This is a genomic window from Allobrachymonas denitrificans DSM 15123, assembly GCF_900110225.1.
GTDB lineage: Bacteria > Pseudomonadota > Gammaproteobacteria > Burkholderiales > Burkholderiaceae_C > Brachymonas > Brachymonas denitrificans.
This window is the reverse complement of the sequence record NZ_FOCW01000002.1, coordinates 1-115,343: the sequence shown is the minus strand read 5'-3', so window position 1 is coordinate 115,343 and position 115,343 is coordinate 1. Positions and strand designations below refer to the sequence as shown.

The window sequence follows — 115,343 nt, the reverse complement described above, 5'->3', positions numbered from 1 at the left end:
CTACGACCTGGAAGTGACCGGCTTCACCCCTGCCCCGCCCCAAGCCTGATTTACCGCATTTACACAGACATCCATCATGAAAAACGCTGACAAGGGCGATCTGGACGCTATCACCAGTCAACTCAACGGCAAAAAGCTGCGCATCGGCATCGTGCAGGCGCGCTGGAACGCCGACATTACCGACTCCTTGGCCGAAGCCTGCCTGGGCGAGCTGATGCAGCTCGGCGTCAAGGCCAAGAACGTGACGCTGGTGCAGGTGCCCGGTGCGCTGGAAGTACCACTGGCGCTGCAGGCCCTGGCCGACCGCTCCGACTACGACGCGCTGATTGCCCTGGGCTGCATCATCCGCGGCGAAACCTACCACTTCGAACTGGTGGCCAATGAATCCGGCGCGGGCGTGACCCGCATTTCGCTGGACCACGGCCTGCCGATCGCCAACGCCATCCTCACCGTCGAAAACCTGGAGCAGGCGCAGGCCCGCCAGGTCGAAAAAGGCGTGGACGCTGCCCGCGTGGCGGTGGAAATGGCGCTGCTGCTCGAAACCATGGCCGAGGCCTGAGCATGACTGCATCCACTCCCAAGTCCGGCGCAGAGGATGCTGCGCTGACGCCCGAACAGGCGCTGCAGCAGGCCGTGCGGCAGGAACACGCCGCCGCCGAAAAGGCTGCGGCCCAGCAGAAACCCGCTGCACCGCGCGCCCGCAAGCCCTCCAGCAAGATCGGCCGCTCGCGCGCCCGTGAGTTCATCGTGCAGGCGCTGTACCAGCATCTGGTCGGCCAGAACGACGCGGCGGCCATCGACCAGTTCACGCGCGAGCTGACCGGCTTCCACAAGGGTGATTCCGCCCACTTCGATGCCGTTTTTCACGGCTGCGTGGAGCAGGGCAAGGAGCTCGACCAGTTGATCGAGCCGCTGCTGGACCGTGGCTGGAAAGAGATTTCCCCGATCGAGCATGCCTGCATGTGGATCGGCGTGTACGAGTTCAAGTTCTGCCCCGACGTGCCCTGGCGCGTGGTGCTGAACGAGTGCATCGAACTGGCCAAGTCCTTTGGCGGCACCGACGGCCATAAGTACGTGAACGGCGTGCTGCACGCGCTGGCACCGCGCCTGCGCGCCACCGAGGTCGAGCACGACCGCAGCAGGAAGGCATGACGGGGCCGCGCCTGGCGCGCCGCGCCGATCAGATCGAGCCCTTCTATGTGATGGAGATCGTCAAGGCCGCGCAGCAGTTGCAGGCGCGGCTGCCAGCGGGCAGTGATCCGCTGATCTACCTGAACATTGGCGAACCCGACTTCACCGCCCCGCCGCTGGTGGCCGAGGCGGCTGCCCGCTGCATCCGCGACGGCAACACGCAATACACCCAGTCCAACGGCCTGCCGGCGCTGCGCGAACGCATCAGCCAGTGGTATGCAGACCGCTTCGGGCTGGACGTGTCGCCCGACCGCATCGTCGTCACTGCCGGCGCCTCGGCGGCGCTGCAGCTGGTGTGCATGGCGCTGATCGACCAGGGTGACGAGATCCTGATGCCGGATCCCAGCTATCCGTGCAACCGCCACTTCGTGAGCCTGGCCGAGGGCACGCCCAGGCTGATTCCCTCCGGCGCGGCCGAGCGCTTCCAGCTCAGCGCCGCCAAGGTGGCCGAGCACTGGGGCGAACACACACGCGGCGTGATGCTGGCCAGCCCGTCCAACCCCACCGGCACCTCGATTGCGCCGCAAGAGCTGCGCGCCATCCACGAATTCGTGCGCAGCAAGGGCGGCGTCACCATCGTGGACGAGATCTACCTCGGCCTGAGCTATGACGAAGCCTACAGCCACAGTGCACTGGCGCTGGGCGATGACGTCATCAGCATCAACAGCTTCAGCAAGTACTTCAGCATGACCGGCTGGCGTCTGGGCTGGGTGGTGCTGCCGCCTGCACTGGCCAAGACGGTGGAGCTGCTCTCGCAGCACCTGTTCATCTGCCCGAGCACGGTGGCGCAGCATGCCGGCGTGGCCTGCTTCGAGCCGGAGAGCATTGCCATCTACGAACAGCGCCGTGCCGAATTCCAGGCGCGCCGCGACTGGTTCGTGCCGCAACTCGATGCACTCGGCCTGACCGTGCCGGTGCGCCCCGATGGCGCCTTCTACGCCTGGGCCGACTGTAGCAGCTGGTTCGAGCGTCTCGGCGTGGACAACAGCTGGGACGCCACCTTCGCGCTGATGGAGCGCGCCCAGATCGTTGCCACACCCGGCCGCGATTTTGGCGTGGCCGACACCAGCCGCTTCCTGCGCTTTTCCACGGCCAGCGCCCTACCCCAGTTGCAGGAGGCAGTGGAACGGCTCAAGCGCCTCGCCTGAGGCGTCTGCTGCACCGCAACATCATGTTTCACTTTGACATCCGCGTTTACTGGGAAGACACCGATGCCGGCGGCATTGTCTTCTATGCTAACTATCTGAAGTTCTTCGAGCGTGCCCGCACCGAATGGCTGCGCGCGCTCGGGGTGCAACAGCATGAGCTGCGCGAGCGCAGTGGCGGCATGTTCGTGGTGAGCGCAACAGAAATGAAGTACCACCGCCCGGCCCGGCTGGATGATGTGCTCTGCGTCACGGCCGACCCGGTGCAGATCGGCAAGGCCTCCTGCGTGATCGCGCAGACGGCACGCCTGGGTGGCCTGGACGGCCCGCTGCTGGCCGAAGGCAGTATCCGCATCGGCTGGGTCGATGCCGCCAGCATGCAGCCGGCGCGCATGCCGGCCGAACTTCACGCCATCATGGTGGCCGGCCACTGAGCCAGCCCCGCCAACCAACAACAGGAATTGCATGAACGCACAGGACATGGACATCGTGCGGCTGGTACTCAATGCCAGCTGGGTGGTACAGGCAGTGATGGCGCTGCTGCTGGTGGTGTCGGTGGCCAGCTGGGCCGCGATCTTCAGCAAGATCGGCGCCCTCAAGCGCACGCGCAAGCTCAATGACGCCTTCGAGCGCAATTTCTGGTCGGGCAGCAACCTGACCGAGCTGTACGCCGGCGCCAGCCAGAACGCCAAGCTGGCCGGCCCGACCGAACGCATCTTTGCCAGCGGCATGCGCGAATTCCTCAAGCTGCGCGAGCGCCATGTGTCCGACGCCACACTGCTGGACGGCGCCCGCCGCGCCATGCGCGCCAGCTACCAGCGCGAGGTGGACAGCATCGAAAGCGGCATGTCCTTCCTGGCTTCGGTCGGCTCCATCTCCCCCTACGTCGGCCTGTTCGGCACGGTGTGGGGCATCATGCACGCCTTCACCGGCCTCTCCGCCATGGAACAGGTCACGCTGGCCACGGTAGCGCCCGGCATTGCCGAAGCGCTGGTGGCCACGGCCCTCGGCCTGTTCGCCGCCATTCCGGCGGTGGTGGCCTACAACTACTTCGCGCGCGACATCGACCGCGTGGCGGTATCGCAGGAAACCTTCATCGAGGAGTTTTCCAACATCCTGCAGCGCAACACCGGTGTGCAATCTGCCGCCAGCACGGCCTCGGGCCACTGAAACGAGGAGCCTGCCATGCCCGCCCTGGTTTCCCGCGGCCGCGGACGCCGCACCATCAACGAAATCAATATGGTGCCCTTCATCGACGTGATGCTGGTGCTGCTGATCATCTTCATGGTCACGGCGCCGCTGATCCGTCCCGGCACCATCAACCTGCCCTCGGTGGCCAAGAGCAGCCAGCAGGCGGCCGACGTGGTGCAGGTGGAAATCAAGCGCGACGGCACGCTGGCGCTGCACGGCAAGGCCGAAAGCAGCACGCTGCAGCTCGACAGTATTGCCACTGCGGTGCAGGAAGCCCAGGCTGGCGATCCGGCGCGCCCGGTGGTGATCAGTGCCGACCGTGAGGTGCAGTACGACCAGGTGATCCAGGTGATGGACCGCCTGCGGCAGGCCGGCGTACAGCGCATCGGTCTGGCTGCGGCTTCGCGCTCCTGAGGCGGGTGATTTGCGCTGATGCTGGATACCACTGCCCTCCGCGATGAATTTGCTCCGCCGCGCCCGCGTGGCGTGGGCAAGTCAGTGGCACTTGCGCTGCTGGTGCATGTGGGTCTGGTCGGGCTGCTGGCGCTGGGGGTGAACTGGAAGTCGGATCCGCAGACGGCCGTGTATGACGCCGAGATCTGGGACATGACGCCTTCGCAGGAAGGCGGACCCAAAGGCCCTGCGGCGCCAGCCAGGGAGGCAGAGACGCGCAACGAGGCAAACACGGCCAACGCCGACGAGGCGATTCGCGTGGCGCGCGAGCAGCAAGCGCGTGAAGCGGCCCAACAAGCCGCTGCACAACGGCAGCAGCGGGAGGCCAAGCGTCGCCAGTTGGCCGAGGACAAGCAGCAACAGGCCCAGGAACGCGAGCGCGCAGCGCAGCAACGTGCCGAACAGACCCGTCAGGCGCGCGAACAGGAAGCCGAAATCGCCCTGCGCAAGCGCGAAGCGGAGAAGCAGAAACAGCTGCAGGCAGAACGCCAGGCGCGGGAGCAGGCTGCAAAGGATAAGGCACGCGAACAGCAAGAAGCGCGCGCGAAGGCGCAACAGGATGCCAAAGCCGCTGCAGAGGCGAAAGCTGATGCGGCTGCGCGCAGCAAGGCCGAGGCTGCCGCCAAGGCTCAGGCCGCCAAGGAGGCTGCAGCCAAACGCGATGCCGATGCTGCACGCAAGGCGCAGCTCGATCGCATGCGCGCTCTCGCGGGCAGCGCTGGAGGTGGAGATGGCGCTGGCGCGTCCGGCGGCAAAGGCACGACCGGAAGTGGTAAGGATGCGAAGTCGCGCGGTGGCCCCTCCTCTGGCTACGCGGCCAAGGTCCGCGCCAAGGTGCGCCCCAATATCACCTACAACGATGACGAAGGCGACAGTCCGCGCACCGACGTGGAAGTGCGTGCCGCGCCCGACGGCACCATCACCGCGCGTCGCATCATCCGTTCCAGCGGCAACCGCAGCTGGGACCAGGCCGTGCTGCGTGCCATCGACAAGACCGACACGCTGCCCAAGGACATTGACGGCAGCGTGCCATCGCCGATTGTGATCGAGTTCCGCTTACGGTGACTCTGGCTGCTCTGCCGTTGCGGGTAGCAACAAGGAGCGCGGCCTTACTGCAGCGGCGCTCCTACGGTAGCGCATCCGGAAAATGCCCCTGCAGGATCAATCGCAGCGAGTGCAGGATCGCCTGGCGATCCACCTCTTCCCCGGCCAGTTGCGCAATCATCGGCACCGCCCCGAGGGTCGTGCTCAGCGCTCCCAACAGCAGGAAGTGAAACACAGCCGGATGCGGGCTAAGCAGCACGCGCTGCTCGATGGCCTGCTGCCATAGAGGCGCACAAATTGCATAGCAAGGCTGCACGAGCCGTTCGGTCAGATAGTGCAGACGCGGTCCCGAGTGCCCCAGCTCCCGCTGGATGAAGCGGAACAGCGCGCGCTGCTGATCGGCCAGATCGATGAAGAAGTCGACCGCATCATGCACCCGCTGCAGCAGCGGGGATGGCGCATCCACGATCCCCTGCAACACCGGAAGCAGAGGTTTCTGGCGTTCTGCCACCGCATCCACAGCCGCATGCCACAGTCGCTGCTTGGAACCGAAATGGTGCGAAACCAGTGCCGGATCCAGCCCCGCGAGATCCGCAATAGCACGCAGACTGGCCGGCTCGAAGCCCTGGGAGGCAAAAACGTCCTCTGCCGCCTGCAACAGGCGCTGGCGTCCGTCCTCGCCGGCAGAACTGCCCGGACGACCAGGCCGACGGTGGACGGCAGAGGTATCACGTGCAGGGGTGGCAGACATGGGAACTCCCGAAGCCATATTCAATGCTTGTTGAATTAAAACACGTATCTGAGTTATGATTGGTATCAACAGTTGCCATTTTGGTAGCAAGGTGTCTGGGGTGCACAGCTTTTTTCTGTCGCGTTTCAGGCTCCCGTTCCCGCCGTGCTGTTGCACAGTGCCGGCAACCGGGTTTCCCCAAGATCAAGAGATGTCATGAACTTGCCCTTGCGTTCCTGCCCCCCGCCGAATCGTCTGCTGCTGGCCGTTCTCGCATCGCTGGCGCTGGTCGGCGGTATCGCCGGCTGTGCCGCCCCCGCCCAACCCGAACAAGCCCTGACGCCGCTGCCGGACCGGTATCCGGAGCTGCCGGGAGCGGGGCTGTCCGCTGCGGCCGCGTTGCCCACCCTGGACTGGACCGAGCTGATCGCCGATCCCGACTTGCAGCGCCTGCAACAGGCCGCCCTGGCGTACAACAGCGACTTGCGCGTGGCCGCCATGCGCGTGGAGGAAGCGCGTGCGGCCGCCGGCCTGCAGCGCGCCACCACCCTGCCGATGATCGGCCTGTCCGCCCAGGGCGTGCGCGCGCGCACCGAATTGCCGCTGGACCAGATCGACCTCTCCAATGCCGGTCTGCCGCCCCCGCTGGCCGTGCCGCTGGAAAACGCCCTGCACCAGGCCGAGCGCGAGCGCATCCTCTCGACCTATTCGGCCGGCGTCATCATGCCCAGTTACGAGATCGACTTCTGGGGCAAGGTGCGCGCCATGGATCAGGCCGCGCGCGACCGCTATCTGGCCAGTGCCGAGGCGCAGCAATCCTTCCGCACCGCCCTGCTGGCGCTGGTGACCGACAGCTGGCTGCAGGGGCTGGAACTGCAGGAACGCCTGCAGCTGGCGCGCCAGACCCTGGCCAACAGCGAGGAAAGCCACCGCATCATGCGGCGACGCAAGGAGGTGGGCCTGATCTCCGACATGGAACTGCGCCAGACGGAAACGCTGGTCGCCTCCACGCGCAGCGACCTGGCGACGCTGGAGCGCCAGGTTGCCGCCAACCGGGCTCTGCTGACCCAGCTCACCCATGTCAGCGAGGTGCCGCGTGCCCGCACGACACGCCCGCTGAGCCGGATCGAGGACCGCAATCTGCCGGCCGGCCTGCCGTCCGAACTGCTCACGCGCCGGCCCGACATACGGGCAGCAGAACTGCAGCTGCAGGCCGCACGCGGCAATGTCACGGCTGCACGCAAGGCCTTCCTGCCCAGCATCACCCTCACCGCCGGCGGCGGCATCGCCAGCAACGCGCTGGAGAGCCTGTTCAGCCACAACTACGGCACCTGGCTGTTCATGCCGCGCATCAGCCTGCCGATTTTCGATGGCGGCCGCCGGCAGGCCAATCTGGATCTGGCCGAGGCACGCAAACACCAGGCGGTGGCGCAGTACGAAAGCGTGATCCGCAATGCCTTCCGCGAAGTGTCCGAACTGCTTGCCGCCCGCCACTGGCTGGCCGTGCAGGAGCGCGACGTGCGCCAGCTGCTGGCCGCGCAGGCCGACCGCGCCTTTCTGGCCCGGCGGCGCTACGAACGTGGCTACAGCAGCTACTTTGAAGTGCTCGATGCCGAACGCTCGCGCTTTGCCACCGAGCAGAGTCTGGTGCAGCTGCGCCGCGCCCGCCTGAGCAGCCTGGTGGGCCTGTACAAGGCGCTTGGCGGCGCCGAGACGCAGCCGCTGGCCCGGCCATCCAGCCCCTCTTCTCCCGCCACCCAGGAAGGAACCCCGTCATGAGCCCGAGAATCAAGCAATGGACGATCGCCGCCGCCGTCGTGGCGCTGCTGGCCGGAGGCGGCTGGTGGTACTGGCAGCAACAGCAGGCCGGCAAGGAAACCGAGGGCTTTGCCTCCGGCAACGGGCGCATCGAGGCCACCGAGGTGGACATCTCGGCGAAGATGCCGGGGCGCGTCAAGGACATCCTGGTGAACGAGGGCGATCTGGTCAAGAGCGAGCAGGTGGTGGCCCATATCGATGCCAGCGCCATGCAGGCGCAACTGGATCAGGCCCAGGCCCAGCTGCACAAGGCGCGCGCCGATCTGGTCACGGCCCAGGCCGTGGTGCGACAGCGTGAAAGCGAACGCACGATGGCGCGCAAGACGCTGGAGCGCACGCAGTCGCTGCTGGCCGATCGCGCCATCTCGCAGCAGCAAGTCGACGAGGACCGCACCCGCGTGAACAGCATGGACGCGGCTTTGACCGTCGCACGCTCGCAGGTGAAGCAGGCGCAGGCCGGCATCGCCGCCTCCGAAGCCGGCGTCGTGCGGCTGCAGAGCGAACTCAATGACACCGAACTGCGCGCGCCGCGCGATGGCCGCATCCAGTACCGGGTGGTGCAGCCGGGCGAAGTGGTGGGCGCCGGCGGCAAGGTGCTCAGCATGCTCGACCTCAACGATGTCTACATGGGCTTTTTCCTGCCCGAGCAGCTCGCGGGGCAGGTCGGCCTGGGCAGCGAAGTGCGCATCGTGCTCGATGCCGCTCCGCAGTTCGTGATTCCGGCCCGGATCAGCTATGTGGCCAGCGTGGCGCAGTTCACTCCCAAATCGGTGGAAACGCACAACGAGCGCCAGAAGCTGATGTTCCGCGTCAAGGCGCGCATCGATCCGGCCTTGCTGCAGAACTACCAGCAGAGCGTCAAGTCCGGCTTGCCCGGCGTGGCCCATGTGCGTCTGGGTGCGCAGCATGAGTGGCCGCAGCAGCTGCAGGTGAAGCTGCCGCCCGTCACGGCCGCCCAGACGGCTGCCAGCCACTAAGGCGGAACCGAGGGCATGACAGCACTCCAGGCACATCCCCCTGCAGTGGTCGCGCGCCTGCGCCAGCTGACCCACCGCTACGGCAGTACGCTGGCCAACAACGGCATCGACCTGGACATTCCCGCTGGCTGCATGGTCGGCCTCATCGGTCCCGATGGCGTGGGCAAGTCCACCCTGCTCGGGCTGGTCGCCGGGGCGCGCAAGATCCAGCAGGGCCAGGTCATGGTGCTGGACGGAGACATGGCCGAGGCCGAACACCGGCGCGTCAGCTGCAGCCGCATTGCCTACATGCCGCAGGGCCTGGGGCGCAACCTGTACCCGACGCTGTCGGTGTTCGAGAACATCGACTTTTTCGGCCGCCTGTTCGGCCTGAGTGCCGGCGAGCGCAAGCAGCGCATCGCGGCCCTGCTTGCCAGCACCGGCATGTCCGCTTTTGCCGGCCGGCCGGCGCAGAAGCTGTCGGGCGGCATGAAGCAGAAGCTGGGCCTGTGTTGCGCGCTGATCCACGACCCCGACCTGCTGATCCTGGACGAGCCGACCACCGGCGTCGACCCGCTCTCGCGCCGCCAGTTCTGGGAGCTGATCGCGCGTATCCGCCGCGAGCGTCCGCAGATGAGCGTCATCGTCGCCACGGCCTACATGGAAGAGGCCGAGCAATACGACTGGCTGGTGGCCATGGATGCCGGCCGGATTCTCGCCACAGGCACACCGCAGGAGCTGCTGCAGCGCACCGGCAGCCAGGATCTGGAGCAGGCGTTCCTGCGGCTGTTGCCGCCCGAACGGCTGCAGGGCCACCAGGCGCTGGTGATTCCGCCGCTGCCGCAAGGCGAACAGGAGGTGGTGATCGACGCCCGCGGGCTGCGCATGCAGTTCGGCGATTTCGTGGCAGTGGACGATGTGACCTTGCAGGTGGGGCGCGGCGAAATCTTCGGCTTCCTGGGCAGCAACGGCTGCGGCAAGTCCACCACCATGAAAATGCTGACCGGCCTGCTCGAACCCAGCGCCGGCGAGGCCCTGCTGCTGGGCCAGCGCATGGATGCCAGCAATATGGCCACGCGCCGCCGCGTCGGCTACATGTCGCAGGCGTTTTCTCTCTACACCGAACTGTCGGTGCGGCAGAACCTGCAATTGCATGCACGCCTGTTCCACCTCCCTGCCGACACGGTGCCGGCACGGATCAACGAACTGGCCCGCCGTTTCGAGCTGACCGAAGTGCTGGACCAGCAGCCGGACCGGCTGCCGCTGGGCATCCGCCAGCGGCTGCAGCTGGCAGTGGCGGTGCTGCACCGCCCGGACGTGCTGATTCTGGACGAACCGACCTCGGGCGTGGACCCGGTGGCGCGCGATGCGTTCTGGGCCCTGATGGTCGACCTGTCGCGCCGCGATGGCGTCACCATTTTCATCTCTACCCACTTCATGAACGAGGCCCAGCGCTGCGACCGCATGTCGCTGATGCATGCGGGCCGCATCCTCGCCAGCGACACCCCGGAAGCGCTCACCCGGGCCCGCGGTGCCGCCACGCTGGAAGAAGCCTTCATCGGCTATCTGGAAGATGCGATTGCGGAGCAGGAACAGGCCGGGGCACCCGCATCCGCACCGGCAGCGCCTGCTCCCGCTGCGCCGCCCACGCAGCCGGCTGCTGCAGCACCTGCCCCTCCGGCCAGACCGCCACGCTTCAGCCTGCAGCGCCTGCTGAGCTACAGCTTCCGCGAAACGCTGGAACTGCGGCGCGACCCGATCCGGCTCGCCATGGCCCTGCTGGGCAGCGTGCTGCTGATGCTGGTGATGGGCTACGGCATCACCATGGACGTGGAAGATCTCAACTACGCGGTCTATGACCAGGACCAGAGCCGCCTGAGCCAGGATTACACGCTGCAGCTGGCGGGCTCGCGTTATTTCAACGAGCGCCCGGCCATCAGCAGCCCGCAGGAGCTCGATGCGCGCATGCAGTCGGGCGAACTGGCGCTGGCGATCGAGATTCCGCCCGGCTTCGGGCGGGACCTGATGCGCGGCGCCCGGCCCGAAATCGGCGCCTGGGTCGACGGCGCCATGCCGCTGCGCGGCGAAACCATCCGCGGCTACGCCACCGGCATGCACCTGCATACGCTGTCGCAGTGGATGCAGCAGTTCAGCGGCCACACGCTGACCCTCCCGGCCAACGTGGCGGTGCGCTACCGCTACAACCCCGACCTCAAGAGCATGGTCGCGATGGTTCCGGCCGTCATTCCGATGCTGCTGATCTTCATCCCGGCCATGCTGATGGCCCTCGGTGTGGTGCGCGAAAAGGAACTGGGCTCCATCATCAATATGTACACCACGCCGGTCACCAAGCTGGAATTTCTGCTCGGCAAACAGCTGCCCTACATCGGTCTGGCCCTGATGAGCTTCGTGCTGCTGTTCCTGCAGGCGCTGGTGCAGTTCCGCATCCCGTTCAAGGGCGGCCTGCTGGCCTATCTGGCCGGCACCGTGATCTACGTCATGGCCACCACCAGCCTCGGCCTGCTGGCCTCCACGCTGACACGCAGCCAGGTCGCGGCCATTGCCGGCACTGCCATTGCCACCATGATTCCGGCGATCCAGTACTCCGGCGTGATCGACCCGGTTTCGTCACTGCACGGCCTGGGCAAGCTGCTCGGCAGCGTATACCCCACGACGCACTATCTCACCATCAGCCGCGGCACCTTTGCCAAGGCGCTGGACTTCGGTGACCTGCTCGGCGCCTTCTGGCCCCTGCTTCTGGCCGTGCCGGTGCTCACGCTGCTGTCGTGGCTGCTGCTAAAGAAACAGGAGGCCTGACCATGCCCCGCCCGAATTCCGCCCCTGCCCCCACGCCACCCGCTGCGCCTTCAGGCCAGCCCCAGACCGCCGGCCGCCACGGCGTGGGCGAGGGCCTCAGGAACGTGTACTTTCTCGGCATCAAGGAGTTCTACAGCCTGCTGCGCGACTACGCCCTGCTGTTCGTGATCGTGTTCATGTTCACGGGAGCGGTGCTGGCTGATGCCCGCGCCAAGCCGGACAGCCTGAGCAACGCGGCCATCGCGGTGGTGGACGAAGACCAGTCCGCGCTCTCGCAGCGCCTGATCGACGCCCTGCAGCCGCCCTATTTCTCGCCGCCGCGCCTGATCAGCCGTGCCGACATCGACCGCGGCATGGACATGGGGCTGGACACCTTCGTGCTGAACATTCCCCCGAACTTCCAGCGCGACGTGGTCAATGGCCGCAGTCCGTCCATCCAGCTCAACGTGGATGCCACGCGCCAGAGCCAGGCGCTGGTCGGGTCGACCTACATCGAGAACATCCTGGCCTCGGAGGTGCTGGCCTGGATGAGCGGCCACCGCAGCAATGACCTGCCACTGCCGGCGCGCCTCGTCACCCACGTCAAGTTCAACCCGAACCTGTATGCCTCGTGGTTTGGCGGCATTACCAGCATCATCAACAACCTGACGGTGCTGTCCATCGTGCTGGCCGGTGCCGCCCTGATTCGCGAGCGCGAACACGGCACCATCGAGCACCTGCTGGTGATGCCGGTGACGCCGCTGGAAATCATGCTCAGCAAGGTGTGGAGCATGAGCGTAGTGGTGCTCTGCGGCGGTCTGTTTGCGCTGCTGGTGATGGTGCGCGGCGTGCTGGGGGTGCATGTGAGCGGCTCGATTCTGCTGTTTGCGGCGGGCACCCTGCTGTACCTGTTTTCCACCACCTCGCTCGGCATTTTCCTGGGCACCATCGCGCGCAGCATGCCGCAGTTCGGCCTGCTGGTGATTCTGGTGCTGCTGCCGCTGATCGTGCTTTCCGGCGCCATCACTCCGACCGAAAGCATGCCGGAACTGGTGCGCTACGTGATGTCTCTGGCGCCCACCATCCACTTCGTGGCGTTTGCGCAAGGGGTGCTGTTCCGCGGCGCCGGGCTATCCACGATGTGGCCCACGCTGCTGGCGATTGCGGTGACCGGCTCGGTGTTCTTCTGGGTGGCGAGCGCCCGTTTGCGCCGGACTATCGGGCAGATGGGCTGAAGCCGGCTGTCGGCTGTCGGCTGTCGGCTATCGGCTATCGGCACTCGACCAGCTTGCCTGCGGCGTCCTGTCCCGGGGCGTTTTACGCTTCGTAGACCACCTGCACCTTCCCTTCCGGGAACAATGCCGTCCAGGCGGATAGCGCAGCATCGTTCGGATAGAAGCGGGAGGCCTCGCCCAGCTTCAGCTGCCCTAACAGGCGCTCCTCCGGCTGCATGCCCTCCGCGCCGCTGACCGTCAACTGCAGCCGCACCGGCAATCCCCGGCTGATTTCATCCCCGTCATCCAGCACCTGCCGCTTGGGCGGATGCTGCTGCAGCACGGCCTGCAGTTGCGGCCCATCGCCACTGTCATTGAGCGCCACCTGCGCCAGCAGATACTTGCCAAAGCGGCAGCGCGCCGCAGGCAGATCCCAGACCTGCTGCACATTCAGCCGCATGCCGCCGCTGAAACGGTCAAAGCGCGGCACCGCCTGCAGAATCACCAGCGCATCGTCCTTAAGCAGCCCCGGCTGCCCCGCCCAGATGCCTTCGTCCGCACTGGCCTCGATCACGCCCGATTTGTCATCCAGCTTGAACAGCGCCAGCTTGCCGCTGCGCCCGTTGATGACGCGGAAGTCGCTCACGATGCCGGCCAGCAGCTGCGGATCGCGGCTGTCGATCAGGTCGTCGATCTTCAGGCGCGCAAAACGGCGCACCTCGCTTTCGTTCTCGTCGAACAGGTGGCCGGACAGGTAGAAGCCGATGGCGGTCTTTTCCTGCACCAGCCGGTCCTTGATGCCCCAGGGGGTGGCCTGCACCAGCGGCGGCTCGTCGGTGCTGCTGCCGGGGCCATCCAGCATGTCGAACAGGCCGCCCTGATTGGCGTTGGCGGCCTGGGTGGCGGCAAATTCGAAGGCCAGGTCGATGCTGGCGATCAGCGCGGCACGGTTCAGGTGCAGGTTGTCAAAAGCGCCGCCCTTGATCAGCGCCTCCACCGTGCGCTTGTTCAGGCGCGTGCGGTCCACCCGGTTGCAGAAGTCGAACAGGCTGGTAAACGCCCCGCCCTCCTCGCGCGCCGTGACGATGGCGTTAATGGCGTTCTCGCCGGTACCCTTGATGGCGCCCAGGCCGTAGCGGATCACCTTGTCGGTGACCGGCTCGAAGCCGTAGTTGCTGCGGTTGACGTCGGGCAGCTCGAAGCTCAGGCCCATCTTCTGCGCATCCTCGAACAGCACCTTGAGCTTGTCGGTGTTGTCCATTTCCACCGTCATGTTGGCGCAGAAGAATTCGGCCGTGTAGTGCACCTTGAGCCAGCCGGTCTGGTAGGCCAGCAGCGAGTAGGCGGCAGCGTGCGACTTGTTGAAGCCATAGCCCGCGAATTTCTCCATCAGGTCGAAGATCTCGTCGGCCTTCTGCTCGCTGATGCCGTTTTCGGCCGCGCCCTTGCGGAAGATCAGGCGGTGCTCGGCCATCTCCTCGGCCTTCTTCTTGCCCATGGCGCGGCGCAGCAGGTCGGCGCCGCCCAGCGTATAGCCGCCCAGGATCTGCGCCGTCAGCATCACCTGTTCCTGATACACCATGATGCCGTAGGTCTCGCTCAGCATGTCGGCCACCAGCGGGTGCGGATATTCGACCTCCTCGCGCCCGTGCTTGCGCGCCACGAAGCTGGGAATCAGGTCCATCGGGCCGGGGCGGTACAGTGCGTTCAGCGCGATCAGGTCTTCCAGCCGCGTCGGACGCGCGTCGCGCAACATGCCCTGCATGCCGCGGCTTTCAAACTGGAACACGGCTTCGGTCTTGCCATCCTGGAACAACTGGTAGGTCGGCTTGTCGTCCAGCGGGATATCGTCGAAGCTGAAATTTTCGCGGCCCTTGTGGCGCTTCTGGATGAACTCGCGCGCCAATTCCATGATGGTGAGCGTGGCCAGCCCCAGAAAGTCGAACTTGACCAGGCCGACGGCTTCCACGTCGTCCTTGTCGTACTGGCTCACGGCCGAATCGCTGCCGGGCTGCTGGTACAGCGGGCAAAAATCGGTCAGCTTGCCCGGCGCGATCAGCACGCCGCCCGCGTGCATGCCGATGTTGCGCGTCATGCCCTCGAGCTTCTGCGCCAGCTCGATCAGGGTCTTGACCTCGTCGTCGTTCTGGATGCGCTCGGCCAGCATCGGCTCGGCGGCGATGGCGTATTTTTCCTTGTCGTCGTCCGACAGGTCTGGCGGCGGGTACTGGATGGTGACCGGCTTGCCAGGTTTGTTCGGAATCAGCTTGCTGATGCCGTCGCAGAAGGTGTAGCTCAGGTCCAGTACGCGGCCCACGTCACGGATGGCGGCACGTGCCGCCATGGTGCCAAAGGTGGCAATCTGGCTCACCGCGTCGCGGCCGTACTTGTCCTTCACGTAGTCGATCACGCGATCGCGGTTGGTCTGGCAGAAGTCGATGTCGAAGTCGGGCATGGACACCCGCTCCGGGTTCAGGAAACGTTCGAACAGCAGGTTGTATTCGAGCGGGTCCAGATCGGTAATCTTGAGCGCGTAGGCCACCAGCGAACCGGCACCGGATCCGCGGCCCGGCCCCACCGGGCAGCCGTTTTCCTTGGCCCAGACAATGAAGTCCTGCACGATCAGGAAGTAGCCGGGGAAGCCCATCTTCAGGATGGTGCCGATCTCGAACTCCAGTCGCTCCACATAGCGCGGGCGGGCCGCATCGCGCTTGGCCGGATCGGGATAGAGATGTTTCAGCCGCTCTTCCAGCCCCTCGAATGACAGGTGACGGAAGTATTCTTCCGTTGTCATCCCGTCCGGGATCGGATACAGCGGCAACTGGGGCTTGCCAAGCACCAGCGTCAGGTGGCTGCGTTTGGCGATCTCCAGCGTATTCTCGATCGCCGAGGGGATGTCGGCGAACAGCGCCTGCATCTGTTCGGCACTCAGGAAATATTGCTGGTGCGTGAAATGGCGCTTGCGGCGCTGGTTGCCGAGGATTTCGCCCTCGGCGATGCAGACGCGCGCTTCGTGCGCCTCGAATTCTTCCGGCGTCAGATACTGCACCGGGTGCGTGGCCACCACCGGCAGCTGCATGCGCTGCGCCAGTTGCACGGCGGCCACCACGTGCGGCTCGTCGGTGCTGCGGCCGGCGCGCTGCAGCTCCAGATAGAAACGGTTGGGAAAGGCTGCCACGCACTGCATGGCAATCGCATGTGCCTGCGCCACATCGCCCGCCAGCAGTGGCGCGCCCAGCGGACCGGCCTGCGCGCCCGAGAGCAGGATCAGCCCTTCTGCCAGTTCCTGCACCCACTCCCAGCGCACACTGGCCTGGGCCTTGTTGCCCACACTGCGCCAGCCGCGCGACAGCAGCTCACACAGGTTGAGATAGCCCTGCGTGTTCTGCACCAGCAGCAGCATGCGCGGCAGCGGCTTGTCCTTGGAGGGTGGCACCAGGTCGTCGATCATGACCTCGGCGCCGAGGATGGGCTGCACGCCCTTCTTCTGCGCCGCCTTGTAGAACTTGACGGCCCCGAACAGGTTGTTCAGGTCGGTCAGCGCCAGCGCGGGCTGCCCGTCCCTGGCGGCAGCCGCCACGGCATCGTCCACACGGACGGTGCCATCTACGACAGAGAATTCGGAATGGAGGCGCAGGTGGACAAACATCGGGGCATTTTAGCCGCCGGGGTCGGTCACGGGCAGCCCGTACCGAATGTCACTTGCGCCAGTAATTGTTGGCCGCAGCCACGGTCTGGAAATTGAGCGCCACCACGTGCGAAGCCGCAGTCAGGCCCTCGGCCGAGTTGGCGTAATGCGCGCGCAATTCCTTGAGCACTTCGGGGTCGGGCTGGGTGTATTTCACGCCGCGACGGCTCAGCGTGATGGCGAGTTCGAAACCCTGTTGCGGAGTTTCGGTGATCAGGGAGTCAAGCCAGGTATCCATGGGAATCTCCTCACACGCAGTAGTCTGCCAATGGGTTAAGGCCATGGTACCCCGCATGCGCCTGGCCGTCGCCCAAAACACCTAGTGCGGGCGGTGGCATCGCGCTGCGCGGAGCAGGCATGAAGGGGGCTGCAGGCGACACTGCCACCCCGCTGCTCCAACAGAGGGCGTTACGCCTGTTTCCAGCGTACCGCAGCGGCCAGCACACGCTCGCCGTACTGGCGCGCCGTGTCCAGATCACCCTGCGCCATCTCGCCCACGCCCGCATCCGAGGGCGTGGTGGCCAGCGCGCCGGCATAGCCGCCGACGTAGTTGGGATCGTTGCGGCCAGCGGCCTTGCTGTTGGAGGGCATGATGCCCAGGCTCACCCACAGGCCGCCGTGCTGCGCGGCCAGCGTCATGAAGTAGCCGATGGTTTCGCCCTTGTCGCCGTTCATGGTGGCGCTGTTGGTGAAGCCGCCGAACAGCTTGTCTTTCCACACGCCGGCAAACCACTGCTTGGAGGTGGCATCGGCAAACTTCTTGAACTGCCAGCTCGGGCCGCCCATGTAGGTGGGCGCGCCGAAGATGATGGCATCGGCCTGGTTCAGCTCTTCCCACGCGGGCGGCGGCAGGTTGCCGTCGGCATCGATGGTGATGACGCGCGCCTGGGCGCCATCGGCCACGGCATGGGCCATGCGCTGGGTATGGCCGTAGCCGGAATGGTAGACAACAACAACGTTCGGGTGATTCATGTTTTTTGCTCCTGATCAACCGGAAGCATAGCAAGAATGCGTGAAGGCCTGACGGCCCTCTTTCAAAGGGGAGCCATCAGGCCTTTGTAGCGGGAAGCAGAGCTTATGCGCGGCGGGCATCCAGGCTCAGGCAACCGGCGCCCAGGGCAGCCAGCACGAACAGGCCACCGGTCACGGCGATGTTCTTGTTGAACAGCAGTTGCTGCATCATCTGCGCGTCCGCCGGAGCGGCCCAGTAGGCGTGGAAGAAGAAGCTGGCAGCCAGCGTGAACACGCCCAGCACCAGTGCGGCGATGCGGGTGCGGTAACCCACGATCAGCGCCAGCGCGCCCAGGATTTCGACGATGGCCGCCACAGCCGCAGCCAGCTCCGGGAAAGGCAGGCCAACCGACTGGATATAGCCCACGGTGCCGGCAAAGCCGGTCAGCTTGCTGATGCCTGCGGGCAGAAACAGCGAGGCCAGCAGCAGGCGGCCTGCCAGTGCGAGCGAGCTCTGGATGCCGGTGGGGGTGGCGGTAACGACGGGTGCGTTCAGGGTGGTGGTAGTCATGGTGAAAGTCCTTGAGAAAGTAAAAAGTAAAGAAAAAATCAGGCAGCCAGATCGAAAACCAGCACTTCGGCAGCGCTTGCGCCATCGAGTTGCAGTTGGGCTTCGTCGGCCAGGAAAGCGGTGTCGCCGGCATGCAGCTGCTGGCCATTGACCTGCAGCGAGCCACGTGCCACGAAAACGGCGGCCTTGCGGCCCTCGGCCAGCGTGAGTTCTGCGGTGTCGGCGCCGTCCAGCAGGCCGGCGTAGATGGCTGCGTCGGCGTGCAGCGGCATCACCTCCGGCAAATCTTGGGAGGCCGGCGCCGCCAGCAGCTTCAACTGGCCACGCGCTGCTTCCAGGCCGGTGTCACGCTGGGCGTAACCGGGTGGCAGTTGCTGCGCGGCAGGCTCGATCCAGATCTGCAGGAAGTGCGTCTGGCCTTCGCGGTTGGCGTTCTGTTCGCTGTGCAGCACGCCGGTGCCGGCCGTCATGCGCTGGATCTGGCCCGGCAGGATGGTCGTGGTGTTGCCCATGCTGTCGGCGTGCGTCAGCGCACCTTCCAGCACATAGCTCACGATTTCCATGTCGCGGTGGCCGTGGCGACCGAAGCCGGTGCCGGGATCAATGCGGTCTTCGTTGATCACGCGCAGATTACCCCAACCCATCCAGCGCGGGTCGTAGTATTCGGCAAAGGAAAACAGGTGCCAGCTGTCGAGCCAGCCGTGTTGGGCATGGCCCCGTTCATGGGCACGTCGGATGGTGAGCATGGTCTTCTCCTGAATCAGGGCGGCAGGCCACCGTGGCCTGCCAATGCCTCTACTGTAGGTTGCGCAAGGTCAAAAAACAGCGCATCATATTCACGTCATTAATCAAATTTTTTGAACCATGCCGCAGTCAGCCATTCAGGACAGCCTCAGCCCAGCCAACCTGCGCATGCTGCAGGCCGTGGCCGCGCACGGCAGTTTTGCCGCGGCCGCCCGTGCGCTGAATCTGGTGCCCAGCGCGCTCAGCTACCGCATCCGCCAAATGGAAGAGGCACTCGACGTGCTGCTGTTCGACCGCCAGGGCCGCCAGGCCCGCCCCACCGCTGCCGCCTGCGAATTGCTGCACCAAAGCCGGCTGCTGCTGTCGGAAGTGGACCGTATCGCGCACCGCGTGCAGCGCGTCGCCACCGGCTGGGAGCCGCAGTTCACGATCGTGATCGAAGACCTGCTGAACATGGGCACCGTGTTCGAGCTGTGCGAAGCCTTTTACGCGCTAGGCGCTCCCACCCGCCTGAAAGTGCGCTCCGAGGTCATGACCGGCACGCTCGAAACACTCACCAGCGGCCAGGCCGACCTGGCGCTGGGCGTGCTGATCGACAGCGGCTGGACCGACCGGCTGATCGAACACCGGCCGCTGGGCCACATCGACTTCATCTACGCAGTGGCGCCGCACCACCCGCTTGCCGCCGTCGAGACACCGCTGACACCGCAGGACATGCAACCCTACCGCGCCGTGGCCGTCGCCGATACCGTGCACCGCAGCAACAGCCGCACCGTCGGTCTGATCACCGGCCAGGACGTGCTGACCGTGCCCGACATGGGCGCCAAGATCGAGGCGCAGGTGCGTGGCCTGGGTGTGGGCTACGTGCCCGTGACACGCGTGCAGGCGCACTTGCAGAGCGGCCGACTGCTGCAGAAGACGCTGGCCCAGCCCGGGCTCGACACGCATTTCGACAGCCACTACGCCTGGCATCGCGGCAAGCAGCAGCAAGGGCGGGCACTGCAATGGTGGCTGGAGCAGCTGCAAAGTCCGGTCACACGTCAGGCGCTGCTGCAAGGACGCGCACTGGAAGCGGGACTGCCTGCGCGTCAGGTTGCCGAGTAGGTGCCCCTTCCGTTTCGCTACACTGCTGCCCCATGTACGTCGGCCGTTTCGCCCCCTCCCCCACCGGCCCGCTGCACGCGGGCTCGCTGGTCGCCGCACTGGCCAGCTGGCTGGACGCACGCGCCCATGAGGGGCGCTGGCTGGTACGCATCGAGGATGTCGACAAGCCCCGTTGCAGCCCGGAGGCGACCCACACCATCCTCGCGCAACTGCACGCGCACGGCCTGGTGCCCGATGTACCGCCCGTCCTGCAATCGGAACGAGATGCCCTGTACCAGCAGGCGCTGGACCAGCTGCTGGCTGCCGGACTGGCCTACCCCTGTGCCTGCTCGCGCAAGGAAATCGCGCAGGTACTGGCAACGCAGGGGCAAGGCCAGCAGCGTCACGGCGAACTGGTCTACCCCGGCACCTGCCGCCCGGAAAACGGTGGCCTGCATGGTCGCGAGGCGCGCGCCTGGCGTCTGCATGTCGCCGCCTGCCTGCAGCGGGACGGTCTGCCCGCCGGTGCCCTCACGCACTGGCAGGATCGCCGCCTGGGCCCGCAAAGCCAGCGCGTGGCCGAAGCCGTGGGCGACTTCGTGTTGCGCCGCGCGGACGGCCTGTGGGCCTACCAGTTGGCCGTCGTGGTGGACGATGCAGCGCAAGGCATCACCGACGTGGTGCGCGGCGAGGACCTGACCGACAACACCGCACGCCAGATCGTGCTGCAGCGTGCCCTCGGCCTGCCCACGCCGCGCTATCTGCATACCACGCTGGTGCTGGGAGCCAATGGCGAAAAGCTGTCCAAGCAGAATGCCGCCGAGCCCTTGCCGGAAGGGGGCGCAGCACAATGCGTCGCCAACTTGCAGGCCGCTGCAGTCGCCCTGGGATTACCCGCTGTGTCGGCCGCCTCCCCCGAAGCGGCGCTCCGCCAGTGGATACTGCCCTGGAAAATGCAATTCGGCTGACCCGCCTTGAAACGGGCCCCTGGACTCGCACCCCAGCGGCCCTGCGCAAGTGCCCTGCTGCGACGCCTGGTTCCGCAACCCTGGAGGCACCATGTTCGTGTCGTTTGCAAGGTTCTCCCCTGCTGCCTGCTCCAGTGCAGCGCTTTCACGGCACAGTCATGCAGCCTTGCTACGGTATCTCCTGCACGCCACCCGGCCTGCGATTTCCGACGACCGTCACTGCAAGGAGCGCACCATGGACCATTCTTCCACCACCCTGGCTGCGGCCGAACTGGCCGATCACTACATCGAACTCATCCTGTCCACCCAGCCCGAGCTGCTGGTGGCCGACCTGTCTGACGCCGACGCCGAGGAAATCGTGCACCAGGCCGAACGCCTGGCCCTGTACCGCCAGACCCTGATCGAGCAGCTGCAGGAGCAGCCCCTGCCGAATGACTTCGCCGCCGACATGGACGACGACGAAGATGAGGAAGACGAAGAAGACGAGAACTGAGCACGCGCTCTTCCTGCCAACCGCGCCGCAGGCATCCGCTGGCGCGGTTTTTTTGCGCCTGATGCTTTCCCGCACCTGCACAACCCCTCTCACAGGCAAGGTCAGAGATTTTTTTGCAGGATGGCCCCTATCCGCTCCCGCCAGCACGCAGCAGCGCAGGCCGCTTGCGGTACCATCCCGCCTATGAGCCTGCCTGACCCGTCCTCCCTGCCTGAATCCTCCGAACCCGCTGCTGCGGCCGCAGACGCACAACCCGCATCCGGAGCCCCTGCCGACGTTGCCCATCCGCGCGCCATCCGCAGCTTCGTGCGCCGCGCCGGCCGCGTCACCACCGGGCAGGCCAAGGCCTACGAGCAATGGGGTGACCAGTTCCTGGTGCCTTACGTCCCCGAAGCGCTGAACCTGCCCGCCACCTTCGGCCGCGAAGCACCCACGGTGCTGGAAATCGGCTTCGGCATGGGGGAGGCCACCGCCCACATCGCCGGCGTCATGCCTGAGACCAACTTCCTCTGCTGCGAAGTGCACGAGCCCGGTGTGGGCGCGCTGCTCAAGCGCATCGGCGAACAGGGTCTGACCAATATCCGCATCTGCGCCCACGATGCCGTGGAAGTGCTGGACAACATGCTGCCGCACGGCAGCCTGAACGGCATCCACATCTTCTTCCCCGATCCCTGGCACAAGAAACGCCACCACAAGCGCCGCCTGATCCAGCCGCCGCTGGTACGCAAGCTGGCCGAGCATCTGGTGCCCGGCGGCTACATCCACTGCGCCACCGACTGGCAACCCTATGCCGAGCAGATGCTGGAAGTGCTGCAGGGCGAAATCCTGCTGGGCAATAGCAGCCCGCACGCACATGGCTACGCCGACAAACCGCACTACCGCCCCCTCACCAAGTTCGAGAACCGCGGCCTGCGCCTGGGCCATGGCGTCTGGGATCTGGTGTTCGTGCGCAAGCCGCTGGACTGATTCCTTCCCGCCGCGCAGCCCGCGCAATGCCGCTCCCGCCGAACCGTATCTGGCGGGCCGCAGGCGTGGGCGCCGGAGCGTCTCACACACCTATTTACCGTTTTTTTGCTGCATCGCAACGTCTTTTCACGGCAAATGACGCGAAAATCCGCTACGCTTGACTTTCATCGATCAGGAAAGTGAGGAAAGCCGTGTCCCAAACCGCGTCCCTGATGGGGGGAACCTTCAGCAAACAGCTGGCCCGCCTGCTGCCGCCAGCCCTGGCCTCGATCGGCATGACCGGCTTGGTCAACGCACCGCGCCAGACCGGACAGAAGGATCCGCGCATCCCCACGCGCAACACGCATGCACGGCTGGATACCTATCTGCGCCAGGAACCCGAAACGCTCACGCCGCGCAGCCTGAAGAAGCTGCTGACCGAACTGCAGGCCGTGGTCGACACCAAGGTGAGCGAAGTCGAAGGCGTACGGCGCGCCCAGCCTTTCGTCGACTGGTACCAGGCCGCCGATCATGACGCACGTGCCGACGCCTGGCGCCTGATGACCGAGCAGTTCTCCCCCGATCCCAAGAAGGTCAAGCTGGCCAAGGACCAGTACGAGGCGGCCCTGGGCACCGAGGACGAGGCGCAGGCCGAGATCAAGCTGCGCAAGGCCTTCCATTCCCCGCGCACCCGCCTGCTGCAGCGCCTGGGCGCCACGCCCGGCGGCATGCGCTTCCTGCTCGACCTGCGCACCGAACTGCTGCAGCAGCTCAAGACGGAGCCCGCCCTGCTGCCGCTGGACGCCGAGCTGGAGAACCTGTTCACCGGCTGGTTCGACATCGGTTTTCTGGAGCTGCGCACCATCAGCTGGGACTCTCCCGCCTCGCTGATCGAGAAGCTGATCAAGTACGAGGCCGTGCACGACATCGTCAGCTGGGATGACGCCAAGAACCGGCTCGACCACGACCGCCGCTGCTTTGCCTTCTTTCATCCGCGCCTGCCGAACGAGCCGCTGATCTTCGTCGAAGTGGCGCTCACGCGCGCCATTGCCGACAGCATGGTGCCACTGCTGGACGTGACCGCCAGCGACGCCGACCTGAAAAAGGCCAACACCGCCATCTTCTACTCCATCAGCAATACGCAGACGGGCTTGCGCGGCGTCGGCTTTGGCGACTCGCTGATCAAGCGCGTGGTGGAAGCCCTGCAGCAGGAGCTGCCCCAGATCAAAAACTTCGCGACCCTGTCGCCCATCCCCGGCTTCCGCAAGTGGCTGGCCAAACATGCCGCCGACGTGGCTGCCGCGCTGCCGGCCAAGACACGCGCGCAATACCGCGTGGACGACACCCTGGACGAGGACGCCTGGAACACCGGCTGGCCCGACACGCTGGACCCGGCCCAGCCGCGCGACAACGATGCGCTGCCGCAGCAGATGCTGCGCGGTGCCGCCGCCATGTATCTGGGCAGCCTGGACGACAGCGGCCGCCCGCTCGATGCCGTGGCGCGCTTTCACCTGGGCAACGGTGCACGGCTGGAGCACATCCACTGGGGCGCCGACCCCTCTGCCAAGGGCAGCCGTCAGTCCTACGGGCTGATGGTCAACTATCTGTACGACCTGGACAAGCTGGACAAGCACCGCGCCATGCTGGCTGAAGGCAAGGTGGCCATGTCGCGCGAGGTGAGCAAGCTGAAGCAGTTCGGCTGATCCCCTGCGGCGCTGGCTGCAGCCCCTTTGGCACAACGCACGCCCCGGTCCCCTCACGGTCGACCGGCGCTCGGCAACGCCTCAAAGCTGCCACGATCTGCCGTCAAAGCACCGTGAAAGCAATGCTTTCCGGTGCCATCACTCGGTATTAACCCTGATGGTGCCACGCAAGCGCCACGTCAGGTAATCGAGGGTAAGCCGTGTTATTCTTTATTGGTTACCCGTGCACAAAGTCCCACCCGTGGTGACTGCGGCACGGAGCGAGAATCCCGGCATGCCTGGCCCCACACCAGATCGCGAGACAACGCCTGCCGGACCCATAACGACATCAACGAGGACCACCATGAAACTGATTCTTCTTGGCGCACCCGGCGCCGGCAAGGGCACCCAGGCCACCTTCATCTGCCAGAAGTACGGCATTCCGCAGATTTCCACGGGCGACATGCTGCGCGCCGCCGTCAAGGCCGGCACCCCGCTGGGCATCGAAGCCAAGAAGGTCATGGACGCGGGCGGTCTGGTCAGCGACGACCTGATCATCAACCTGGTGAAGGAACGCATTGCCCAGGCCGACTGCGCCAACGGCTTCCTGTTCGACGGTTTCCCGCGCACCATTCCGCAGGCCGAGGCCATGAAGGAAGCTGGCGTCAACCTCGACTACGTGCTGGAAATCGATGTGCCCTTCGAGGCCATCATCGAACGCATGAGCGGCCGCCGCAGCCACCCCGCCTCCGGCCGCACCTACCACGTCAAGTTCAACCCGCCCAAGGAAGAAGGCAAGGACGACGTGACCGGCGAGCCGCTGGTGCAGCGCGATGACGACAAGGAAGAAACCGTCAAGAAGCGCCTGGAAGTCTACAGCCAGCAGACCCGCCCGCTGGTGGACTACTACAGCAACTGGGCCAAGGAAGACGCGGCCGCTGCTCCCAAGTACCGCGCCATCAGCGGCATGGGCGACGTGACCGAGATCACCGACCGCGCATTCAAGGCGCTGGAGAGCTGATCCAGTCTCCCCCTCCTGCCCCCTGCGGGGCAGACATGCAGGGCGCCCGTGTGGCGCCCTGTGTTTTTTCAGCGTCTGACGACCACTCTGGTCGCTGGCTCTCAGGGCCGGACGCCCGCCAGCACCTGCAGCACCATTTCCGTCCTGGCCTGCATCGGGCGCAGTACCTGCCCGCCACACATCGCCAGAGGCACGACAGATTCCGCGCCCGCTACCGCGCTGCCCTCCAGGCAACGGCTGGTGCGCCAGACAGGTACGCCCTGTTGCATCAATGTGGAAGCCGCGGCTTCGATTCCGGTATGCAGCGTGGCATTGCCGCTGCCGGCCAGCACCACCCCCTGCACCCCCGCCTGCAGACAGGCACGCAGGCTGCGGCCATCTGCGCCGGCATGGCTGACAAGCACTTCCACCCACGGCCAGGCGGCTTCCGGGTTCCCCATGCAATCCCACAAGGTCTTCGCGCTTTGCGCTGTGGCCAGCACGTCCTGCTCGCTGGCCATGGCCGGATCACGCAGCCAGCGCACACGCCCTTCTTCCACATGGGCCAGCAGGCCGGCATCCCCGCTCGAGAAAGCATCCACCCGGTATGGCTGCACCTTGTGCACCGCACGTGCGGCATGCACATGGCCTGCAGCCACCGCCAGCACGCCGCTGGCTCGCGCGTCCTGCAGCACCGAAACGGCATCCGCGAGGTTCTGCGGCCCGTCGGACAGGCGCGCCGTCGACGGCCGCATGGCACTCGACAGCACCACCGGCTTGCGCGCCTGGGCCGTGGTCAGCACCTGTGCGAGCGGAGCCACGTCAAGCATCCGTTGCAGGAACCAGGCTGTCTCTTCCAGGGTGTCCGTGCCGTGGGTGATGACAAGGCCGGATACGTCATCCTGCGCCATCCAGTGCACACAGCGCAATGCCAGCGCCTGCCACAGGCCGTAATCCATGTCCTTGCTGTTGACCTGGGCCACCTGCTCTGCCACCAGAGTGCAGCTACCCAGCAGTTGTTCCAGCCCGGGCACCTGCGCCAGCAGGCTGGACACCGGCACCTCGCCTGCCCGGTAGGCCACGCCATCTCCCACGCTGGCAGAGGCGCCCGCAATGGTGCCCCCTGTCGCCAAAACCACGATTTTTTTCATAGCCGCTGCGCCCTTGCTTGCAAATCCGAAAAAACTGGTTAAAAATACAGTCACTGGATACGCAAACAGTATGGATGCACAACCAGCTCCCTTTTTCTTCGATTCCGGCAGTGTAGATCATGAACCCGACCGTCAAACTCACCGCACGCCAACAACAGATCCTGGAACTCATCCAGCAGGCCATCGCCCAGACGGGCGCTCCGCCCACACGTGCCGAAATCGCCGCAGAACTGGGCTTCCGCTCCGCCAATGCGGCGGAAGAACACCTGCAGGCGCTGGCCCGCAAGGGCGTGATCGAACTGGTCAGCGGCACCTCGCGCGGCATCCGCCTGCGCCAGCCGGTGCAACAGCCCCGCCAGAGCACGCTCGAGGCGTTTTCCCAGCTGGCCCTGCCGCTGATTGGCCGTGTGGCGGCAGGCTCGCCGGTACTGGCGCAGGAGCATGTCGACACGGTCTACCATGTCGCCCCCTCGCTGTTCGCCAGCAAGCCTGACTATCTGCTCAAGGTGCGGGGCATGTCCATGCGCGATATCGGCATCCTCGACGGCGACCTGCTCGCCGTTCAAAGCACGCAGAACGTGCGCAATGGCCAGATCGTGGTGGCACGCGTGGGCGACGAGGTCACGGTCAAGCGCTACCAGCGCCTGTCCGACCATATCGAACTGCATGCCGAAAACCCCGACTACCCCACCATCGTGGTGCAACCGGGCGAACCCTTCGCCATCGAAGGGCTGGCCGTCGGCCTGATCCGCAACAGCGTGCTGATGTAGCACACGCTGCCAACCCGTTTTTCCGATCAGCCCCCAGGGTGGCGGGCGTTGCCGGACTGGTGCATCCAGCGGCAACCCCTGGGGTGTGCTGTCCCTGTTGAATCCTGCCTGTGCAACACCTCGTGTACATAGGAGTTTTTCATGAGCACCACCTCTCTTCTGCGCAAGCTGGTCGGTACCGCCACGCCACCGCTGCTCCCGCTGTCCGGCCGCGCCCGCGGCGCTGCCATCGGTTTTCGTCCCATGGCCGTGCTGCGCGATCAGGAACAGGCCTTCAAACCCGAGGGTGCAACGTCTTCCGGCGCCCTGCCCGCCGCTGCGCATCCGGTCACCGTGCCACACGCTGCCCCCACTCAAGTCCAGCGCCACTTTCGCCTCTTTCGCACCCCTTCGCAAAACCTGCTGACGCATTCCACAGCCAGAAGCACCCCTGCCCGCCCGTCGCGTCCCGCGCGCCCTTCGGGCCGGCTGGCACTGTCCGGTACTTTCTCCAGTGTCTGCGCTGAACTGGAACGTCTGGTGGCCCAGGAAGAGCGCTATCTGCGTGCTGGCTGAAGGTTTCAGGCTGCCGCGTCCGTCGCGGCGTCCGGGGACTCCATGAATTTGCATCCAGATGTAAGGAGTTGCTGCCCTTTGCAATATGCATGATGGGGCTGCAAATTGACAGCGCGCCGGTGCACAATTGCGCGCATGAACATAGTGATTCTGGACGACTATCAGGACGCTGTGCGCAAGCTCGCCTGCGCCAGCAAACTCGATGCCCTGCACGCCAAGGTGTACACCAATACCGTCAAGGGCATCGGGCAGTTGTCCGTCCGGCTGAAGGATGCCGACATCATTGTGTTGATCCGTGAGCGCACCAGCCTGTCTCGCGCACTGCTGGAAAAGCTTCCCCGCCTCAAGCTGATCGTGCAGACCGGCCGGCTGGGGGACCATCTGGACGTGCAGGCCTGTACCGATCTCGGCATTGCCGTGGCTGCCGGTACCGGCTCGCCCTATGCTGCTGCGGAACTGACCTGGGCACTGCTTCTGGCGGCCGCGCGACGCCTTCCCCAGTACATGGCCAATCTGCGGCATGGGGTGTGGCAGCAGTCGGGCATGAAGGCGGCCTCCATGCCACCCAATTTCGGCATTGGCACGGTCCTGCGCGGCAAGACACTGGGCATCTGGGGCTTCGGCAAGATCGGGCAGCTCGTCGCCGGCTATGGCAAGGCTTTCGGGATGCAGGTGCTGGTCTGGGGCAGCGATGCGTCGCGCAACGCCGCAGCCAGTGCCGGCTACACCCCCGCCCTGAGCAAGGAACAGCTGTTCAGCGACAGCGACTTCCTCAGCCTGCATTTGCGTCTGGTTCCGGAAACACGTGGCATCGTGCGACTGGAAGACCTTCTGCGCATGAAGTCCACGGCAACGCTGATCAACACCGCACGCGCCGAACTGCTGCAGCCTGACAGCCTGATCACCGCGCTGAATCGTGGCCGCCCCGGCATGGCGGCCATCGACGTGTTCGACAACGAGCCCGTGATGCAGGGCCAGGCCTTGTTGCGCCTGGAGAACTGCCTGTGCACGCCGCATATCGGCTACGTCGAACAGGAAAGCTACGAGCTGTATTTCAGCCAGGCCTTCGACAGCATCCTGAGCTTCATCCAGGGCAATCCTGCCAATCTGGTCAACCCCGAAGCCCTGCAGATCCGCCGCGCCTCCCACTGATTCGTACATGCGGATACCCTTTGCCCGGGGAATCAGGCTGCATCGGCTACAATGGCGGTCGACGGGCCTTCCCGCATGGTGAAGCGGCCAACCGGGTCAGGTGGGGAACCAAGCAGCCCTAACTGTGTAGCCAGTGCCGGGGTCAAGGCTCGTCACCCTCATTCACTCAGCCCTTGATTCACAAGAATACCCATCAAGATCAAGGGCTCGAAAGCCCCACTCCCACGCGTCACGATCACAGCACCACCAGCCGCCCTTCCGCGGTCAGGAATGCTGCCTGCACCGGCTCTCCGGCATGCAGTTGCCCCACCGCCTGTCGGTAGTCTTCCAGTTGCCCACGCAAGCCCTGCTGTTGCTCCGGCGCCAGTGAGGATTTGAAATCCAGCACCCACCAGCAGGCGGGCCGTTCACCCTCCGCCTTGCGGCGAACCAGCCGGTCCAGACGCAGCACCTTGCCATCAGAGGCAATATCGACCTCGTTCGCCTCCCAGTCGAGCTGGTCGGCATCCCAGGCCCAGCCGGCCTCTCCCTGCACGATGGCACGCGCCTGCTGCAGCACCGTATCCCCTTGTGTCTGGTCGAGCCCGTACAGCTGCTGCAGTGCCTGCTGCTGACGCACCAGTTCGGCAGCACCAGCGTGCGGGCGATACCATTCCAGCGCCTTGTGCATGGCTTCCCCCATCCGTCCCTGCAACTGCAACTGGGGATCTCGCGCCAGCAGCTGGGTAGTTGCCGCGCCCCGGCTGGCATGGGCCGCCAGCGGAGCCAGTTCGAGCAAGTCTGCGCCACGCGCCGGAACCGGCCAGGGATTCGTCTCGCCTTTCTGCCCGCAAGGTGCTTCCTTGGCCACCTCCTTCTTGCCGATCCCGGGCCAGCCGGCAGACGGCAATCCCACGTTGCCCTGCGCATCGGCCTCCAGCATGTCGGGCTGCGCCTGTCCCGTCCATTGCTGCCACCAGCTCGCCGGTTGGCCGGATCGCGGTTCGGCACTGGAGAACGCCAGTACCTGCGCCGCGCGCGTCATGGCCACGTACAGCGCATTGGCCTCTTCACGCTCCTCGGCCTGCTGCTCTTCTGCCAGCAACAGGCGCGCCGAAGGCGGCGGAGCGCTGGCCTTCTCGATGAACACCAGGCTGTCCGGATGCGGCGCCTCGCCCGGCCAGCGCACCAGCACGTCCATGGTGCGGGCGCGCCCCTTGGCGGCATCGGTGTCCAGCAACAGCACCAGTCCGGCCTCCAGGCCCTTGGCACCATGGATGGTCAGCAGCCGGATGCCCTTGCCGCCGGCCTGGGGGGCCGGGGTCGGGTCGGAACCGCGCAGGGCACGCACCCAGTGGTAGGCATTGGCGTAGCGCCCGCCATCGAGCGCCAGCGTGTGCCCCGGCAGGGCCTGCAAACGCTCGATCACGCTGGCGCGCTGGCTCGCCGGCGTACAGGCGCGGTAGCGCGCCAGCAGGTCGCCATCTCGGTAGATCGCATCCAGTGCATCGTGCGGGAGGCGCTGCTGCAACCAGCCCTGCCAGCGGCGCAGCGTGCCCGCCAGTGCCTGCCAGGGCGAATCCCCGGACTGCTCCAGCAGCCAGTCCAGCCAGCTGACGCGCACACCGTCGCCGCCCGCCACCGCCGTGGCCATGGCACGCACACCCAGCGCAATCTGCACCAGCCCCGCATCGTCCAGCCCGAAGATCGGCGATTTCAGCGCACGCGCCAGCGACACATCGTGGCGCGGCGAAATCAGGGCGTCCACCAGCGCAACCACATCCTGCACTTCCGGCGCCTCGGCCAGACGCATCTTATCGGCCTTGTGTGCGGGCAGCCCCACCTGCGCCAGCGCCCATTGCATGGTGGCGATGCGGTCATTGGTGCGTGCGATCACCAGAATGTCTTCCGGTGCCGTGCCCGCCTGCACGCAACGCTGCAGCCAGCTGGCGGCCTGGCGGCACTCCCGCTGCTTGAGCTCTTCCTCTTCCTCCACCTTGGGCGTGGTCAGGCTGTTGCGTCGCGTGCGCGGTCCGTCCTCCTGCGGCTTTTCCGGGCGCGCAATCTGCGGCAGCGCCAGCACGCAACCCGGAACGTCGGAAGCCGTCGTATGGGCACGGAAGTCCTGATAGCGCCCTTCCTGTTGTGCCGCCAGCATCACCGCATTGACCGCATCGATCACTGGCTGGCTGTTGCGCCGCGTATGGTCGCAGCTCAGCTCTGCACCGCCCAGACCGGTCCGCACAAACTCCTTGGCGGCGCGGAACACCTGCGGATCGGCGCGCCGGAATCGGTAGATGCTCTGCTTGGGATCGCCCACGATGAACACGCTGGGTGCCGTGGCCGCACCGGTATAGCCCGACAGCCAGGCATGCAGCGCCTGCCACTGCATCGGGTTGGTGTCCTGGAATTCGTCCACCAGCAGATGGCGCAGTTGCGCATCCAGCCGCTCCTGAATCCAGCCGCTCAGCAGCTCATCCTGCAGCAGCAACCGGGCGGTCTGTTCGATGTCGTTCATGTCGACCCAGCCATGGCTGCGCTTGACCTCGGCATAGCAGCGCAACAGCACGCGCGTCAGCCGCGCCATGCGCTGCTGGTAGAGCCAGGATTCGTGCTGGGCCTGCGCCAGGCACAGGCGCTCCAGCTCCGCTGCCGCATCCTGCGCTGCGTCGAACTTGGTCAGATGCTGCGTCAGGCGGTCGGCGTCCTTCACGAAGAAGGCGGCACGCAGTTGCTGCAGGCGCTGCTCCAGATCCGGCTGCAGGAAGGCCTCCACCACCTTCTCTGCGGCAGCGCGCGGGGTCTTGTTCTTTTCCTGGCTGAGCAGGCTGGAGCGCGCATGCCAGCGCTGGCTGGCCGCCTCGCCATCGAGTGCGGCTGCGGGGGTGGCGCATTCGCCCAGCTCGGGAACCAGACTGCGAAAGTCCGGCACGGAAGCCTCCACCACGCCCTGCTGATCCGCCAGCACGAACTCCACCCGCTTGGACAGCGCCGACACCAGCGCCTTGAGCGTATTGCTGCGGCCGTTGCGCATCACCAGCGCCTGGTAGTCGGCCATGGCGGACGGATCCTCCAGCAAGGCCTGGTGGAACGGGCGCCACACTTCGGCCACGGCACGCTGGTCATCTTCCAGCAGTTCGTACTGGCTCGGCAGGCCGAGTTGCTGCAGCAACTGCAGCGGCGCGGCGCGCAGCAAGGCGGCAAACCAGCTGTGGAAGGTGCGGATCTGCACGCTGCGGCCGTGCTGCAGCAGACGCAGATACAGCGCCTGCAGGGCGGGGGCTTCGGCCTTGGCCTGCTCCGGCGTCATGCCGCGCTGCGTGAGCTCCGGCACCAGCTTGTCGAGCGGCATGTCGGCAAACTCGGCCAGCCACTGGTTCAGGCGCTGCCGCATTTCGGCGGCGGCCTTCTTGGTGAAGGTGATCGCCAGAATCTGCTGCGGCTCTGCTCCCGCCAACAGGGCTCGCAGCACGCGGCTGACCAGCATCCAGGTCTTGCCCGCACCGGCGCAGGCTTCCACCACCACATGGCGGGCCGGATCGCAGGCAATGGCATAGAAAGCCTCCGAAGGCACGGTGCGGCCATCGGCGGTGTAGGCGTCGTGCAAGGGGCGCGTCATGCCTTCTTCTCCTCTTCCCAGAAATCCCGGCGGCACAGGCCGCGCATGGCGCAATAGCCGCAACGCGCGCCCCGGCCCAGGGCTTCCAGCGGCGTGCCCGCCGCGATGTCCCGCAGATCCAGCGCCATGCCGTGCACCAGTTGCGTGGTCAGGGCATGCACCTCCTTGTGCGCATACAGCTTCGTCTCTCCGTCTTCGCCCACGTTCACGTAGGCCACCTCGACCGGCTCCGGTGCCAGCAGCGTGGCGTAGAACGCCAGCTGGGTGTCTTCATCGGGTTGCCTGATGCGTTCGGCGGTCTTGGCGGGAGACTCCGATTTGTAATCCAGCAGCCGCCATTGCGGTGCAGCACCATCGTCATCCGGCGGCAGCACCAGGCGGTCCATGCGATCGAGACAGCCGCGCAGCATCACTTCGGGGATCTGCTCCCCGCTCAGCGGGGCGCGCTCCGGATCGGCTGGCAGGTCTGCCTCCAGCGCCACAAACACCTCGCGCAGGGAACGCTCGCGCCATTGCTCTGCCACTTCGAAGCGGGCCTGCGAAGCCGCATGCTCCTGCTGCAGCCAGCGCAGGTAGCCATCCCGCAGACGCGGCCAGACCGACTGGTAGGGCACGAAATCCACCTCGTCCAGCCCTTCCGACGCCAGCGCTTCCTGGGCAGCCTGGTCCATCCACTGCACCAGCTGGTCCAGCCCCGGATCTTCCACGTCCAGCTGTTTCCAGCGGGTGTGGAACAGCGCCAGCACGGCATGCAGCCAGTTGCCGAAATCGCGCTTTTCCAGCGCCCGGTCCAGCTCCGCCACTTCGCGCAGCCTCAGCTGCTGCTGGCCGAAGAACTGGTAGGGACATGCACGCAAGGTGTCATACGCGCTGGCAGAGATTTCCGACAGGGTCAGCGCGCTGCCAACCACCTTCGGCGGACGCACCGGACGCTCCTCCACGGCGCGCGGCACGCGCAACTCCTCGCCCCCGCGCATGGGCCGATGCGTCCCCTCGCCGGCCAGATGCCAGACCTCCAGCAACAGGGGGCTGGGCAGCAGGGTTTCGCCGCTGCCATCGCCAAGACAGCTGAGCAGGGTGACCGACGGCAGCTGCAAGGCGTGCTCCCACGCGGCCCGCTGTGCCTGCTGCAGTTCCGTGCGCAGCGGCAGGTGCAGCAGCTCGCGTTGCGCCACCGTCCAGTCGCCAGCCGGTTCGGGCGAGGCCGGCAGCCGCGTCTCGTCGCAGCCCGGAATCACCACCGCCGCGAAGGAACGCGCCAGCAACTGGCTCAGCGGCAGAATCACCACCTGCTCCTGCAGCGGATACGGCGGCTTGAAGCTGCCCGCTTCCAGCACATCCTGCACCCAGCGCGTGAGTTCTTCCAGACTCCAGCGCTCCTCCCCGGCGGCCAGCTCGGCAGCCCCCGGCTGCGCATGCAGCGCCTGCAACAGGGCCTGGCCGGCAGGATCTGCCTGCAGCCAGCCCAGCTGTCCGGCATGTTCCAGCGTCAGGACCAGATCGGCCAGCCACTGCCGCAAGGGACGCGGCGCCTGCAACGCCTGGCGCCACTGCTCCACCGTCTGCACCCAGCCTGCTGCGCCGTCATCCCAGCGTTTCCAGGCCGTCAGAGCCGGCCAGCCCGCGGTTCCCTGCTTGCGCAGCCAGGCTTCCGCCGCCTGCACACGGAAAGAGGGAACAGGATGGCCCTCCGCATCCGGCGCTGCCGGCACCGTCTCGGCCAGCTTCAGCCACTCCAGCACCGTATCGCTGTCCGCCTGAGGTGCACAGGCGCGCAGCAGCCCCATCACATGGCTGGCCGCCCGGGTGGTCGACAGCTTCCAGCCGGTCTCGTCCCGCACCGTCAGGCCCTGTGCTTCCAGCAACGCGCGAATGCGGCGTGTCAGTGCGCGGTCACTGTCCACCAGTGCCACCAGCCCCTGCCCGTGCTCCACTTCCTGCTGCACGCTGGCGGCGGCCACAGCAGCCTGATCTTCCAGATCACGTGCCACATGCAGGTGGATCGGTGTCCCTGCGGCACCGTCTGCCCCCACGGCCTCTTGCCACTGCGCGGGCAAATCCAGACTCCAGGCAGCATCCGGGCGCAGGGCCTGCCAGCGCGCAAACAGCGCTTCCGCCAGGGCGTCGCGCTGAAAGCCGCGCACCAGCACCAGCGCCTCGATCTCGCCATCATCCAGTGCCGCATACAGCCCATCCGTGGCGTAGTCGGAGCTGCCCGCCCAGGCCAGCGCCACTTGCGCCACCAGGGTTTCGTAGCGCAGGGCCTCGGCTCCCAGGGTGCCCATCAGCTGCGGGAGCAATTGCTGCCACCACGCAGGACGCTGATCGGGCGCCTGCGCCACCGCCAGCGGCATCAGCTGCAAGGCGGCTTCACGCACCCGTCCGGCCAGCCAGCCAGCCTCGCGCCGCTGTCCTGCACCTTTCAGCAGGCGCTCGGCCGTGAGCAGGCCCTGTGCCGCATCCGCAGTCAGGTCATCCGGCCCCGGCAGGAAGGGGCCACGCCGCGCCGCCCAGTTCGATGTGGTCTCGAAACGGGGCAGCAATCCAGCCCCCGGCAGCAAGGCCCATTGCTGCCGCGCCACGGGCAGAAGCTGCGCATACGGCAGCAACACCACACTGCGGCTGGGGTCTGCGCCGCAGGAGGCCAGCTGCTGCGCCACTTGCTGCAGCAGGCGCTGCCACACAGGAGAAACGGTCACCGGATTCATGCCCCAGATGATCGCATAGCCACCATGCCCTCCGGGGCTGCGGCAAATGCGTTCGCTTTATGTCAGAATAAACACACAGGCCGCGTGACTGCGCGGCTGCGGGTGCGTCTGCTTCCGCAATCCACCGACAATCAAACAAACCTCAAGGAAGATCCATGGCCAGCGACCTGATCAAACACATCACCGATGCCTCTTTCGACGCCGACGTGCTGAAATCCGCCACCCCCGTGCTGGTGGACTTCTGGGCCGAGTGGTGCGGTCCCTGCAAGATGATCGCCCCCATCCTGGACGAACTGGCCCCGGCCTACCAGGGCAAGGTGCAGATCGCCAAGATGAACGTCGACGAGAACCGTGCCGTGCCGGCCCAGTTCGGCATCCGCGGCATCCCCACGCTGATGCTGTTCAAGGGCGGCGAACTGGTCGCCACCAAGGTCGGCGCCCTGGGCAAGGCCCAGCTGGCTGCGTTCATCGACCAGCAACTGGCCTGATCCCCGTCGCCGCGGCACCTGCCGCGGCCTTGCCTGCACAGGCAAGGCGCCGTCCCGGCTGCAGACCTTTTCTGCAGCCCTGAAAACCACTGGTTGCAAGACGGCGCCGCAATTCTGTCTATAATCGCTTCAAACATTTTCCGTTGTGCGCCGGCAATCGGCGTCGCCCAGCATCGGCTGTCAAGACAAACAGCCCTCTCCTGCTGAAACGGCTTTTTTCCTTCCAGAAAAGACTCTCCCGCCTACAGGCTGACTGCCTTGCTGCACGGATCGCCGCACCGCTTGGCCGCCGCCCGTCCCTGACCCCCATTCCATCCGGAATCCCATCATGCATCTGAACGAACTCAAGGCGCTGCACGTCTCCGAAGTGCTGAAACAGGCCGAAGAACTCGAGATCGAGAACACCGGCCGCATGCGCAAGCAGGAGCTGATGTCCGCCATCATCAAGAAGCGCGCCCGCGCCGGCGAACAGGTGTTTGCCGACGGCGTGCTGGAAATCCTGCCCGACGGCTTCGGTTTCCTGCGCAACCCGGACAGCAGCTACACCGCCAGCACCGACGACATCTACATCAGCCCCAGCCAGGTGCGCCGCTTCAACCTGCACACCGGCGACATGGTCGAGGGCGAAGTGCGCACGCCCAAGGACGGTGAGCGCTACTTTGCCCTGAACAAGCTGGACAAGATCAACGGCCTGCCGCCCGAGGCGAACAAGCACAAGGTGATGTTCGAGAACCTCACGCCGCTGTTCCCCACGCAGCAGATGAAGCTCGAGCGCGACATCAAGAGCGAGGAGAACATCACCGGCCGCGTGATCGACATCATCGCCCCCATCGGCCGCGGCCAGCGCGCCCTGATCGTGGCCCCGCCCAAGAGCGGCAAGACCATGATGATGCAGAGCATCGCCCACTCCATCACCGCCAACCACCCGGACGTGCACCTGATGGTGCTGCTGGTGGACGAGCGCCCCGAGGAAGTGACCGAGATGCAGCGCTCCGTCAAGGGCGAGATTATTGCCTCCACCTTCGACGAGCCCGCCACCCGCCACGTGCACGTAGCCGAGATGGTGATCGAACGCGCCAAGCGTCTGGTCGAGCTCAAGAAAGACGTGGTGATCCTGCTGGATTCCATCACGCGCCTGGCCCGCGCCTACAACAACGTCGTGCCCTCCTCCGGCAAGGTGCTGTCCGGCGGTGTCGATGCCAATGCGCTGCAACGCCCCAAGCGCTTCTTTGGTGCCGCACGCAAGATCGAGGAAGGCGGCTCGCTGACCATCATCGCCACCGCGCTGATCGATACCGGCAGCCGCATGGATGAGGTGATCTTCGAGGAGTTCAAGGGTACCGGCAACAGCGAAATCCACCTGGACCGCCGCCTGTACGAAAAGCGCATCTTCCCGGCCATCCAGCTCAACCGCAGCGGCACCCGCCGCGAGGAACTGCTGCTGCCGCCCGAGATCCTGCAAAAGACCCGCATCCTGCGCCAGTTCATGTACAACATGGACGAAATCGAGGCGATGGAACTGGTGCTCAAGAGCATGAAGCAGACCAAGAACAACCACGAGTTCTTCGACATGATGCGCAAGGGCGGCTAAGCCTCCCACGCCATCGGCACACGACACAAGACCCGCCTCGGCGGGTCTTTGTGTTTGTGGGGGAGCGATCAGAAACTCGAACCCGGCTGCCGCAGAAAGTCGATCTCCTCCGCCGTCGACATCCGCCCCAGCATCGCATTGCGATGCGGATAGCGCCCAAAGCGGTCCACGATCTCCTTGTGCCGCAGCGCAATGGCGTAGGTTTCCTCCAGCCCCAGCTCCCGGAACAGTTTTTCTGCCTCCACCTGGATCAGCGCCGATTCGCTGTGCATGTACGGCATGTAGAGAAAATGCCGCTGCATCACCGGCAATTGCTGATCCACCCCCTGGGCCACGGCCTCCTGCGCGAGCACCAGCGCCATGGCGTCCTGCGCAAACGCGCCGGCATCGTCCCGGTGCAGATTGCGCGAGAACTGGTCCAGCACGATGATCTCGGCCAGCCGGCCCTCCGCCGTCGTGCGCCAGGCAAACAGCTCGCCCTGCGCCGCTGCAGCATGCAGCGCAGCAAAGCGCTCGCGCACGGTGGCATCGAACCCTTCGTCCTTGGTCCACCACTGGCGTGGCGCGGTCTCGCGGAACCAGAAATCAATCACATCGGCGGGACAGATCATGCTCATCTCCAAAAAAAACAGGGGCCCATGGGGCCCCTCTGTGCTGGTCAAGGGGCACTGGCGTGCCCCCGCAAGCTTACAGCTGTTCGGCGCGCAGCTGCTCTGCGCTCTTGGGCGACAGCAGGCCCGGCGCCACATCGAACACCGTCTTGGCACCCACGTCGCCCTGCTGGTGCATGCGATGCACGGCACGCGCATAGGCCACCAGCACGCTGGAGGTGAACTCGGGGTTGCTGCCCAGCTTCAGGCCGTACTCGATCACCTGGGCATTCTCGACCGAGGTGTTGCCGCTGCGGATCACGAAGCCGCCATGCGGCATGGCCGCGTGATCGCGGCGCAGCTCCTCGGCGCTGATGAAGTTGACCGTGGTGTCGTATTCGTCAAAGTAGTGCGGCATGGTCACGATGGCCTCGCGCACGGCTTCGGCATCGGCACCTTCCTTCAGCACCACGTAGCAGTCACGACGGTGCTTCTCGCGCGTGGTCAGCTCGGGGCGCTCGCCGCTGCGCACGCGCTCCACCGCCTCTTCCACCGGCAGCGTGTATTGCACACCACCCGCCACACCCGGCACACGACGGATCGCATCCGAATGTCCCTGGCTCAGGCCCTTGCCCCAGAAGGTGTAGGTGGCGCCCTCGGGCAGCAGCGCTTCGCCGATCACGCGGTTGATCGAGAACATGCCCGGATCCCAGCCGGCGGAAATCAGCGCCGTCTTGCCGTTGGCGCGCGCCGGCGCGTCCACGGCAGCGAAGTACTCGGGAATGCGCGCATGCGTGTCGAAGCTGTCCACCGTGTTGAACAGCGCAGCCAGTTCCGGACCCTGCTGCGGCAGGTCTTCCTTGGAGCCGCCGCACAGGATCAGCACGTCGATGCGGTCGGCGTGCTGCGCCAGTGCGTCCATGCCGAACACCGCAGCGCCGGCCGTAACCGGCTGCACCTGCTCGGGCGGGCGGCGCGTGTAGATGCCGACCAGTTCCATGTCGGGGTTGCGGGCGATGGCGGCTTCGACGCCGCGGCCCAGGTTGCCGTGGCCGGCGATGCCGATGCGGATGGCTTGACCCATGCTGAGTTCCTTTGTTGGTGATGCAGTAATGAAACAGGATGCCACCCCCGCAGCGTCGCAGGGCAGTGACAGATCAACCGTATTTTCCCAGAATCAGCCGGTTCGCATCACGGGGCTTTACATAAAGTGTTGCCTCATGGGATAATGCCAGATTAGTTCGCGGAAAGTATGTCAGACGGGCTGGCACGGCTACCGCAACGACACAAGGAATTCCCATGAAAGAAGGCATCCACCCCAACTACCGTGAAGTCTGCTTCGTTGACCTGTCCAACGGCTACCAGATCATCACCCGTTCCTGCGTGAACACGCGCGAAACCATCAAGCTGGACGACGGCCGCGAGCTGCCGCTGTTCAAGCTGGACACTTCCAGCGAATCGCACCCCTTCTATACCGGTACCCAGAAGTCCGTGGACAACATGGGCGGCCGCGTGGAGCGCTTCCGCAACCGCTACGGCAAGAAGTAATCCACTTCGCGCCAGTCGAGAAAGCAGCCTGCGGGCTGCTTTTTTCGTTGTCGGGTTCCGGTTTTGCAATCATTTGCCATTGCAGCGTCAAGCTGTCGTCCGGTCCCCGTTACACTCTCAGCAAAAGCCCCACGGCTCACCACCACGCAGCACCATCACGTGAACGCTCCCACCCCCGCCATCGTCTCCCAGGACGGCGTGCGCAGACTGCCACGCTGGGGCTTGCTGCTGTTCTGCGCCATCTACGTGCTGGCCGGTTTTCTTTGGCGCGATCCCTGGAAACGGGTGGATCTGACCAGTTTCGGCTACATGCTCGAACTGGCCCGCGGGCAGACCAGCTGGTGGGCGCCCGGCCTGCTGGGCGAATCGGCCCACTTCGATGCCCTGCTGCCCTACTGGCTGGGCGCCTGGGCAATCCAGCTCACGCCTTCGGGCGGCTCCCCCTTCTTCTCGGTGCGCGTGGTCTTCGCCGGTCTGCTGGTGCTCACCCTGCTTGCGATCTGGTACGGCATCTATTACCTGGCGCGCAGTCCGCAGGCCCAGCCGGTCAGCTTCGCCTTTGGCGGCGAGGCCCGCCCCACGGACTACGCCCGTGCCATTGCCGACGGGGGTCTGTTGGCCTTTCTCGCCTGTCTGGGCCTGGCTCAGCCCAGCCACGAAGTCAGCCCGGCACTGGCCCAGCTCTGCTTCTCCGCGCTGACGCTGTACGCCATGGCCGCCCTGGCCTATCGTTACTGGATGCCTGCCCTGCTGGGCACGCTGGGGCTGGTGGGCCTCACCCTGTCCGGCGCGCCCTCCCTGGCCATCCTGTTCGGCCTGCTCGGCATTCTGGTACTGGCCACCGGCCAGCGCGACTGGAGCGCGCTGCACGAAAGCGACGGCTACGAGACCGATCCCGATGCCAGTGCCGCCCTGCAACGGCGTCGCCGGCGCTGGCTGCTGGGACTGGTGCTGCTGACGGTCGTCTGTGCGCTGCTTGCCACCGGGCTGGATCTCTGGCGCTGGCGCATCGAGCGCATGCCCGCGCGCTGGATCGAATGGCGCAACCTGATCCGCATGCACCTGTGGTTCACTTGGCCGGTGTGGCCCATGATTCTCTGGACGCTCTGGCGCTGGCGCACCCACTGGCGCCAGGGCAGGCCTGACCGCCATATCGCCCTGCCGCTTGGCCTCGGCCTGATCTGCAGCGCCGGCGGCTGGGTTGGCGAGCGTCCGGAAACCACGCTGCTGCTCGGCTTCCCCGCCTTTGCCGCCCTGGCCGCCTTTGCCCTGCCCACCTTCCGCCGCAGCGCCAGCGCCTTCATCGACTGGTTCACGCTGATCTTCTTCACGCTGGCAGCGGGCTATCTGTGGTTCATGTGGATCGCCATGCATGTCGGCGCACCGGCTACCGCCCTGCGCCAGATCGACAAGCAGCTGCACGGCTACCTGCCCCCGTTCGACTGGCCGCAATTCCTGCTCGGCCTGTTCGCCACGCTGGGCTGGATTTTCCTGGTGCGCTGGCGCACCAAGCGCCTGCGCCCCGCCATCTGGAAAAGCATGATCCTGCCGGCCGGTGGCGTGACCCTGAGCTGGGTGCTGCTCACCTCGCTGTGGATGCCCGCCATCAACCACGCACGCAGCTACGCCTTCGTGGGCACGGAAATCGCCACCCTGCTCAGCTCCAAGCCCACCCACACCGGCTGCACCGCCATCTACGGACTGGATGATGCCCAGATCAGCGCCCTGCGCTACTACAGCACGGCCACGCTCACGCGCGACCGCGATGCTGCTGCGCAATGCGACTGGCTGGTGGCCGATGTGGCCTCGGTGCCCATCCTGCCGCACGTGTACGACATGACACAGTGGTCGCTGCAGGACGTGGTCGGACGCCCCACCGATCCGCGCGAATCTCTCCACGTTTTCGCCCGCGTCCAGCGCTGACGGGGCAGGCAGCCGTACCGCATGTTCCTCCGCCTGTTCGACCTGCGTGCCATCGGAAGCCATGCGGCCACCATCTGGGTGGGGCAGCTGGCGGTGATGGCCTTCGCCATCACCGACACCCTCGTCGCCGGCCGTTTCGCCCCCGAAGCACTGGCGGCCCTGTCGGTCGGCACTGCCATCTACATCAGCATCTACGTGGGCCTGCAAGGCTTCGTGCAGGCCCTGCTGCCGATCTGGGCGCAGCTGCACGGCGCCGGCAAGCCACTGCGTCTGGGTTACAGCGTGCGCCAGTCACTCCATGTCACGGCAGTCTGCGCGGTGCTGGGCATGGCCGTGCTGCTGCAGGGCGGTCCCATCATGCGGCTGGTAGGAGTACCTGCCGCCCTCCAGCCGGTCGTGAGCGATTACCTCGCCATCCAGGCACTGACGCTGCCACTGGCGCTGCTGGCCCGCGTCTTCAACACCTTCAGCCAGAGCATTGGCCGGCCCCAGTGGGTCACCGGCCTGCAGGCCGGCGGCCTGCTGCTGAAAATCCCCCTCTCGATCTGGTTCACCTTTGGCGGACTGGGCGTGCCCGCCATGGGCCTGCCCGGTTGCGCCCTCGCCACCTTCATCACCCATGTCGTCCTGCTGGCGCTCATGGGCCTGCTGCTGCGGCGCGATCGTTCCTACCGCCCGTATCAGGTCTGGCAACGCATCGAGCGCCCGGATTGGGCCGAATTGCGCAGCTTCGTGCATCTCGGCCTGCCCAGCAGCATTGCCATCTGGGTCGAGGTCACGGCCTTCACCATGATGTCGCTGCTGGTCGCGCCCATGGGCACCACGGCAGCGGCCGCCCAGCAGATTGCCAGCAACCTCGCCGCTGTCCTGTTCATGTGGCCGCTTTCGCTGGCCATCGCCACCAGCGCACGCGTGAGCTACTGGCGCGGCGCACGCCAGCCCGACAACGCCGTACAGGCCCTGCGCAGCGGCCTGCTGGTTGCCGCCACCAGTGCCGCGCTGGCTGCCCTGCTGCTGGCGCTGCTGCGTGAACCGCTGGCGCGCCTGTACGTGCAACAGGCGTCAGTGGCCGGCCTGGCTGCCAGCCTGCTGCTGCTGGTTGCGCTCTACCATCTGGCCGATGCGATGCAGGTCATGGCCCTGTTCCTGCTGCGCTGCTACCACGTGGTCACCGCACCCACGGCAATCTACACCGTGCTGCTGTGGGGCATCGGCATCGGCGTCGGCTATCTGCTGGCCTACGGCCATCTGCCGCTGGCACGTGGCTGGGCCGGCCCGCAGGCTTTCTGGGGCATGAGTGCCCTGGCCATGGGACTGGTGGCTGCCGTGTTCCTGTTGCTGCTGCGGCGCGTGGCCAAGGCCGAACAAGCGGATTGACGCGCTGCCCCCGGCAGCCTTCCCTCAGAGAGGAACGTCAGGCGCCGCCACCGGGGCAGATTCGCTCTCCTGGGGGCGCTGAACGGCGTTGGGCGCATCCGGATCGTAGGTCCGCTGCTCGGGGAAATCCAGTGCAAATGTCGAGCCGCAACCGATCTCGCTGTCGATGATCAGCTGGGCACCATGGCGCTGCGCAATGTGCTTGACAATAGCCAGCCCCAGACCCGTTCCCCCTGTTTCGCGGGAGCGGCTGCGATCAACGCGATAGAAGCGCTCGGTCACACGCGGCAGATGCTCGCGCGCAATGCCTGGCCCGCTGTCGCGCACGGCCACCTGCATGCCACCGTCCGGCAGCAGGCGCAGGCTGGCCACCACCTCGCCACCAAACGGCGTGTAGCGCACGGCATTGCTGAGCAGGTTGCTGATGGCGCTCTGCACCTCGGCCCGGCTGCCTGCCAGCTGGGCATCCGGCGCCAGGATTTCCGCACGGATCCGGTGCGCCGGTTCGCCAGCATCCACCGCCAGCACTTCCGACAGCGCGGAGGCATCGTCCACGCACTGCCGTATCAGCGATGCCATGTCCACGCGCTCGGACAGATCCGGATGGGGACTGCCCTCCAGGCTGGAGAGCATCAGCAGATCCTGCACCAGACCCTGCATGCGGTGCGCCTGCTGCGCCATCAGTTCGAGATAGCGCCCGTTTTCCTCGGCGCTGAGCGGCAGGCTCTGCATGGTTTCGACAAAGCCGGAAAGCACCGTCAGCGGCGTGCGGATCTCGTGCGACACGTTGGCCACGAAATCGCGGCGCATGCGCTCGGACTGCTCCACAGCCGTCACATCGCGCGACAGCAGCAGGCGCTTGCCCTGGCCATACGGGAAGAACTGCACGGTCAGCCGCACCGGGCGCTGTGCCGTATGCGTGCGGCCGGGAATCACCACACCATTGCCGGTCTGCTGCTGCACCCAGTACTTGACGAACTGCGGGTCGCGCACCAAGTTGATGATGTGCTGGCCGAAATCGGAAGGCCCGTTGAAGCCGAAATGCTCGGACGCCACCAGGTTGAACCACTCCATGCGGCCCACCTCGTCCAGCAGCACCACGCCGATGGGCGAGGCCTGCAGCGCCTCCAGAAACACCTGCAGCTTCTCTTCCGCTTCCTGCGTCTTGCGCGTCATGCGGCGCTGGTTGCGGCGCGAGACCTCCACCACTTCCCCCCACAGGTTGGGGGCCCAGGGCAGCGGGTCAGGCATGCCGCGGCGCATCCAGCGCATCACGCGGTAGCCCAGGAAGTTATCCCACACCAGCCAGCTGACAGCCACCGCCGCCATCACGAACAGGGCAATCAGCCCGCCCATCAGATCGCCACGGCGAAAGGCCAGCCACCAGCCCAATCCGACCCCGATGACGTGGGAAACGACCAACCAAGTGATGCGCCAGTTCATGTCAACAACCGCTCAGGACGCCGGATTCTCCGGCAACAAAAGAAATGAAGGCCGTGCGGGCCCGGGCATGGAGCCCGCGACACGCAGCGACCTTCTGCAAACAGTCCTTGCACTCATCGGCAAGGGCTTTCGATGGTACCAGTCCCTGCACATGCGAAGGCAGTGGCTGGCAGACGGTGCTCAGCGCACCGGTGAGTCCGTCAGGGCAGTGATGCGGTAGCCTGCGCCACGCACTGTCTCGACCATGGACGATGCTGCACCCATGGATTCACGCAGACGCTTGACGTGGACGTCCACGGTGCGCTCCTCGATGAACACATGGTCGCCCCAGACACGATCCAGCAACTGCGCCCGGCTGTGCACGCGCTCGGCGTTTTTCATGAGGTAATGCAGCAGCTTGAACTCGGTCGGGCCCAGCTTGATGGGCTGGTCATCATAATGCACGCGGTAGGTGCCGGTGTCGAGCGACAGCTTGCCCAGCTCCAGCACCGTGCTCTCCGGTTCGGGAGCGCGGCGGCGCAGCACCGCACGGATGCGCGCCAGCAGCTCCTTGGTGGAGAACGGCTTGGTAATGTAGTCATCCGCACCCACATCCAGACCCGCCACGCGGTCGTTTTCGTCGCCACGCGCGGTCAGGATGATGATGGGCACCCCCTTGGTACGCGGATCTGCACGCCAGCGCTTGGCCAGCAGCAGACCGCTCTCGCCAGGCAGCATCCAGTCGAGCAGGATCAGGTCAGGCAGGTGTTCGTCGAGTTCGCGCTGGGCGCCCTTGCCATCAGTGGCCCAGGTGATCTGGTAACCGTTGTGGCGCAGGTTGACGGCGATCAGCTCGGCAATGGAGGCCTCATCTTCGACGACCAGGATTCTTGGCTGCAATCTCATGGCTTTCTCAATGCTCCCCAAACGATCAGCCCAGCTGGGACTCGATCGCCTGCAGCGGCGTGTGGCGCACGTCGAGTCCCTTGACAATGTAGATCACGCACTCGGCAATGTTCTTGGCATGGTCGCCAATGCGCTCGATCGACTTGGCCAGGAACATCAGGTCCAGACTTTGCGAAATCGTGCGCGGATCTTCCATCATGTAGGTGACCAGCTTGCGCATGAAACCGTCGTACTCGATGTCGATCAGATTGTCGGCACGCAGGATTTCCAGCGCGATGCGCGAATCCAGGCGGGCGAACGAATCCAGCGAGCGACGCAGCAGGTCGGAAGCCAGGTTGGCCGCCACACGCAGCTCGGAAGACGGCAGCGAACGCGCCGTACCGTTCTGGATGATGCCCTGCACCATGCGGGCGATCTTGGCGGCCTCGTCACCGGCGCGCTCGAGGTTGCCGGTAGCACGCGAGATGGCGATCAGCAGGCGCAGATCGCGCGCGGTGGGCTGGCGACGGCCGATGATGGAAGTGAGTTCGTGGTCGATCTCCATTTCCATGGTGTTGACCTGCGGCTCGGCCTTGAGCACGCTCATGGCCACCTCGGCGTTGTAATCGACCATGGCCTCGACGGCCTGGCGCATCTGCTGTTCGACCAGCCCGCCCATTTCCATGACCATGCCGGACACATTGTTGAGTTCGGCGTCGAACTGGCTGGATAGATGTTTTTCGGTCATCGCTGCGTCTCCTTCTCGTTTTGGCTCAACCGAAGCGGCCGGTAATGTAGTCCTCGGTTTCCTGGCGCTTCGGCTTGAAGAACATTTCCTTCGTGTTGCCGAATTCGATCAGGTCGCCCAGGTACATGTACGCCGTATTGTCACTGCAGCGTGCTGCCTGCTGCATGTTGTGCGTCACGATCACCACCGTGTATTCGCTCTTCAGTTCCGCGATCAGCTCCTCGATCTTGGAGGTGGAGATCGGGTCCAGCGCGGAGCACGGCTCGTCCAGCAGCAGCACTTCGGGCTTGATGGCGATACCGCGGGCGATGCACAGACGCTGCTGCTGGCCACCGGAGAGGCTGGAGCCGCTCTGGTTCAGCTTGTCCTTCACTTCCGTCCACAGGGCGGACTTCTTGAGGGCCCACTCCACGCGGTCGTCCATTTCGGACTTGTTCAGGTTCTCGAACAGCTTCACGCCGAAGGCGATGTTGTCGTAGATGGACATCGGGAACGGCGTCGGCTTCTGGAACACCATGCCGATCTTGGCGCGGATCAGTGCCACATCCTTCTTCTTGTCCAGCAGGTCTTCGCCGTCGAGCGTGATGGTGCCTTCCGCACGCTGCTCGGGGTACAGCTCATACATGCGGTTGAAGATGCGCAGCAGCGTGGACTTGCCGCAGCCGGACGGGCCGATGAAGGCCGTGACCTGCTTCTCGGGGATGTCCAGGTTGATGTTCTTCAGCGCATGGAACTTGCCGTAGTAGAAGTTCAGGTTGCGGACGGAAATCTTGGGGTTGGGGGTGATGACTGCACTCATGATGCATCTCCAAATCAGTGTTTCTTGCGGGTCAGCAGACGGGCCAGGATGTTCAGGCCCAGCACAGCCATGGTGATGACGAATACGCCCACCCATGCCAGTTGCTGCCAGTTTTCATAGGGGCTCATGGCGAACTTGAAGATCATGGTCGGCAGGCTGGCCATCGGCTCGCCCATGTTGCTCGTCCAGAACTGGTTGTTCAGCGCCGTGAACAGCAGCGGTGCCGTTTCGCCGGCGATACGCGCCACCGCCAGCAGCACACCGGTGACCACACCAGCCATGGCAGCCTTCAGCGTGATGCTGTAGATCACCTTCCACTTGGGCGTACCCAGGGCATAGGCCGCTTCACGCAGACCACCCGGAATCAGGTTCAGCATGTTCTCGGTGGTACGGATCACCACCGGAATCACGATCAGCGCCAGTGCCACCGCACCGGCCCAACCGGAGAAGCCGCCGAACGGCACCACCAGCACCACCGACACGAACATGCCGATCACGATGGACGGAGCGGACAGCAGCACGTCGTTCACGAAACGCGTGACGTTGGCCAGCCAGCTGCTGCGGTCGTATTCGGCCAGGTAGATGCCGGCCATCACGCCGATCGGCGTGCCGATCAGGGTAGCGACAGCCACCATTAGCACGGAACCCCAGATCGCGTTGGCGATACCGCCCGGATCATTCGGGGCCGGCGTCATTTCGGTAAACACGGCCAGGCTCAAACCGCCCACGCCGAGGCGCACGGTTTCGAACAGGATCCAGAACAGCCAGAAGATGCCGAACAGCATGGCTCCAAAGGACAGGCTCAGCGCAACGATGTTGACGATCTTGCGCTTGCCGAATTTGGCTTGGCGGTAATCCGCGCGAGGCAGGACGGCGCTCATGTCTTGCTCCCTTCGTTTTTCTGCAGACGGTTGAGCAGCAGCTTGGAGAAACTCAGCACCACGAAGGTGATGAAGAACAGCACCAGGCCCAGATAGATCAGGGACGCGCGGTGCAGGCCGTCGCCGGCTTCGGCAAATTCGTTGGCCAGCGTGGCGGTAATGCTGCTGGCGGGCTCGAACAGGCTGAGCGAGGCCAGCTGGTTCATGTTGCCGATCACGAAGGTCACGGCCATGGTTTCACCCAGGGCACGACCCAGACCGAGCATGATGCCGCCGATCACGCCTGCCTTGGTATACGGCAGCACGACCTTGTAGACCACTTCCCAGGTGGTGGAACCCAGTCCATAGGCGGATTCCTTCAGCATCACCGGCGTCACTTCGAACACGTCGCGCATCACGGAGGCGATGAACGGGATGATCATGATGGCCAGGATGATGCCGGCGGGCAGGATACCGATACCGACGGGCGGGCCGCTGAACAGGAAGTCCAGGCCGGGCACGGCGCCCAGAGACGCCTGCAGCGGTGCCTGCACGTACTCGGCCAGGATCGGGCCGAACACCATCAGGCCCCACATGCCGTACACGATGGACGGAATGGCAGCCAGCAGTTCGATGGCAGTCCCCAGCGGGCGCTTGAGCCAGGTGGGCGACATTTCAGTCAGGAACAGCGCAATGCCGAAGCTGACGGGAACCGCGATCAGCAAGGCAATGAACGAGGTGGCCAGGGTGCCGTAGATCATCACCCAACCACCGAAATCTTCCATCACCGGGTCCCACGCGCTGCGCGTCAGGAAGCCGGGACCGAACTTCTCGATCGCCGGCCAGGCACCGACGATGAGGGAAACCAGGATGCCGAGCAACAGGCTCAGCGTGACAATCACGGCCAGCTTGGCGCCGCCGGCGAAGAACAGGTCGGCCAGTGCACCCTTGTGGCGCTGTACCTTGGGGCTGGGCGGTCGCGTGGTGCGCTCCGCCTTTTCGCGCTCTTGCATGATGGCCTCTGCAGAGGAAACAACGGAAGACATGGTTATCTATCCCAAAAATCCGGCTGATAGCGGCAAATCCGGCCCTGCAGCGGGTCTGAAAACCAGACCCTGCGTGCCGGCCGGACTGCCTGCGATCAACTCAGGGGCTTACTTGTAGGCAATGGCCTTGCCGGAGTTGTCCTGGATGTTGGCCCAGGACTCGGTGATGACGGCCTTGACGTCAGCCGGCATCGGCACGTAGTCCAGCTCGGAAGCCATCTGGTCGCCGTTGGCGTACATCCAGTCGAAGAACTTCAGGGCAGCAGCTGCCGCCTCGGGCTTGTCCTGCTTGGCCTGCATCATGATGAAGGTGGCAGCAGTGATCGGCCATGCGTCAGCATCGTCCTGGTTGGTCAGGATCTGGTAGAAGGAGGCCTTCCAGTCGGCAGCAGCGGTAGCGGCCTTGAAGGTCTTCTCTTCGGGGCTGACCACGTTGCCGGCTGCGTTCTTCAGCTTGACGTAGTTCATCTTGTTCTGCTTCACATAGGCGTACTCGACGTAGCCGATGGAGTTGGGCAGGCGGCCAACGAACTGGGCCACGCCTTCGTTACCCTTGCCACCGGTACCGACCGGCCAGTTCACGGCCTTGCCCTCGCCCACTTTCTCTTTCCACTCGGGAGAGACCTTGCTCAGGTAGTTGGTGAAGTTGAAGCTGGTGCCGGAACCGTCAGCGCGACGCACCGGAGCGATCACGGCGTCAGGCAGTTTCAGGTCGGGGTTCAGGGCCTTGATGGCGGGGTCATTCCACTTGGTCACGGTACCCAGGTAGATCTTGGCCAGCGTGGTGCCGTCCAGCACCATGGAACCGGTCTCGATGCCTTCCACGTTGATCACGGGCACCACGCCACCCACCACGGTGGGGAACTGCACCAGGCCCTTGGCCTTCAGGTCCTCGTCCTTCAGCGGCTCGTCGGAAGCACCGAAATCGACCGTCTTGGCTTCGATCTGCTTCATGCCGGCACCGGAGCCCACGGACTGGTAGTTGACCTTGACGTTGGAAGCCTTGGCATATTCAGCCGCCCACTTGGAGTACAGCGGAGCCGGGAAGGAAGCGCCCGCGCCGGTGATGCCGCTGCTGCTGGCTTGTGCCTGGGGTTGTGCATCGGCACCGGAAGCGGCCGGCTTGGCCTCGTCCTTCTTGCCGCAAGCTGCCAGGCCAAAAGCCATGGCAGCGGCCATGCCAACGATTGCAATCCTGCGAGTGTTCTGCATTTCTAGATCCTTTTGAGTGCTTGTAATCAGGGAAATCACCAACCCCGATCGGTTCATGACAAACTGTAAAAATCATTTGTGACACCAATGTGACAGTTCTGTGTTCCACCTGTCACAGTCTTGTCATCGTGGTGCAAATGTCATTCCGGCACCACAGCCCCATTCGCGACAAAGCCCTGCCGCCGTGGCGACAGGGCTCTGGGTCAGGCGGGTATCAGGCCGATTACTTGGCGGCGATGACCTTGCCGGAGCCGTCCTTGATGTTGGACCAGGACTTGCGGATCACCGTCTTCACTTCTGCTGGCATCGGCACGTAGTCCAGGGAACCGGCAGCGGCGTCGCCGTTGCTGTAGGCCCAGTCAAAGAACTTCAGGGCAGCAGCAGCCTTCTCGGGCTTGTCCTGCTTGGTGTGCATCATGATGTAGGTGGCAGCCGTGATGGGCCAGGCGTTCTTGCCGTTCTGGTTGGTCAGGATCTGGAAGAAGGAAGACTTCCAGTTGGCAGCAGCAGTAGCGGCCTTGAAGGTGGTGTCGCTGGGAGCCACGATGGCGCCGGCGGCGTTCTTCATGCGCGCATAGGTCATCTTGTTCTGCTTCACATAGGCGTACTCGACGTAGCCGATGGAGTTGGGCAGACGGCTCACGAAAGCGGCAACGCCTTCGTTACCCTTGCCACCGGTACCCACGGGCCAGTTCACGGCCTTGCCTTCGCCAACCTTGGCCTTCCACTCGGGGTTGACCTTGCTCAGGTAGTTGGTGAAGTTGAAGCTGGTGCCGGAACCATCAGCGCGGCGCACCACGGCGATGGCTGCGTCGGGCAGGGCCAGGGAGGGGTTCAGGGCCTTCAGGGCGGGATCGTTCCACTTGGTGATCTTGCCCAGGTAGATGTCACCCAGGGTCTTGCCGTCCAGCACCAGCGCGCCAGGAGCCACGCCCTTGACGTTCAGGACCGGCACCACGCCGCCCACCACGGTGGGGAACTGCACCAGGCCCTTGGCCTTCAGGTCAGCGTCGGTCAGGGGTTCGTCGGAAGCGCCGAAGTCCACGGTCTTGGCTTCGATCTGCTTCATGCCGGCGCCGGAGCCCACGGACTGGTAGTTCACCTTGGAGCCGGTAGCCTTGGCATAGTCGGCCGCCCACTTGGAGTACAGCGGAGCCGGGAAGGAAGCGCCAGCGCCGGTGATGTCCTGCGCCTGGGCAAAACCGAAAGACAGGGCGGCGGCCAGACCGACGGCGGAAACCTTGATCACGGATTTCATGAAATATCCTTAAAAACGGGTGAATAGAGTTCTTCAGGTCAGACTCCTTGCAGAAGACTGACCCTGGGCAGAGGGAACTTTAGAAACTCGTCGTGACATTTCCGTGACAGTTTTGCGTTTGGCAGACACTGTGTGCAATATGACCGTTTTTTGGCCGTGACGCTCCGTAAAAGCCCTATGATGAAAAAAAGAACTGTCTCTTTCCCCTGACTCTCCATCATGCGCAACGGCACCCGTCTTGCAGCGCTTGACCTCGGCTCCAACAGCTTTCGCCTGGAAATCGGCAAGTATGAGCACGGCCAGATCCAGCGCGTCGAATATCTCAAAGAAACCGTACGCCAGGGCAACGGCCTCGACGACAACAACAACCTCTCCCTGGAAGCTATGCAGCGCGGCTGGGATTGCTTGGCGCGCTTCAGCGAACGTCTGGCGGGCTTTCGGCGCGAGCAGATCCGCGCGGTGGCCACGCAGACCCTGCGCGAAGCCAACAACCGCGATGTGTTCCTGAGCAAGGCGCACCAGATTCTGGGCTTTCCCATCGACGTGATTGCCGGCCGCGAGGAAGCGCGCCTGATCTACCAGGGGGTGGCCAACCTGCTGCCGCGCTCGGCCGACCGGCGGCTGGTGGTGGACATCGGCGGACGCTCCACCGAACTGATTCTCGGCAAGAACCTGGAGCCGCAGCAACTGGAATCCTTCCAGTTCGGCAGCGTGACCTGGTCCATGCGCTTCTTTCCCGATGGCAAGTACACGCCCTCGGCCTTCAAGCAGGCCAATATCGCGGCCAAGGCGGTGCTGGATGAAGGCCTGGAAATCTACCGCCCGGGGCGCTGGGACGTAGCCTACGGCTCGTCGGGCACAATCGGCGCCATCGGCGAGATCCTGGCTGCCAACGGCGGCGAACCGGGTATCGTCACGCTGGAGGGGCTGGACTGGCTCAAGCAGAAGCTGCTCAAGGTGCGCAACGTCAACTCCCTCGAGCTGGAGACGCTGAAGGAAGAGCGCAAGCCGGTTCTGGCTGGCGGCCTGACCGTGCTGCTGGCGATTTTCGAGGTGCTGCAGCTCAAGCAGATGCAGGTGGCACTCGGCGCCCTGCGTCAGGGCGTGCTGTACGACCTGCTGAACCGCGAGCAGCCCACCACCGACCTGCGTCAGGTGACCGTGGGCCGCATGATGGACCGCTTTGCCGTGGACCAAAAGCAGGCGCTGCGCGTGGAGCGCACCGCCCTCACGCTGTACCGCCAGCTGACCCCGATCGAGGGCATGACGGTGCAGCGCGAACGCATCGAGCGCAAGCTGCGCTGGGCCGCGCGCCTGCACGAGATCGGCCAGCACATCTCGCACAGCAGCTACCACCGCCACGGCGCCTACATCCTGGACAACGCAGAAGCACCCGGTTTTGCCCTGCCCGAACTGCACTACCTGAGCAACATGGTGCTCGGCCACCGCGGCAAGCTGCGCAAGCTGGATGTCGACTTCAAGGATGTGGGGTTCACGTCGCAACTGCTGGCCCTGCGGCTGGCCGTGATCCTGTGCCATGCACGCCGGCTGCCCAACATGGAAGGACTGCAACTGCAGCGCAAGGTAACCCCGTCGCTCGGTTTTGCGCTGTTGGTGCCCAAGCAGTGGGCGCTGGATTATCCGCAGTCCTGCTTCCTGCTGCAGCAGGAAGTCGATGCCTGGGCGCGCACGGACGTGCCGCTCAAGCTGCAGATTCGCTGAATCGGGACCTCCCTGCCCTGCCGGCGCATGTGCCGGCAGCTGGCTTTGCCATCAGCGCCCGTACGGGCGCCACGTCACAGCATGCGCGGGTTCTGCACCGCCTTGAGGATCACCTGACCCTTGCCATCGCGCACACGGTGGTGCAGCCACCAGACGGCGCCCTTCTTGATGGAGCAGCCCATCTGCATGCCCAGCAGCTTCTGGGCCACTTCGCCCAGCGTGGGCTGATGCCCCACCACCAGCACCGGCTCCTCGCTCAGCGGCCAGTTGACCACCCTGAGCAGGGTATCCGGCGTGGCATTGGGCGCCAGTTCGTTCACCACGCGGTAGTCGGTCTTGGTCAGGCGCAGCACGGTCTGGCGCGTACGCAGCGCAGGGCTGGTGAGGATGCGCGTGTTCCTGGGCAGATGGCGCTTGAGCCAGCCGGCCATTTCCTTGGCCTGGTCCTCTCCCTCTTCCGTCAGGGGCCGCTTCAGGTCATCCAGTCCTTCATCCGCATCCACCGCAATGGCGTGGCGCCACAAAATCAGATCCATGCTTGCTCCTTGCTGAGAGGGCGGGCCAGGCCCGCGGGGGTTCAGGTCTTGCCGGGTTTTTTCCGGCCCTTCTTGCTGCTGTCCTTGCCGGCATTGAGGTAGCGCGTCATCAGGGCGCGCTGCACGTTGCGCGGATGCTCCAGCGGCGACTGCGGACGCGCATAGCTGCCGTCTGCCTGCATCTGCCAGGACAGTGCCTCGTCATATTCGTAGGCCAGCAGGCATTCGTCAATGATGCGGGTTTTGAGTTCAGGATCGGTGACAGGCCAGGCCAGTTCGATGCGGCGCAGCATGTTGCGGTTCATCCAGTCCGCGCTGGAGAGGTAGAGATGCTCTTCCTCGCCGATGCCGAAGTAGAACACGCGCGAGTGCTCGAGGAAGCGGCCGATGATGGAACGCACACGGATGTTCTCGCTCAGGCCGGGCACCTGCGCATGCAACATGCAGGCACCGCGCACGATCAGGTCGATCTGGGCGCCCTTCTGCCCGGCCTCCAGCAGCGCCAGGATCAGCGCTTCGTCGGTCAGCGCATTCATCTTGGCCACGATGCGGCCGCCCTTGCCTGCTGCCGCTGCGCGGCCAGCCTGGGCAATGCGCTGCAGCATGGTCTCCTGCAGCGTATAGGGTGCCATCTGCATGCGCGACAGACGCGGGATTTCGCTCTGGCTGGCCAGATGCACGAACACGCGCTGCATGTCACCGGTCAACACGTCATCGGCCGTGAAATAGCTCAGGTCGGTGTACAGGCGTGCCGTGCGCGGGTTGTAGTTGCCGGTGGCCAGGTGGCCGTAGCGCTTGAGCTTCTTGCCCTCGCGGCGCGTGATCAGCAGCATCTTGGCGTGGGTCTTCATGCCGACCACGCCGTACACCACCTGTGCGCCGACGGATTCGAGCTTTTCCGCCCAGTTGATGTTGGCCTCTTCGTCAAAACGCGCCTTCAGTTCCACCACGGCCGTCACTTCCTTGCCGCGGCGCACTGCCTCACGCAGCAGAGACATCAGTTCGGAGTCGGAGCCGGTGCGGTAGATGGTCTGCTTGATCGCCAGCACGTTCGGATCGTTCACCGCCTCGCGCAGCATGTCGAGCACCGGCTCGAAGCTCTCGAAAGGCTGGTGGGCCAGAACGTCGCCCTCCTTCAGGCGCTCGAAAATCGAATCGACGCCCCGCAGGGCCTGCGGATAGCTGGGCGCAAACGGCGGGAACAGGAATTCCTGCTTGTTGACCAGATCGACCAGCATGCCCATGCGCACCAGGTTGACCGGGCCATGCACGCGGTACAGCGATTGCTGCGGCAGGTCGAACTGGCGGCACAGCAGGTCGGCCAGTTCGTCCGGGCAGTTGGAGGACACCTCGACACGCACGGCCTTGCCGTAGTGGCGCTGCTGCAGACCTTCGCGCAGGGCCATACGCAGGTTGCTCACATCCTCTTCATCCACTGCCAGGTCGGAATGGCGCGTGATGCGGAACTGCGAGAGCTGTTCCACTTCGCGGTTGGGGAACAGCTCTTCCAGATGCGCACGGATCACGCTGGGCAGGGAAACCAGCAGGTCCTTGCCGCCGGACAGGTGGGGCGGCAGGCGCAGCAGGCGCGGCAAGGCGCGCGGCACCTTCAGGATGGCGATGCTGTTGGAGCGGCCCAGCGCATCACGGCCGGCCAGCTTGACGATGAAGTTGAGCGACTTGTTGGCCACCTGCGGGAACGGGTGGGCCGGGTCGAGGCTGACCGGCAGCAGCAGCGGGCGCACCTGGGTCTCGAAGTAGTTCTTGACCCAGCGGCGCTGCTCGGGCGTGCGCGCGCCGTGCGAGACGATGGTGATGCCGTTGGCTTCCAGCGCCGGATACAGGCTGTAGCGCAGGATGTCGTACTGCTGGGCGACCAGCTCGTGCGCCTTGGTCGAGACGCTCAGGAACTGGCGCTCGGTGAAGTCGCCTTCGTGGATGTGGTTCTGCGCCGCATCGAGCAGATCCGCCATGCGGACCTCGAAGAATTCGTCCAGGTTGGAGGAAACGATGGACAGGTAACGCATGCGCTCGAGCAGCGGCACTTCCTCGCGCGCAGCCCAGTCGAGCACGCGGGTGTTGAAGGCCAGAATGCTCTCGTCGCGATCAAGCATGGCGGGAAATTGCATGGAAATACTCGGCAGTCTGCAGCCCGCGCATGGCCTGGCACGCGAAAAACGGCGCTGCAAAGACAAAATGCCTGCCCGCAACACGGGTTGCGACAGGCATCCAGAAAAAAACGGGGAATCGCGAACTATACCATTAACTGCGCGCCGCGTCGAACTGGCGGCGATAGCGCGAAGGCAGATCGGCCACACGCATCATCATCGGCAGGTCGGCCGTGTTGAAGTCCGGATCCCAGGCCGGGGCACCCAGCACCTTGGCGCCCAGGCGCAGATAGCCCTTGATCAGTGCCGGCGGTTCGACCACCACATCGCACTGCAACTCGTCCACCGGCAGCGGCAGACGCGGGGTGACATGGTATTCGATGGGCGCGAGGTGCGTCTGGCGCACCTGCTGCCAGATGCTGGCGGCGGCGTAACCGGACGGCAGGCCGTGGTGCGTCATGGGAATGCTGGCGCAGCCGACCATGGTGTCGAGCTGGTTGCGGCCCATGAACTCGGCCAACGCACCCCACAGCGTGAGGATGACGCCGCCGGAACGGTAATCCGCATGCACGCAGCTGCGACCCAGTTCCACCATGTTGGCGCGCAGGTGGCGCAGGCGCACCAGATCGAATTCGGCATCGCTGTAGATGCTGCCGACACGGCGCGCCTGGGCCGGCGTCAGCACGCGGTAGGTGCCGACGACCATGCCGGTTTCGAGGTCGCGCACCAGCAGGTGTTCACAGTAATCGTCAAACAGGTCGATATCATGGCCGGGGATATCTGCCTTGAGAGTGGCGCCCATTTCTTCGGCAAACACCTGGTAGCGCAGTCGCTGCGCTTCGCGCACTTCGTCGAGGTTGCGCGCCCAGCGGGCATCGAGCCCGGCCTTGGAGACAGCCGCTTCACGCATGGGAGCGGGCTGCACCAGGGCGGGTGCGGCAGGCAGAATGACGGGCGCTGCGGCGGGCAGCTCGGTCGCCACCGCGATGGGACGTGCATGGGCGAGCGCCGCCCCGGCCTTGCGCAAGGGCTTGCGCAGCAGGGCCGGCAGCCCGCGCATGCGCGGGGAAAGGTCGAAGGTAGGCGTGGGCAGCTCTTTCATGCGGATCGGTTCCTGTGTAACTCGGTATTTCTGTGCCCCAGTGTGACCAAGGCGCATGACAATCATGCTGCTGATTTGTGAACATTCCGTGAATCTATCACAGGCGCACACCGCCCCCTTACACACTTGCAACAGCGAAAAAGCCGCCCGAAGGCGGCTCATTGCAGCAGTTACACGCGTTTACTTCACGACCATGGCGGTGAACGGCCAGACATAGGCCTGCAGGGTCACGAACATGCCGACCAGCATGGCCAGCACCAGCGAGTGCTTGAACACATAGCGCAGGATCACGCCTTCCTTGTTGAACCAGCGCGTCGCAGTGGAGGCCACTACGATGGATTGGGCATCGATCATCTTGCCCATCACGCCGCCGGAGCTGTTGGCAGCGCCCATCAGGTTGGGCGACAGGCCCAGCTGGTCGGCAGCCACTTTCTGCATACCGCCGAACAGCACGTTGGACGCGGTATCGGAACCGGTCAGTGCCACACCCAGCCAGCCCAGCATGGTGCCGAAGAAGGGATAGAACACGCCGGTCATGGCAAAGGCCAGGCCCATGGTGGTGTCGATGCCGGAGTAGCGCGTGAGCGTGCCCAGGGCCAGCATCAGCACGATGGTGAGCAGCGAGTAACGCACCAGCCAGAAGGTCCTGACAAACTGGCGCAGCAGACCGCCCACGCTGTAGCCCATGGCCAGACCACCCAGCACGGCGGCCAGCAGGATGCCGGTCCCCGTCGCAGACAGCAGGTTGAACACGTAGACGGCGGTTTCCTTGTGCGGCACGGGCACGGCCGGGGGCATCTTCTCGATCATGTTGTGCAGGCCGTCGATCGGGAACTGCGGTGCGAAGATGCCGTTGAAGAAGGCCTTGACGCTCGGCATGCCCCAGAGGAACACAAACACGGTCAGAATCACCCACGGCATCCAGGCACGGATGACGGTGGCGCGGTCGTGACGGGCCGGCGGCGTGGCTTCCCTGCCCTCCCCGCCTTCGGCCTCGTGGCCGCGCAGCGAGGTGCTGCTCCAGATGCGGCGCGGTTTCCAGACACGCAGGAACAGCACCAGGCTGACCATGGAGGCGATGGCGGAAATCACGTCCACCAGTTCGGGACCAATGTAGTTGGAGGTGAGGAACTGGGCGACGGCAAAGCTCAGGCCTGTGACCAGAATGGCCGGCCAGATCTCCATCATGGCCTTGCGGCCGGCAAAGGCCCAGATCAACCAGAACGGCACCATCAGCGAGAACAGCGGCAGTTGGCGGCCCACCATGGCGGACAGCTCCATCACGTCATAGCCATGCACCTTGGCCATGGTAATGATGGGCGTGCCCAGGGCGCCAAAGGCCACCGGTGCGGTGTTGGCAATCAGGCTCAGGCCGGAGGCGGCCAGCGGCGAGAAACCCAGGCCGATCAGGATGGCGGCCGTCACGGCCACCGGGGTGCCGAAGCCGGCGGCGCCCTCGAAGAACGCGCCGAAAGCGAAGGCGATCAGCAGCAGTTGCAGGCGGCGGTCTTCGGTGATGCCCGCAATCGAGTCCTGCAGCACCTTGAAGCTGCCGTTGTTTTCGGTCAGTTGGTGCAGGAAGATGATGTTGAGCACGATCCAGCCGATGGGCAGCAGGCCGGTGAAGGCGCCCATCATGGCCGCCTTGCCAGCCATGGCGCCGGGCATGCCGAACACGAAGATGGCGATCAGCAAGGCGCTGACCAGGCCGAGGCCGGCCGCGATGTGGGCCTTCATGTGGAGGAAGCCGAGCCCGATCAGCATCACTGCGACGGGAATCACCGCCAGCAGCGTAGACAGCAGCATGCTGTCCGTCGGGTTATAGATTTGTTGCCATACCATGCGCGAAGTTCTCCTGTGTGCGTGTGCCATCCCGATGCAGGATGCTCGAGGTGCGCAGTTTACATACAGGAATACGCGTCTAAGTCACTGATTTCATTGAAACTAACAACCTTTAGATACCCGATTCTGAAAATTTTTCAACACGATCGGGAATAAGGCGTAAACCCTGATGCGCGTGGCGTAAGCGTGGTTTATTCGCGCGCGCTCGGGAGGCAGCGGGCAGCGGCAGCGGGCTGCTGGCTGCTGGCTGCTGGCTGCTGGCTGCTGGCTGCTGGCTGCTGGCTGCTGGCTGCTGGCTGCTGGCGCTGGGCGCTGCTCACGCAGCGTGCAGCAAGCTTCAGGTGACTGCGGCGCCTGCGGTAGCAGGCTCCACCACCGGCTCCAGTTCACCCAGGGTCTGCACCGGCTCGACGTCCGACGGCAGCATTTCGATGGTGGCGTGCAGCTGGGGTTGACTCTCCACCAGGGCGCGCTCCACGTCGTTGCGCAGCTTGGCGGAGCGCCCCAGCGTCCAGCTGGCCGGCATGTGCATGTGCATGGAGACAAAGCTGCGCTGGGCCGCTGCGCGCGTAACCACATGGTCGAAGCGCACCAGCTCGCGCCCCTGCGCATCCTTTTCCTGTTGCACGAAGCGGTCCAGCGTCTGCTGGATACTGTCTGCCGTCTCGGGATCCACGGCGCTGTCCATCAGGCCATGGCTGGAGTTGCGGATCAGGTGCCAGCCCTCCTTCAGGATGTTGAGGGCCACCGCAATGGCCACCACCGGATCGAGCCAGAGCCAGCCAGTGACCTGCACCAGTGCTACGCCGGCAACCACGCCGATGGAGGTCCAGACGTCGGTGCGCAAATGGCGCCCGTCAGCCTCCAGCGCAATCGAGTTGTGCACCTTGGCCGCCTTGAGCAGCACCCAGGCGCCAACCCCGTTGAGCACGGTACTCGCCAGGGAGAACGCCATGCCCCAGCCCAGCTGCTCCAGCGGCTGCGGGTGCATCAGGCGGTCGACCGAAGTCCAGAGAATGCCCAGCGCGGCGCCGAAGATCAGCATGCCCTCGAAGCCTGACGAGAAGTACTCGGCCTTGTGGTGGCCATGCGGATGGTCCTCGTCGGCAGGGCGCTCGGCAATGGTCACCATCATCAGGGCGAACACGGCACCGGCCAGGTTGACGAAGGACTCCATGGCATCGGACAGCAGGCCGACCGAGCCGGTCACGTACCAGGCCAGGGTCTTGAGAATGATGGTCAGGACGGCGGCCGCAGCCGACATCCAGAGCAGGGTCTTGGGGCGGGGGAGTTTCATGGACATTCCGTAAGACAGTCGGGCAGGCTGGAGGGTGGGGTTTCAGTCAAAGCCGGGATCCTGCTCCAGCCGCCGCACCCAGACCGAGTGGGGAGACAGCTGCCAGAACACCCAGGCTGACGCCAGCGTCATGCCGCCCATGCAAATGAAAGTGTAGCGGAAGGCTTGCTGCATGCGCGCCGGATCGGCTTCTGCCTGCAGGGTTTCGGCGAAACCGCCAAGAACGGCCGCAGCCAGTGCCACGCCCAGACTCATGGCCAGCATCTGCACCATCGAGAGCAGGCTGTTGCCGCTGCTGGCCTGCGCGGTGTCGAGGTCGCGCAGCGTGAGCGTGTTCATGGCCGTGAACTGCAGCGAGTTGCAGGAGCCGAACAGGTAGAACTGCAGCACCAGCAGCCAGACCGGTTCCGTGCCGCTGATGAGGGCAAAACTGGCGATCATGCCGCCCACGCAGGCGGTGTTGATGACCAGCACCCGGCGGTAGCCATAGCGCGTGATCGACCAGGTGGCGAAACGCTTGATCAGCATGCCTGCGAGCGCCATCGGCAGCATCATCATGCCGGCCTGCGCCGGCGAATAGCCCAGGCTGAGCTGCAGCATCAGCGGAATCAGGAAGGGAACAGCACTGCTGCCCAAGCGCGAGATCAGGTTGCCGGTCAGCCCGATGCTGAGCGCCGGCACCCGGAACAGGCTGGGTGGAAACAGCGGATGCGCCTGACGGCCGGCACGCAGCCAGTAGGCCGCCAGGCAGGCCAGCCCCGTCACCAGCACCACCAGCGAGGTCGCGCCATGCAGGCCCAGCGCAGAGAGCCCGTCCACCGACAGCAGCACCAGGGCCATGCCCAGCGCCAGCAGGCCGTAGCCGGGCACATCCAGGCGATTGCGCTCCACGCCCCGGAAATCCGGCAGGTAGCGCCGGGCCGCGATCCAGCCCAGCGCGCCAACCGGCACGTTGACCAGAAACACCCAGTGCCAGGAGGCGATTTCCACCAGCCAGCCACCCAGTGTGGGGCCCAGCAGCGGCCCGACCAGCCCCGGGATGGCGACAAAGCTCATGGCACCCAGGAAGCGCTCCCGCGGATAGGCACGCAACACGGTCAACCGCCCTACCGGCATCAGCAAGGCCCCGCCCGCACCCTGCAGCACGCGCGCGGCCACCAGCTGGTTGAGGGTGACAGCCAGCCCGCAGGCCAGCGAGCCGGCCACAAACACCAGAATGGCGCCGAGAAACATGCGGCGCGTGCCGAAGCGGTCTGCCAGCCAGCCGGACAGCGGAATCAGCAGCGCCATGGTGAGCGAATAGGCCACCAGCACCGACTGCATGCGCAGCGGACTCTCGTTCAGCCCCTCGGCCATGGCAGGCAGGGCCGTGTTGACGATGGTGGCATCCAGCGTCTGCATGAAGAAGCCGACCGCCACCAGCCACAGCAGGCGCTTGAGCTGGCGTTCGTCGGTCTGATTGAGGACCGGGGCGATCATGCAGCAGGCCGCAAAACGCCGACAACCGCCACGAAGGCGGTTGCAGACAGGAGGGAAAAGGATTCACGCCGACAGCCCGCATCGGCGCGTTGCAGGCGCATGCCGCCTTACATCGAGAAGCTGGAGCCGCAGCCGCAGGTGGTTTCTGCGTTGGGGTTGCGGATCACGAACTGGGCGCCCTGCAGGTCTTCCTTGTAATCGATCTCGGCGCCGACCAGGTACTGGTAGCTCATGGCGTCGATCAGCAGGGAAACCCCGTTCTTGGTCATCACGGTGTCATCGTCGTTGGTGATCTCGTCGAAAGTGAAGCCGTACTGGAAACCCGAGCAGCCGCCGCCCTGCACGAACACGCGCAGTTTCAGGTCGGGGTTGCCTTCCTCGGCGATCAGGTCGGCCACCTTGGCGGCAGCGCTGTCGGTAAAGAGGATGGGATCGTCAGAGACGGGAGCTGCGTTCTCGGCAGCGGTGGATTCGGCAACAGTGGTCATGTCTTGCACTTCTTGAACAGTCAGTCTGGCAGCAATAGTACAGCAAATTAGTCAACCATTTGCATCACACCCCTATTGCCTTCGCGGAATGTAGGGTTTTGGCACCAGCCATGGCTGGAAGCTGCATAAAAAAACCGCACACGGCAAGCCGGTGCGGTTTTTCTGCGGCAGCAGAAAGCGATTAACGCTTGCTGAACTGCTTGGCGCGACGGGCGCCGCGCAGACCGATCTTCTTGCGTTCCACTTCGCGGGCGTCACGCGTGACGAAGCCAGCCTTGCTCAGCTCGGGCTTGAGCGCTGCATCGTAGTCGATCAGGGCACGGGTGATACCGTGGCGGATGGCACCAGCCTGGCCGGATTCGCCGCCGCCGTGCACGTTGACTTGCACGTCGAAGGATTCCAGGTTCTCAGTCAGGGCCAGCGGCTGCTTGGCGATCATGATGGAGGTCTGGCGGCCGAAGAACTCTTGGATGTCCTTGCCGTTGACCGTGATCTTGCCGGAGCCTTTTTTCAGAAACACGCGGGCGACGCTGGATTTGCGACGGCCGGTGCCATTGTTCCAATCACCAATCATTGTGATGCTCCTTTAGACTTCCAGCACTTTGGGTTGTTGGGCAGTGTGCGGATGCTCTGCACCGCCGTACACCTTCAGCTTCTTGATCATGGCGTAGCCCAGAGGACCCTTGGGCAGCATGCCCTTGACGGCCTTCTCGAGCGCGCGGCCGGGATGCTTGGCCTGCAGATCGCGGAAGTTGGTGGCATAGATGCCGCCGGGGAAGCCGGAGTGGCGATAGTACATCTTGTCCAGGGACTTGGTACCGGTCACTTTCAGCTTGGAAGCGTTGATCACGACGATGTAGTCGCCGGTATCCACGTGGGGGGTGTAAATGGCTTTGTGTTTGCCGCGCAGACGGAGGGCAACTTCGCTGGCTACCCGGCCGAGCACCTTGTCGGTGGCGTCAATCACAAACCACTCATGTTGCACCTCAGCGGGTTTTGCGCTGAATGTTTTCATGGGTCTTTTCCTTTGGAAATGTGGTTTGGCTGGCTATTTCGCTAGCCTTGCCGCGCAACCATTGCACGACGTGGGCGTCCGGCCTATTCCACGGTCGGTGTTCTTCTGGTGAGAACCTCTTAGGTGGGGGTACTGCTCTTGCCGCGGGCCAAAGACGCAGGCAAGCCGATGATTATACGAAGAATCCGGCCCATGCCACAAGTATTTGATGACTGCCCCGCCCTTGCTGTGCCCGCCGGCCCACAAAGCCCTGTACGATGGCGGGCATCATGTTCAGCTACCGCCACGCCTTCCATGCAGGCAACCACGCCGATGTGCTCAAGCATATGACGCTGGTTGCGATCCTGCGCTACCTCACCTCCGCCAAGGACACGCCCCTGCTGCTGGCCGATACCCATGCCGGCACCGGGCTGTACCGTCTGGACAGTGGAGACGCGCAGACCAGTGGCGAAGCCAGTGAAGGCGTGCTGCCGCTGTGGCAGCAGTATGGCCCCGGCGCGCCGGATGAAGCCAGGGCACCGGAAGCCCTCGCCGCCTATCTGCAGCTGCTCGCCGGCTTCAACGGTGGCGAAGCACTGCGCAAGTATCCCGGCTCGCCCTTCATCACCGCCACGCTGATGCGCGCGCAGGATCAGCTGCGCCTGTTCGAGCTGCACCCGACCGACAGCCGCTTGCTCGACAACAACGTGGCCGAGCTGGGCCGCCCCGACGCCATCCAGGTGGTGCGCAACAACGGCTTTGCCGGTCTCAAGGGCCTGCTGCCGCCGTCGAGCCGCCGCGGCCTGGTGCTGATCGACCCGAGCTATGAGCTCAAGACCGACTACGGGCAAGTGACGGCCACGGTGCAGGATGCCTTGCAGCGCTTTGCCACCGGCTGCTATGTGGTGTGGTATCCGGTGATTCCGCGCCCCGAGGCACACGACCTGCCGCGCAAGCTCAAGGCCATGGCACAGCAGGCCGGCAAGAGCTGGCTGCATGCCACGCTGGCCATCGGCCGTGCCGGCGACGATGGCGCCCGCGACGGCCTGCGCGCCAGCGGCATGTTCATCATCAACCCGCCCTTCGTGCTCAAGGAACAGCTGGAACAGGCACTGCCGGTGGTGCACCGTCTGCTCAAGCGCGGAAGCGGCGCCAGCTGGGCCGTCGAGGCCAGCAAGGCCTGAGGGCTCCCCGCTCCTAACGCGGGCAAGCCGCCCCTCGTCGTTCCCTTGAGCCTGCCGCCACCATCTGAGGGGCGGCATAGACGGAACGCTTGCACCACGCCGCAATGACCGGTGTCGTTTGGCACGCCCGCTATTTCTGCCCGACTCTTAATCTGGATCAGGCAAGGCGCTTACCTGCGCCCGTTTGCATTTCACCAAATTGCATAATGTAGGGTGGCATCAGTCGGACTTCATTCCTACAGCCCTGCCGAACCTAAAGAACCCGATCCCCGCTGCGGTGTGTTTCCGCGGCTTCGGGTTTCTACTTTCAAAAAATCGGAGGTTTCCCATCCATGGCACACGTTAAATTCTTCAGCGGCGAACAGGTTCCGCTTGAAATGCACAAGGTTCGCATTGTGCAGAAACTCAATCTCGTTCCGGTGGAGCAGCGCCTCGAGGCGATCACCGAAGCAGGCAACAACACCTTCCTGCTGCAGAACAAGGATGTCTTCATGGACATGCTGACCGACAGCGGCGTGAACGCCATGAGCGACCAGCAACAGGCCGCCATGATGATTGCCGATGACAGCTACGCCGGCAGCGCCACCTACACGCGCCTGGAGCGCAAGCTGAACGAGATCTTCGGCATGGATTACTTCCTGCCCACGCACCAGGGCCGTGCCTGCGAGAACATCCTCGCGCAGACACTGGTAACGCAAGGTTCGGTGGTACCGATGAACTATCACTTCACCACCACCAAGGCGCACATCACGCTCAATGGCGGCATGGTGGAGGAGATCATTTCCGACAAGGGTCTGGAAGTGGTCAGCGCCCACCCGTTCAAGGGCGACATGGACGTCGCCAAGCTGGAAGCCATCGTCGCCAAGCATGGCGCCGACAAGATTGCCTTCGTGCGCATGGAAGCCGGCACTAACCTGATCGGCGGCCAGCCCATCTCGCTGCAGAACCTGACCGACATCCGCCGCGTGTGCGACGCGCACAATCTGCTGCTGGTGCTGGACGCCAGCCTGCTGGCCGACAACCTGTACTTCCTCAAGCAGCGCGAGGAAAGCTGCAAGGCCCTGTCCATCCGCGAGATCACGCGCAAGATGGCCGACCTGTGCGACGTCATCTACTTCTCCGCGCGCAAGCTGGGCTGCGCGCGTGGCGGCGGCATCTGCATCCGCAGCAAGGCGCTGTACGAGAAGATGCGCGGCCTGGTGCCGCTGTATGAGGGCTTCCTGACCTACGGCGGCATGTCGGTGCGCGAGATGGAAGCGCTGACCGTGGGCCTGGACGAAACCATGGACGAGGACATGATCAGCCAGGGCCCGCAGTTCATCGCCTACATGGTGGACGAGCTGCAGAAGCACGGCGTGCCGGTCATCACCCCCGCCGGCGGCTTGGGTTGCCACATCGACGTGATGCGTTTCCTCGACCACATTCCGCAGTCGCAGTACCCGGCCGGTGCGATTGCCTCGGCGCTGTACATCGTGAGCGGCGTGCGCGGCATGGAGCGCGGCACCCTGTCCGAGCAGCGTGATCCGGACGGCACCGAGCCCATGGCCAACATGGAATTGCTGCGCCTGGCCATGCCGCGCCGCGTGTTCACCCTGTCGCAGGTGAAGTATGTGGTGGATCGTCTGGTGTGGCTGTACCAGAACCGCTCGCTGATTGGTGGCCTGCAGTTCACCGAGGAGCCGGCCATCCTGCGCTTCTTCTACGGCCGTCTGGCGCCGGTGTCCGACTGGCAGCAGAATCTGGTGGCCAAGTTCCGCGCGGATTTCGGCGACAGCCTGTAAGCGACCCTTCGCTGCTGGCGCTCACGGTTTGTACGGGGCGCCAGTATGCGACCACACTTCAGCAAGGCCGGGTGATCTCCGCGTTCACCGGCCGTCTGTTGCTGCGTCCTCAGGCACGGAAGTTCGCGTTCCGGAGCAGGCTTAGAAGCGCACGATCGGGAGAGTGCTTGGAAGCAAGCGCTCCGGAGCGGGCTTGGATGTGCGCCTTCCGGTTCCGAATCAGGCCAGATACAGGCAGCCCAGCACACGCGGGCCTCTTGCGCCCGTCACAGCCGTCATGTCGATCGGCTCGCGCAGCCAGGTCTTGCTGGCCAGCCAGGCAAAGGCAGTGGCCTCCACGGCCTGCGGATCGATGCCATGCGCCTGGGTCGACTCCACCGTCACGCCCGGCAAGGCCTCAGCCAGTTGGCGCATGATTTCCCCGTTGCGCACCCCTCCTCCACAGACCAGCAGGCGCGTGGCTGCGGGAGCGTGGGCGCGCGCATGGTGGGCAGCCGCCTGCACCGTATAGGCAGTGAGCGTGGCCTGCACATCGACCGCAGCGATGCCGGGCTGCAAGGCCAGTTGCTGCTGCAACCACTCGGCATTGAACAGGTCGCGCCCGGTGCTCTTGGGCGGTGCCTGCCGGATATAGGGCTCGGCCATCAGCTGCTGCAACAGTGCCTCATGCACCTGCCCTTGCGCAGCCCAGCGGCCATCGGCATCGTAGGGTTGACCGGTGTGCTGCTGGCACCAGCCGTCCAGCAAGGCATTGGCGGGGCCGCAATCGAAACCGAACGGCGTCTTGCCGGGCGCGAGAATGCTGAGGTTGGCAATGCCACCCAGATTCAGCACCACCAGCGTCTCGCCGGCGTCATTCCACACGGCCTGATGAAACACCGGCACCAGCGGCGCGCCCTGCCCGCCTGCCGCCACATCGCGGCTGCGGAAGTCGCAGGCCACGGCAATGCCGGTCAGCTCCGCCAGCAGCGCGCCGTTGATGAGTTGCGTGGTGTAGCCGGTGCCATCGAACAGGCCCGGGCGGTGGCGCACGGTCTGGCCGTGCGCGCCGATGACGGCCACGGCCTCAGGCGCTACGGCAGCCTCTGCGCAGAGCTGCTGCACGCATTGCGCATACACGCGCATCAGCGCATTGGCCGCCAGGGCGCCACGGTGCAGCTCATTGTCGCCGGGGGTATTGAGCGCCAGCAATTCGTCGCGCAAAGCTGCGGGCAGATCGACGCTGGCAAAGCCGCGCTGGCGCAAAGACAAAGCCCCGCCAGATGCGGGGCTGATGTCGACCAGAACGCCATCGACACCATCCATGGAGGTGCCAGACATGAGGCCGATGCAGGTCAGGGGCGAGGCAGAGGCAGGCGCAGTCATGCGCGCATCATACGCCAGCCCCTGTGGTGGCTCAGCGGGCGCTGGCCAGCTGGATGGCTTGTGCCTGTTCCCAGTTGCGCTGGGCCAGGGCCACGGCCTGGTTGAACGCCGGGCGCTGCGAGGCCGTCAGCGTTTCGGCACGCTTTTCGGCCAGCACCACTTCGGGGTTCTCCGGCACGTCGTTGTTGCGCGTTTCGAAGTGCAGGTGCGGGCCGGTGGACCAGCCGGTGTTGCCGGACTTGGCAATCAGGCTGCCCTGCGCCACTTTCTGGCCGACACGCACGTGAATCTGGTTCAGATGCGCATACAGCGTGGACTGCTTGTTGGCGTGCTCGACGATGACCACATTGCCGTAGCCCGTCTGCACACCGGCAAAACTCACTGTGCCGTCCGCCACCGTCACGACGGGAGTGCCGATGGCTGCGCGGTAGTCCACACCGGTATGCGGACGCCCCTCGCCAAACACGGGGTGGATGCGGTAGGGAGAAAAGCCGCTGGTAATGATGGCACCGCTGGGAATCGGCGAGGGCAGGTAGGCCAGATCCAGGCTCTTGCCTTCGGGCGTGTAGTACTTGCCGGACTGGCCGCGGCCACCGTCAAACAGGACAGCGCTGTGCGTGCTGCCCTGCACCAGCACCCTGGCATTCAGCACGCGGCCAAAGCCCAGCACCTGCCCATCCACAGCTACGCTCTCGTAGGCCACGGTCAGGTTGTCGCCCTTGCGTGCATCCTGTTCGATATTGGCGACCGGATCAAAGATGTCCAGCACCTGGGTGGCAACTGCGGAGGGTACGCCGGCAGCACCGGTCGCCTGGAAATACTTGCCAGTGAGCGGGATGCTGGCCAGCTCGGCGCGCACTTCGGTGGCGCCGGACTTGTTCTTGAAACGGAAGCCATCGCCCTCGCGGCTCACGGTCAGTTCCTGATAGCGGCGCGTCTGGCCCGGCTCGACCCAGCGCACACGCAGGGACTGCAGGCGCTGGTCAGGCAACACTTCGGCCTGGACCTGGCGCAGATTCTGGCCCAGCACTTCGCCGCGCACGGCATCGGTCGCACGCAGATAGCTTTCTGCCGCCGCGTCGCTGACGCCCAGACGGGTCAGCAGGCTGGCTGCCGTGTCGTTCTCGCGGGTTTCGGTATTGCGGTAGAGGACAAAGTCGTGCGCACGCAGATCGGCTTCCTGCTTGCTCAGGGCCGTGGCGGGCTGCACCACTTCAAGCACCTGGCGGATTACCACATCGTCCTGCTGGTTCGGCGTGACCACGGCAAAGGCGCCACCGGCGCCTGCCAGCATCAGGCTGGCGAGCACGCCCAGGCCGATGCGCGGGTGCTGGCGCGTCCATGCGCGCGCCTCGCGTGCGGCAGCGCGCAGCGTACCGGTCACACCGGTTTCGCTGTCTCGCTCCACTTCGCTTGTCTGTTCGGTTTCAATCATCAATTTCTTACCACGGAAGGCCGCTGTGGCTTCGGCCACAGATTTGCGCAGCATCCCCGACAGGCAACCGGCAGTCGCCATGCAGTCATGGGCCGGTCTGGCCACGCAAAGGTTTCTCGGCATATGCAGCCGGCACGATCGCCTGGAACCTGCATGCACTTCGACGGCACTCCGCGACACCTGGGTGTCATTGCGGGAAGATCAAGCTTCCTGCCGCCCTACTTCGACGCTCTTGGCTAAAATGAGCGCCACTTCCTGTTACTGTCGTCTTCCTCCCTACACCTTTGTAGGAGCAGGATGACATCTGGGTGAGGAGTATGACAGTCTTTCTCTGTCAGCTACCTGAATTACCCGCAACCCTTTTCGCCAATTGCAAGCGCATGTTACGCTGCAAGCGCCCCGGAAAAACACAATGAAAACGTTAAATAATACAGAAATCAACCAGTTGAACCCAAGTCCGGATGTGCTACATGCGTTGAATGTTACAAAACGCGGTTGCGAGGAACTGTTGCCCGAGAACGACTGGCTGCGCAAACTGATCAAGTCCGAACAGAGCGGCCAGCCGCTGCGCATCAAGCTGGGGCTGGACCCGACGGCGCCCGACATCCACATCGGCCACACCGTGGTGCTGAACAAGATGCGCCAACTGCAGGATCTGGGCCACACGGTGATTTTCCTGATCGGCGACTTCACCAGCCTGATTGGCGATCCCTCCGGCCGCAACAGCACGCGCCCGCCGCTGACGGCCGAGCAGATCAAGTACAACGCCGAGACCTACTACCAGCAGGCCAGCAAGGTGCTGGATCCGAGCAAGACCGAGATCCGCTACAACAGCGAGTGGAATGACCAGCTCGGCGCACGCGGCATGATCCAGCTGGCGGCCAAGTACACGGTGGCGCGCATGATGGAGCGCAACGACTTCCACGAGCGCTTCCATGCCGGCAACTCGATCAGCATCCACGAGTTCCTGTACCCGCTGATGCAGGGCTACGACTCGGTAGCGCTCAAGTCCGACATCGAGCTGGGCGGTACCGACCAGAAGTTCAACCTGCTGATGGGCCGCCACCTGCAGGAAGAGTACGGCCAGGAGCCGCAGTGCATTCTGACCATGCCGCTGCTGGAGGGTCTGGACGGCGTGGACAAGATGTCCAAGTCCAAGAACAACTATATCGGCATCACCGAAGACGCGAACACCATGTTTGCCAAGGTGCTGTCGATCAGCGATACGCTGATGTGGCGCTGGTTCACGCTGCTGTCCTTCCGCTCCGAGGAAGAAATCCGCATGCTGCGCTCGCAAGTGGAAGGCGGACGCAATCCGAAGGAAGTGAAGGTGGCGCTGGCCAAGGAGATCACTGCGCGCTTCCACAGCGCGGCTGCGGCCGACGCGGCGGAGCAGGATTTCATCAACCGCTCGCGCGGCGGCATTCCCGACGAGATCGACGAACGCAGCCTGCCGCTGGGCGAAGGCGGCGCGCCGGTGGGCATTGGTGCCCTGCTGAAGCAGGCGGGTTTGACGGCATCGTCCGGTGAAGCCAACCGCCTGATCGATGGCGGCGGCGTGCGCGTGGATGGCAGCGTGGTGAGCGACAAGGGCCTGAAGCTGGCCGCCGGCACCTATGTGCTGCAGGTGGGCAAGCGCAAGTTTGCGCGCGTGACGCTGGGCTGAACTGGCGTTCTTTTCCGACACGGTTTTTCGTGCGCAAGCCCTAGAATCAGCGCAGATTTTCCACTTTCCCTGAAAGACTTCCATGGCCTCCAGCCTGTTCCTGCTGCTTGACGATATTGCGACCCTGCTCGATGACGTTTCGGTCATGACCAAGGTTGCGGCCAAGAAAACCGCCGGTGTGCTCGGTGACGACCTGGCGCTGAATGCGCAGCAGGTGTCCGGCGTGAAGGCGGATCGCGAATTGCCGGTGGTGTGGGCGGTGGCCAAGGGCTCGTTCGTGAACAAGCTGATCCTGGTGCCGCTGGCGCTGCTGATCAGCGCCTTCCTGCCCTGGCTGATCAAGCCGCTGCTGATGGTGGGTGGCGCCTTCCTCTGCTATGAAGGTGTGGAAAAGCTGGCGCACAAGTTCCTGCACAGCAAGTCCGAAGAGGAAGCGCATCATGCCGAGATGGTGGAAGCGGTTGCCAACCCGGCCGTGGATCTGGTGGCCTACGAAAAGGACAAGATCAAGGGTGCAATCCGGACCGACTTCATCCTGTCCGCCGAAATCATCGTGATCAGCCTCGGTACGGTGGCCGCTGCCGCGCTGCCGCAGCGCATTGCCGTGCTGTCTGCCATTGCCATCGTGATGACGGTTGGCGTGTACGGTCTGGTGGCCGGCATCGTCAAGCTGGATGACGTCGGCCTGTGGCTGAGCCAGAAGACCGGTGCCACCGCCCGCGCCTTCGGCCGTTTCCTGCTGTGGGGAACGCCCTGGCTGATGCGTGCGCTGTCGGTGCTGGGCACGCTGGCCATGTTCCTGGTCGGTGGCGGCATCATCGCGCATGGCATCGCGCCGCTGGCGCACTGGCTGCACGAGATCGAACTGAGCTGGAGCGGGCTGTTCAGCTCGGTAACCGCCATGCTGGTCAACCTGGGCATTGGCCTGCTAGTGGGCGCCGTGGTGCTGGCGGTGGTGACGCTGATCCAGCGCATGCGCAAGCCGGCGGATGGAGGGCTGCGCGCCTGATGCTGTGAGCCACGCGACTCTGCCCTGCTGCGATCAGCCCTTTACGGCACAGTACGAGGCAAGCGTGATGCGCGACATGCACTGAATCCCTGCCACAAGGGTGGCCACCAAATGACAAGGCCCCGATTCGCGAGAGTCGGGGCCTTGCTATTTTCCGTGTCAGGTTCAAGCGACTGCGGGCTCTGCCACGTTCAGGCCCAGGCGCTCGCACAGGGCCAGCGTCGGGGCGGCCTGGTTCATGGTGTAGAAGTGCAGTGCCGGGGCACCGCCTTCCACCAGGCGTTCGCACAGGTCTGCCACCACTTCGTGACCGAAGGCCTTGATGCTGTCTACGTCATCGCCGTAGGACTGCAGGCGCAGACGGATCCAGCGCGGGATCTCGGCGCCGCAGGCGTCGGAGAAGCGGATCAGCTGACTGCTGCTGGTGATGGGCATGATGCCAGGCACGATGGGAGCGCTCACGCCCAGCGTGGCGGCATCGTCCACCAGACGGAAGTAGGCGTCCGCATTGAAGAAATACTGCGTGATCACGCCGTTGGCGCCGGCATCGACCTTGGCCTTGAGCGCGCGCAGGTCGGCCTCGGGGCTGCGGGCCTGCGGGTGCACTTCGGGGTAGGCAGCGACTTCGATATGGAAGTAGTCACCGGTTTCCACGCGGATGAAGCTGACCAGATCGCTGGCGTGCATGAACTCGCCGCCCAGGCCGTGGCCGCTGGGCAGATCGCCGCGCAGGGCGACCAGGCGCTTCACGCCCATCTGGCGCAGCGTTTCCAGTTGCTCGCGCACACTGGCCTGGGTAGCGCCCACGCAGGAGAAGTGGCTGGCGGCCTCCATGCCTTCCTGCAGGATTTCCTGCACGGTGTCGAAGGTACCCTTCTGGGTGGAACCGCCGGCACCGTAGGTGACCGAGCAGAACTCGGGCTTGCAGGCATAGAGTTTCTGGCGCACCGTGCGCAGTTTCTCTGCGCCTTCGGGTGTCTTGGGGGGGAAGAATTCAAAGCTGATGGATGGCGCGGTCATGGCGTCAGTCCCTTTACAAAAAATGGGTTGTTCATCCGGCCTTGCGGCCGTGGATAAAGAATTCGCGGTTGCCATCGCCGCCGGCAATCGGGCTGTCGAGCCAGTGCAGCACCTCGACCTGCTGGTCGGCGCAGCATTGGCGCAGGCGCTGCTCCACCTCGGCGTACAGCGCCGGATCGCGCACGATGCCGCCCTTGCCCATTTGGGCTGGCTGCAGTTCGAACTGCGGCTTGACCAGCATCAGCAACTGCCCGCCCGGCTTGAGCCAGGCCAGCACGGCAGGCAGCACCAGGGTCTGCGAGATGAACGACAAGTCACCGACCAGCAGGTCGAAGGCTTCCTTGAGGACAGCGGCCAGCGCTTCGGGATCCCGCGCATTCACCTTCTCGTGTGCCGTCACGCGCGCATCGGCACGCAGCTGCGGATGCAGCTGGCCCTGGCCAACATCCAGCCCCGTCACCTGCGCAGCACCGTGCTGCAGCAGGCAATCGGTGAAGCCGCCGGTGGACTGCCCCACATCGAGGCAGCGCAGGCCGGTCACATCCAGTCCCACTAGCTCGAGCGCGCCTTCCAGCTTGAGGCCGCCACGCGAGACGTAGCGTGCCTCGGCTTCGTCCTGCAGTTGCAGCTCGGCGTTCGGCGGCAGCTCGTCCCCATTCTTGCGCACCGGCTGCCAGGCAGCACCTTGCAGACGCCACTGCACCCCGGCGGCAATCAGGCGCTGCGCCTGGCTGCGGCTGCTGGCCAGCTGGCGTTCCACCAGCAACTGGTCGGCGCGCATCAGGCCTGCCCCTCTTCATGCTGCAGGTTGGCCAGGTCGATCGCCGAACCGATGGCGCGGATCGCATGCGGGTTGTTTTTCCAGCATGAAGAGCGCATCAGGTCCGCAATCTCGGCCACGATCTCCACCGGGTCAGCCCCAACCAGCGCCGCCAGCGGCGCATGGCCGGTCTGTTCCAGACGCAGCAGCACAGCCGGCCCCACCCCTTTCAGGGCGAGCAGGCGTTCGCGCTCGGCATCGGGGAACACGGAAGGACCCAGGGCTGGAGACATGGCGGCTTCAGACAGTCAAGACAGTGATGGCTGCACCATCAATAACGGTAGGTGTCCGGCTTGTACGGACCCTGCTTGGGCACGCCGATGTAGGCGGCCTGCTCGTCCGTCAGCTCGGTCAGCTTCACGCCCAGCTTGCGCAGCTGCAGGCGGGCCACCTTCTCGTCCAGATGCTTGGGCAGCACGTAGACTTTGCCCACGTCGTAGCCTTCGGGATGGCAGAACAGTTCCATCTGGGCGATGGTCTGGTTGGCAAAGGAGGAGGACATCACGTAGCTGGGGTGGCCGGTAGCACAGCCCAGGTTCACCAGACGGCCCTTGGCCAGCAGGATGATGCGCTTGCCGTCCGGAAAGATCACGTGATCGACCTGCGGCTTGATCTCTTCCCACTGGCACTTCTCTTCCAGTGCGGCGACCTGGATCTCGTTGTCAAAGTGGCCGATGTTGCAGACGATGGCCTGGTCCTTCATGGCGGCCATGTGCTCGTAGCGGATCACGTCCTTGTTGCCGGTGGTGGTGACGAAGATGTCGGCCAGCGGCGCGGCCTCTTCCATGGTCACCACGCGGTAGCCTTCCATGGCGGCCTGCAGGGCACAGATCGGATCGATTTCGGTCACCCAGACCTGGGCACTCAGGGCGCGCAGGGCCTGGGCACTGCCCTTGCCCACGTCACCGTAGCCGCAGACCACGGCCACCTTGCCGGCCACCATCACGTCGGTGGCGCGCTTGATGCCATCCACCAGCGATTCGCGGCAGCCGTACAGGTTGTCGAACTTGCTCTTGGTGACGCTGTCGTTGACGTTGATGGCACGGAACATCAGCGTGCCCTTGACGCTCATTTCCTTCAGGCGGTGCACGCCGGTGGTGGTTTCCTCGGTCACGCCCAGGATCTCGGCGCTCTTGCGGCTGTACCAGGTGCCGTCTTCGGCCAGCTTGGCCTTGATGGCGGCAAACAGGATGCGCTCTTCCTCGCTGCCGGGGTTGGCCAGCACGGACGGATCAGTTTCGGCCTGCTTGCCCAGATGCATCAGCAGCGTGGCATCGCCGCCGTCATCCAGGATCATGTTGGGGCCTTCGCCGGCGCTGCCCTTGGGGCCGAAGTCGAAGATGCGGTGGGTGTAGTCCCAGTAGTCTTCCAGCGATTCGCCCTTGATGGCGAATACCGGTGTGCCACCGGCGGCAATCGCGGCAGCAGCGTGGTCCTGCGTGGAGAAAATGTTGCAGGAGGCCCAGCGCACCTGGGCGCCCAGTGCCTGCAGGGTCTCGATCAGCACGGCGGTCTGGATCGTCATGTGCAGGCTGCCGGTGATGCGCGCGCCCTTGAGCGGCTGCGCAGCGGCGTATTCCTCGCGGATGGCCATCAGGCCGGGCATTTCGGTTTCGGCAATGGCGATCTCCTTGCGGCCCCAGGCGGCGAGGGAGATGTCGGTAATGGCGCTGTCGGCAGGCGCCTGGGTCATATGCTTGGCGTTCATCGGTTTTGCTCCAAGGAAGGATCTGTAAAAACCGGTGACGGGACAAAAAAAAGCTCACCGCACCGGAAATTGTGGGGTGAGCGTCGTTGCAATGGTGCCCAAGCCTGACGCCATGCCTTGCGCATGGCGGTGCAACGCTCCTTGGGAATGGACGGGATTATACGGGAGACAGGGCGCGTGCCTCAAGCCCTCGCGATGGCGAGCTTCTCGGCCATGCGTGCCTGCAGATGTTCGCGGGCATGGCCCAGCTCCTCCATCTTGTCGAAAATCTCGGTGGGCTTGGCCTTTTCCAGCTGCAGGTTGAACAGTTCGCCTTCGCTTTCCATCACCCAGAGACGCGCATAGTAGAGACGATCTTCAGCCAGATGCGCCAGCACCACCATGCCGGTGAGCAGCGGATGGTTGTTGCTCACGTTGGCGCCACGCGTGCGGCCATGTTCCAGTTCCACCGCCAGCGCATACTGGAACTCCCAGCCGTGGCCCAGCGTTTTCTTCTTCTGGAAGCGGCCGGGAGCAGGAAGAAAATCGTTGAGCACATCAAGCTGCGGCTCCCTGCCTTCGCGCGGCAGCAGCCACTCCTTCTGGATCGCCACCTTGAGGGCATGCAGCACCAGCGCGCTTTCCTTGGCAGGCACCACGTTGGGACCGAGCTTGTCAGGCGGTGCGATCTGATCCAGCGTCAGTCTGGCCCAGTTGCGGTCGGCGTCAAAACCCAAAGCCTGGCAGAAGGCCCCCACATCGGAACGGCTCAGAAAATCGAGGTCGATTTCCTTGCCGTCGTTGAACGCGGCCATCTGCTGGAACACGTACTGCATCAGGCCGTCGGTCCTGGCGCGTTTTTCGATGGCTTCCTTGTAGCTGCGGTATTTCATCTGGTCTCTCCCTGTTGGCAATCCATTATGGAAAGCCCGGGCGCGACCAGCTGTAGGAGGAGAACGGAAGTCGCAAGCCCGCTGTTCGCGCCCTCCAGAATATGGACGTTGCGTCAGGGACTCCCGGTGGGTCAATCAGAACGATCGCGCCCTTCAGCTGCGAGTGGCCGTGGCAAGCTTTTCGTAAAGGAAAAAAAACGGCGATCGCGAGCTGCCCCCGCATGTGCGGGTTGCAGACTTGGCACAGCGATCGCGGCGCTCTCAGCCCGCCTCACCCGCAGGAAACAACCCCTCTGCGGCCTGCGGCGCCGCCACCCCCAGATGCCGGTACGCCGCCATGGTGGCAATGCGCCCGCGCGGCGTGCGCTGCAGAAAGCCCTGCTGGATCAGATAAGGCTCGATCACGTCCTCGATGGTGTCGCGTTCCTCGCCGATGCTGGCGGCGATGTTGTCCAGCCCCACCGGGCCGCCATCGAAACGGTGCACCACGGCTTCGAGCAGCTTGCGGTCCATCACGTCGAAGCCCTGCGGATCGACATCCAGCATGGAAAGCGCGCGCTGCGCCATGTCCAGCGTGATGCGGCCGTCGCCCTTCACATCGGCATAGTCGCGCACGCGGCGCAGCAGGCGGTTGGCGATACGCGGCGTGCCGCGGCTACGGCGGGCGATCTCGAAGGCACCCTCCGGATCGGCCGGCGCACCCAACAGGCCGGCACTGCGACGCACGATGCTGGCCAGCTCCTCGGGCGTATAGAACTCGAGCCGCGACACGATGCCGAAGCGGTCGCGCAGCGGATTGGTGAGCATGCCGGCGCGCGTGGTGGCGCCCACCAGCGTGAAGGGCTGCAGATCCAGCTTGATGCTACGAGCCGCCGGACCTTCGCCGATCATGATGTCGATCTGGTAATCCTCCAGCGCGGGGTAGAGGATTTCCTCGACCACGGGCGTCAGGCGGTGGATCTCGTCGATGAACAGCACGTCGTTCGGCTCAAGGTTGGTGAGCAGCGCGGCCAGATCCTTGGGCTTTTCCAGCACCGGGCCGCTGGTCTGGCGCAGGTTGACGCCCAGCTCGTGCGCGATGATGTGGCTGAGCGTGGTCTTGCCCAGGCCGGGCGGACCGAACAGCAGCACATGGTCGAGCGCCTCGCCACGCTTCTTTGCCGCGCCAATGAAGATTTCCAGCTGCTCGCGCACCTTCATCTGGCCCACATATTCGTCCAGCAGCTTGGGGCGCAAGGCACGCTCCAGCGCCTCCTCGTTGGGCGAGGCTGGCGCCGGCGACACCACGCGGCGCGCCGGCTCGGGCATGGGGGCTGCGGAGAGATTGTCAGTGTGGATGGCCATGGCAAATGTAATACAGCAAGCGCTTATTGTGCCCCAGCCCGGGTCTACGATGCAGTCTTAAGAAATCCCTCAGCCAGCCGCCCTTGCCTGCGCTTACCATGCGCCGATGGTCTCTGCATGGCGCGGAGGCTTTTCCGGTGCCCTTGCATGCAGTTCCTTTCCCCCGCTTTCTGGCGCCATTCGCTGGTCCGTCATCCTGTTCTGTGGCCAGCGCTGCTGCTCGCTGCCTGGCTGCTATGCACCGCCGCCTGGCGCCCGCTGGCCATGCCGGACGAAGGGCGTTACGCCAGCATCTCCCTGGAGATGGCCATCAGCGGCAACTGGGCCGTGCCGCTGCTCAATGGCCTGCCCTTCTTTCACAAGCCGCCGCTGTTCTACTGGATCAACGCCGCTGCGCTCAAGCTGTTCGGCGCCGATCCCTGGGTGGCGCGCATGGCCTCGATACTGGGCGCCTGGCTGATGGGCATGGGCATGTACCTCTTTCTGCTGCGGCATGCCGGTTTGCGCCAGGCCGGCTGGACCCTGGCCATGCTGGCCACCATGCCCTTTCTGTTCGGAGGCGCGCAGTATGCCAACCTGGACATGCTGGTTGCCGGGCTGATCAGCTGCACCATTCTTGCCGCCGCGCATGCCGTGCTGCAGGCGAAAGCCGGCCTGCCATGGAAGCCCTGGGTCCTGCTGGCCTATCTGCTTGCTGCGCTCGGCCTGCTCGCCAAAGGGCTGATCGGCATCGTGCTGCCGGGAGCTGTATTGTTTGTGTGGCTGGTCTGGCAACGCCACTGGATCGGACTGTGGCGCCTGCTGTCGCTGCCCGGCCTGCTTCTGCTGCTGGCCGTGGGCCTGCCCTGGTTCGTGCTGATGGATCAGCGCTATCCGGGCTTTCTGCACTACTTCTTCATCTACCAGCACTTTCAGCGTTTTGCCGAAACGGGCTTCAACAACCAGCATGGAGCCTGGTTCTATCCGGTGGTGCTGTTCGGACTGACGCTGCCCTGGTCGCTGTGGCTGATTCCGGGATTGCGGACTGCATGGCACCACTGGCAGTCGGCCGCCAACCGGAGCGCCTTGCTGGTTCCTGCCCGACCGCTGGGCGGGGCTGCCTCGTTGCAGCGCCTGGCCTGGGTCTGGCTGCTGGTGATCACGGTGTTCTTTTCGCTACCCCGTTCAAAGCTGGCAGGGTACATTCTGCCGGTGCTGCCGGCCTGGGCGATGCTGCTGACGGGATGGGCACTGGCCTGGGAGCGGTCGCGTCGCCAGCGGCAAACTTCGCAAATGCAGTCGCAGTCGCAGTCGCAGTCGCAGTCGCAGTCGCAGTCGCAGTCGCAGTCGCAGTCGCAGTCGCAGTCGCAGTCGCAGTCGCAGTCGCAGTCGCAACAGACATTATTGTCAAATCGACACCTGCCGACCTTCTTGCTCTCCGCTGCCTTGCTCTGCGTTGTCGGGATCGGAGCGGCTGCACGCTATCAGCCCGAATCCTCCCGCAGCGCCGTGCCCCTGCTGCAGCAACAGCTGCGGCCCTCCGACGAGATCATCATGCTGGATGAATACGAGTACGACCTGCCCTTCTACCTCGACACCGACCGCCCGATGTGGGTGGTCAGCGCATGGGACGACCCGGAGCTGCTCCGTCATGACAACTGGCGCAAGGAATTGCTGGAAGCCGGAGCCTTCGACATTCCCAGCAAGGCCACCCTGTTCATCCGCCCGCAGGAACTCGATGACCGGCTCTGCCACACATTGCAGCAACGCCGTGTCTGGATCTGGGGCGATACCAGCGAGGAGACCCTGCAGCGCCACGCCTTCCTGCGCGCGCTGCAGCCTGTCTGGCAACATCCGGAGCATCAGGGCGACGATGCCCTCTGGCTGCTGCAAGGGCCAGCGGCGATGGCTCGCCTTGGCTGCGCTCCCGGCTGATCTGTTTCAGGCATGGCGCTGCCGCCTGCCGCCTGCCGCCTGCCGCCTGCCGCCTGCCGCCTGCCGCCTGCCGCCTGCCGCCTGCCGCCTGCCGCCTGCCGCCTGCCGCCTGCCGCCAAGTTTGATCATGTTCTTTGACAGATTCCAATATTGAAATTTTCCCAATCGGGATTGATCATTATTTGAACAGCGCCTGATTCATAAAAACACCCGGCGTTCACCGCTAAGCTCGCCCCCTTGTCAAACGGCACGCGCCTTCACGCATCTGAAAGTGACGTGCCGGCATCGCCCTGCGCGCCTGCTTCTGCAGCGCGCCCTGCATTCCAAGGAGACACTCGCGGTGAGCACATTCGCCATCATTCTTTCCCTCGTCCTGCTGATCTTCTTCGCCTACCGCGGTATTTCGGTACTGATACTCGCGCCGCTCATGGCTGCACTGGCCGTGTTCCTGTCCGGGGATATCGGCTTCATGCTCCCGATCTACACCGACACCTTCATGGGAGCGCTCGGCCGGTACATCCTCAACTTCTTTCCGCTGTTTCTGCTGGGCGCCCTGTTCGGCCAGCTGATGGCCGACTCCGGTGCCGCCAACGCCATCGCACAATGGCTGATGCGCCGCCTCGGTGCCCGCCATGCCATTGCCACCGTGGTACTGGCCTGCGCCGTGCTCACCTATGGCGGCGTCTCGCTGTTCGTGGTCGCGTTCGCCATCTACCCGATCGCCAAATCCCTGTTCCGCGAGTCCGGCATCCCCAAGCGCCTGATCCCCGCCTCCATTGCACTGGGCTCCTTCACCTTCACCATGACGGCGCTGCCAGGCACGCCCGCCATCCAGAACGCCATTCCGATCCCCTTCTTCGGCACGCACACCTTTGCAGCTCCCGGCCTGGGCATCATCGCCGGCCTGATCATGCTTGGGCTTGGTCTGCTGTGGATCAACACCCGCGCCCGTGCCGCACGCCTGGCAGGTGAAGGCTACGGCGAAGACGATCCACGCCTGGAGCTGCAGGCCGCCGTCGAAGGCGTGGACCTGAACGAACTGGCCCGCTCCATTCCGCTGCCACTGGCCATGTTGCCGCTGGTGCTGGTGATCGGCATCAACGCTCTGCTCACCTTCGGCGTGTTCAAGGGCATGGATTTCAGCTTCATGGGCGAACGTTTTCCGAAGGTCGATGCCGGCAAACAAAGCGGCATGTGGGCCATCATCGTGGCGCTGCTGGTGTCTTCGCTGGTGCTGATCGTGACGCGCTGGTCGCACTGGTCCAATTTGAAACACAGCATCAACAAGGGCACGCTGGGGTCCATGCTGCCCATCTTCAACACGGCTTCCGAAGTGGGGTACGGTGCCGTCATCGCCAGCATGGCCGGCTTTGCGCTGATCCGTGATGCGGTGCTGAACGTCTCGCCCGGCAATCCGCTGATTTCCGAGGCCGTCGCAATGAACGTGCTGGCTGGCATCACCGGCTCCAGTTCGGGCGGCATGAGCATCGCGCTGCAGGCACTCGGCGCAGACTACCTGCGCATGGCGACCGAAGCCGGCATTTCACCGGAACTTCTGCACCGCGTGGCAACCATCGCCGCCGGAGGCTTCGACACCCTGCCGCACTCCGGCGCCGTCATCACCCTGCTCGCCATCTGCGGACTGACGCACAAGCAGGCCTATCTGAACATGGCGATGGTGACCGTGGGCATTCCGATGCTGGCGCTGGTTTCGGTGATCACGCTGGGCACCATGTTCGGGGCGTTCTGAGGACGCGATGGGCGCTTCGGCATGCTGCTTGCCGTGGCGCACCGCCACAGCGCAACCGTACGGCCATTGCCGAGCCATGCAGTTGCCGCCGTGACAACGCGCTCAGCGCGCCAGCGCCTTCAACGCCAACTTGATGCCCTCGCTCACGCCCACATCCGGCGGCAGCGCCTTCAGCGCCAGCTGCGCTTCCTTGTCGCTGTAACCCAGCGCCACCAGCGCCTGCAGGATGTCCAGCTGGGCTTCGTTCTGCAGCCCGCCGCTGCCGGCCACCACCGGCAGCTCTGCGCCCAGCTTGCCCTTCAGTTCCAGCAGTAGACGCTCTGCCGTCTTCTTGCCGATGCCCGGCACCTTCACCAGCCGCCCAGCCTCCTGCGCCGTCACCGCCTGCGCCAGATCGGCCACACTCAATCCGGACAGGATGGACAGCGCCGTACGCGCCCCCACGCCGCTGATCTTCAGCAACTGCCGGAAAGCATTACGTTCCTCGACACTGCCAAAACCAAACAGCAGTTGTGCATCCTCCCGCACGACAAAATGCGTGAGCAGACTCACCGTTTCCCCCACCGCCGGCAGGTTGTAGAAGGTGCTCATCGGCACATCCACTTCATAGCCGACGCCATGGCAATCCACCAGCACTTGCGGGGGCGATTTTTCGAGCAGGGTGCCGGTCAGCTTGCCGATCATGGGGTATCCTTGTTTGCAGTCACTTCAACAAGTCCTGATTATCGCCCCGTGATCCTGCGCCACTCCTTCATCCCCCTCAACAACAGCCGCCTGTCGCACCTGTGCGGTGCGCTGGACGAACACCTGCGCACCATCGAACAGGCCCTGGGGGTGAAAATCGCGCACCGCCACGAGCAGTTCAAGGTCGACGGCCCCAAGGCCAAGGCGAACCGCGCCATGGAAGTGCTGCAAGCGCTGTACGAGCAGGCTGCGCGACCCATCAGCGCCTCCACCGTGCAGCTGATGCTGGCCGGCGACGGCACCGAGCCCCTGCCCACCGAAGATGCACAGCTCGCCACCCGCCGCGCCGACCTGCGCGCGCGCACCTCCACCCAGGGCGTGTACCTGCAGGCGATTGCTGCCAACGACATCACCTTCGGCATCGGCCCCGCCGGCACTGGCAAGACCTACCTGGCTGTGGCCTGCGCCGTCGACGCGCTGGAACGCGGCGCCGTGCAACGCATCGTGCTGACCCGCCCTGCCGTCGAGGCCGGCGAACGCCTGGGCTTTCTGCCCGGCGACATGGTGCAGAAGGTCGACCCCTACCTGCGTCCGCTCTACGATGCTCTGTATGAACTGATGGGCTACGACAAGGTGCAGAAATCCTTCGAACGCAATGCGCTGGAAATTGCCCCACTGGCCTTCATGCGTGGCCGCAGCCTGAACAACGCCTTCATCATCCTGGACGAGGCGCAGAACACCACGCCCGAGCAGATGAAGATGTTCCTGACACGCATCGGTTTCGGCAGCAAGGCGGTGGTCACCGGCGACATCAGCCAGATCGACCTGCCCAAGGGCCAGACCAGCGGCCTGATCGAGGCCGAGCGCATCCTCAAGCGCGTGGAGGGCATTTCGCACGTGCGCTTCACCAGCGCCGATGTAGTGCGCCACCCGCTGGTGGCCCGCATTGTGGATGCCTACGACGCGGCCAGCTCCGCCACGCGCCGTGCGCGCGATGCCGCTTGAGCGCAGGTACCGATACACCGACCTGCCCGACGCCCGACTTTACCGACTTCATCATGCCAGCCCCCCTTCCGCCCCTGTCCCTGTCGCTGCAGTTCGCCCGCTTCGATGACGTGGCCGAACACCGCGCTGCCCTGCCGCGCCACAAGGTCACGCGCTGGATCCGTCATGCGCTGGATGGCGACGTGCTGCAAGCCGAAATTACCGTACGCATCGTCGATGCCGAAGAGGGCCAGACGCTCAACCGCGACTACCGCCAGAAGGACTACGCCACCAACGTGCTGACCTTCGACTACAGCAGCGCGCCAGTGGTGATGGCCGATCTGGTACTGTGCGCCCCGGTGGTGGCACGCGAAGCTGCCGAGCTGGGCAAACCCCTGGCCGAGCACTACGCCCATCTGCTGGTGCACGGCACGCTGCACGCGCAGGGCTGGGACCATGAAACCGGCGAGGAAGAGGCCGAAGCGATGGAGGCCGAAGAAATCGCCATCCTGGCCGGTTTGGGACTGGCCAATCCCTACGCACAGCCCTAGCCAAACACATCGACCACCGCACGCAAGTCACTCTCGCGCACGACATGTGCATGGCGCGTCGCAGGCTGGACGCAGGCCTCAAACAGCACCTGCTGCGGCAGGCTGCCCAGGCCACGGTAGACAAACTGCTGCACATCCAGCCCGCCCTGCTCCAGCGCCAGCTGGCGCAACTGCTGCAACTGCGGCTGCGCATACGCCTGCTGCAGCAGGATTTCGCCCGTCTCCCCATCCGTCCAGCGCACGGCCCCCAGCGGCGGCCGCACCATCCAGACGCGCTCCTCCCGCAGCAATTGCGGCAGCCAGCGCTGCAGGTACAGCAGCACCAGCGCACCAATGTGGATGCCATCGGCGTCGGGATCGAATAGCAGCATGAGGCGCGCAAAACGCAGCGTGGGCAAGGCCGCACCTTCGGCATGCGCCGTCGCCCCCTCCAGCCCCAGCGCCATGGCCAGCTGCTGGTACAGGGGGCTTTCTGCCACCTTGCGCTCCGATGCCCGCCACGCGTTGAGCGGCTTGCCCTGCAGAGGCAGAACCGCCTGGCGCAATGACTGCCGCACAGCAGCCACCGACTGCGCCGCCGAGTCCCCTTCCACCAGAAGCAGCTCCGCCTGCTCCCCGTGCTGCTGGCTGTCCAGCAGGACTGCCGACGCCTGCCCCCGGTAATACCCCATCATCCCTCCTGCTACAGCGGCGCAGCTACATTTCGATACCCCTGCCCCGCCCTTGAAATGCCCCTGGAAAATCCCAACTGGATAGTATCCAACGTTGCCGGCACCGTTGATTCTTCATGCATTTTTCCCAGGAGACATCCCATGAATTCTCTGATGACTCGCGGCAGTCTGTTCGATGACTTCTTCAAGGACGTGGCGCCCGGCTTCTTCGTGAAGCCCCTGCATGGCGACCCGTTGCCCTCTGCCTCGCAAATCCGCATCGACGTGAAGGAAACCGACAAGGACTTCACCGTGCAGGCGGACATACCCGGCGTTAGCAAGGAAGACATCCACGTTTCCGTTGAAGGCAGTATCGTCACCCTGCGCGCCGAAATCCGCCAGCAGGACCGCCAGACCGAAGGCGAAAAGGTGCTGCGCACCGAGCGCTACTACGGCGAGGTGTCGCGCAGCTTCCAGTTGCCGTCCGATATCGACGAAGCCAACGCCAAGGCCAGGTATGACAACGGCGTGCTGTGCCTGACCCTGCCCAAGAAGATCAGCAGCGCGCCACAGCGCCTGACGGTCGAGTAACAGCGTCGACGCGGCGGGGCGTCTGCCGGCACGCCCCTCCTCTGCCCGCATCTTGCGGGCATTTCTTCTTCAAAGCAGACGCGCCAACAGATCCGCCGTGGACGGATCGAGCCCTTCGGCATCGCCCGATTCCATCCGGGGGATGATGTCCTTGGCCAGCCGCTTGCCCAATTCCACCCCGAACTGGTCGAAGCTGTTGATGTTCCACACGGCTCCAGCCACAAATACGCGGTGCTCATACAGCGCCAGCAAGGCACCCAGCGCACGCGGAGTCAGCTCGTCCAGCAACAGGAAGGTACTCGGACGATTGCCCGGGCAACAGCGCTGCGGATCCGGATCGTCACGCCCCACCATCAGCGCCTGCGCCTGTGCCAATGCATTGGCCAGCAACAGGCGATGATGCAACTGCCACGGATGGTGCGCCTTCCGGACCGCGATGAATTCCACCGGCAACACGTGGGGTCCCTGATGCAGCAGCTGGAAGAACGCATGCTGCCCGTTGGTACCCGGCTCACCCCACACGGTTGGCGCCGTCAGATACAGCAGATGCTCGCCATCGCGGCTCACCCCCTTGCCGTTGCTCTCCATCTCGAGTTGCTGCAGATAGGCCGGCAAGGCCTGCAGGCCGCTGTGGTACGGCGCCATGCAACGTGCGGCGTGACCCAGGAAGCTGCTGCGCCAGACATCGATCAGACCCATGCGCAGAGGCAGGTTCCGGGCCGGCTCCGCCTCCAGAAAGTGCCGATCCACCGCATGGGCGCCGGTCAGAAATTCCCGGAACGCCTCCGCCCCGATGGCAATGGCCAGTGGCAGGCCGATGGCCGACCAGACCGAGTAGCGTCCCCCCACCCAGTCCCAGAAGCCGAAGGTGGTGCGGATACCAAGCTGCGCCGCCGCCTCCAGATTGGTGGTGATGCCGACGAAATGGTCCTGCACGCGATCAGCCCAGGCACCCTGCTCCGCCTCGCGGGACCACTGTAGCGCAGTGGCTGCATTGGTCATGGTCTCAAGCGTGGTGAAGGTCTTGCTGGCAATGATGAACAGCGTGCTGCGCGGCTGCACCTGGCGCAACACGGCCTGCAGTTCATGCCCATCGACATTGCTGACGAAGTGGAAACGCTTGCCCTGCACCACGAAAGGCTCCAGCGCACGCACCGCCATCCGCGGCCCCAGATCGGAGCCGCCGATGCCGATATTGACGACATCGGTGATCTCCGGCCGGGCGCGCACCGCCTCCGCAAACGCCAGGAACTGCGTACGGACCGCATCCATCTCGTGCCAGACCGGCTGAAGGTCGGCCGGCAACCCTCCGGACGTCGGCGCACGCAACAGCCAGTGCATCACCTGCCGCTGTTCGGTCGTGTTGATGGCACCCCCGCTGAACATGGCATCGCGCAGGGCACAAACCTTCTGCTCCTCCGCCAGGCGCAACAGGGCCTGCATCACGCCTTCATCCAGATGGGATTTGGAAAAATCCACATGCAGCAAGAGGCGGCCGTCTGCATCGTTCAGTGTCTGGCTGAAGCGCTCAACGCGCCGTGCATCCTCCGTAAAGGCGCGGCGCAGGTCGAAGGTGGAGGTGTCGAGCAGGCGATACCCGCCTGGCTCATGATGATTGACCGGGAAGCAACGCGCCAGCTTGCTCAACGACTCCCATGCAGGTGCGTCAATGGCCAGTCCGGCGTCGTATGCATCCTTGTGCATCATGAGGGTCGGGAACCGATCAGGCCGCCGCCAGCATCAGTTGTTCGAGCTTGCCTGCATCGGCAGCAAACGCCCGGATGCCCTCGGCCAGCTTTTCAGTCGCCATGGCGTCCTCGTTCAGCGCATAGCGGAAGCTGGCCTCGTCGTAGCGGATGGCCGGCATCGGCTCTTCGCCTGCCATGGCCGGATTGAGCGCCGGCACGAAACCCGACGGGGCCTCGGCATCGGACAGCTGCGCCAGCAGATCCGGGCTGATGGTGAGCAGATCACAGCCCGACAGCGCCATGATCTGGCCGATGTTGCGGAAGCTGGCTCCCATGATTTCGGTGCCGATGCCATGCTGCTTGAAGTACTGGTAGATGCGGCGTACCGACTGCACGCCGGGATCGTTGGCGCCCGCCATGGCCACCTCGTCCCACTGGCTGCCGGCCTGCTTCTTGTACCAGTCGTAGATGCGGCCCACAAAGGGCGAAATCAGCTGCACGCCGGCATTGCCGCAGGCCACGGCCTGGCAGAAGGCAAACAGCAGGGTCAGGTTGGTGCGGATGCCCCTGGCTTCCAGTTGCTGCGCCGCCTGGATGCCTTCCCAAGTCGAGGCAATCTTGATCAGCACACGGTCGTTGCCGATGCCCTGCTGGTTGTACAGCGCCATGATGCGTTCGGCACGTGCCACGGTGGCAGCGGTGTCAAAGGACAGACGCGCATCCACCTCGGTGGAGACGCGACCCGGCACCAGCTTGAGAATCGCACAGCCAAACTGCACCAGCAGTTCGTCCATGGTGCGCGCCAGATCCTGCGTACCTACACACTGCACCGTCTCGGTGAGCAGCGGCGCGTAGTCGGCTTTCTGCACCGCCTTCAGGATGAGCGAGGGGTTGGTGGTGGCATCCTGCGGCTGGAATTGCACCATCTGGTTGAAGTCACCGGTGTCCGCGACCACCGTTGTGGATTGTTTGAGGGCATCAAGCTGGTTCATGTAGGCCATTATGCTGGATTTCCTCATCCGGCCAAGCCCCGCAGCCCGGCAAAAACCGTCCAGATGTGACGAGCTATGTCACCGGTTTTTCATCCGGATTTGCTAGGTCGAGGCACCCTGCCAAAGACGCCGGACCGGAGTCGCCCGCTTCACGCGCAGCGTGCAGAGGTCAGATCGCGTCCGGATCCTCGCTCACGCTGGCCTGGATGGAGTCGATCAGCTGGCGGAAAGCCTCGCGCACCTGCGCCTCGCTGCAGCCCATCAGCAGCGCATCGTCGAGCGAATCCTGCAGCAGTTCGCGCAACTCCGTGTAGTTCTCGTTCAGGACCTTGACCTTCTCGAAACAGGAGACCACGCTGCCGTCCGGCTTGCGCCAGGTGATGGGGGAAGACGAATCTGTCATGGACAGGAATTGTACGAGGCGACGGATTGCCCTGCAGGGCAGCGTTTTTCCGGATCGTCCACAGAGCTGCACCCGCAGCCTGTACGCTCCAGGTCATGCTCGGGCTCACGCCACACACCCACTCAGGACTGCGCCAGTGTCCCCGCGGCGATCAGGATGGCCCGGAAGTCATTCACGTTGGTCAATGTCGGCCCGGTGATCACGGCATCGCCAATGGCGCCGAAGAAGCCATGCCCATTGTTGGCGTCCAGCGCGGCGCGCGGTGCCAGCCCCTGGCTCCAGGCACGCGCCAGCGTATCGGGGCCACACAGCGCACCAGCCCGCTCTTCGGCCCCATCCACACCGTCGGTATCCGCCATCAGCGCGTACACGCCCTGCTGCCCTCCTAGCGCGATCGCACAGGACAGCAAGGCCTCCACATTGCGTCCGCCGCGCCCCTGCCCGCGCACGGTCACCGTCGTCTCTCCGCCTGACAGCAGCACACAGGGCGCTGCCACAGGCTGTCCATGCCGCACCACCTGCAAGGCCATGCCCGCCAGCATGCGTCCTACATCACGCGCCTCGCCTTCCAGCGCACTGCCCAGAATCAGGGGCTGATACCCTCCGGCACGTGCCAAGGCTGCCGCCGCTTCCAGTGCCTGCTGAGGCGTAGCTACCAGATGCACCCTGTTGCCTTGCAGGCGCGCATCATCCGGCTTGATGCTTTCTCCCTGCCCACTCTCCAGCCATTCCCGCGCCGCGTCCGGCAGCGCAATGCCGTAGCGCTGCACGATCTCCAGTGCGTCAGCGCAGGTCGTCGGGTCGCCAACCGTCGGCCCCGACGCAATTTCCGCAGGGGCATCACCAGGCACATCCGAAATCAGCAGGCTACGCACGCGCGCCGGATGGCAGGCGGCCGCCAGCCTGCCGCCCTTGATCGCGGAGAGGTGGCGACGCACACAGTTCATCTCGTGAATGCTCGCTCCCGATGTCAGCAAGGCACGGCTGAGCGCCTGCTTGTCTGTCAGGCTCAGGCCCGGCGCCGGCAAAGGCAGCAAGGCCGAACCCCCGCCGGAAATCAGGCACAGCACCAGATCATCGACCGTCAGGCCCTGAACCAGTTGCAGCATGCGCTGCGCAGCCTGCAGGCCCGCCTCGTCGGGCACCGGATGCGCCGCCTCCACAATGGCGATCCGCTCGCACGGAACGGCATGGCCATAGCGCGTCACCACCAGCCCCGAAAGCTGCTCCGTGCGTCCGCGCCAATGCTGCTCCACCGCCTGCGCCATGACGGCCGATGCCTTGCCTGCCCCGATCACCACCAGCCGGCCTCGAGCGCCTAGTTCGGACGGATCTGGCACGTGCGGCGGAACGCACACCGAGGGCTGTGCTGACGCCACCGCCGCATCGAACATGCGTCGCAACAGCTGCCCGGCAGCAGTGGCCGCCAGCGGGCCGGAAGTCGCCTTCATGCGCCATCTCCTTGCAGACTCAGTCCGTGCGCGGCGATCCAGGCCAATCCCGCCTGGGTACCGGCGGCCTCGGCACTGAGAGGCAGATACTCGCACCCGACCTGCCCCGAATACCCCAGCGCATCCAGCAACGCAAACAGCTCCCGGTACGCCATGCTGCCCGTGCCCGGCTCATGCCGCCCCGGCACATCGGCAATCTGGATGTGCCCGATGCGGGACAGATGCTGCCGCAGCATGGCAGGCACATCGTCGCCCATGCGGGTGGCATGGTAGAGGTCATATTGCACACGCACGTTGTCCGCGCCGACCTGCCCCAGCAGCTCCAGCGCCTGTTCCAGCCGCGAAACGCCAAAACCCGGAATGTCGAAGGAGTTGATCGGCTCCACCAGCAGCTCCAGACCATGCTGCGCCAGCCGTGATGCTGCATGGCGGAGATTCCCGACCAGCGTGTCTGTCACCTCCTGCGCCGACAGCGTTGCCGGAACAATGCCCGCCAGGCAGTTGATGCGCGGCACGCCCAGTGCCAGCGCGTAGTCCAGCGCCTGCCCGACGCCGGCCCGGAACTCTTCCACGCGATCCGGCAGCACGGCAATTCCACGTTCGCCCCCCTCCCAGTTGCCGGCCGGCAGATTGATCAGCTCGAGCCTGAGATCCTGCGTGCGCAATACCTGCGCCAGCTCCATGGCGGGCACGGCATAGGGGAACTGGCACTCCACCGCCCGGAATCCTGCGTATGCCGCCGCCGCAAAACGATCGACGAAGGGCAGGTCCGCAAACAAAAGACTGAGGTTGGCGCAAAGACGGGGCATGGGAAAAGAAACGGAAACGTTGCCAAAGTGATGCGAAGGGGTCGCTGCCAGCAGCCGAAAATACCCCCAAACGCGCAAAATTTTTGTTGCGGTGCAACAATTTACAGATAAGTTACCCAAATGACATAAACCACCTTTAGCATATCGGGTATTCATCAATATCAGGGAAAGTACGAGTACGAGTATGCGCAGTCCCAAAATTCCGACACGCCCCCAGGCAATCGTCTCCGAACAGGCCGCTCGCCTGCTGGACCAGAAGTTCCAGGCCTCCGTCGCCAAGCTGACCGGATCGCAGTCCCCCGCCCTCAACACCATGGCCTTCTTCGACTGGGCCATCCACCTGCTGGTCTCCCCCGGCAAGCAATTGGTGCTGGCCCAGCTGGCGCAGCAGCACCTGCAGCAGCTGCAGAGCCTGGCCATCGAGAGCGCGGCCCTGGGCATGGAAACCGGCATGTCCAAGGCGCTGCGTGGCAACCAGCCCTCGCCCGAGCCCAGCGAGCCGATTCCGGTGCCGATCAGCGACCGCCGCTTCAAGGATCCGGCCTGGAGCCAGTTCCCCTTCAACGTGATGCAGCAGGCCTACCTGATGCAGGAAAAGTGGTGGCAGGAAGCCACCCGTGACGTGCGCGGCGTGGATCCGCACCACAGCGAGTGGGTGTCCTTTGCGGCACACCAGTGGCTGAGCATGTTCTCGCCCTCCAACTTCATGTGGAGCAACCCCACGGTGCTCAAGCGCACCATGCAGGAAAGCGGCGCCAACCTGCAGCGCGGCGTGCGCAACCTGCTGGAAGACACGCAACGCCAACTGGCCCACTCGCCGCCGGCCATCAGCGAAGAGTTCCAGATCGGCAAGGACATTGCCGCCACCCCCGGCAAGGTGGTGTTCCGCAACAACCTGATGGAACTGATCCAGTACACGCCCACCACCAAGCAGGTGCGCCCCGAACCGGTGCTGATCGTGCCGGCCTGGATCATGAAGTACTACATCCTGGACCTGTCTCCGCACAACTCGATGATCAAGTACCTGGTGGACCAGGGCCACACCGTGTTCGCCATTTCCTGGAAGAACCCGGGCCTGGCCGAGCACAACCTGGGCATGGAAGACTACCTGGAGCGCGGCCTGTTCGCGGCCATCGATGCCATCAACGCCATCGTGCCCGACAAGAAGATCCACGCCACCGGCTACTGCCTGGGCGGCACCCTGCTGTCCATCGGCGCGGCCGCCATGGCACGTGATGACGACGACCGCCTCGCCTCCATGACGCTGTTCGCCGCCCAGACCGACTTCTCCGAGCCGGGTGAACTCGCCCTGTTCATCGACGAGAGCCAGCTCAACCTGCTGGAAGCCCAGATGGCCGAAACCGGCTACCTGGATTCCAACCAGATGGCTGCTGCCTTCGTCTGGCTGCGCTCCTTCGACCTGGTGTGGTCGCGCATGGTCAACGAATACCTGCTGGGCGACCGCGCCCGCAGCATGGACCTGATGGCCTGGAACGCCGACTCCACCCGCATGCCGGCCCGCATGCACACCGACTACCTGCGCCAGATGTTCCTGCACAACGATCTGGCCCGCGGCAAGTACCTGGTGGGCGGCCGTCCGGTGGTGCTGAACGACCTGAAACTGCCGATCTATGTCGTCGGCACCGAGAGCGATCACGTCGCTCCCTGGAAGTCGGTCTACAAGATCCACCTGCTGTCCGATGCCGAAATCACCTTCGTGCTGACCAACAGCGGCCACAACGCCGGCATCGTGAGCGAGCCGGGCCACGCACGCCGCCACTTCCGCGAAGTGACCCGCGAGCACAACGGCAAGTACATGGCAGCCGACGAATGGGCGCAGAACGCCCCCGTTACCGAAGGCTCCTGGTGGCTGTCCTGGGACAAGTGGCTCAACGCCCGTTCCGGCGAACCCACCGCCCCGCCCGCCATGGGCGCTGCCAAGGGCGGCTACCCGGTGCTGGAAGACGCACCCGGCCTGTACGTGCTGGAACGCTGATTGGCGTTTTCCGCCATGGCCTCCCGCCCTGACTCCCCTGCTGCCGGCAACGCCGGCAGCCTCCCTCATTCCTTCATCCACGGATCCATCATGGACATCGCAAGCAAAGAATTCACCTCCATGCAGCCGCAAGCCACGGCAGTCAAGCCCAGCACCGACGGCACCATGCGCAACCACATCTTCAGCGAACTGAAGGTCGGCGATTACGCCATCATGGAGCGCACGCTCACCAACGAAGACATCCAGCTGTTCGCACTCGCCTCCGGCGACCTGAACCCGGCCCACCTGGATGCCGAATATGCTGCCAAGACGCCGTTCAAGACGGTGATCGCGCACGGCATGTGGGGCGCCTCCATGATCTCCGCCCTGCTGGGCACCCAGTTCCCCGGCCCCGGCACCATCTACCTGAGCCAGACGCTGCGCTTCACCGCGCCGGTGCGCGTGGGCGACACGCTCACCGTCAAGCTGAGCGTCAAGTCGCTCGACATGGAGAAGAAGTGGGCCACACTCGAGTGCGTGTGCACGAACCAGAAGGGCAAGGTCGTGATCGCCGGCGACGCCGAGGTGATCCCGCCGGCCGAGCACATCGAGTGGACGCCGCATGACATTCCCGAAGTGCGCCTGATCCCGCGCCAGGACGGCCCGCGCCGCCTGATCGAGCATGCACGCAGCCTGGGCAGCATCAAGGTGGCCGTGGTGCACCCCTGCGACGCCGTCAGCCTGGAATCCACCCTGGAAGCCCGCAAGCTGGGCCTGATCGACCCGATCCTGGTGGCCCCGCGCAGCAAGCTGGAGTCCGTGGCCGCAGAAAACAACCTGCAACTGGACGGCGTCGAGATCGAAGACGTGCCGCACAGCCACGCTGCCGCCGAAACCGCCGTGCAACTGGTCAAGTCCGGCAAGGTCGAGGCCGTGATGAAGGGCAGCCTGCACACCGATGAGCTGATGTCCGCCATCGTCGCCAAGGACGCCGGCCTGCGCACCAAGCGCCGCATCAGCCACTGCTTCCTGATGGAGACTGCCGCCTATCCGCGTCCGTTCATCATCACCGATGCCGCCATCAACATCGCTCCCGATCTGGGTGCCAAGGCCGACATCATCCAGAACGCCATCGATCTGGCCCACGTGATCGGCGTGGACCAGCCCAAGGTGGCCATCCTGGCTGCCGTCGAAACCATCAACGCCGGCATGCAGGCCACGCTGGATGCGGCCGCCCTGTGCAAGATGTCCGACCGCGGCCAGATCACCGGCGCCGTGCTGGATGGCCCGCTGGCCTTCGACAACGCGGTGTCGCCCGAAGCGGCACGCATCAAGGGCATCGATTCGCCCGTGGCCGGCCAGGCCGACATCCTGATGGTGCCGGATCTGGAAAGCGGCAACATGCTGTTCAAGGCGCTGGATCACCTGGCCGGTGCCCACAGCGCCGGCGTGGTGCTGGGCGCCAAGATGCCCATCATCCTGACCAGCCGCGCCGACTCCGAAGAGTCCCGCATCGCCTCCTGCGCACTGGCCGTGCTGCTGGCGCACCACTACCGCGTCTCCCCTCCCTGATCGCGGTCGACTCCCCTGATACCTGTCTCCGCGAGGGGACAGGCCCCCGCTGGCGGCCGCTCTTGCGCGGCCGTTCGCACTTGCAGTTCCCATCCGGGCATGAAAGCATCGCATGAACCACCTGATCCTCGTTCTGAACTGTGGCTCGTCCAGCATCAAGTTCGCACTGTATGAATCCGACGCCAATGGCGTTCCGCGCCAGAAGGTCTGGGGCGGCAAGGTCAATGGCATCACCGGCCAGAATCCGACCTGTGACACCAGCCGCACGCCCAAGGCACCGCTGCAACTGGACCCGGCCAAGCCCTACCACGCCGCTCTCGAGCACATCCGCAACCTCGTGGTGCAGGAACAAGGCGAACGCCGCCTGTCCGCCGTGGCCCACCGTGTGGTGCATGGCGGCTCCAAGTACTTTGCCCCGGTCGTGCTCACGGACGAGATCCTGGCCGATCTGCGCACCTACATCCCGCTGGCGCCCCTGCACCAGCCGTTTGCGCTGGAAGCCATCGACGCGCTGCTGGAGATGTACCCGCGCCTGCCGCAGGTGGCCTGTTTCGACACCGGCTTCCACCACACCCTGCCCATGGTCGAGAAGATCCTGCCAATCAACTGGGACCACTGGGAACAGGGCGTGCGCCGCTACGGCTTCCATGGCCTGTCCTACGACTACATGAGCTTTGCCCTGCCCGAGCGCCACGGCGACCTGGCACGTGGCCGCACCATCGTGGGCCACATCGGCAGCGGTGCCAGCCTGTGCGCCATGCTGAATCTGGAAAGCGTGGGCACCACGCTGGGCTTCTCCGCCCTGGACGGCCTGATGATGGGCACCCGCTCCGGTGCACTGGATCCCGGCGCCGTGCTGTACATGATGGAAATCGAGAAGCTCACGCTGGAGGAAGCCGGCCGTGTGCTGTACCACGACTCCGGCCTGAAAGGCATCTCCGGCGTGTCCGATGACACCCAGGTGCTGCTGCCGCTGGAAGCCGAGAACGAGCGCGTGCGCATTGCGCTGGCACTGTACGTGCGCCGCATCGCCAAGGAAATCGCGGCGCTGGCCACGGTGACCAAGGGCATCGACCTGCTGGTGTTCACCGCCGGTGTGGGCGAGAACAACGCCATCATCCGCCAGCGCGTGTGCGAGGAACTGGGCTGGCTGGGTGCCAGGCTGGATGCCTCTGCCAACGCGGCCAACAGCCCGGTCATTTCCGCGCCGGACAGCGCCTTCACCATCGGCGTGGAGCCGACCAACGAGGAATGGGTGGCTGCCCAGCGCACTTACGAACTGGTGCAGCTGCAAAGCCGTCCCACGCCCAGGCGCGTGCCAGCCTCTGTTGAGGCCTGACGGCCGGAGACCGGCGGGGGACGGTGATCGACTACCAGATCTGAGACTGCATCAGCGCAGCTCCAGCACAAAGGTTTCCTTCACCTCCTCCATCACCACGTAGCTGTCCGACTGGCAGGGCACGGGAATGCGCTGCAGGATGTTGCCCAGCAGGTCGCGGTACTCGCGCATCGCCTGCAGCCGCGCCTTGACCAGATAGTCGAACCGCCCGGATACCAGGTGGCATTCCAGCACCTCCGGCATGTGCATCAGCTCCTTGCGAACGCGGTCGAAAATCTCGCCGGACTTGGTGCTGAGCGTCAGCTCCACAAACACCAGCACGGTCTTACCCAGTGCCTGCGGGTTGACATGGGCGTGGTAGCCGGTGATGACGCCACTGCGTTCCAGCCGGCGCACGCGCTCGGCACAGGGCGAGGTGGACAGGCCGATTTCCGAGCCGAGTTCGGTCATTGAAATGCGGCCCTGACGCTGCAGGATGTCCAGAATTTTGCGGTCGATGCGGTCCAATGCATGCATATGCTGTTTTCTCGTTGTATTGCTGCCAACTCACAGAAAATTATCTGGCAATCATCCCATATAACACGATTTTTTGCTGAGGCTTCTTTCCTAAACTTCGCCCTCATACCGTGAGGAGACGAGACATGAAGATTGCAGTCCTGGGCAGCGGCGTGGTGGGCATCACCACGGCCTATTACCTGGCCCGTGCCGGCGCCGAGGTGGTGGTGATCGACCGCCAGCCGGCAGCGGCGCTGGAAACCAGCTTTGCCAACGCCGGCCAGGTGTCGCCCGGCTATTCCACTCCCTGGGCCGCGCCCGGCATTCCGCTCAAGGCCATCAAGTGGCTGTTCCAGCAGCATGCGCCGCTGGCCATCCGGCCGGACGGCTCCCTGTTCCAGCTGCAATGGATGGCCGCCATGCTGCGCAACTGCACCAGCGAGCGCTATGCCATCAACAAGGAACGCATGATGCGCGTAGCCGAATACAGCCGCGACTGCCTGCGTGTGCTCCGCGCCGAAACCGGCATCCGCTACGAAGAACGTACCGGCGGCACCGTGCAGCTGTTCCGCACCCAGCAGCAACTCGATCATGCCGCGCGCGATACCGAGGTGCTGCAGGCCTGCGGCGTGCCGTTCGAGCTGCTGGATCGTGCCGGCCTGAACCGTGTCGAACCCGGTCTGGCCCATGCCAGCGTCCCGCTGACCGGTGGTCTGCGTCTGCCGCAGGACGAAACCGGGGACTGCCAGCTGTTCACCACGCGTCTGGCCGAAATGGCCCGTCAGCTGGGCGTGCAGTTCCGCTACGACACGCCGGTGAAATGCCTGCGCCTGGATGGCGATCGCATCTCCGGCGTCGAACTGGACACGCCCGAGCAGGAAATCCTCACGGCCGACCGCTATGTGCTGGCCTTCGGCAGCTATTCGCGCGCGCTGCTGGAGCCGCTGCAACTCAAGCTGCCGGTCTACCCGCTCAAGGGCTATTCGCTGACCATTCCGCTGCGGGATGCGACGCGTGCACCGCAATCCACGGTGCTGGACGAAACCTACAAGATCGCCCTCACCCGCTTCGACCAGCGCATCCGCGTGGGCGGCATGGCCGAGATCGGTGGCTTCGACCTGCGCCTGGATCCGCGCCGCCGCGCCACGCTGGAGATGGTCACCTCGCAGCTGTTCCCCGGCGGCGACCTTCCCGAGGCAAGTTTCTGGAGCGGCCTGCGTCCCATGACGCCCGACGGCACACCGGTGATCGGGGCCACGCGCTATGACAACCTGTTCCTCAACACAGGACATGGTACGCTGGGCTGGACGATGGCCTGCGGCTCCGGCCAGTTGGTGGCGGACCTCATCACCGGGCGCCAGCCGGCGATCCGCACCGAAGGTCTGGCACTGGACCGCTACCAGCGTTCGCACCGCCGCACATTCAGTCTGCCCGGCGCAGGGCCGGTGACGGCAAAGAGCTGAGCGAAACGCGACACATCCCGCCGACAGGGCATGGACCACAAGTCCATGTCCTTTCGGTTTTCTGCAGCCAAGCATCTTGTGAGGAGGAATGAACGATGCGACACCCCACCCTGGCTTTCCTGATGGCTCCGCTGTTGACGTGCGCCCTAGCGGCATGCAGCAGCACCGCGCCCGGGACACCCGGTCCGGCGCACACCCCGACCAGCGCGAGCGCGGAAGAAGCCGGGCCACCAACCAGCTACGGTGATACCGGCCCGGTGTATGCCGACGCGCAAGGACGTGCCGTCCTGCGCGTACTGTCCGAAGGCCCGGAACAGATCACTGTGAAGGAGCTGGCCAACGGCAGGATTCACTACTTCAAGCAGGTGCCGGCGGCGTCGGGCGTTCGCTATCAGGCTGCTGACGGGACCTTCTTCTGGACCAAGGGGCGCAATGCCATGCTGGGCCGGGGCGAAAAGATCCTGCGTGACGACCTGACGCTGCGGACTCGCTGAGCTGCTGAGCTGCTGGGCTGCTGGGCTGCCGGGCTGCCGGGCTGCCGGGCTGCCGGGCTGCCGGGCTGCCGGGCTGCCGGGCTGCCGGGCTGCCGGGCAAGAAGCATCAGCGGGCAGGGTTCCCCGTGCAAGCCGCAAGGCCGGAATAGGCAACACCCCCTGCGCGTCTGGCCACGCAACTTACCCCTGCCATTCGCGCAAAAGAAAAGCGCCCAAGTCTTTCGAACCTGGGCGCTTGAATATGCACCACTTTTGAAGTGGTGGCTCGGGGCGGAATCGAACCACCGACACGCGGATTTTCAATCCGCTGCTCTACCAACTGAGCTACCGAGCCTGAAGCTGAAATTATAGCGTGGTTTTTACGTTTCTCTCAAGCCCAACAAACTTTTTGCATTTTTCCCGAAAAAACCTGATCAGCTGGCCGCAGCAGACTTCTTCTCGCGGCCGATGTCCACCCCCAGCTGCTTGAGCTTGCGGTACAGGTGGGTGCGCTCCAGGCCGGTCTTTTCTGCCACGCGCGTCATGGAGCCGTTCTCACGCTGCAGGTGGAAGGCGAAGTAGGCGCGTTCGAATTCGTCGCGCGCTTCACGCAGGGGCTTGTCCAGATCGAAGCTCTGGCTGCCGGTTGCCAGCGGCGAGGGGGCTGCAACAGGAGCCACCGGCGCATAGGCAGGAGACACCGCCATCGGCTGCGACTCCGTCTGCATGTGCATTGGTGCCGCATTGGGCGCTGCTGCTCCCCCCACCAGCACGGGCGAGGCGGCACTGACAGGCGCAGCCGCCGGGCGCCGCGCGGGCTCGCGCACCAGCCCCTGCTGCACTGCCTTGAGCAGCTTCTGCATGGTGATGGGTTTCTCGAGGAAGGACTGGGCGCCGATGCGCGTGGCCTCGACTGCCGTGTCAATGGTGGCGTGGCCGCTCATCATGATCACCGGCATGGTCAGCAGACCCTGGCCTGCCCACTCCTTGAGCAGGGTGACACCGTCCGTGTCGGGCATCCAGATATCCAGCAGGACCAGGTCGTAGCTGTTCTCCGCGCGTGCCTTGCGGGCCTCGGCTGCGTTCTCGGCCAGATCCACGGAATGACCCTCGTCATTCAGGATTTCCGAAAGCAGTTCACGAATGCCGTGTTCGTCGTCCACAACCAGAATGTTTGCCATCGTCGTGCGTTGCCTTTCACCGATACGAACTTGTTGCGGCAATGATACAGGGAAATTCAGGCAGTGGCATCCCTGCTGCCGAGAATGCGTGCAACGGTCACATTTGCGGGTGCGAATCCGCAGCCGGGAACAGCAGCGTCACCTGGGCGCCCGCCACTTCTCCCTCCTGCTGGCGGTTGCTGATGGCCAGACGCGCTCCATGGTCATCCGCGATCTTCTTGACCACCGCCAGCCCCAGCCCCGTGCCTTTGGACTTGGTGGTGACATAGGGTTCGAAGGCGCGCTGCAGAATGCTTTCGGGGAAACCGATGCCATGGTCCAGCACACTCAGGCGCACGCGTTGCGTAGCCGGACGCCACTGGGTCTGGATCAGCACGGGCTGTCCGGTGTGGCCTGCCTGCTCCTGCGCATCCTGGGCGTTCTGCAGCAGGTTGTGGATCACCTGACGCAGCTGCTGCGCATCGGCCATGATCAGGTGGCAATCCGGATCCAGCTCGGCTTCGATCGGCACCGGCGTGTTCTCGGCGCCATACAGATGCAGGATGTCCGTTACCAACGCGTTCAGGTCGGTCGGCTCCAGATGGGCGGCCGGCAGGCGGGCGTAGTCGCGGAACTCGTTTACCAGCCGCTTCATCGCATCCACCTGATCGACGATGGTGCGCACGGACTTGGCCAGCACAGCCTGTTCGCGCGGTTCCAGACAGTCCATCAGCTTCATTTCCAGACGCTCGGCCGAGAGCTGGATGGGCGTGAGCGGATTCTTGATTTCATGGGCCAGACGGCGCGCCACCTCGGCCCAGGCCTGCGTGCGCTGCGCCGAAATCAGCGCCGACACATCCTCGAACACCAGCAGGCGCACATTGCTGATGGCGGCATCGGGCAGCAGTGCGCCCCGCAATACCAGCGAGATCACGTCATGCTGCAAGCCTTCGTGCGAGGCGGGGTTGAGCTCCAGCGTATGCTGCCAGTACTCGTGCGTGGTCTTGCTGGCCCAGCGCTCATCCACCTCCGACGCCGGTTCGCTCCCCGGCACATCGACTGTGTCGGCAGGCTGCGGCTGCTCATGCTCGATCAGGCCCTCGAACTGCTGCTGCACCGTCTGCCCCACCTGATGCAGATCGGGAATGTCCTCGAGCCGGTAGCCGAGCAGTTGCGCAGCATCGACGCCCAGAATGCGGCTGGCAGCCGGGTTGGCAGACAGCACCGTGCCATCGGCGGTGAGCAGCATCACGCCGGTACTCAGGTTGTCCAGAATGGTCTGCAGTTCTGAACGCGAAGCGTCCAGTTCCGCCACGCTGTTGGTCAGCGCCTGGCGGGCATCGGCCAGCTGCTGCGTCATGGCGGCAAAGGACTGCGTCAGCCCGCCCAGTTCGTCGTTGCCCTTGTAGATGCTCTTGGGCCGCAAGTCACCCGCCGCCACCTGGCGCACCCCTTCGGCCAGCATCAGCAGCGGACGCGCCAGTTGCGTCGCCAGCATCGCGGCCAGCAGCACGGCCCCGAAAATCGCCAGAATCAGCGTGAGCGTGAGCGTTCCGATGAACATGCGCGACATGCCGGTGCGTGCCAGTGCGCGCTCCTGGTATACGCGGTTGGCCTCCTGTACCGTCAGCGCATTGGCCAGCAGTTCTGCCGGGATCACCTGTACCACCTGCAGCACCCAGACATCGCTTTGCAGCACGAAGTGGCTGGGGCGCACCACCGTATAGGACACCACCCGCGCCCCGCTGGCCCGCGTCGTCTGCTCCGGCCTGACTGGGTCGGCGGTACTCCCGTCTGCCTCCTCGTCCAGACCTTCCATCACCGTCACGACCAGCTCCGTCTTGAGCTGCTCCAGCACGTCCGCCGACGGCGGCAGCTGTGGTTCGGTCAGCTGCGACGCACTGGCGCCGGCAATGCGCTCCCCCTGCGGGCTCCAGAGCACCATGTGGTCGGTATGCTGCTGCAGACGCAGACGCTCGAGTTCCTGCGCCAGATTGAAGCTGGGAACAATCACCAGCTGTTCGGCTGCCGACTCGGTCTTGATGCCCGTATCACGCGCGTACTGATCCAGCAAGTTGCGGCCCAGGTTCAGTCCGGCGTCGAGCGCAGTTTCCACCCGCACGTCGAACCAGCTTTCGATCGAGCGCGTCACGAACTGGTAGGACACCAGATAGATCAATGCGCCAGGCACACTGGCCACCAGCACGAAGGCCGCCGCCAGCTTGAGCAGCAGCCGGCTGCCGAACTTGCCACGCCGGAAACGTGACAGCACACGCCAGGCCATCCAGCTGATGACGGCAAACAGCATGACCGCCACCACCAGGTTGATCACCAGCAGGCGTTCAAAGTTGCGTTCGTAGATCTCGCGGTTGCCGGTGGCCTGCGCCAAGAGGAACATCAGCACCAGCGCGATGGACAGCAGCAGCGACAGGCCGACCATCACGCTCCAGCGCAGGTTGCGCGAACTGCGCCAGAAGGTGCGGAAGGCTTGCAGCATGAAGCGGCCTGTCCTCTCAGCCGGCCGGCTTGCTGATACTTTGCGGAGTCAGGCGGAAAGAGCGTTGCCCGCTCAGGCTCCAGTCCGACTGGCCGGTGGCACCGATCTGCAGCGGGCGCTGCAGCTGCGTCACATCCAGCTTGAAGCTCACGTCCACCGAATAGTTGGAATCGTTGCTCCAGTCTTCACGGTCCAGCACTTTCCAGCTGGAGATGCGCTGGATGGTGGCCAGCGCCCCCTGCAGCGAATCGTAATGCTGGTTGAGCACCACGCCCGTGGCCACCCCACCCCGGTTGAAGGGCTCGGTGCTGACATTGACACGCCACTTGCGCGTCAGCGGCAGGTACATCAGGCGGATATAGCGCTTGTAACTGGAGACTTCCTTGTCCGACCAGTACCAGCGGTAGCGCAAGGTATTGGTCTCGAACATGAAATAGACCGGCACGCCCTTGTCCAGCGTGTCCTTCACCGACTCCGACAGGGTGAACTTGACATTGCCCGTCATGCGCACCGCATCATCGGTCAGCTCGAAGCGCACATCGGTGATGGCCGCTGTATCTGCATGCGCTGGCGACGGAAACACCAGCAGCCACAGCGCCAGCAGCAGGAACAGACCGGCAAGCACCCACGCCCGCAGCCGCTGCGTGCCGGTGGCGGCGCGCAACAAGCTTTCAGGGCTGTTTGGCAAGCAGTGCATAGAAGAATCCATCGTGATCGACCAGGGAGGCAGAAGCAGTACCTGTCCCCAGTGTTCCATTCTCGCCCAGACCGGCATCCTTGTTGTGGTGCTTGGGCAACAGGTGTCCGGGCGCAGCCCGTGCGACGGCATCGGCATGGCGTTGCAGGAAGCCGGCGATCTGCTCCTCGCCCTCCTGCTTGAAGATCGAGCAGGTGCAATACAGCAGATGGCCACCCGGGACCAGCAGGGGCCACAGCGCCTCGAGCAGGCGTTGCTGCTGGGCCGCCAGTTGCGGCACATCCTGCTCTCGGCGCAGCCAGGGCACATCGGGATGGCGGCGCACGATGCCCGAAGCGGTGCATGGCGCATCCAGCAGGATGGCATCGAAGGGCTGGCCATCCCACCAGCTGGCAGGCGCGCCCGCGTCGGCTGCCAGCACCGTCGCCTGCAGGCCGAGGCGCTGCAGGTTGTCGTGGATACGCTGGCAGCGCACCGGATCCACATCCAGTGCGGTGACGGCATGGTCGGCCAGTTCAAGCAGGTGGGCGGTCTTGCCGCCCGGCGCGGCACAGGCATCCAGCACGCGCAAGTTGTTCCCTTGCGGCAAGGCCTCCAGCAACAGGGGCGCTGCCAGCTGGGCCGCCGCGTCCTGCACCGAAATCCAGCCTTCGGCAAACCCCGGCAATTGCTGTACCGGACAGGCCTGGGCAAGCGTGACACCGTGCGCGCCGTTGAGGATGCCCTCGATACCCGCAGGACGCAAATGCTGCTCCAGATAGTCCCGCGCCGACAGATGGCGGACGTTGACGCGCAAGGTCAGCGGCGCCGGCTGCAGGGCCTGATGCACGATGTCGCCGGCCTGCACACCGTAATCCTGCTGAAGGCGCTGCCACCACCAGCGCGGCAGGTTCAGCAACTCCGGATCCCGCTGCGGACTTTGCGCTCTGTATACAACCTCAAGTTCTTCCTGTTCACGCAAGAAGCGCCGCAATACGGCATTGACCAAGCCACCCTGATGCTTCAGACGGGGATGGCGCTTTGCCGCCTCCACCGCCTGATTGACCAGGGTGAAGCCGGTATAGCCTTCGGCGTGCCCGCCGCACTGCTCCGGCTGCGCACGCCAGGCCAGAACCAGTGCGCTGGTCAGCAAGGCATCCAGCAGGGGCGCCGGCTTTTTCGGCACCAGCTGCTCGCGCAACCAGCGCCCAATACCCAGCCCGCGCAACACCTGGTACACCAGTGCCTGCACGCCGGGGCGCAGCCCGGCTGGCACCTGCTCCAGTGCCGTGGCGGTGCTGGAGCCGGCCTGCACCTGCTGAACCACCTGGGCCACCTGCTGCAGCTGCTGCCACAACGGGACATTCCTGGGCGATGTCTTGTGCGCGTTCTGTTCGCTCATGGGTCAGGCTTTCTGCATCACCAACAAAAAACCCGGACTGCCGCAGCAATCCGGGTGGAGGGAACGACCTTCGTCATCCAGTCTCGGGGGCAGCCGCGTAACGGTGAGCTGCGCGGCCTGTCCGATCAGTCTTCGGAACCATCACCCACGGCTGCATCGGAGGCGGGAGCCGCGTCGCCGGACTCGGCCGCTTCCATGGCTTCCTGCAGCGACAGCTCTTCGGCCTCGGCGATGGCGCGGCGCTCGGCCTCGTCCATCTCGTCCTTGGCCTTGCGTGCCTGGTGGTAGGCCATGCCGGTACCGGCCGGGATCAGACGACCCACGATCACGTTTTCCTTCAGGCCACGCAGCTCGTCGCGCTTGCCCATGATGGCAGCCTCGGTCAGCACGCGCGTGGTTTCCTGGAAGGAAGCGGCGGAGATGAACGAGTCGGTGGACAGCGATGCCTTGGTGATACCCAGCAGCAGGTTGCTGTAGGTAGCAGGCATCTTTTCCTCGGCGCGCAGGGCGTCGTTGGTGTTCAGCATCTCGCTGCGCTCGACCTGTTCACCGGCGATGTAGCTGGAGTCGCCCGGGTTCTCGACCACGACACGGCGCAGCATCTGGCGCACGATCACCTCGATGTGCTTGTCGTTGATCTTCACACCCTGCAGGCGGTACACGTCCTGCACTTCGTCCACGATGTAGCGTGCCAGTTCCTCGATGCCCAGCAGGCGCAGGATGTCCTGCGGATCGGCCGGACCGTCGACGATGCTCTCGCCCTTGTTCACCACCTGGCCTTCGTGCACCAGGATGTTCTTCTCCTTGGGCACCAGTTCTTCCCAGACCTTGCCTTCCGGATCGGTGATCTGCAGACGCACCTTGCCCTTGGTTTCCTTGCCGAAGGAGATGGTACCGGTCATCTCTGCCAGCACGCCCTTGTCTTTCGGCGTACGGGCTTCGAACAACTCGGCCACGCGCGGCAGACCACCCACGATGTCGCGGGTCTTCTGGCCTTCCATCGGGATACGCGCCAGCACTTCGCCGGGGCCCACTTCCTGGTCGTCGCGCACCTGAATCAGCGCGCCCACCTGGAAGCCGATGGTCACGGAGTGGTCGGTGCCCGGAATCTTCACTTCCTTGCCTTCGGCGTCGATCAGCTTCACCTGCGGGCGCACCACCTTGGTGGAGCCGCGGCGCTTCGGATCGATCACCACCAGCGTGGACAGGCCGGTCACTTCGTCGACCTGCTTGGCCACCGTCAGGCCTTCCTCGATGTTCTCGAACTTCACCTGACCGGCGTATTCGGTAATGATCGGGCGGGTCAGCGGATCCCAGTTGGCCAGGATGGTACCGGCCTTGACCTGCTGGTCGGGCTTGATCGACAGGATGGCACCATAGGGCACCTTGTGACGCTCGCGCTCGCGGCCGTTGTCGTCCACGATGATGATCTCGCCGGAACGTGAAATCACCACCAGGTCGCCCTTGCTGTTGCTCACGTAACGCATGGTCGAGTTGAAGCCGATGTAGCCGTTGGAGCGCGCTTCCACGCTGCTGGCAATGGCTGCACGCGATGCCGCACCACCGATGTGGAAGGTACGCATGGTCAGCTGGGTACCCGGTTCACCGATGGACTGGGCGGCAATCACGCCGACCGCCTCACCGACGTTCACCAGGCCACCGCGGCCCAGGTCGCGGCCGTAGCACTTGGCGCACAGGCCGAAGCGCGTTTCGCAGGTCAGTGCGGTGCGCACCTTCACCTCGTCCACGCCGGCGGCTTCCAGGGCGTCGATCATGTCCTCGTCGAACATCTCGCCGGCCTTGGTCACCACTTCCTGCGTTTCGGGGTGCAGCACGTCGTCGGCCGCGGAACGGCCCAGGATACGCTCGCGCAGCGATTCGATCACCTCACCGCCTTCGACGATGGCGCGCATCACCTGGCCGTCATGGGTACCGCAATCCTCTTCGGTCACGACCAGATCCTGCGTCACGTCCACCAGACGGCGGGTCAGGTAACCCGAGTTGGCCGTCTTCAGTGCCGTATCCGCCAGACCCTTACGGGCACCGTGCGTCGAGATGAAGTACTGCAGCACGTTCAGGCCTTCGCGGAAGTTCGCGGTAATCGGCGTCTCGATAATCGAGCCGTCCGGCTTGGCCATCAGGCCTCGCATGCCCGCCAGCTGACGGATCTGGGCTGCAGAGCCCCGCGCGCCGGAGTCGGCCATCATGTAGATGGAGTTGAAAGACTCCTGGTCCACTTCCTTGCCGTGGCGGTCGGTGGTCTTCTGCTTGGCCAGCTGGCTCATCATCACCTTGGAGACGTCGTCACCGGCCTTGCCCCAGATGTCCACCACCTTGTTGTAGCGCTCGCCCGCGGTCACCAGACCGGAAGCGTACTGCTGCTGGATCTCCTTCACTTCCGCTTCGGCGCGGCCGATGATCTCGGCCTTTTCCGGCGGCACCAGCATGTCGCCAATGGAGATGGAGATGCCGGCCTTGGTCGCCAGACGGAAACCGTTCTGCAGCAGCTTGTCGGCAAACACCACGGTTTCCTTCAGGCCGCACTTGCGGAACGAGCTGTTGATCAGCTTGGAGATTTCCTTTTTCTTCAGCGGCTTGTCCAGCACGCTGAACGGCAGGCCCTTGGGCAGGATTTCGCTCAGCAGCGCACGGCCCACGGTGGTTTCGACCAGCTTGGTGGACGGAATGAACTCGCCGGTGGCCTTGTCCTTGCTGTACTCGGTCAGACGCACGCTGATGCGGCTGGTGAGTTCCACTTCCTTGGCTTCCAGGGCACGCTCGACTTCGCCGATGTCGGCAAACACCATGCCTTCGCCCTTGCCGTTGATGCGCTCGCGGGTCGTGTAGTACAGACCCAGCACCATATCCTGCGACGGCACGATGGACGGTTCGCCCGAAGCGGGGAACAGCACGTTGTTCGATGCCAGCATCAGGGTACGCGCTTCCAGCTGCGCCTCGACGGACAGCGGTACGTGCACGGCCATCTGGTCACCGTCGAAGTCGGCGTTGAACGCGGAACAGACCAGCGGGTGCAGCTGGATGGCCTTGCCTTCGATCAGGATCGGCTCAAAGGCCTGGATACCCAGACGGTGCAGCGTCGGCGCACGGTTCAGCAGAACCGGGTGCTCCTTGATGACCTCTTCCAGGATGTCCCAGACGATCGGGTTGTTGTTCTCGACTTCCTTCTTCGCCGCCTTGATGGTGGTGGCGATGCCCATGGCTTCCAGACGGGCAAAGATGAAGGGCTTGAACAGCTCCAGCGCCATCAGCTTGGGCAGACCGCACTGGTGCAGCTTCAGGGTCGGGCCCACGGTAATCACGGAGCGGCCGGAGTAGTCGACGCGCTTGCCCAGAAGGTTCTGGCGGAAGCGGCCGCTCTTGCCCTTGATCATGTCGGCCAGCGACTTGAGCGCGCGCTTGTTGGCGCCCGTCATGGCCTTGCCACGGCGGCCGTTGTCCAGCAGGCTGTCCACGGACTCCTGCAGCATGCGCTTCTCGTTGCGCGCGATGATTTCCGGAGCCTTCAGTTCCAGCAGACGACGCAGACGGCTGTTGCGGTTGATGACGCGGCGGTACAGGTCGTTCAGGTCGGAGGTGGCGAAGCGGCCGCCATCCAGCGGAACCAGCGGACGCAGGTCCGGCGGCAGCACCGGCAGCACTTCCATGATCATCCACTCGGGCTTGATGCCGGACTTCTTGAATGCTTCCAGCACCTTCAGGCGCTTCGCATTCTTCTTGACCTTGACTTCGGAGCCGGTCAGGTCGCCACGCAGGCGCTCGATCTCGGACTCGATGTCCATGTTCTCGAGCAGTTCCTTGATGCCCTCGGCACCCATCTTGGCCTGGAATTCGTCGCCGTATTCCATGACGTTCTTGTCATAGTCGTCCTCGGACATGATGCTGAACTTCTTCAGCGGGGTCATGCCGGGATCGGTCACGACGTACGCTTCGAAGTACAGCACGCGCTCGATGTCGCGCAGCGTCATGTCGAGCACCAGACCCAGACGGGACGGCAGGCTCTTCAGGAACCAGATGTGGGCACAGGGCGCAGCCAGGTCGATGTGGCCCATGCGCTCGCGGCGCACCTTGGTCTGGGTCACTTCCACGCCGCACTTCTCGCAGATCACGCCGCGGTGCTTCAGGCGCTTGTACTTGCCGCACAGGCACTCGTAGTCCTTGATGGGGCCGAAGATCTTGGCGCAGAACAGGCCGTCACGCTCGGGCTTGAAGGTACGGTAGTTGATGGTCTCGGGCTTCTTCACTTCGCCGAAGGACCAGGAACGGATTTTCTCGGGCGATGCCAGGCCGATCTTGATGGCATCGAAATGCTCATCGGGCTTGATTTGTTTGAACAGGTCGAGCAATGATTTCATGGTGACTCTTTCCTAAAACGGATTCGAAACGGGAACGGGGGATGACAGCGGGCAGCGCCTCGCGCCGCCCTGCCTCGATCAGCCGCGTTCCAGTTCGATATCGATACCCAGCGAGCGGATTTCCTTGACCAGCACGTTGAACGATTCCGGCATGCCGGCATCGATGGCGTGCTCGCCCTTGACGATGTTCTCGTACACCTTGGTACGGCCCTGCACGTCGTCCGACTTCACGGTCAGCATTTCCTGCAGCACGTAGCTGGCGCCATAGGCCTCCAGCGCCCACACTTCCATCTCACCGAAACGCTGGCCACCGAACTGGGCCTTGCCGCCCAGCGGCTGTTGCGTCACCAGCGAGTACGGGCCGGTCGAGCGTGCGTGCATCTTGTCGTCCACCAGGTGGTGCAGCTTCAGGTAGTGCATGTAGCCGATGGTGGTCGGGCGCTCGAAGCGCTCGCCGGTACGGCCGTCATGCAGCCAGGCCTGGGTACGGCTCTCGGTCAGACCCTTGGCCTGCGCCACGTCGTCCGGATAGGCCACCTTCAGCATGTCGCGGATTTCCGCTTCGGAAGCACCGTCGAACACCGGCGTGGCGAACGGCATGCCGCCCGTCAGGTTTTTGGCCATGCTCAGCAGTTCGTCATCGCTCAGATTTGCCAGGGTTTCCTTGCGGCCCGAGCGGTTGTAGACGTCTTCCAGGTAGGCGCGCACTTCGGCTGCCTTGGCGTTTTCCTGCAGCATGTCGCCGATGCGCTGGCCAATGCCCTTGCCGGCCCAGCCCAGGTGCACTTCCAGCACCTGGCCGATGTTCATGCGCGAGGGCACGCCCAGCGGGTTCAGCACGATGTCGCACGGAGTACCGTCGGCCATGTACGGCATGTCTTCCACCGGCAGGATCTTGGAGACCACGCCCTTGTTGCCGTGGCGGCCGGCCATCTTGTCACCCGGTTGCAGGCGGCGCTTGACGGCCAGGTAGACCTTGACCATCTTCAGCACGCCGGCGGGCAGCTCATCGCCCTGCGTCAGCTTCTTGCGCTTCTCTTCGAAGGCCAGATCGAAGTTGTGGCGCGTGGCTTCCAGCGACTTCTTGATGCTTTCCAGTTGGTCGGCGACGGACTCGTCGGCCGGACGGATGTCGAACCAGTGGTACTTGTCCAGTGCATCCAGGTAAGCCGCCTCGATGGTGCTGCCACGGGCCAGCTTCTGCGGGCCGCCGTTGGCGGTCTTGCCGATCAGGATCTTGCGCAGACGGTCCATGGCATCGGCTTCCACGATGCGCATCTGGTCGTTCAGGTCCAGACGGAAACGCTTCAGCTCGTCGTCGATGATCTGCTGGGCACGCTTGTCGCGCTGGATGCCTTCACGGGTGAACACCTGCACGTCGATCACGGTACCGCTGGAACCCTGGTCCACACGCAGCGAGGTATCCTTCACGTCGCTGGCCTTCTCACCGAAGATGGCGCGCAGCAGCTTCTCTTCCGGCGTCAGCGTGGTCTCGCCCTTGGGCGTGACCTTGCCCACCAGCACGTCGCCGGGGTTCACTTCCGCACCCACATAGATGATGCCGGAGTCGTCCAGACGGTTCAGCTGCACTTCGCTCAGGTTCGGGATATCACGCGTGATTTCCTCGGCACCCAGCTTGGTGTCGCGCGCCATCACCACCAGTTCCTCGATGTGGATGGAGGTGTAGCGGTCATCGGCCACCACGCGCTCGCTGATCAGGATCGAGTCCTCGAAGTTGTAGCCGTTCCAGGGCATGAAGGCGATCAGCATGTTCTGGCCGATGGCGATCTCGCCCAGGTCGGTCGACGCGCCGTCGGCGATCACATCACCCTTTGCCAGCACGTCGCCGCGCTGGACGATCGGACGCTGGTGGATGTTGGTGTTCTGGTTGGAACGCTGGTACTTGATCAGGTTGTAGATGTCCACACCCACTTCACCGGCCACGGCTTCGTTGTCGTTCACGCGCACCACGATGCGGGTGCCGTCGACATAGTCCACCACGCCGCCACGCTGCGCCGTCACCACGGTGCCGGAGTCGACAGCAGCCACGCGCTCGATGCCGGTACCCACCATGGGCTTCTCGGGACGCAGCACGGGCACGGCCTGACGCGACATGTTGGCGCCCATCAGTGCGCGGTTCGCGTCATCGTGCTCCAGGAACGGCACCAGGGCAGCGGCCACGGAGGCGATCTGCGCGGGCGACACGTCCATGTACTGCACGGCGGACGGATCGATCAGGATGGATTCACCTTTTTCGCGGGCAGACACCAGTTCGCCGCTCAGACGGCCTTCGGCATCCAGCTCGGCGTTGGCCTGGGCGATGACGTACTTGCCTTCCTCGATGGCGGACAGGTAGTCGACGTCATTCGTCACCTTGCCGTCCACCACGCGGCGGTACGGGGTTTCGATGAAACCGTATTCGTTCAGCTGGGCGTACAGCGCCAGCGAGTTGATCAGACCGATGTTCGGGCCTTCCGGCGTTTCGATCGGGCAGACGCGGCCGTAGTGGGTCACGTGCACGTCACGCACCTCGAAGCCGGCGCGCTCGCGCGTCAGACCGCCCGGGCCCAGTGCGGAGACACGGCGCTTGTGCGTGATCTCGGACAGCGGGTTGGTCTGGTCCATGAACTGGCTCAGCTGGGACGCACCGAAGAACTCCTTCAGCGCCGCAGAGATCGGCTTGGAGTTGATCAGGTCATGCGGCATCAGCGGCTCTTGCTCGGCCTGACCCAGACGCTCCTTCACGGCCTTCTCGATACGCGCCAGACCGGTGCGGAACTGGTTCTCGGCCAGTTCGCCCACGCAACGCACGCGGCGGTTGCCCAGGTGGTCGATGTCATCGACTTCGCCACGGCCATTGCGCAGGTCGACCAGCGTCTTGACCACGGCCATGATGTCCTCGTTGGACAGCACCATGGCGCCTTCGGCTTCATCGCGGCCAATGCGGGCGTTGAACTTCATGCGGCCCACACGCGACAGGTCGTAGCTGTCCTCGCTGTAGAACAGGCGGTGGAACAGCGCCTGCACGGCGTCTTCCGTCGGCGGCTCGCCGGGGCGCATCATGCGGTAGATGGCCACGCGCGCGGCAAACTCGTCGGCCGTGTCGTCGGTGCGCAGGGTCTGGCTGATGTAGGCGCCCTGATCCAGCTCGTTGGTGAAGATGGCGGCGATGTCCTGCACGCCGGCTTCACGCAGCTTCTTCAGCAGCGCTTCGGTCAGCTCGTCGTTGGCCTTGGCGATGATTTCGCCGGTTTCCTCGTCGATGATGTTGTTGGCAACGACGCGACCCAGCAGGAAGTCCTCGGGCACGCTGATGTGGCTGGTCTTGCCGGCTTCCAGGTCGCGGATGTGGCGCGCGGTGATGCGCTTGTCCTTGGCCACGATGACCTTGCCATCCTTGTCCGTGATGTCGAAACGGGCAACCTCACCCTTCAGACGCTCGGGCACCAGCTCCATCTGGGCGCCGCTGTCCATCAGGCGGAAGTGGTCGTTGACGAAGAAGTTGGCCAGGATCTGTTCGGGGTTCAGGCCGATGGCCTTGAGCAGGATGGTGACCGGCATCTTGCGACGACGGTCGACACGGAAGTACAGGATGTCCTTCGGATCGAATTCGAAGTCCAGCCAGGAGCCGCGGTAGGGAATGATGCGGGCGCTGAACAGCAGCTTGCCCGAGCTGTGCGTCTTGCCCTTGTCGTGTTCGAAGAACACGCCGGGCGAACGGTGCAGCTGGGACACGATCACGCGCTCGGTACCGTTGATGATGAAGGAGCCCTTGTCGGTCATCAGGGGCACTTCGCCCATGTAGACTTCCTGCTCCTTCACTTCCTTCACCACCTTGGACTGGGCGGTGGATGCGTCGCGGTCATAGATGATCAGCTGCACGCGGGCACGCACGGCGGAGCCGAAGCTCAGGCCACGCGTCTGGCACTCGCGCACGTCGAACGCGGGCTTGGCCAGGTTGTACTCGATGAACTTCATCTCGACATAGCCATTGTGGGAGACAATGGGGAATGCCGATTCGAACGCGGCCTGCAGGCCTTCCGGCTTGCGTTTCTGGGGCGGCACATCCTTCTGCAGGAACGCCGTATAGGCGTCGCGCTGCATTTGCAGCAGATACGGGATCTTCAGCACGCTGTCGCGGCTGCCGAAACTCTTGCGGATGCGTTTGCGTTCGGTATAGGTGTAAGACATGAACTCTCCAGGTGAAGACGTGGGCGGCAAGGACTGGGTCCTCAGTCTTTCCTCGAATGTGGGACCGGGCTGCGCTTGCCCGGCAAAGCTTGGTGGCTGGCCCCTACCAGCCATTGGCAGACGGTTGCGCGTTGCACGCAACCCGAACCAAGGGTCTTCCGCCATCGGGAACAGAAGACACGTTCAAGCACATCCGGCATGGGCCTCGTGATGGCTGCACTTGAAGGTGTGTTCTGACTGTCCGGCTGCGGATTCCGGCACTGCAAATCCGCTGCAAGACAGAAACACCAAAGGCTGGAACACCCTTGCAGGCGTTCCAGCCCCGGAAAAACCCAATTACTTGAGTTCTGCCTTGGCGCCAGCTTCCACCAGCTTCTTCTGAGCGGCTTCTGCGTCGGCCTTGGGCATGGCTTCCTTGATGGTCTTGGGAGCGCCGTCCACCAGGTCCTTGGCTTCTTTCAGGCCCAGGCCGGTGATCTCGCGCACCACCTTGATGACGCCAACCTTCTGGGCGCCAGCTTCGGTCAGGACCAGATCGAAATCGGTCTTCTCTTCAGCAGCAGCAGCACCGCCAGCAGCGCCACCAGCAGCGGGAGCAGCCATGGCAGCTGCGCTCACGCCAAACTTCTCTTCGATGGCTTTCACCAGCTCGTTGAGTTCCATGACCGACATCGTGTCCAGGGCGGTCAAAAATGCGTCTTTATCGAATGCCATTTTGTTTTTCCTAAATAATGAATTGGTGCGTCGAACGCCAGCGCCTTATGCGGCAGCCGGTTCGCCTTTTTTCTCTGCCAGAGCCGCCAGCACGCGCGCGGTGCGCGAGACGGGCGACATGAGCAAGCCACACAGCTGGGACAGCAGGACTTCCTTGGTAGGAATGCTGGCCAGTTGCTTAACGCCGTTGGCATCCAGAGCCTTGCCGTCGTACACGCCGCCACGGATGACCAGCTTGTCGTTGGTCTTGGCGAAATCGGCTACCACCTTGGCGGCGGCAACTGCGTCTTCGGAAAAGCCATAGATCAGCGGACCGGTCATCTGCTCGGCGGCCGATTCAAAGCTGCTGCCAGCCACTGCACGGCGAGCCAGCGTGTTCTTCAACACGCTCAGCGTCACGCCGTTGCTGCGTGCCTGGTTGCGCAGCTCGGTCATCTGGGCCACCGTGATGCCACGGTATTCCGCCATCACGAGCGTTTGAGCTTTAGCGGCGAGTTCGGTCACTTCGCTGATGACCGCTTCCTTCTCACTGCGATTGAGACTCAAGATCTACTCCTTAATATGTGCACCGGAAAAACTCCGGCACACGCCCTTGTTGCAGCGACCAACTCACTTTCAGGTGCCTGCAGGCCGAAACCTGCAAGGCGAAATCCTTCTGGTGCGGGATCGCCATCTGCGTTGGCTGATGAATTAAGTGCCTCAACTGCCGGCACGCCAACGGTCTTGGATGACCCGCAGCAGACTTGCGTCCACCGCGACCCACCACATGCGCCGGTTGCCCGGCGCAAATTTTTTGCCCTGGCGATTAAGCCGTCAGGGACTGGGTATCGACGCGAACGCCAACACCCATGGTAGAGGACACAGCCACCTTGCGCAGGTAGACGCCCTTGCTGGAAGCCGGCTTGGCCTTGTTCAGGGCCTCGATCAGCGCCAGCAGGTTGCCCTGCAGCTTCTCGTCGTCGAAGGAACGACGACCGATGGTGCCGTGGATGATGCCGGCCTTGTCAACGCGGAACTGGACCTGGCCAGCCTTGGCGTTCTTGACAGCGGTAGCGACATCGGGAGTCACGGTGCCGACCTTGGGGTTCGGCATCAGGCCGCGCGGGCCCAGGATCTGGCCCAGCGTACCCACCACGCGCATGGCGTCGGGAGCAGCGATGACCACGTCGAACGGCATGTTGCCGGCCTTGACTTCGGCGGCCAGGTCGTCCATGCCCACCACGTCGGCGCCAGCAGCCTTGGCTTCTTCAGCCTTGGCACCCTGGGCGAACACGGCAACGCGCTTGGTCTTGCCGGTGCCGTTGGGCATCACGACGGCGCCACGCACCACCTGGTCGGATTTCTTGGCGTCCACGCCCAGCTGCACGGCCACGTCGATGGATTCATCGAACTTGGCGTTGGCGCACTCTTTCACCAGAGCCAGCGCATCAGCGATGGCGTACAGCTTGGTGGCTTCCACCTTGCCTTCGGAGGCTTTCTGTTTCTTGGTCAGCTTGGCCATGTCACACACCCTCCACAGTCACGCCCATGGAACGGGCGGAGCCAGCGATGGTACGCACGGCGGCGTCCAGATCGGCGGCAGTCAGATCCTTCATCTTGGTCTTGGCGATTTCTTCCAGCTGTTCGCGGGTGATCTTGCCAACCTTGTCGGTATGCGGCTTGGCGGAGCCCTTGTCCAGCTTGATGGCCTTCTTGATCAGGGTGGCAGCCGGAGGGGTCTTGATGATGAACGTGAAGCTCTTGTCCGCGAAGGCGGTAATCACCACCGGCAGCGGCAGACCGGGCTCGACGCCCTGGGTCTGGGCGTTGAACGCCTTGCAGAATTCCATGATGTTCAGACCGCGCTGGCCCAGAGCGGGACCAATCGGCGGCGACGGGTTGGCTTTGCCAGCCGGCACTTGCAGCTTGATAAAGCCGACGATTTTCTTCGCCATGCTATTTCTCCTTGCGGGTGATAACGCCTGTGTTTGCAGGCTCCCCGGGGTTACGATCCTTCAATGACGGTACTGCGCGGACCAGAAACGCAGCACCCGAAAACTTGCAGACCGGTCAGGTCTTCTCGATCTGGGAAAACTCCAGCTCGACCGGCGTGGCGCGACCAAAGATGGTGACGGACACACGCAGCTTGTTCTTCTCGTAGTTGACTTCCTCGATGCTGCCGTTGAAGTCCGCAAACGGACCTTCCTTGACACGCACCATTTCGCCCACTTCGAATTCCACCTTGTGGCGCGGCTTCTCGCTGCCTTCCTGCATCTGGCTGACGATCTTCTGCACATCAGCCTGGGAAATCGGCACCGGACGGTTGCGCGCACCACCGACGAAGCCCGTAACCTTGCTGGTCTGCTTGACCAGATGCCAGGCATCGTCGTCCATGATCATCTCGACCAGCACGTAGCCCGGAAAGAACTTGCGCTCGGTCGTCTTCTTCTGGCCGTTCTTGACTTCGACCACTTCTTCGGTCGGCACCAGGATGCGACCGAACTTGGCTTCCATGCCCGCACGCGCAATGCGCTCGCGGATGTTGCGCTCCACAGCGCGCTCCATGCCGGAATACGCCTGCACGACGTACCAGCGGAAATCGGGATTGGCAGCTGCTTCCAGCATTTGGTTCTCAGACATGACTTACCTCCAACCCAGCACCAGGCTGTACAACACCCACTCGAGGGTCTTGTCCGTCAGCCACAGGAACAGCGACATCACCAGCGCAAACGCAAACACGAACATGGTGGTCTGCGTAGCCTCCTTGCGGGTCGGCCACACCACCTTGCGCAGCTCGCGCATGGCCTCGCGACCGAAATCGACCAGACCCTTGCCGGCCGCCGACTGCAGGAACACCGCCACACCCGCCAGCACGCCAACAATCAGTGCACCCCACTGGGCATAGACGCCCTGCGGCGCAAGCATGAAATAGGCAACGAAACCCGCCAGCACCAGCAGCAACGCCACTGCAAGCTTGGCTTTGTCGGCACCCGTGGTAACCGTTTCAACCTGAGATGTAGCCATGAGGCAATTCCACTATTCCTGGATTCGGGCGCAGCGCGCAGCAGATGCGCGTGGCAAGCCTACGAGAGGCGAAGCCAAATATTGTAGCCCAGAAAGACAAGACAGTAAAGCCCGCACGGAGCGGGCTTTACCTATTTACCACAGATTATGTGGCAGGGGCAGAGGGAATCGAACCCCCAACCTTCGGTTTTGGAGACCGACGCTCTGCCAATTGAGCTATACCCCTACAAATCACCTTACGCGATGATCTTGGCAACAACGCCGGCGCCGACGGTACGGCCGCCTTCGCGGATGGCGAAACGCAGACCTTCTTCCATGGCGATCGGGGCGATCAGCTTGACGGTGATCGACACGTTGTCACCCGGCATCACCATTTCCTTGTCGGCCGGCAGCTCGATGGCGCCAGTCACGTCGGTGGTGCGGAAGTAGAACTGCGGACGGTAGTTGTTGAAGAACGGCGTGTGACGGCCACCTTCGTCCTTGGACAGAACATACACCTCGGCGGTGAACTCGGTGTGCGGCTTGATGGAGCCCGGCTTGCACAGCACCTGGCCGCGCTCGACGTCTTCACGCTTGGTGCCGCGCAGCAGGATACCCACGTTGTCGCCAGCCTGGCCCTGATCCAGCAGCTTGCGGAACATTTCCACGCCCGTGCAGGTCGTCTTCTGGGTTTCCTTGATACCGACGATCTCGATTTCCTCGCCGACCTTGATGATGCCGCGCTCGACGCGACCGGTCACCACGGTACCGCGGCCGGAGATGGAGAACACGTCTTCCACCGGCATCAGGAACGCACCGTCAACAGCACGCTCGGGAGCGGGGATGTAGGAGTCCAGCGCCTCGGCCAGCTGCATGATGGCGCCTTCGCCCAGCTCGCCCGTGTCGCCTTCCAGCGCCAGCTTGGCAGAACCCTTGATGATGGGGGTGTCGTCGCCGGGGAAGTCGTACTTGCTCAGCAGTTCGCGCACTTCCATCTCGACCAGTTCCAGCAGCTCGGCGTCATCAACCATGTCGCACTTGTTCAGGAACACGATGATGTAGGGCACGCCCACCTGGCGGGACAGCAGGATGTGTTCGCGGGTCTGGGGCATCGGGCCGTCAGCGGCGGAGCACACCAGAATGGCGCCGTCCATCTGGGCAGCACCGGTAATCATGTTCTTCACGTAGTCGGCGTGGCCGGGGCAGTCAACGTGCGCGTAGTGGCGGTTGGCCGTCTCGTACTCGACGTGCGAGGTGTTGATCGTGATGCCGCGGGCCTTCTCTTCGGGCGCGTTGTCGATCTGGCTGTAGTCACGCGCTTCGCCGCCGAACTTCTTGGACAGCACCGTGGCGATTGCCGCAGTCAGGGTGGTCTTGCCGTGGTCCACGTGACCGATGGTGCCGACGTTCACGTGCGGCTTGGTCCGTTCAAACTTTTCCTTGGCCAT

Annotated in this window: 98 protein-coding genes, 2 tRNA genes, 1 other RNA gene and 1 riboswitch (1 of these 102 running past the window's edge); of the genes, 42 read left to right on the top strand and 59 right to left on the bottom strand. The window is 64.5% G+C overall.

All coding sequences use genetic code 11. From position 1 onward, the window contains the following. The 8 genes in view from ribBA to tolA are tightly spaced (at most 31 nt apart) and all read left to right on the top strand, a layout consistent with a single transcriptional unit that may run on beyond the window. Window positions 1–49, top strand: the 3' end of a protein-coding gene (ribBA, locus tag BMW28_RS06970) for a bifunctional 3,4-dihydroxy-2-butanone-4-phosphate synthase/GTP cyclohydrolase II (RefSeq protein WP_091815844.1). Its footprint begins 1,097 nt before the window's first position; only the last 49 of its 1,146 coding nucleotides appear in the window; its start codon lies beyond the left edge, outside the window; the stop codon is at window positions 47–49. A gap of 27 nt (window positions 50–76) precedes the next feature. Continuing rightward, the gene (gene ribH, locus BMW28_RS06965) at window positions 77–559 is read left to right on the top strand and encodes a 6,7-dimethyl-8-ribityllumazine synthase (protein ID WP_091815841.1); all 483 of its coding nucleotides are present in this window, start codon (window positions 77–79) and stop codon (window positions 557–559) included. 2 nt (window positions 560–561) lie between these two features. Then, complete coding sequence (gene nusB, locus BMW28_RS06960; RefSeq protein ID WP_091815838.1) at window positions 562–1,152, top strand: transcription antitermination factor NusB; 591 nt, start codon at window positions 562–564, stop codon at window positions 1,150–1,152. After that, window positions 1,149–2,339 (top strand): pyridoxal phosphate-dependent aminotransferase, encoded by a 1,191-nt coding sequence (locus BMW28_RS06955; RefSeq protein WP_091815836.1) that lies wholly within the window; start codon window positions 1,149–1,151, stop codon window positions 2,337–2,339. The genes nusB and BMW28_RS06955 overlap by 4 nt, the downstream gene beginning before the upstream one ends. A 20-nt stretch (window positions 2,340–2,359) precedes the next feature. After that, a complete protein-coding gene (ybgC, locus tag BMW28_RS06950; protein WP_091815833.1) occupies window positions 2,360–2,770 on the top strand; it encodes a tol-pal system-associated acyl-CoA thioesterase in 411 nt (136 codons plus the stop codon). 31 nt (window positions 2,771–2,801) lie between these two features. Continuing rightward, window positions 2,802–3,506 (top strand): protein TolQ, encoded by a 705-nt coding sequence (gene tolQ, locus BMW28_RS06945; RefSeq protein WP_091815830.1) that lies wholly within the window; start codon window positions 2,802–2,804, stop codon window positions 3,504–3,506. Between the two features lie 15 nt (window positions 3,507–3,521). Then, a complete protein-coding gene (gene tolR, locus BMW28_RS06940; protein ID WP_091815827.1) occupies window positions 3,522–3,941 on the top strand; it encodes a protein TolR in 420 nt (139 codons plus the stop codon). 18 nt (window positions 3,942–3,959) lie between these two features. Next, the gene (gene tolA, locus BMW28_RS06935; RefSeq protein WP_091815824.1) at window positions 3,960–5,045 is read left to right on the top strand and encodes a cell envelope integrity protein TolA; all 1,086 of its coding nucleotides are present in this window, start codon (window positions 3,960–3,962) and stop codon (window positions 5,043–5,045) included. A 61-nt stretch (window positions 5,046–5,106) separates the two neighbouring features. On the opposite strand, the gene BMW28_RS13230 is transcribed toward tolA, so the two are convergent. Further along, the gene (locus BMW28_RS13230; RefSeq protein WP_159430729.1) at window positions 5,107–5,775 is read right to left on the bottom strand and encodes a TetR/AcrR family transcriptional regulator; all 669 of its coding nucleotides are present in this window, start codon (window positions 5,773–5,775) and stop codon (window positions 5,107–5,109) included. Window positions 5,776–5,970: 195 nt separating this feature from the next. On the opposite strand from BMW28_RS13230, the gene BMW28_RS06925 reads away from it, so the two are divergent. The 4 genes from BMW28_RS06925 to BMW28_RS06910 are packed head-to-tail and all read left to right on the top strand — an operon-like array spanning window position 5,971 to window position 12,559. Beyond that, a complete protein-coding gene (locus BMW28_RS06925; RefSeq protein WP_091815819.1) occupies window positions 5,971–7,533 on the top strand; it encodes an efflux transporter outer membrane subunit in 1,563 nt (520 codons plus the stop codon). Beyond that, window positions 7,530–8,549, top strand: a complete 1,020-nt coding sequence (locus BMW28_RS06920; protein ID WP_091815817.1) for an HlyD family secretion protein — start codon at window positions 7,530–7,532, stop codon at window positions 8,547–8,549. Before BMW28_RS06925 ends, BMW28_RS06920 begins: the two co-directional genes overlap by 4 nt. 15 nt (window positions 8,550–8,564) lie before the next feature. Next, window positions 8,565–11,345, top strand: a complete 2,781-nt coding sequence (gene rbbA, locus BMW28_RS06915) for a ribosome-associated ATPase/putative transporter RbbA (protein ID WP_091815814.1) — start codon at window positions 8,565–8,567, stop codon at window positions 11,343–11,345. Window positions 11,346–11,347: 2 nt separating this feature from the next. Next, window positions 11,348–12,559: an ABC transporter permease gene (locus tag BMW28_RS06910; RefSeq protein ID WP_091815811.1), complete on the top strand. Its 1,212-nt coding sequence runs from the start codon at window positions 11,348–11,350 to the stop codon at window positions 12,557–12,559. A gap of 82 nt (window positions 12,560–12,641) precedes the next feature. On the opposite strand, the gene dnaE is transcribed toward BMW28_RS06910, so the two are convergent. The 5 genes from dnaE to BMW28_RS06885 form a co-directional block, all read right to left on the bottom strand. Continuing rightward, window positions 12,642–16,187, bottom strand: a complete 3,546-nt coding sequence (gene dnaE, locus BMW28_RS06905) for a DNA polymerase III subunit alpha (RefSeq protein WP_091815808.1) — start codon at window positions 16,185–16,187, stop codon at window positions 12,642–12,644. Window positions 16,188–16,236: 49 nt separating this feature from the next. Next, window positions 16,237–16,464 (bottom strand): hexameric tyrosine-coordinated heme protein, encoded by a 228-nt coding sequence (locus BMW28_RS06900; RefSeq protein ID WP_091815805.1) that lies wholly within the window; start codon window positions 16,462–16,464, stop codon window positions 16,237–16,239. 170 nt (window positions 16,465–16,634) lie between these two features. Continuing rightward, on the bottom strand, window positions 16,635–17,198 hold the full coding sequence (locus BMW28_RS06895) for a flavodoxin family protein (RefSeq protein WP_091815803.1): 564 nt from the start codon (window positions 17,196–17,198) through the stop codon (window positions 16,635–16,637). 103 nt (window positions 17,199–17,301) lie between these two features. Then, on the bottom strand, window positions 17,302–17,748 hold the full coding sequence (locus tag BMW28_RS06890) for a DoxX family protein (protein WP_091815800.1): 447 nt from the start codon (window positions 17,746–17,748) through the stop codon (window positions 17,302–17,304). A gap of 38 nt (window positions 17,749–17,786) precedes the next feature. Further along, entirely contained in the window at window positions 17,787–18,494 is a 708-nt protein-coding gene (locus BMW28_RS06885; protein ID WP_091815798.1) for a pirin family protein, read from the bottom strand. A gap of 118 nt (window positions 18,495–18,612) precedes the next feature. Between BMW28_RS06885 and BMW28_RS06880 the strand changes: the two genes are divergently transcribed. From BMW28_RS06880 to adk, 6 genes are all read left to right on the top strand, one after another. Beyond that, window positions 18,613–19,596 carry a LysR family transcriptional regulator gene (locus BMW28_RS06880; protein ID WP_091815795.1) on the top strand — a complete coding sequence of 328 codons (984 nt, stop codon included), beginning with the start codon at window positions 18,613–18,615 and terminating at the stop codon, window positions 19,594–19,596. 32 nt (window positions 19,597–19,628) lie between these two features. Then, window positions 19,629–20,543, top strand: a complete 915-nt coding sequence (gene gluQRS, locus BMW28_RS06875; protein WP_091815792.1) for a tRNA glutamyl-Q(34) synthetase GluQRS — start codon at window positions 19,629–19,631, stop codon at window positions 20,541–20,543. A 235-nt stretch (window positions 20,544–20,778) separates the two neighbouring features. Then, window positions 20,779–21,036 carry a hypothetical protein gene (locus BMW28_RS06870; protein ID WP_091815789.1) on the top strand — a complete coding sequence of 86 codons (258 nt, stop codon included), beginning with the start codon at window positions 20,779–20,781 and terminating at the stop codon, window positions 21,034–21,036. Between the two features lie 183 nt (window positions 21,037–21,219). Continuing rightward, window positions 21,220–22,002: a tRNA (guanosine(46)-N7)-methyltransferase TrmB gene (trmB, locus tag BMW28_RS06865; protein WP_091815786.1), complete on the top strand. Its 783-nt coding sequence runs from the start codon at window positions 21,220–21,222 to the stop codon at window positions 22,000–22,002. A gap of 275 nt (window positions 22,003–22,277) precedes the next feature. Further along, window positions 22,278–23,684, top strand: a complete 1,407-nt coding sequence (locus BMW28_RS06860; RefSeq protein WP_091816173.1) for a malonyl-CoA decarboxylase — start codon at window positions 22,278–22,280, stop codon at window positions 23,682–23,684. 343 nt (window positions 23,685–24,027) lie between these two features. Continuing rightward, the gene (gene adk, locus BMW28_RS06855; RefSeq protein WP_091815783.1) at window positions 24,028–24,684 is read left to right on the top strand and encodes an adenylate kinase; all 657 of its coding nucleotides are present in this window, start codon (window positions 24,028–24,030) and stop codon (window positions 24,682–24,684) included. A gap of 101 nt (window positions 24,685–24,785) precedes the next feature. Here adk and BMW28_RS06850 read toward each other — a convergent pair whose 3' ends face one another. Then, the gene (locus BMW28_RS06850; RefSeq protein ID WP_091815780.1) at window positions 24,786–25,814 is read right to left on the bottom strand and encodes an asparaginase; all 1,029 of its coding nucleotides are present in this window, start codon (window positions 25,812–25,814) and stop codon (window positions 24,786–24,788) included. Between the two features lie 119 nt (window positions 25,815–25,933). Here BMW28_RS06850 and lexA point away from each other — a divergent pair, with 119 nt between their 5' ends. The 4 genes from lexA (at window position 25,934) to ffs (ending at window position 28,448) form a co-directional block, all read left to right on the top strand. Further along, on the top strand, window positions 25,934–26,584 hold the full coding sequence (lexA, locus tag BMW28_RS06845) for a transcriptional repressor LexA (RefSeq protein WP_091815777.1): 651 nt from the start codon (window positions 25,934–25,936) through the stop codon (window positions 26,582–26,584). Window positions 26,585–26,725: 141 nt separating this feature from the next. Next, entirely contained in the window at window positions 26,726–27,139 is a 414-nt protein-coding gene (locus BMW28_RS06840) for a hypothetical protein (protein ID WP_091815775.1), read from the top strand. A gap of 135 nt (window positions 27,140–27,274) precedes the next feature. Then, window positions 27,275–28,291, top strand: coding sequence for a D-2-hydroxyacid dehydrogenase family protein (locus BMW28_RS06835; protein WP_091815772.1), 1,017 nt, complete (start codon window positions 27,275–27,277; stop codon window positions 28,289–28,291). A gap of 60 nt (window positions 28,292–28,351) precedes the next feature. Continuing rightward, window positions 28,352–28,448, top strand: an RNA gene (gene ffs / locus BMW28_RS06830) — signal recognition particle sRNA small type. Window positions 28,449–28,526: 78 nt separating this feature from the next. Here ffs and BMW28_RS06825 read toward each other — a convergent pair. Then, window positions 28,527–31,889 carry a UvrD-helicase domain-containing protein gene (locus tag BMW28_RS06825; RefSeq protein WP_091815770.1) on the bottom strand — a complete coding sequence of 1,121 codons (3,363 nt, stop codon included), beginning with the start codon at window positions 31,887–31,889 and terminating at the stop codon, window positions 28,527–28,529. After that, window positions 31,886–34,597, bottom strand: a complete 2,712-nt coding sequence (locus BMW28_RS06820) for a PD-(D/E)XK nuclease family protein (protein ID WP_091815768.1) — start codon at window positions 34,595–34,597, stop codon at window positions 31,886–31,888. The genes BMW28_RS06825 and BMW28_RS06820 overlap by 4 nt, the downstream gene beginning before the upstream one ends. A gap of 155 nt (window positions 34,598–34,752) precedes the next feature. On the opposite strand from BMW28_RS06820, the gene trxA reads away from it, so the two are divergent. Both trxA and rho read left to right on the top strand, forming a co-directional pair. Beyond that, window positions 34,753–35,085 (top strand): thioredoxin TrxA, encoded by a 333-nt coding sequence (gene trxA / locus BMW28_RS06815; protein WP_091815766.1) that lies wholly within the window; start codon window positions 34,753–34,755, stop codon window positions 35,083–35,085. A 328-nt stretch (window positions 35,086–35,413) separates the two neighbouring features. Next, window positions 35,414–36,676, top strand: coding sequence for a transcription termination factor Rho (gene rho / locus BMW28_RS06810; RefSeq protein WP_091815764.1), 1,263 nt, complete (start codon window positions 35,414–35,416; stop codon window positions 36,674–36,676). A 68-nt stretch (window positions 36,677–36,744) separates the two neighbouring features. Here rho and BMW28_RS06805 read toward each other — a convergent pair whose 3' ends face one another. Continuing rightward, entirely contained in the window at window positions 36,745–37,287 is a 543-nt protein-coding gene (locus BMW28_RS06805) for a DUF924 family protein (RefSeq protein WP_091816170.1), read from the bottom strand. A gap of 76 nt (window positions 37,288–37,363) precedes the next feature. Beyond that, window positions 37,364–38,350, bottom strand: a complete 987-nt coding sequence (locus BMW28_RS06800; protein WP_091815762.1) for a diaminopimelate dehydrogenase — start codon at window positions 38,348–38,350, stop codon at window positions 37,364–37,366. Between the two features lie 215 nt (window positions 38,351–38,565). Here BMW28_RS06800 and BMW28_RS06795 point away from each other — a divergent pair, with 215 nt between their 5' ends. The 3 genes from BMW28_RS06795 to BMW28_RS06785 all read left to right on the top strand — a co-directional run bounded on the left by BMW28_RS06795 (window position 38,566) and on the right by BMW28_RS06785 (window position 42,114). Continuing rightward, window positions 38,566–38,814 carry a type B 50S ribosomal protein L31 gene (locus BMW28_RS06795; protein WP_091815761.1) on the top strand — a complete coding sequence of 83 codons (249 nt, stop codon included), beginning with the start codon at window positions 38,566–38,568 and terminating at the stop codon, window positions 38,812–38,814. 159 nt (window positions 38,815–38,973) lie between these two features. After that, window positions 38,974–40,737, top strand: a complete 1,764-nt coding sequence (locus tag BMW28_RS06790; protein ID WP_091815758.1) for a hypothetical protein — start codon at window positions 38,974–38,976, stop codon at window positions 40,735–40,737. A gap of 21 nt (window positions 40,738–40,758) precedes the next feature. Further along, entirely contained in the window at window positions 40,759–42,114 is a 1,356-nt protein-coding gene (locus BMW28_RS06785) for an MATE family efflux transporter (protein WP_091815755.1), read from the top strand. 24 nt (window positions 42,115–42,138) lie between these two features. Here BMW28_RS06785 and phoR read toward each other — a convergent pair whose 3' ends face one another. From phoR to pstS (BMW28_RS06745), 8 genes are all read right to left on the bottom strand, one after another. Beyond that, window positions 42,139–43,557: a phosphate regulon sensor histidine kinase PhoR gene (gene phoR / locus BMW28_RS06780; protein WP_091815753.1), complete on the bottom strand. Its 1,419-nt coding sequence runs from the start codon at window positions 43,555–43,557 to the stop codon at window positions 42,139–42,141. Between the two features lie 180 nt (window positions 43,558–43,737). Further along, entirely contained in the window at window positions 43,738–44,442 is a 705-nt protein-coding gene (phoB, locus tag BMW28_RS06775; RefSeq protein WP_091815751.1) for a phosphate regulon transcriptional regulator PhoB, read from the bottom strand. Between the two features lie 25 nt (window positions 44,443–44,467). Beyond that, the gene (phoU, locus tag BMW28_RS06770) at window positions 44,468–45,169 is read right to left on the bottom strand and encodes a phosphate signaling complex protein PhoU (RefSeq protein ID WP_091815748.1); all 702 of its coding nucleotides are present in this window, start codon (window positions 45,167–45,169) and stop codon (window positions 44,468–44,470) included. 25 nt (window positions 45,170–45,194) lie between these two features. Continuing rightward, on the bottom strand, window positions 45,195–45,968 hold the full coding sequence (gene pstB, locus BMW28_RS06765; protein WP_091815745.1) for a phosphate ABC transporter ATP-binding protein PstB: 774 nt from the start codon (window positions 45,966–45,968) through the stop codon (window positions 45,195–45,197). Between the two features lie 14 nt (window positions 45,969–45,982). Further along, entirely contained in the window at window positions 45,983–46,849 is an 867-nt protein-coding gene (gene pstA, locus BMW28_RS06760) for a phosphate ABC transporter permease PstA (protein ID WP_091815744.1), read from the bottom strand. Further along, window positions 46,846–47,874 carry a phosphate ABC transporter permease subunit PstC gene (gene pstC, locus BMW28_RS06755; protein WP_234970052.1) on the bottom strand — a complete coding sequence of 343 codons (1,029 nt, stop codon included), beginning with the start codon at window positions 47,872–47,874 and terminating at the stop codon, window positions 46,846–46,848. The genes pstA and pstC overlap by 4 nt, the downstream gene beginning before the upstream one ends. A 108-nt stretch (window positions 47,875–47,982) precedes the next feature. After that, window positions 47,983–49,041 carry a phosphate ABC transporter substrate-binding protein PstS gene (gene pstS, locus BMW28_RS06750; RefSeq protein ID WP_407640944.1) on the bottom strand — a complete coding sequence of 353 codons (1,059 nt, stop codon included), beginning with the start codon at window positions 49,039–49,041 and terminating at the stop codon, window positions 47,983–47,985. A 268-nt stretch (window positions 49,042–49,309) separates the two neighbouring features. Next, window positions 49,310–50,344, bottom strand: a complete 1,035-nt coding sequence (gene pstS, locus BMW28_RS06745) for a phosphate ABC transporter substrate-binding protein PstS (protein ID WP_091815737.1) — start codon at window positions 50,342–50,344, stop codon at window positions 49,310–49,312. Window positions 50,345–50,563: 219 nt separating this feature from the next. Here pstS (BMW28_RS06745) and ppx point away from each other — a divergent pair, with 219 nt between their 5' ends. Continuing rightward, window positions 50,564–52,066, top strand: a complete 1,503-nt coding sequence (ppx, locus tag BMW28_RS06740) for an exopolyphosphatase (protein WP_091815734.1) — start codon at window positions 50,564–50,566, stop codon at window positions 52,064–52,066. Between the two features lie 74 nt (window positions 52,067–52,140). Here ppx and BMW28_RS06735 read toward each other — a convergent pair whose 3' ends face one another. From BMW28_RS06735 to rplM, 9 genes are all read right to left on the bottom strand, one after another. Beyond that, a complete protein-coding gene (locus BMW28_RS06735; RefSeq protein WP_091815731.1) occupies window positions 52,141–52,602 on the bottom strand; it encodes a SixA phosphatase family protein in 462 nt (153 codons plus the stop codon). Window positions 52,603–52,643: 41 nt separating this feature from the next. Beyond that, window positions 52,644–54,731 carry a polyphosphate kinase 1 gene (gene ppk1 / locus BMW28_RS06730; protein WP_091815729.1) on the bottom strand — a complete coding sequence of 696 codons (2,088 nt, stop codon included), beginning with the start codon at window positions 54,729–54,731 and terminating at the stop codon, window positions 52,644–52,646. Window positions 54,732–54,864: 133 nt separating this feature from the next. Further along, the gene (locus BMW28_RS06725) at window positions 54,865–55,812 is read right to left on the bottom strand and encodes a GNAT family N-acetyltransferase (RefSeq protein ID WP_200785750.1); all 948 of its coding nucleotides are present in this window, start codon (window positions 55,810–55,812) and stop codon (window positions 54,865–54,867) included. Between the two features lie 180 nt (window positions 55,813–55,992). After that, window positions 55,993–57,654 (bottom strand): L-lactate permease, encoded by a 1,662-nt coding sequence (locus tag BMW28_RS06720; protein WP_091815724.1) that lies wholly within the window; start codon window positions 57,652–57,654, stop codon window positions 55,993–55,995. A gap of 337 nt (window positions 57,655–57,991) precedes the next feature. Next, window positions 57,992–58,951: a cation diffusion facilitator family transporter gene (locus tag BMW28_RS06715; protein ID WP_234970051.1), complete on the bottom strand. Its 960-nt coding sequence runs from the start codon at window positions 58,949–58,951 to the stop codon at window positions 57,992–57,994. A gap of 42 nt (window positions 58,952–58,993) precedes the next feature. Beyond that, on the bottom strand, window positions 58,994–60,430 hold the full coding sequence (gene mdtD, locus BMW28_RS06710; protein ID WP_091815719.1) for a multidrug transporter subunit MdtD: 1,437 nt from the start codon (window positions 60,428–60,430) through the stop codon (window positions 58,994–58,996). 107 nt (window positions 60,431–60,537) lie between these two features. After that, window positions 60,538–60,918 carry an iron-sulfur cluster insertion protein ErpA gene (gene erpA, locus BMW28_RS06705; protein ID WP_091815716.1) on the bottom strand — a complete coding sequence of 127 codons (381 nt, stop codon included), beginning with the start codon at window positions 60,916–60,918 and terminating at the stop codon, window positions 60,538–60,540. Between the two features lie 181 nt (window positions 60,919–61,099). Beyond that, a complete protein-coding gene (gene rpsI / locus BMW28_RS06700; protein WP_091815713.1) occupies window positions 61,100–61,492 on the bottom strand; it encodes a 30S ribosomal protein S9 in 393 nt (130 codons plus the stop codon). Window positions 61,493–61,504: 12 nt separating this feature from the next. Continuing rightward, the gene (gene rplM, locus BMW28_RS06695) at window positions 61,505–61,933 is read right to left on the bottom strand and encodes a 50S ribosomal protein L13 (RefSeq protein WP_091815712.1); all 429 of its coding nucleotides are present in this window, start codon (window positions 61,931–61,933) and stop codon (window positions 61,505–61,507) included. A 269-nt stretch (window positions 61,934–62,202) separates the two neighbouring features. Between rplM and BMW28_RS06690 the strand changes: the two genes are divergently transcribed. Further along, window positions 62,203–63,096, top strand: coding sequence for a 23S rRNA (adenine(2030)-N(6))-methyltransferase RlmJ (locus BMW28_RS06690; protein ID WP_091816167.1), 894 nt, complete (start codon window positions 62,203–62,205; stop codon window positions 63,094–63,096). 332 nt (window positions 63,097–63,428) lie between these two features. Further along, the gene (locus BMW28_RS06685; RefSeq protein ID WP_091815709.1) at window positions 63,429–64,877 is read left to right on the top strand and encodes a tryptophanase; all 1,449 of its coding nucleotides are present in this window, start codon (window positions 63,429–63,431) and stop codon (window positions 64,875–64,877) included. A gap of 219 nt (window positions 64,878–65,096) precedes the next feature. On the opposite strand, the gene BMW28_RS06680 is transcribed toward BMW28_RS06685, so the two are convergent. Both BMW28_RS06680 and BMW28_RS06675 read right to left on the bottom strand, forming a co-directional pair. Further along, window positions 65,097–66,242 carry an anhydro-N-acetylmuramic acid kinase gene (locus BMW28_RS06680; RefSeq protein ID WP_091815707.1) on the bottom strand — a complete coding sequence of 382 codons (1,146 nt, stop codon included), beginning with the start codon at window positions 66,240–66,242 and terminating at the stop codon, window positions 65,097–65,099. Between the two features lie 31 nt (window positions 66,243–66,273). Further along, window positions 66,274–67,677: a M23 family metallopeptidase gene (locus tag BMW28_RS06675; protein ID WP_159430728.1), complete on the bottom strand. Its 1,404-nt coding sequence runs from the start codon at window positions 67,675–67,677 to the stop codon at window positions 66,274–66,276. Window positions 67,678–68,089: 412 nt separating this feature from the next. Between BMW28_RS06675 and tyrS the strand changes: the two genes are divergently transcribed. Next, the gene (gene tyrS / locus BMW28_RS06670; RefSeq protein ID WP_091815702.1) at window positions 68,090–69,343 is read left to right on the top strand and encodes a tyrosine--tRNA ligase; all 1,254 of its coding nucleotides are present in this window, start codon (window positions 68,090–68,092) and stop codon (window positions 69,341–69,343) included. An 82-nt stretch (window positions 69,344–69,425) separates the two neighbouring features. Further along, the gene (locus BMW28_RS06665; protein ID WP_091815699.1) at window positions 69,426–70,352 is read left to right on the top strand and encodes a DUF808 domain-containing protein; all 927 of its coding nucleotides are present in this window, start codon (window positions 69,426–69,428) and stop codon (window positions 70,350–70,352) included. A 165-nt stretch (window positions 70,353–70,517) separates the two neighbouring features. Here the strand turns inward: BMW28_RS06665 and metF are convergent, their stop codons facing one another. The 6 genes from metF to ruvB all read right to left on the bottom strand — a co-directional run bounded on the left by metF (window position 70,518) and on the right by ruvB (window position 76,116). After that, window positions 70,518–71,372 (bottom strand): methylenetetrahydrofolate reductase [NAD(P)H], encoded by an 855-nt coding sequence (gene metF / locus BMW28_RS06660; RefSeq protein WP_091815696.1) that lies wholly within the window; start codon window positions 71,370–71,372, stop codon window positions 70,518–70,520. A 31-nt stretch (window positions 71,373–71,403) separates the two neighbouring features. Further along, entirely contained in the window at window positions 71,404–72,153 is a 750-nt protein-coding gene (locus BMW28_RS06655) for a TlyA family RNA methyltransferase (protein ID WP_091815693.1), read from the bottom strand. Further along, the gene (locus tag BMW28_RS06650; RefSeq protein ID WP_091815691.1) at window positions 72,153–72,425 is read right to left on the bottom strand and encodes a Pathogenicity locus; all 273 of its coding nucleotides are present in this window, start codon (window positions 72,423–72,425) and stop codon (window positions 72,153–72,155) included. Before BMW28_RS06650 ends, BMW28_RS06655 begins: the two co-directional genes overlap by 1 nt. Window positions 72,426–72,463: 38 nt before the next feature. Next, window positions 72,464–73,885, bottom strand: coding sequence for an adenosylhomocysteinase (gene ahcY / locus BMW28_RS06645; RefSeq protein ID WP_407640943.1), 1,422 nt, complete (start codon window positions 73,883–73,885; stop codon window positions 72,464–72,466). A gap of 86 nt (window positions 73,886–73,971) precedes the next feature. Further along, window positions 73,972–74,049: riboswitch (S-adenosyl-L-homocysteine riboswitch) on the bottom strand. 33 nt (window positions 74,050–74,082) lie between these two features. Beyond that, entirely contained in the window at window positions 74,083–74,772 is a 690-nt protein-coding gene (locus BMW28_RS06640; protein WP_091815686.1) for a DUF5661 family protein, read from the bottom strand. Between the two features lie 261 nt (window positions 74,773–75,033). Then, a complete protein-coding gene (ruvB, locus tag BMW28_RS06635; protein ID WP_091815685.1) occupies window positions 75,034–76,116 on the bottom strand; it encodes a Holliday junction branch migration DNA helicase RuvB in 1,083 nt (360 codons plus the stop codon). A 147-nt stretch (window positions 76,117–76,263) separates the two neighbouring features. Between ruvB and BMW28_RS06630 the strand changes: the two genes are divergently transcribed. Together BMW28_RS06630 and BMW28_RS06625 are read left to right on the top strand one after the other, a co-directional pair. Beyond that, window positions 76,264–78,030 (top strand): phospholipid carrier-dependent glycosyltransferase, encoded by a 1,767-nt coding sequence (locus BMW28_RS06630; protein ID WP_159430727.1) that lies wholly within the window; start codon window positions 76,264–76,266, stop codon window positions 78,028–78,030. Window positions 78,031–78,370: 340 nt separating this feature from the next. Then, window positions 78,371–79,780, top strand: a complete 1,410-nt coding sequence (locus tag BMW28_RS06625; RefSeq protein ID WP_091816166.1) for a GntP family permease — start codon at window positions 78,371–78,373, stop codon at window positions 79,778–79,780. A gap of 102 nt (window positions 79,781–79,882) precedes the next feature. On the opposite strand, the gene ruvA is transcribed toward BMW28_RS06625, so the two are convergent. Next, complete coding sequence (ruvA, locus tag BMW28_RS06620; protein ID WP_091815679.1) at window positions 79,883–80,464, bottom strand: Holliday junction branch migration protein RuvA; 582 nt, start codon at window positions 80,462–80,464, stop codon at window positions 79,883–79,885. 48 nt (window positions 80,465–80,512) lie between these two features. On the opposite strand from ruvA, the gene BMW28_RS06615 reads away from it, so the two are divergent. Then, a complete protein-coding gene (locus BMW28_RS06615; protein ID WP_091815676.1) occupies window positions 80,513–81,469 on the top strand; it encodes a PhoH family protein in 957 nt (318 codons plus the stop codon). A gap of 53 nt (window positions 81,470–81,522) precedes the next feature. Next, the gene (gene ybeY, locus BMW28_RS06610) at window positions 81,523–81,999 is read left to right on the top strand and encodes an rRNA maturation RNase YbeY (protein ID WP_091815673.1); all 477 of its coding nucleotides are present in this window, start codon (window positions 81,523–81,525) and stop codon (window positions 81,997–81,999) included. Here ybeY and BMW28_RS13225 read toward each other — a convergent pair. Continuing rightward, window positions 81,996–82,673: a toprim domain-containing protein gene (locus BMW28_RS13225; RefSeq protein ID WP_091815672.1), complete on the bottom strand. Its 678-nt coding sequence runs from the start codon at window positions 82,671–82,673 to the stop codon at window positions 81,996–81,998. The two genes, ybeY and BMW28_RS13225, sit on opposite strands and share 4 nt — an antisense overlap. A gap of 138 nt (window positions 82,674–82,811) precedes the next feature. Between BMW28_RS13225 and BMW28_RS06600 the strand changes: the two genes are divergently transcribed. After that, window positions 82,812–83,240 (top strand): Hsp20/alpha crystallin family protein, encoded by a 429-nt coding sequence (locus tag BMW28_RS06600; RefSeq protein ID WP_091815669.1) that lies wholly within the window; start codon window positions 82,812–82,814, stop codon window positions 83,238–83,240. Window positions 83,241–83,309: 69 nt separating this feature from the next. Here BMW28_RS06600 and pgi read toward each other — a convergent pair whose 3' ends face one another. From pgi to BMW28_RS06575, 5 genes are all read right to left on the bottom strand, one after another. Then, on the bottom strand, window positions 83,310–84,944 hold the full coding sequence (gene pgi / locus BMW28_RS06595; protein WP_091816162.1) for a glucose-6-phosphate isomerase: 1,635 nt from the start codon (window positions 84,942–84,944) through the stop codon (window positions 83,310–83,312). A 19-nt stretch (window positions 84,945–84,963) separates the two neighbouring features. After that, entirely contained in the window at window positions 84,964–85,920 is a 957-nt protein-coding gene (tal, locus tag BMW28_RS06590) for a transaldolase (protein WP_091816159.1), read from the bottom strand. A gap of 169 nt (window positions 85,921–86,089) precedes the next feature. After that, complete coding sequence (locus tag BMW28_RS06585) at window positions 86,090–86,323, bottom strand: hypothetical protein (RefSeq protein WP_091815666.1); 234 nt, start codon at window positions 86,321–86,323, stop codon at window positions 86,090–86,092. Between the two features lie 122 nt (window positions 86,324–86,445). Beyond that, window positions 86,446–87,774, bottom strand: coding sequence for a glycerate kinase type-2 family protein (locus BMW28_RS06580; protein WP_091815664.1), 1,329 nt, complete (start codon window positions 87,772–87,774; stop codon window positions 86,446–86,448). Further along, a complete protein-coding gene (locus BMW28_RS06575) occupies window positions 87,771–88,739 on the bottom strand; it encodes a TIM barrel protein (RefSeq protein WP_327020813.1) in 969 nt (322 codons plus the stop codon). Before BMW28_RS06575 ends, BMW28_RS06580 begins: the two co-directional genes overlap by 4 nt. 28 nt (window positions 88,740–88,767) lie before the next feature. Here BMW28_RS06575 and BMW28_RS06570 point away from each other — a divergent pair, with 28 nt between their 5' ends. The 3 genes from BMW28_RS06570 (at window position 88,768) to BMW28_RS06560 (ending at window position 93,469) form a co-directional block, all read left to right on the top strand. Beyond that, the gene (locus tag BMW28_RS06570) at window positions 88,768–90,579 is read left to right on the top strand and encodes a PHA/PHB synthase family protein (protein ID WP_091815657.1); all 1,812 of its coding nucleotides are present in this window, start codon (window positions 88,768–88,770) and stop codon (window positions 90,577–90,579) included. A 120-nt stretch (window positions 90,580–90,699) separates the two neighbouring features. Further along, window positions 90,700–92,130 (top strand): bifunctional enoyl-CoA hydratase/phosphate acetyltransferase, encoded by a 1,431-nt coding sequence (locus BMW28_RS06565; RefSeq protein ID WP_091816156.1) that lies wholly within the window; start codon window positions 90,700–90,702, stop codon window positions 92,128–92,130. A 112-nt stretch (window positions 92,131–92,242) separates the two neighbouring features. Then, window positions 92,243–93,469 (top strand): acetate/propionate family kinase, encoded by a 1,227-nt coding sequence (locus tag BMW28_RS06560; protein ID WP_091815654.1) that lies wholly within the window; start codon window positions 92,243–92,245, stop codon window positions 93,467–93,469. 51 nt (window positions 93,470–93,520) lie between these two features. Here BMW28_RS06560 and BMW28_RS06555 read toward each other — a convergent pair whose 3' ends face one another. After that, on the bottom strand, window positions 93,521–93,985 hold the full coding sequence (locus tag BMW28_RS06555; RefSeq protein WP_091815651.1) for a winged helix-turn-helix transcriptional regulator: 465 nt from the start codon (window positions 93,983–93,985) through the stop codon (window positions 93,521–93,523). A 125-nt stretch (window positions 93,986–94,110) separates the two neighbouring features. On the opposite strand from BMW28_RS06555, the gene BMW28_RS06550 reads away from it, so the two are divergent. Then, a complete protein-coding gene (locus BMW28_RS06550; protein ID WP_091815649.1) occupies window positions 94,111–95,427 on the top strand; it encodes a D-amino acid dehydrogenase in 1,317 nt (438 codons plus the stop codon). Window positions 95,428–95,522: 95 nt separating this feature from the next. Then, window positions 95,523–95,921 (top strand): MliC family protein, encoded by a 399-nt coding sequence (locus BMW28_RS06545; protein WP_091815646.1) that lies wholly within the window; start codon window positions 95,523–95,525, stop codon window positions 95,919–95,921. Window positions 95,922–96,179: 258 nt separating this feature from the next. Here the strand turns inward: BMW28_RS06545 and BMW28_RS06540 are convergent. The 15 genes from BMW28_RS06540 to tuf form a co-directional block, all read right to left on the bottom strand. Next, window positions 96,180–96,255 (bottom strand) — tRNA-Phe (locus tag BMW28_RS06540). A gap of 79 nt (window positions 96,256–96,334) precedes the next feature. Beyond that, window positions 96,335–97,081 (bottom strand): response regulator, encoded by a 747-nt coding sequence (locus BMW28_RS06535; RefSeq protein WP_091815644.1) that lies wholly within the window; start codon window positions 97,079–97,081, stop codon window positions 96,335–96,337. A 97-nt stretch (window positions 97,082–97,178) separates the two neighbouring features. After that, a complete protein-coding gene (locus BMW28_RS06530) occupies window positions 97,179–99,557 on the bottom strand; it encodes a sensor histidine kinase (RefSeq protein WP_091815641.1) in 2,379 nt (792 codons plus the stop codon). A 16-nt stretch (window positions 99,558–99,573) separates the two neighbouring features. Further along, complete coding sequence (locus tag BMW28_RS06525; protein WP_234970050.1) at window positions 99,574–100,254, bottom strand: DUF4390 domain-containing protein; 681 nt, start codon at window positions 100,252–100,254, stop codon at window positions 99,574–99,576. Next, window positions 100,229–101,635, bottom strand: a complete 1,407-nt coding sequence (gene rsmB, locus BMW28_RS06520) for a 16S rRNA (cytosine(967)-C(5))-methyltransferase RsmB (protein ID WP_091815635.1) — start codon at window positions 101,633–101,635, stop codon at window positions 100,229–100,231. The genes BMW28_RS06525 and rsmB overlap by 26 nt, the downstream gene beginning before the upstream one ends. A 125-nt stretch (window positions 101,636–101,760) precedes the next feature. Continuing rightward, window positions 101,761–106,008 carry a DNA-directed RNA polymerase subunit beta' gene (gene rpoC / locus BMW28_RS06515; protein WP_091815632.1) on the bottom strand — a complete coding sequence of 1,416 codons (4,248 nt, stop codon included), beginning with the start codon at window positions 106,006–106,008 and terminating at the stop codon, window positions 101,761–101,763. 78 nt (window positions 106,009–106,086) lie between these two features. Then, window positions 106,087–110,199, bottom strand: coding sequence for a DNA-directed RNA polymerase subunit beta (rpoB, locus tag BMW28_RS06510; RefSeq protein ID WP_091815629.1), 4,113 nt, complete (start codon window positions 110,197–110,199; stop codon window positions 106,087–106,089). 336 nt (window positions 110,200–110,535) lie between these two features. Further along, a complete protein-coding gene (gene rplL / locus BMW28_RS06505) occupies window positions 110,536–110,913 on the bottom strand; it encodes a 50S ribosomal protein L7/L12 (protein ID WP_091815627.1) in 378 nt (125 codons plus the stop codon). Between the two features lie 45 nt (window positions 110,914–110,958). Beyond that, window positions 110,959–111,459 (bottom strand): 50S ribosomal protein L10, encoded by a 501-nt coding sequence (rplJ, locus tag BMW28_RS06500; protein WP_091815624.1) that lies wholly within the window; start codon window positions 111,457–111,459, stop codon window positions 110,959–110,961. 259 nt (window positions 111,460–111,718) lie between these two features. After that, window positions 111,719–112,414: a 50S ribosomal protein L1 gene (gene rplA / locus BMW28_RS06495; RefSeq protein WP_091815621.1), complete on the bottom strand. Its 696-nt coding sequence runs from the start codon at window positions 112,412–112,414 to the stop codon at window positions 111,719–111,721. Window position 112,415: 1 nt separating this feature from the next. Continuing rightward, window positions 112,416–112,847 carry a 50S ribosomal protein L11 gene (gene rplK, locus BMW28_RS06490; RefSeq protein ID WP_091815619.1) on the bottom strand — a complete coding sequence of 144 codons (432 nt, stop codon included), beginning with the start codon at window positions 112,845–112,847 and terminating at the stop codon, window positions 112,416–112,418. Between the two features lie 115 nt (window positions 112,848–112,962). Then, entirely contained in the window at window positions 112,963–113,532 is a 570-nt protein-coding gene (gene nusG / locus BMW28_RS06485; RefSeq protein WP_091815616.1) for a transcription termination/antitermination protein NusG, read from the bottom strand. 3 nt (window positions 113,533–113,535) lie between these two features. Then, the gene (secE, locus tag BMW28_RS06480; RefSeq protein ID WP_091815613.1) at window positions 113,536–113,916 is read right to left on the bottom strand and encodes a preprotein translocase subunit SecE; all 381 of its coding nucleotides are present in this window, start codon (window positions 113,914–113,916) and stop codon (window positions 113,536–113,538) included. A 150-nt stretch (window positions 113,917–114,066) separates the two neighbouring features. After that, window positions 114,067–114,142 (bottom strand) — tRNA-Trp (locus BMW28_RS06475). Window positions 114,143–114,152: 10 nt separating this feature from the next. Beyond that, on the bottom strand, window positions 114,153–115,343 hold the full coding sequence (tuf, locus tag BMW28_RS06470) for an elongation factor Tu (protein WP_091815611.1): 1,191 nt from the start codon (window positions 115,341–115,343) through the stop codon (window positions 114,153–114,155).

Bases quoted from the DNA above. Each gene is read 5' to 3' on its own strand.
- ribH (WP_091815841.1), top strand. From the start codon at position 77: ATGAAAAACGCTGACAAGGGCGATCTGGACGCTATCACCAGTCAACTC.
- nusB (WP_091815838.1), top strand. From the start codon at position 562: ATGACTGCATCCACTCCCAAGTCCGGCGCAGAGGATGCTGCGCTGACG.
- BMW28_RS06955 (WP_091815836.1), top strand. From the start codon at position 1,149: ATGACGGGGCCGCGCCTGGCGCGCCGCGCCGATCAGATCGAGCCCTTC.
- tolQ (WP_091815830.1), top strand. From the start codon at position 2,802: ATGAACGCACAGGACATGGACATCGTGCGGCTGGTACTCAATGCCAGC.
- tolR (WP_091815827.1), top strand. From the start codon at position 3,522: ATGCCCGCCCTGGTTTCCCGCGGCCGCGGACGCCGCACCATCAACGAA.
- tolA (WP_091815824.1), top strand. From the start codon at position 3,960: ATGCTGGATACCACTGCCCTCCGCGATGAATTTGCTCCGCCGCGCCCG.
- BMW28_RS13230 (WP_159430729.1), bottom strand. From the start codon at position 5,775: ATGTCTGCCACCCCTGCACGTGATACCTCTGCCGTCCACCGTCGGCCT.
- BMW28_RS06925 (WP_091815819.1), top strand. From the start codon at position 5,971: ATGAACTTGCCCTTGCGTTCCTGCCCCCCGCCGAATCGTCTGCTGCTG.
- BMW28_RS06920 (WP_091815817.1), top strand. From the start codon at position 7,530: ATGAGCCCGAGAATCAAGCAATGGACGATCGCCGCCGCCGTCGTGGCG.
- rbbA (WP_091815814.1), top strand. From the start codon at position 8,565: ATGACAGCACTCCAGGCACATCCCCCTGCAGTGGTCGCGCGCCTGCGC.
- BMW28_RS06910 (WP_091815811.1), top strand. From the start codon at position 11,348: ATGCCCCGCCCGAATTCCGCCCCTGCCCCCACGCCACCCGCTGCGCCT.
- dnaE (WP_091815808.1), bottom strand. From the start codon at position 16,187: ATGTTTGTCCACCTGCGCCTCCATTCCGAATTCTCTGTCGTAGATGGC.
- BMW28_RS06900 (WP_091815805.1), bottom strand. From the start codon at position 16,464: ATGGATACCTGGCTTGACTCCCTGATCACCGAAACTCCGCAACAGGGT.
- BMW28_RS06895 (WP_091815803.1), bottom strand. From the start codon at position 17,198: ATGAATCACCCGAACGTTGTTGTTGTCTACCATTCCGGCTACGGCCAT.
- BMW28_RS06890 (WP_091815800.1), bottom strand. From the start codon at position 17,748: ATGACTACCACCACCCTGAACGCACCCGTCGTTACCGCCACCCCCACC.
- BMW28_RS06885 (WP_091815798.1), bottom strand. From the start codon at position 18,494: ATGCTCACCATCCGACGTGCCCATGAACGGGGCCATGCCCAACACGGC.
- BMW28_RS06880 (WP_091815795.1), top strand. From the start codon at position 18,613: ATGCCGCAGTCAGCCATTCAGGACAGCCTCAGCCCAGCCAACCTGCGC.
- gluQRS (WP_091815792.1), top strand. From the start codon at position 19,629: ATGTACGTCGGCCGTTTCGCCCCCTCCCCCACCGGCCCGCTGCACGCG.
- BMW28_RS06870 (WP_091815789.1), top strand. From the start codon at position 20,779: ATGGACCATTCTTCCACCACCCTGGCTGCGGCCGAACTGGCCGATCAC.
- trmB (WP_091815786.1), top strand. From the start codon at position 21,220: ATGAGCCTGCCTGACCCGTCCTCCCTGCCTGAATCCTCCGAACCCGCT.
- BMW28_RS06860 (WP_091816173.1), top strand. From the start codon at position 22,278: ATGACCGGCTTGGTCAACGCACCGCGCCAGACCGGACAGAAGGATCCG.
- adk (WP_091815783.1), top strand. From the start codon at position 24,028: ATGAAACTGATTCTTCTTGGCGCACCCGGCGCCGGCAAGGGCACCCAG.
- BMW28_RS06850 (WP_091815780.1), bottom strand. From the start codon at position 25,814: ATGAAAAAAATCGTGGTTTTGGCGACAGGGGGCACCATTGCGGGCGCC.
- lexA (WP_091815777.1), top strand. From the start codon at position 25,934: ATGAACCCGACCGTCAAACTCACCGCACGCCAACAACAGATCCTGGAA.
- BMW28_RS06840 (WP_091815775.1), top strand. From the start codon at position 26,726: ATGAGCACCACCTCTCTTCTGCGCAAGCTGGTCGGTACCGCCACGCCA.
- BMW28_RS06835 (WP_091815772.1), top strand. From the start codon at position 27,275: ATGAACATAGTGATTCTGGACGACTATCAGGACGCTGTGCGCAAGCTC.
- BMW28_RS06825 (WP_091815770.1), bottom strand. From the start codon at position 31,889: ATGACGCGCCCCTTGCACGACGCCTACACCGCCGATGGCCGCACCGTG.
- BMW28_RS06820 (WP_091815768.1), bottom strand. From the start codon at position 34,597: ATGAATCCGGTGACCGTTTCTCCTGTGTGGCAGCGCCTGCTGCAGCAA.
- trxA (WP_091815766.1), top strand. From the start codon at position 34,753: ATGGCCAGCGACCTGATCAAACACATCACCGATGCCTCTTTCGACGCC.
- rho (WP_091815764.1), top strand. From the start codon at position 35,414: ATGCATCTGAACGAACTCAAGGCGCTGCACGTCTCCGAAGTGCTGAAA.
- BMW28_RS06805 (WP_091816170.1), bottom strand. From the start codon at position 37,287: ATGATCTGTCCCGCCGATGTGATTGATTTCTGGTTCCGCGAGACCGCG.
- BMW28_RS06800 (WP_091815762.1), bottom strand. From the start codon at position 38,350: ATGGGTCAAGCCATCCGCATCGGCATCGCCGGCCACGGCAACCTGGGC.
- BMW28_RS06795 (WP_091815761.1), top strand. From the start codon at position 38,566: ATGAAAGAAGGCATCCACCCCAACTACCGTGAAGTCTGCTTCGTTGAC.
- BMW28_RS06785 (WP_091815755.1), top strand. From the start codon at position 40,759: ATGTTCCTCCGCCTGTTCGACCTGCGTGCCATCGGAAGCCATGCGGCC.
- phoR (WP_091815753.1), bottom strand. From the start codon at position 43,557: ATGAACTGGCGCATCACTTGGTTGGTCGTTTCCCACGTCATCGGGGTC.
- phoB (WP_091815751.1), bottom strand. From the start codon at position 44,442: ATGAGATTGCAGCCAAGAATCCTGGTCGTCGAAGATGAGGCCTCCATT.
- phoU (WP_091815748.1), bottom strand. From the start codon at position 45,169: ATGACCGAAAAACATCTATCCAGCCAGTTCGACGCCGAACTCAACAAT.
- pstB (WP_091815745.1), bottom strand. From the start codon at position 45,968: ATGAGTGCAGTCATCACCCCCAACCCCAAGATTTCCGTCCGCAACCTG.
- pstA (WP_091815744.1), bottom strand. From the start codon at position 46,849: ATGAGCGCCGTCCTGCCTCGCGCGGATTACCGCCAAGCCAAATTCGGC.
- pstC (WP_234970052.1), bottom strand. From the start codon at position 47,874: ATGTCTTCCGTTGTTTCCTCTGCAGAGGCCATCATGCAAGAGCGCGAA.
- pstS (WP_407640944.1), bottom strand. From the start codon at position 49,041: ATGGCTTTTGGCCTGGCAGCTTGCGGCAAGAAGGACGAGGCCAAGCCG.
- pstS (WP_091815737.1), bottom strand. From the start codon at position 50,344: ATGAAATCCGTGATCAAGGTTTCCGCCGTCGGTCTGGCCGCCGCCCTG.
- ppx (WP_091815734.1), top strand. From the start codon at position 50,564: ATGCGCAACGGCACCCGTCTTGCAGCGCTTGACCTCGGCTCCAACAGC.
- BMW28_RS06735 (WP_091815731.1), bottom strand. From the start codon at position 52,602: ATGGATCTGATTTTGTGGCGCCACGCCATTGCGGTGGATGCGGATGAA.
- ppk1 (WP_091815729.1), bottom strand. From the start codon at position 54,731: ATGCAATTTCCCGCCATGCTTGATCGCGACGAGAGCATTCTGGCCTTC.
- BMW28_RS06725 (WP_200785750.1), bottom strand. From the start codon at position 55,812: ATGAAAGAGCTGCCCACGCCTACCTTCGACCTTTCCCCGCGCATGCGC.
- BMW28_RS06720 (WP_091815724.1), bottom strand. From the start codon at position 57,654: ATGGTATGGCAACAAATCTATAACCCGACGGACAGCATGCTGCTGTCT.
- BMW28_RS06715 (WP_234970051.1), bottom strand. From the start codon at position 58,951: ATGAAACTCCCCCGCCCCAAGACCCTGCTCTGGATGTCGGCTGCGGCC.
- mdtD (WP_091815719.1), bottom strand. From the start codon at position 60,430: ATGATCGCCCCGGTCCTCAATCAGACCGACGAACGCCAGCTCAAGCGC.
- erpA (WP_091815716.1), bottom strand. From the start codon at position 60,918: ATGACCACTGTTGCCGAATCCACCGCTGCCGAGAACGCAGCTCCCGTC.
- rpsI (WP_091815713.1), bottom strand. From the start codon at position 61,492: ATGATTGGTGATTGGAACAATGGCACCGGCCGTCGCAAATCCAGCGTC.
- rplM (WP_091815712.1), bottom strand. From the start codon at position 61,933: ATGAAAACATTCAGCGCAAAACCCGCTGAGGTGCAACATGAGTGGTTT.
- BMW28_RS06690 (WP_091816167.1), top strand. From the start codon at position 62,203: ATGTTCAGCTACCGCCACGCCTTCCATGCAGGCAACCACGCCGATGTG.
- BMW28_RS06685 (WP_091815709.1), top strand. From the start codon at position 63,429: ATGGCACACGTTAAATTCTTCAGCGGCGAACAGGTTCCGCTTGAAATG.
- BMW28_RS06680 (WP_091815707.1), bottom strand. From the start codon at position 66,242: ATGACTGCGCCTGCCTCTGCCTCGCCCCTGACCTGCATCGGCCTCATG.
- BMW28_RS06675 (WP_159430728.1), bottom strand. From the start codon at position 67,677: ATGATTGAAACCGAACAGACAAGCGAAGTGGAGCGAGACAGCGAAACC.
- tyrS (WP_091815702.1), top strand. From the start codon at position 68,090: ATGAAAACGTTAAATAATACAGAAATCAACCAGTTGAACCCAAGTCCG.
- BMW28_RS06665 (WP_091815699.1), top strand. From the start codon at position 69,426: ATGGCCTCCAGCCTGTTCCTGCTGCTTGACGATATTGCGACCCTGCTC.
- metF (WP_091815696.1), bottom strand. From the start codon at position 71,372: ATGACCGCGCCATCCATCAGCTTTGAATTCTTCCCCCCCAAGACACCC.
- BMW28_RS06655 (WP_091815693.1), bottom strand. From the start codon at position 72,153: ATGCGCGCCGACCAGTTGCTGGTGGAACGCCAGCTGGCCAGCAGCCGC.
- BMW28_RS06650 (WP_091815691.1), bottom strand. From the start codon at position 72,425: ATGTCTCCAGCCCTGGGTCCTTCCGTGTTCCCCGATGCCGAGCGCGAA.
- ahcY (WP_407640943.1), bottom strand. From the start codon at position 73,885: ATGACCCAGGCGCCTGCCGACAGCGCCATTACCGACATCTCCCTCGCC.
- BMW28_RS06640 (WP_091815686.1), bottom strand. From the start codon at position 74,772: ATGAAATACCGCAGCTACAAGGAAGCCATCGAAAAACGCGCCAGGACC.
- ruvB (WP_091815685.1), bottom strand. From the start codon at position 76,116: ATGGCCATCCACACTGACAATCTCTCCGCAGCCCCCATGCCCGAGCCG.
- BMW28_RS06630 (WP_159430727.1), top strand. From the start codon at position 76,264: ATGCAGTTCCTTTCCCCCGCTTTCTGGCGCCATTCGCTGGTCCGTCAT.
- ruvA (WP_091815679.1), bottom strand. From the start codon at position 80,464: ATGATCGGCAAGCTGACCGGCACCCTGCTCGAAAAATCGCCCCCGCAA.
- ybeY (WP_091815673.1), top strand. From the start codon at position 81,523: ATGCCAGCCCCCCTTCCGCCCCTGTCCCTGTCGCTGCAGTTCGCCCGC.
- BMW28_RS13225 (WP_091815672.1), bottom strand. From the start codon at position 82,673: ATGATGGGGTATTACCGGGGGCAGGCGTCGGCAGTCCTGCTGGACAGC.
- BMW28_RS06600 (WP_091815669.1), top strand. From the start codon at position 82,812: ATGAATTCTCTGATGACTCGCGGCAGTCTGTTCGATGACTTCTTCAAG.
- pgi (WP_091816162.1), bottom strand. From the start codon at position 84,944: ATGCACAAGGATGCATACGACGCCGGACTGGCCATTGACGCACCTGCA.
- tal (WP_091816159.1), bottom strand. From the start codon at position 85,920: ATGAACCAGCTTGATGCCCTCAAACAATCCACAACGGTGGTCGCGGAC.
- BMW28_RS06585 (WP_091815666.1), bottom strand. From the start codon at position 86,323: ATGACAGATTCGTCTTCCCCCATCACCTGGCGCAAGCCGGACGGCAGC.
- BMW28_RS06580 (WP_091815664.1), bottom strand. From the start codon at position 87,774: ATGAAGGCGACTTCCGGCCCGCTGGCGGCCACTGCTGCCGGGCAGCTG.
- BMW28_RS06575 (WP_327020813.1), bottom strand. From the start codon at position 88,739: ATGAATACCCGATATGCTAAAGGTGGTTTATGTCATTTGGGTAACTTA.
- BMW28_RS06570 (WP_091815657.1), top strand. From the start codon at position 88,768: ATGCGCAGTCCCAAAATTCCGACACGCCCCCAGGCAATCGTCTCCGAA.
- BMW28_RS06565 (WP_091816156.1), top strand. From the start codon at position 90,700: ATGCAGCCGCAAGCCACGGCAGTCAAGCCCAGCACCGACGGCACCATG.
- BMW28_RS06560 (WP_091815654.1), top strand. From the start codon at position 92,243: ATGAACCACCTGATCCTCGTTCTGAACTGTGGCTCGTCCAGCATCAAG.
- BMW28_RS06555 (WP_091815651.1), bottom strand. From the start codon at position 93,985: ATGCATGCATTGGACCGCATCGACCGCAAAATTCTGGACATCCTGCAG.
- BMW28_RS06550 (WP_091815649.1), top strand. From the start codon at position 94,111: ATGAAGATTGCAGTCCTGGGCAGCGGCGTGGTGGGCATCACCACGGCC.
- BMW28_RS06545 (WP_091815646.1), top strand. From the start codon at position 95,523: ATGCGACACCCCACCCTGGCTTTCCTGATGGCTCCGCTGTTGACGTGC.
- BMW28_RS06535 (WP_091815644.1), bottom strand. From the start codon at position 97,081: ATGGCAAACATTCTGGTTGTGGACGACGAACACGGCATTCGTGAACTG.
- BMW28_RS06530 (WP_091815641.1), bottom strand. From the start codon at position 99,557: ATGCTGCAAGCCTTCCGCACCTTCTGGCGCAGTTCGCGCAACCTGCGC.
- BMW28_RS06525 (WP_234970050.1), bottom strand. From the start codon at position 100,254: ATGCACTGCTTGCCAAACAGCCCTGAAAGCTTGTTGCGCGCCGCCACC.
- rsmB (WP_091815635.1), bottom strand. From the start codon at position 101,635: ATGAGCGAACAGAACGCGCACAAGACATCGCCCAGGAATGTCCCGTTG.
- rpoC (WP_091815632.1), bottom strand. From the start codon at position 106,008: ATGAAATCATTGCTCGACCTGTTCAAACAAATCAAGCCCGATGAGCAT.
- rpoB (WP_091815629.1), bottom strand. From the start codon at position 110,199: ATGTCTTACACCTATACCGAACGCAAACGCATCCGCAAGAGTTTCGGC.
- rplL (WP_091815627.1), bottom strand. From the start codon at position 110,913: ATGGCATTCGATAAAGACGCATTTTTGACCGCCCTGGACACGATGTCG.
- rplA (WP_091815621.1), bottom strand. From the start codon at position 112,414: ATGGCCAAGCTGACCAAGAAACAGAAAGCCTCCGAAGGCAAGGTGGAA.
- rplK (WP_091815619.1), bottom strand. From the start codon at position 112,847: ATGGCGAAGAAAATCGTCGGCTTTATCAAGCTGCAAGTGCCGGCTGGC.
- nusG (WP_091815616.1), bottom strand. From the start codon at position 113,532: ATGTCTGAGAACCAAATGCTGGAAGCAGCTGCCAATCCCGATTTCCGC.
- secE (WP_091815613.1), bottom strand. From the start codon at position 113,916: ATGGCTACATCTCAGGTTGAAACGGTTACCACGGGTGCCGACAAAGCC.
- tuf (WP_091815611.1), bottom strand. From the start codon at position 115,343: ATGGCCAAGGAAAAGTTTGAACGGACCAAGCCGCACGTGAACGTCGGC.